The organism is Zooshikella ganghwensis (assembly GCF_018263875.1).
In the GTDB taxonomy this organism is placed as follows: domain Bacteria; phylum Pseudomonadota; class Gammaproteobacteria; order Pseudomonadales; family Zooshikellaceae; genus Zooshikella; species Zooshikella ganghwensis.
Genome location: NZ_JAEVHG010000001.1, coordinates 115,343 through 230,685, shown reverse-complemented (window position 1 = coordinate 230,685; position 115,343 = coordinate 115,343). Strand labels below are relative to the sequence as shown.

The 115,343-nt window shown below is 40.0% G+C and carries 94 protein-coding genes and 1 other RNA gene (2 of these 95 running past the window's edge); 33 read left to right on the top strand and 62 right to left on the bottom strand.

Translation table 11 applies throughout. The features are described 5' to 3' along the window. From KHS79_RS00935 to bioA, 15 genes are all read right to left on the bottom strand, one after another. On the bottom strand, nucleotides 1–12 hold the start of the coding sequence (locus KHS79_RS00935; RefSeq protein WP_212715886.1) for an AMP-binding protein. Its footprint begins 1,611 nt before the window's first position; the window shows 12 of its 1,623 coding nt (coding positions 1–12); it begins with the start codon at nucleotides 10–12; its stop codon lies off the left edge, out of view. A 456-nt stretch (nucleotides 13–468) separates the two neighbouring features. After that, a complete protein-coding gene (locus KHS79_RS00930) occupies nucleotides 469–2,694 on the bottom strand; it encodes an aminotransferase class I/II-fold pyridoxal phosphate-dependent enzyme (RefSeq protein ID WP_212715884.1) in 2,226 nt (741 codons plus the stop codon). 53 nt (nucleotides 2,695–2,747) lie between these two features. Further along, nucleotides 2,748–3,008 carry an acyl carrier protein gene (locus KHS79_RS00925; protein WP_094789464.1) on the bottom strand — a complete coding sequence of 87 codons (261 nt, stop codon included), beginning with the start codon at nucleotides 3,006–3,008 and terminating at the stop codon, nucleotides 2,748–2,750. Between the two features lie 19 nt (nucleotides 3,009–3,027). Beyond that, nucleotides 3,028–4,047 carry a methyltransferase gene (locus KHS79_RS00920; protein ID WP_212715882.1) on the bottom strand — a complete coding sequence of 340 codons (1,020 nt, stop codon included), beginning with the start codon at nucleotides 4,045–4,047 and terminating at the stop codon, nucleotides 3,028–3,030. 10 nt (nucleotides 4,048–4,057) lie between these two features. Then, nucleotides 4,058–6,577, bottom strand: a complete 2,520-nt coding sequence (locus tag KHS79_RS00915) for an aminotransferase class III-fold pyridoxal phosphate-dependent enzyme (RefSeq protein ID WP_212715880.1) — start codon at nucleotides 6,575–6,577, stop codon at nucleotides 4,058–4,060. Nucleotides 6,578–6,769: 192 nt separating this feature from the next. Continuing rightward, nucleotides 6,770–9,232 carry a biosynthesis protein PigD gene (locus KHS79_RS00910; RefSeq protein WP_212715878.1) on the bottom strand — a complete coding sequence of 821 codons (2,463 nt, stop codon included), beginning with the start codon at nucleotides 9,230–9,232 and terminating at the stop codon, nucleotides 6,770–6,772. Nucleotides 9,233–9,438: 206 nt separating this feature from the next. Next, nucleotides 9,439–12,153, bottom strand: coding sequence for a PEP/pyruvate-binding domain-containing protein (locus tag KHS79_RS00905; protein ID WP_212715876.1), 2,715 nt, complete (start codon nucleotides 12,151–12,153; stop codon nucleotides 9,439–9,441). 25 nt (nucleotides 12,154–12,178) lie between these two features. Then, nucleotides 12,179–13,828 carry an NAD(P)/FAD-dependent oxidoreductase gene (locus KHS79_RS00900; RefSeq protein WP_212715874.1) on the bottom strand — a complete coding sequence of 550 codons (1,650 nt, stop codon included), beginning with the start codon at nucleotides 13,826–13,828 and terminating at the stop codon, nucleotides 12,179–12,181. A gap of 129 nt (nucleotides 13,829–13,957) precedes the next feature. Beyond that, nucleotides 13,958–14,374, bottom strand: coding sequence for a DUF6041 domain-containing protein (locus tag KHS79_RS00895; protein ID WP_212715872.1), 417 nt, complete (start codon nucleotides 14,372–14,374; stop codon nucleotides 13,958–13,960). Between the two features lie 216 nt (nucleotides 14,375–14,590). Continuing rightward, a complete protein-coding gene (locus KHS79_RS00890) occupies nucleotides 14,591–15,742 on the bottom strand; it encodes an acyl-CoA dehydrogenase family protein (RefSeq protein ID WP_212715870.1) in 1,152 nt (383 codons plus the stop codon). A gap of 928 nt (nucleotides 15,743–16,670) precedes the next feature. Next, the gene (locus KHS79_RS00885; protein WP_212715868.1) at nucleotides 16,671–18,047 is read right to left on the bottom strand and encodes a hypothetical protein; all 1,377 of its coding nucleotides are present in this window, start codon (nucleotides 18,045–18,047) and stop codon (nucleotides 16,671–16,673) included. 605 nt (nucleotides 18,048–18,652) lie between these two features. Continuing rightward, nucleotides 18,653–18,973: a carbon storage regulator gene (locus KHS79_RS00880; protein ID WP_212715866.1), complete on the bottom strand. Its 321-nt coding sequence runs from the start codon at nucleotides 18,971–18,973 to the stop codon at nucleotides 18,653–18,655. A gap of 689 nt (nucleotides 18,974–19,662) precedes the next feature. Then, complete coding sequence (locus KHS79_RS00875; RefSeq protein WP_212715864.1) at nucleotides 19,663–20,538, bottom strand: PEP-CTERM sorting domain-containing protein; 876 nt, start codon at nucleotides 20,536–20,538, stop codon at nucleotides 19,663–19,665. 298 nt (nucleotides 20,539–20,836) lie between these two features. Next, nucleotides 20,837–22,186, bottom strand: coding sequence for a Xaa-Pro dipeptidase (gene pepQ, locus KHS79_RS00870; protein ID WP_212715862.1), 1,350 nt, complete (start codon nucleotides 22,184–22,186; stop codon nucleotides 20,837–20,839). Nucleotides 22,187–22,189: 3 nt separating this feature from the next. After that, nucleotides 22,190–23,479, bottom strand: coding sequence for an adenosylmethionine--8-amino-7-oxononanoate transaminase (gene bioA / locus KHS79_RS00865; RefSeq protein WP_407704215.1), 1,290 nt, complete (start codon nucleotides 23,477–23,479; stop codon nucleotides 22,190–22,192). A 380-nt stretch (nucleotides 23,480–23,859) separates the two neighbouring features. On the opposite strand from bioA, the gene KHS79_RS00860 reads away from it, so the two are divergent. The 3 genes from KHS79_RS00860 to KHS79_RS00850 all read left to right on the top strand — a co-directional run bounded on the left by KHS79_RS00860 (nucleotide 23,860) and on the right by KHS79_RS00850 (nucleotide 28,779). Further along, the gene (locus tag KHS79_RS00860; protein ID WP_212715860.1) at nucleotides 23,860–24,711 is read left to right on the top strand and encodes a 6-carboxytetrahydropterin synthase; all 852 of its coding nucleotides are present in this window, start codon (nucleotides 23,860–23,862) and stop codon (nucleotides 24,709–24,711) included. 497 nt (nucleotides 24,712–25,208) lie between these two features. Then, nucleotides 25,209–27,254, top strand: coding sequence for a putative bifunctional diguanylate cyclase/phosphodiesterase (locus KHS79_RS00855; protein ID WP_233468149.1), 2,046 nt, complete (start codon nucleotides 25,209–25,211; stop codon nucleotides 27,252–27,254). Nucleotides 27,255–27,624: 370 nt separating this feature from the next. Then, the gene (locus KHS79_RS00850; protein WP_212715858.1) at nucleotides 27,625–28,779 is read left to right on the top strand and encodes a type IV pilus assembly protein FimV; all 1,155 of its coding nucleotides are present in this window, start codon (nucleotides 27,625–27,627) and stop codon (nucleotides 28,777–28,779) included. Between the two features lie 64 nt (nucleotides 28,780–28,843). Here the strand turns inward: KHS79_RS00850 and KHS79_RS00845 are convergent, their stop codons facing one another. After that, nucleotides 28,844–29,449: a hypothetical protein gene (locus KHS79_RS00845; RefSeq protein ID WP_212715847.1), complete on the bottom strand. Its 606-nt coding sequence runs from the start codon at nucleotides 29,447–29,449 to the stop codon at nucleotides 28,844–28,846. Between the two features lie 258 nt (nucleotides 29,450–29,707). Here KHS79_RS00845 and KHS79_RS00840 point away from each other — a divergent pair, with 258 nt between their 5' ends. The 6 genes from KHS79_RS00840 to KHS79_RS00815 all read left to right on the top strand — a co-directional run bounded on the left by KHS79_RS00840 (nucleotide 29,708) and on the right by KHS79_RS00815 (nucleotide 37,765). Beyond that, entirely contained in the window at nucleotides 29,708–30,982 is a 1,275-nt protein-coding gene (locus KHS79_RS00840) for an imelysin family protein (protein WP_212715845.1), read from the top strand. 91 nt (nucleotides 30,983–31,073) lie between these two features. Then, a complete protein-coding gene (locus tag KHS79_RS00835) occupies nucleotides 31,074–32,465 on the top strand; it encodes a di-heme oxidoreductase family protein (RefSeq protein ID WP_094788356.1) in 1,392 nt (463 codons plus the stop codon). Nucleotides 32,466–32,554: 89 nt separating this feature from the next. Next, nucleotides 32,555–33,601 carry an imelysin family protein gene (locus KHS79_RS00830; RefSeq protein ID WP_094788357.1) on the top strand — a complete coding sequence of 349 codons (1,047 nt, stop codon included), beginning with the start codon at nucleotides 32,555–32,557 and terminating at the stop codon, nucleotides 33,599–33,601. A gap of 2 nt (nucleotides 33,602–33,603) precedes the next feature. Next, a complete protein-coding gene (locus KHS79_RS00825; protein ID WP_212715843.1) occupies nucleotides 33,604–34,737 on the top strand; it encodes a DUF1513 domain-containing protein in 1,134 nt (377 codons plus the stop codon). Between the two features lie 392 nt (nucleotides 34,738–35,129). After that, complete coding sequence (locus KHS79_RS00820; protein WP_212715841.1) at nucleotides 35,130–35,900, top strand: substrate-binding periplasmic protein; 771 nt, start codon at nucleotides 35,130–35,132, stop codon at nucleotides 35,898–35,900. A 236-nt stretch (nucleotides 35,901–36,136) separates the two neighbouring features. Beyond that, nucleotides 36,137–37,765 carry a methyl-accepting chemotaxis protein gene (locus KHS79_RS00815; protein ID WP_212715839.1) on the top strand — a complete coding sequence of 543 codons (1,629 nt, stop codon included), beginning with the start codon at nucleotides 36,137–36,139 and terminating at the stop codon, nucleotides 37,763–37,765. A 77-nt stretch (nucleotides 37,766–37,842) separates the two neighbouring features. Here KHS79_RS00815 and groL read toward each other — a convergent pair whose 3' ends face one another. The 3 genes from groL to KHS79_RS00800 all read right to left on the bottom strand — a co-directional run bounded on the left by groL (nucleotide 37,843) and on the right by KHS79_RS00800 (nucleotide 40,561). After that, entirely contained in the window at nucleotides 37,843–39,480 is a 1,638-nt protein-coding gene (groL, locus tag KHS79_RS00810; RefSeq protein ID WP_027706391.1) for a chaperonin GroEL, read from the bottom strand. A gap of 81 nt (nucleotides 39,481–39,561) precedes the next feature. Further along, entirely contained in the window at nucleotides 39,562–39,855 is a 294-nt protein-coding gene (locus KHS79_RS00805; protein WP_027706392.1) for a co-chaperone GroES, read from the bottom strand. A gap of 238 nt (nucleotides 39,856–40,093) precedes the next feature. Then, nucleotides 40,094–40,561 (bottom strand): FxsA family protein, encoded by a 468-nt coding sequence (locus tag KHS79_RS00800; protein ID WP_212715837.1) that lies wholly within the window; start codon nucleotides 40,559–40,561, stop codon nucleotides 40,094–40,096. A gap of 352 nt (nucleotides 40,562–40,913) precedes the next feature. Here KHS79_RS00800 and KHS79_RS00795 point away from each other — a divergent pair, with 352 nt between their 5' ends. After that, complete coding sequence (locus KHS79_RS00795) at nucleotides 40,914–41,675, top strand: SDR family oxidoreductase (RefSeq protein ID WP_212715836.1); 762 nt, start codon at nucleotides 40,914–40,916, stop codon at nucleotides 41,673–41,675. 114 nt (nucleotides 41,676–41,789) lie between these two features. Here the strand turns inward: KHS79_RS00795 and KHS79_RS00790 are convergent, their stop codons facing one another. Further along, nucleotides 41,790–42,806 (bottom strand): DUF481 domain-containing protein, encoded by a 1,017-nt coding sequence (locus KHS79_RS00790; RefSeq protein WP_038289356.1) that lies wholly within the window; start codon nucleotides 42,804–42,806, stop codon nucleotides 41,790–41,792. A gap of 153 nt (nucleotides 42,807–42,959) precedes the next feature. On the opposite strand from KHS79_RS00790, the gene KHS79_RS00785 reads away from it, so the two are divergent. Both KHS79_RS00785 and KHS79_RS00780 read left to right on the top strand, forming a co-directional pair. Beyond that, on the top strand, nucleotides 42,960–43,280 hold the full coding sequence (locus tag KHS79_RS00785; RefSeq protein ID WP_027706396.1) for an MGMT family protein: 321 nt from the start codon (nucleotides 42,960–42,962) through the stop codon (nucleotides 43,278–43,280). 103 nt (nucleotides 43,281–43,383) lie between these two features. Further along, a complete protein-coding gene (locus tag KHS79_RS00780; protein WP_212715834.1) occupies nucleotides 43,384–44,697 on the top strand; it encodes an AmpG family muropeptide MFS transporter in 1,314 nt (437 codons plus the stop codon). 62 nt (nucleotides 44,698–44,759) lie between these two features. On the opposite strand, the gene KHS79_RS00775 is transcribed toward KHS79_RS00780, so the two are convergent. Continuing rightward, a complete protein-coding gene (locus KHS79_RS00775; protein ID WP_212715832.1) occupies nucleotides 44,760–45,242 on the bottom strand; it encodes a YajQ family cyclic di-GMP-binding protein in 483 nt (160 codons plus the stop codon). Between the two features lie 372 nt (nucleotides 45,243–45,614). Here KHS79_RS00775 and KHS79_RS00770 point away from each other — a divergent pair, with 372 nt between their 5' ends. From KHS79_RS00770 to KHS79_RS00760, 3 genes are all read left to right on the top strand, one after another. After that, nucleotides 45,615–46,595, top strand: a complete 981-nt coding sequence (locus KHS79_RS00770) for a GGDEF domain-containing response regulator (RefSeq protein WP_051310588.1) — start codon at nucleotides 45,615–45,617, stop codon at nucleotides 46,593–46,595. Between the two features lie 10 nt (nucleotides 46,596–46,605). Beyond that, the gene (locus KHS79_RS00765; protein WP_212715830.1) at nucleotides 46,606–47,586 is read left to right on the top strand and encodes a 2-dehydropantoate 2-reductase; all 981 of its coding nucleotides are present in this window, start codon (nucleotides 46,606–46,608) and stop codon (nucleotides 47,584–47,586) included. A gap of 380 nt (nucleotides 47,587–47,966) precedes the next feature. After that, nucleotides 47,967–49,964, top strand: a complete 1,998-nt coding sequence (locus KHS79_RS00760; protein ID WP_212715828.1) for a HAMP domain-containing sensor histidine kinase — start codon at nucleotides 47,967–47,969, stop codon at nucleotides 49,962–49,964. Nucleotides 49,965–50,240: 276 nt separating this feature from the next. Here the strand turns inward: KHS79_RS00760 and ampE are convergent, their stop codons facing one another. The 3 genes from ampE to KHS79_RS00745 form a co-directional block, all read right to left on the bottom strand. Next, on the bottom strand, nucleotides 50,241–51,167 hold the full coding sequence (gene ampE / locus KHS79_RS00755) for a regulatory signaling modulator protein AmpE (protein WP_212715826.1): 927 nt from the start codon (nucleotides 51,165–51,167) through the stop codon (nucleotides 50,241–50,243). 16 nt (nucleotides 51,168–51,183) lie between these two features. Continuing rightward, nucleotides 51,184–51,744 (bottom strand): 1,6-anhydro-N-acetylmuramyl-L-alanine amidase AmpD, encoded by a 561-nt coding sequence (gene ampD, locus KHS79_RS00750; RefSeq protein ID WP_325167621.1) that lies wholly within the window; start codon nucleotides 51,742–51,744, stop codon nucleotides 51,184–51,186. Nucleotides 51,745–51,834: 90 nt separating this feature from the next. Further along, nucleotides 51,835–54,234 (bottom strand): DUF1631 domain-containing protein, encoded by a 2,400-nt coding sequence (locus KHS79_RS00745; RefSeq protein ID WP_212715822.1) that lies wholly within the window; start codon nucleotides 54,232–54,234, stop codon nucleotides 51,835–51,837. A 670-nt stretch (nucleotides 54,235–54,904) separates the two neighbouring features. Between KHS79_RS00745 and KHS79_RS00740 the strand changes: the two genes are divergently transcribed. The 7 genes from KHS79_RS00740 to KHS79_RS00710 all read left to right on the top strand — a co-directional run bounded on the left by KHS79_RS00740 (nucleotide 54,905) and on the right by KHS79_RS00710 (nucleotide 61,742). Then, complete coding sequence (locus KHS79_RS00740) at nucleotides 54,905–55,423, top strand: retropepsin-like aspartic protease family protein (RefSeq protein ID WP_212715820.1); 519 nt, start codon at nucleotides 54,905–54,907, stop codon at nucleotides 55,421–55,423. Nucleotides 55,424–55,495: 72 nt separating this feature from the next. Further along, nucleotides 55,496–56,335: a carboxylating nicotinate-nucleotide diphosphorylase gene (gene nadC, locus KHS79_RS00735; protein WP_212715818.1), complete on the top strand. Its 840-nt coding sequence runs from the start codon at nucleotides 55,496–55,498 to the stop codon at nucleotides 56,333–56,335. A gap of 174 nt (nucleotides 56,336–56,509) precedes the next feature. Then, nucleotides 56,510–57,520: a UDP-glucose 4-epimerase GalE gene (galE, locus tag KHS79_RS00730; RefSeq protein ID WP_212715816.1), complete on the top strand. Its 1,011-nt coding sequence runs from the start codon at nucleotides 56,510–56,512 to the stop codon at nucleotides 57,518–57,520. A gap of 26 nt (nucleotides 57,521–57,546) precedes the next feature. Beyond that, complete coding sequence (locus KHS79_RS00725) at nucleotides 57,547–58,713, top strand: glycosyltransferase family 4 protein (RefSeq protein WP_212715814.1); 1,167 nt, start codon at nucleotides 57,547–57,549, stop codon at nucleotides 58,711–58,713. Next, a complete protein-coding gene (asnB, locus tag KHS79_RS00720) occupies nucleotides 58,701–60,545 on the top strand; it encodes an asparagine synthase (glutamine-hydrolyzing) (protein ID WP_212715812.1) in 1,845 nt (614 codons plus the stop codon). Before KHS79_RS00725 ends, asnB begins: the two co-directional genes overlap by 13 nt. Then, a complete protein-coding gene (locus KHS79_RS00715; RefSeq protein WP_212715774.1) occupies nucleotides 60,524–61,591 on the top strand; it encodes a glycosyltransferase family 4 protein in 1,068 nt (355 codons plus the stop codon). Before asnB ends, KHS79_RS00715 begins: the two co-directional genes overlap by 22 nt. Continuing rightward, nucleotides 61,584–61,742: a hypothetical protein gene (locus KHS79_RS00710; protein ID WP_212715773.1), complete on the top strand. Its 159-nt coding sequence runs from the start codon at nucleotides 61,584–61,586 to the stop codon at nucleotides 61,740–61,742. The genes KHS79_RS00715 and KHS79_RS00710 overlap by 8 nt, the downstream gene beginning before the upstream one ends. A 630-nt stretch (nucleotides 61,743–62,372) precedes the next feature. Here KHS79_RS00710 and KHS79_RS00705 read toward each other — a convergent pair. From KHS79_RS00705 to KHS79_RS00685, 5 genes are read right to left on the bottom strand one after another with little or no spacing between them, the layout of a single operon-like run. Further along, on the bottom strand, nucleotides 62,373–63,392 hold the full coding sequence (locus KHS79_RS00705) for an SGNH/GDSL hydrolase family protein (protein ID WP_212715771.1): 1,020 nt from the start codon (nucleotides 63,390–63,392) through the stop codon (nucleotides 62,373–62,375). Between the two features lie 32 nt (nucleotides 63,393–63,424). Next, nucleotides 63,425–64,174: a TylF/MycF/NovP-related O-methyltransferase gene (locus KHS79_RS00700; RefSeq protein WP_212715769.1), complete on the bottom strand. Its 750-nt coding sequence runs from the start codon at nucleotides 64,172–64,174 to the stop codon at nucleotides 63,425–63,427. 15 nt (nucleotides 64,175–64,189) lie between these two features. Beyond that, nucleotides 64,190–65,050: a glycosyltransferase family 2 protein gene (locus tag KHS79_RS00695; RefSeq protein WP_212715767.1), complete on the bottom strand. Its 861-nt coding sequence runs from the start codon at nucleotides 65,048–65,050 to the stop codon at nucleotides 64,190–64,192. Continuing rightward, entirely contained in the window at nucleotides 65,028–66,890 is a 1,863-nt protein-coding gene (locus KHS79_RS00690; RefSeq protein ID WP_212715765.1) for a hypothetical protein, read from the bottom strand. Before KHS79_RS00690 ends, KHS79_RS00695 begins: the two co-directional genes overlap by 23 nt. A 44-nt stretch (nucleotides 66,891–66,934) precedes the next feature. After that, nucleotides 66,935–67,348, bottom strand: coding sequence for a pilin (locus KHS79_RS00685; RefSeq protein WP_212715763.1), 414 nt, complete (start codon nucleotides 67,346–67,348; stop codon nucleotides 66,935–66,937). Nucleotides 67,349–67,660: 312 nt separating this feature from the next. Between KHS79_RS00685 and pilB the strand changes: the two genes are divergently transcribed. The 5 genes from pilB (at nucleotide 67,661) to yacG (ending at nucleotide 72,739) form a co-directional block, all read left to right on the top strand. Continuing rightward, nucleotides 67,661–69,370 (top strand): type IV-A pilus assembly ATPase PilB, encoded by a 1,710-nt coding sequence (pilB, locus tag KHS79_RS00680; RefSeq protein WP_212715761.1) that lies wholly within the window; start codon nucleotides 67,661–67,663, stop codon nucleotides 69,368–69,370. Nucleotides 69,371–69,719: 349 nt separating this feature from the next. Further along, nucleotides 69,720–70,937 (top strand): type II secretion system F family protein, encoded by a 1,218-nt coding sequence (locus tag KHS79_RS00675; RefSeq protein WP_212715760.1) that lies wholly within the window; start codon nucleotides 69,720–69,722, stop codon nucleotides 70,935–70,937. Between the two features lie 97 nt (nucleotides 70,938–71,034). Then, nucleotides 71,035–71,907 carry a prepilin peptidase gene (locus KHS79_RS00670; RefSeq protein ID WP_212715758.1) on the top strand — a complete coding sequence of 291 codons (873 nt, stop codon included), beginning with the start codon at nucleotides 71,035–71,037 and terminating at the stop codon, nucleotides 71,905–71,907. Nucleotides 71,908–71,909: 2 nt separating this feature from the next. Then, nucleotides 71,910–72,506, top strand: a complete 597-nt coding sequence (gene coaE, locus KHS79_RS00665; protein WP_038289361.1) for a dephospho-CoA kinase — start codon at nucleotides 71,910–71,912, stop codon at nucleotides 72,504–72,506. Beyond that, nucleotides 72,503–72,739, top strand: coding sequence for a DNA gyrase inhibitor YacG (yacG, locus tag KHS79_RS00660; RefSeq protein WP_212715756.1), 237 nt, complete (start codon nucleotides 72,503–72,505; stop codon nucleotides 72,737–72,739). Before coaE ends, yacG begins: the two co-directional genes overlap by 4 nt. Here the strand turns inward: yacG and KHS79_RS00655 are convergent. The 21 genes from KHS79_RS00655 to rsmI form a co-directional block, all read right to left on the bottom strand. Then, nucleotides 72,727–73,680 carry a Nudix family hydrolase gene (locus tag KHS79_RS00655; protein ID WP_212715754.1) on the bottom strand — a complete coding sequence of 318 codons (954 nt, stop codon included), beginning with the start codon at nucleotides 73,678–73,680 and terminating at the stop codon, nucleotides 72,727–72,729. The genes yacG and KHS79_RS00655 overlap by 13 nt on opposite strands. A 141-nt stretch (nucleotides 73,681–73,821) precedes the next feature. Continuing rightward, nucleotides 73,822–76,521, bottom strand: coding sequence for a preprotein translocase subunit SecA (gene secA / locus KHS79_RS00650; RefSeq protein ID WP_212715752.1), 2,700 nt, complete (start codon nucleotides 76,519–76,521; stop codon nucleotides 73,822–73,824). A gap of 127 nt (nucleotides 76,522–76,648) precedes the next feature. Next, nucleotides 76,649–77,590, bottom strand: a complete 942-nt coding sequence (locus KHS79_RS00645) for a M23 family metallopeptidase (RefSeq protein WP_027706419.1) — start codon at nucleotides 77,588–77,590, stop codon at nucleotides 76,649–76,651. A 518-nt stretch (nucleotides 77,591–78,108) separates the two neighbouring features. Further along, nucleotides 78,109–79,023 carry a UDP-3-O-acyl-N-acetylglucosamine deacetylase gene (lpxC, locus tag KHS79_RS00640; protein ID WP_094789466.1) on the bottom strand — a complete coding sequence of 305 codons (915 nt, stop codon included), beginning with the start codon at nucleotides 79,021–79,023 and terminating at the stop codon, nucleotides 78,109–78,111. A 100-nt stretch (nucleotides 79,024–79,123) separates the two neighbouring features. Further along, nucleotides 79,124–80,290, bottom strand: a complete 1,167-nt coding sequence (gene ftsZ, locus KHS79_RS00635) for a cell division protein FtsZ (protein WP_027706421.1) — start codon at nucleotides 80,288–80,290, stop codon at nucleotides 79,124–79,126. A 73-nt stretch (nucleotides 80,291–80,363) separates the two neighbouring features. After that, nucleotides 80,364–81,599, bottom strand: a complete 1,236-nt coding sequence (gene ftsA / locus KHS79_RS00630; protein WP_027706422.1) for a cell division protein FtsA — start codon at nucleotides 81,597–81,599, stop codon at nucleotides 80,364–80,366. A gap of 59 nt (nucleotides 81,600–81,658) precedes the next feature. Beyond that, entirely contained in the window at nucleotides 81,659–82,462 is an 804-nt protein-coding gene (locus KHS79_RS00625; RefSeq protein WP_038289367.1) for a cell division protein FtsQ/DivIB, read from the bottom strand. A 31-nt stretch (nucleotides 82,463–82,493) separates the two neighbouring features. After that, a complete protein-coding gene (locus KHS79_RS00620; RefSeq protein ID WP_212715750.1) occupies nucleotides 82,494–83,426 on the bottom strand; it encodes a D-alanine--D-alanine ligase in 933 nt (310 codons plus the stop codon). A 7-nt stretch (nucleotides 83,427–83,433) separates the two neighbouring features. Next, nucleotides 83,434–84,861, bottom strand: coding sequence for a UDP-N-acetylmuramate--L-alanine ligase (gene murC / locus KHS79_RS00615; protein ID WP_212716799.1), 1,428 nt, complete (start codon nucleotides 84,859–84,861; stop codon nucleotides 83,434–83,436). Between the two features lie 22 nt (nucleotides 84,862–84,883). Continuing rightward, complete coding sequence (gene murG / locus KHS79_RS00610; RefSeq protein ID WP_212715748.1) at nucleotides 84,884–85,969, bottom strand: undecaprenyldiphospho-muramoylpentapeptide beta-N-acetylglucosaminyltransferase; 1,086 nt, start codon at nucleotides 85,967–85,969, stop codon at nucleotides 84,884–84,886. Further along, nucleotides 85,962–87,140 carry a putative lipid II flippase FtsW gene (gene ftsW / locus KHS79_RS00605; protein WP_212715746.1) on the bottom strand — a complete coding sequence of 393 codons (1,179 nt, stop codon included), beginning with the start codon at nucleotides 87,138–87,140 and terminating at the stop codon, nucleotides 85,962–85,964. Before ftsW ends, murG begins: the two co-directional genes overlap by 8 nt. Continuing rightward, a complete protein-coding gene (murD, locus tag KHS79_RS00600; RefSeq protein WP_094788385.1) occupies nucleotides 87,133–88,506 on the bottom strand; it encodes a UDP-N-acetylmuramoyl-L-alanine--D-glutamate ligase in 1,374 nt (457 codons plus the stop codon). Before murD ends, ftsW begins: the two co-directional genes overlap by 8 nt. A 7-nt stretch (nucleotides 88,507–88,513) precedes the next feature. Then, on the bottom strand, nucleotides 88,514–89,596 hold the full coding sequence (gene mraY, locus KHS79_RS00595; RefSeq protein WP_094788386.1) for a phospho-N-acetylmuramoyl-pentapeptide-transferase: 1,083 nt from the start codon (nucleotides 89,594–89,596) through the stop codon (nucleotides 88,514–88,516). A gap of 3 nt (nucleotides 89,597–89,599) precedes the next feature. Continuing rightward, nucleotides 89,600–90,970, bottom strand: a complete 1,371-nt coding sequence (locus KHS79_RS00590) for a UDP-N-acetylmuramoyl-tripeptide--D-alanyl-D-alanine ligase (protein WP_212715744.1) — start codon at nucleotides 90,968–90,970, stop codon at nucleotides 89,600–89,602. Then, nucleotides 90,963–92,468, bottom strand: coding sequence for a UDP-N-acetylmuramoyl-L-alanyl-D-glutamate--2,6-diaminopimelate ligase (locus KHS79_RS00585; protein ID WP_212715742.1), 1,506 nt, complete (start codon nucleotides 92,466–92,468; stop codon nucleotides 90,963–90,965). Before KHS79_RS00585 ends, KHS79_RS00590 begins: the two co-directional genes overlap by 8 nt. A gap of 6 nt (nucleotides 92,469–92,474) precedes the next feature. Continuing rightward, a complete protein-coding gene (locus tag KHS79_RS00580) occupies nucleotides 92,475–94,199 on the bottom strand; it encodes a peptidoglycan D,D-transpeptidase FtsI family protein (RefSeq protein WP_027706432.1) in 1,725 nt (574 codons plus the stop codon). After that, nucleotides 94,196–94,489: a cell division protein FtsL gene (ftsL, locus tag KHS79_RS00575; protein ID WP_027706433.1), complete on the bottom strand. Its 294-nt coding sequence runs from the start codon at nucleotides 94,487–94,489 to the stop codon at nucleotides 94,196–94,198. Before ftsL ends, KHS79_RS00580 begins: the two co-directional genes overlap by 4 nt. 23 nt (nucleotides 94,490–94,512) lie before the next feature. Continuing rightward, nucleotides 94,513–95,487: a 16S rRNA (cytosine(1402)-N(4))-methyltransferase RsmH gene (rsmH, locus tag KHS79_RS00570; protein ID WP_407704207.1), complete on the bottom strand. Its 975-nt coding sequence runs from the start codon at nucleotides 95,485–95,487 to the stop codon at nucleotides 94,513–94,515. Then, complete coding sequence (gene mraZ, locus KHS79_RS00565) at nucleotides 95,462–95,917, bottom strand: division/cell wall cluster transcriptional repressor MraZ (RefSeq protein WP_027706435.1); 456 nt, start codon at nucleotides 95,915–95,917, stop codon at nucleotides 95,462–95,464. Before mraZ ends, rsmH begins: the two co-directional genes overlap by 26 nt. Nucleotides 95,918–96,315: 398 nt before the next feature. Next, nucleotides 96,316–96,674: RNase P RNA component class A (gene rnpB / locus KHS79_RS00560), an RNA gene on the bottom strand. 10 nt (nucleotides 96,675–96,684) lie between these two features. Continuing rightward, nucleotides 96,685–97,533 carry a 16S rRNA (cytidine(1402)-2'-O)-methyltransferase gene (gene rsmI / locus KHS79_RS00555; RefSeq protein WP_212715740.1) on the bottom strand — a complete coding sequence of 283 codons (849 nt, stop codon included), beginning with the start codon at nucleotides 97,531–97,533 and terminating at the stop codon, nucleotides 96,685–96,687. A gap of 499 nt (nucleotides 97,534–98,032) precedes the next feature. Between rsmI and KHS79_RS00550 the strand changes: the two genes are divergently transcribed. From KHS79_RS00550 to KHS79_RS00535, 4 genes are all read left to right on the top strand, one after another. Then, nucleotides 98,033–99,922: a penicillin-binding protein activator gene (locus KHS79_RS00550; protein WP_212715738.1), complete on the top strand. Its 1,890-nt coding sequence runs from the start codon at nucleotides 98,033–98,035 to the stop codon at nucleotides 99,920–99,922. Nucleotides 99,923–99,930: 8 nt separating this feature from the next. Beyond that, nucleotides 99,931–100,305 carry a YraN family protein gene (locus KHS79_RS00545; RefSeq protein ID WP_212715736.1) on the top strand — a complete coding sequence of 125 codons (375 nt, stop codon included), beginning with the start codon at nucleotides 99,931–99,933 and terminating at the stop codon, nucleotides 100,303–100,305. A gap of 271 nt (nucleotides 100,306–100,576) precedes the next feature. Continuing rightward, nucleotides 100,577–101,161, top strand: a complete 585-nt coding sequence (locus KHS79_RS00540) for a phosphoheptose isomerase (RefSeq protein ID WP_027706439.1) — start codon at nucleotides 100,577–100,579, stop codon at nucleotides 101,159–101,161. 20 nt (nucleotides 101,162–101,181) lie between these two features. Further along, a complete protein-coding gene (locus KHS79_RS00535; RefSeq protein ID WP_027706440.1) occupies nucleotides 101,182–101,757 on the top strand; it encodes a BON domain-containing protein in 576 nt (191 codons plus the stop codon). A 49-nt stretch (nucleotides 101,758–101,806) separates the two neighbouring features. Here KHS79_RS00535 and KHS79_RS00530 read toward each other — a convergent pair whose 3' ends face one another. The 7 genes from KHS79_RS00530 to rplM all read right to left on the bottom strand — a co-directional run bounded on the left by KHS79_RS00530 (nucleotide 101,807) and on the right by rplM (nucleotide 106,714). Then, nucleotides 101,807–102,220: a ClpXP protease specificity-enhancing factor gene (locus tag KHS79_RS00530; protein ID WP_325167624.1), complete on the bottom strand. Its 414-nt coding sequence runs from the start codon at nucleotides 102,218–102,220 to the stop codon at nucleotides 101,807–101,809. A 99-nt stretch (nucleotides 102,221–102,319) separates the two neighbouring features. Next, complete coding sequence (locus KHS79_RS00525) at nucleotides 102,320–102,949, bottom strand: glutathione S-transferase N-terminal domain-containing protein (protein WP_212715734.1); 630 nt, start codon at nucleotides 102,947–102,949, stop codon at nucleotides 102,320–102,322. A gap of 107 nt (nucleotides 102,950–103,056) precedes the next feature. Further along, nucleotides 103,057–103,812, bottom strand: a complete 756-nt coding sequence (locus KHS79_RS00520; RefSeq protein WP_094788395.1) for a cytochrome c1 — start codon at nucleotides 103,810–103,812, stop codon at nucleotides 103,057–103,059. Beyond that, a complete protein-coding gene (locus KHS79_RS00515) occupies nucleotides 103,812–105,023 on the bottom strand; it encodes a cytochrome b (protein WP_027706444.1) in 1,212 nt (403 codons plus the stop codon). Before KHS79_RS00515 ends, KHS79_RS00520 begins: the two co-directional genes overlap by 1 nt. A 10-nt stretch (nucleotides 105,024–105,033) precedes the next feature. Then, nucleotides 105,034–105,627: a ubiquinol-cytochrome c reductase iron-sulfur subunit gene (gene petA, locus KHS79_RS00510; protein WP_212715732.1), complete on the bottom strand. Its 594-nt coding sequence runs from the start codon at nucleotides 105,625–105,627 to the stop codon at nucleotides 105,034–105,036. Between the two features lie 251 nt (nucleotides 105,628–105,878). Next, a complete protein-coding gene (gene rpsI, locus KHS79_RS00505; protein ID WP_027706446.1) occupies nucleotides 105,879–106,271 on the bottom strand; it encodes a 30S ribosomal protein S9 in 393 nt (130 codons plus the stop codon). Between the two features lie 14 nt (nucleotides 106,272–106,285). Beyond that, a complete protein-coding gene (gene rplM / locus KHS79_RS00500; protein ID WP_094788397.1) occupies nucleotides 106,286–106,714 on the bottom strand; it encodes a 50S ribosomal protein L13 in 429 nt (142 codons plus the stop codon). 408 nt (nucleotides 106,715–107,122) lie between these two features. Between rplM and KHS79_RS00495 the strand changes: the two genes are divergently transcribed. After that, nucleotides 107,123–108,166 carry an NADP(H)-dependent aldo-keto reductase gene (locus tag KHS79_RS00495; protein WP_212715730.1) on the top strand — a complete coding sequence of 348 codons (1,044 nt, stop codon included), beginning with the start codon at nucleotides 107,123–107,125 and terminating at the stop codon, nucleotides 108,164–108,166. Nucleotides 108,167–108,234: 68 nt separating this feature from the next. Here the strand turns inward: KHS79_RS00495 and zapE are convergent, their stop codons facing one another. Continuing rightward, nucleotides 108,235–109,335, bottom strand: coding sequence for a cell division protein ZapE (gene zapE / locus KHS79_RS00490; protein WP_212715728.1), 1,101 nt, complete (start codon nucleotides 109,333–109,335; stop codon nucleotides 108,235–108,237). Between the two features lie 295 nt (nucleotides 109,336–109,630). Here zapE and KHS79_RS00485 point away from each other — a divergent pair, with 295 nt between their 5' ends. Continuing rightward, nucleotides 109,631–110,110, top strand: coding sequence for a YhcB family protein (locus KHS79_RS00485; RefSeq protein WP_094788400.1), 480 nt, complete (start codon nucleotides 109,631–109,633; stop codon nucleotides 110,108–110,110). Here KHS79_RS00485 and KHS79_RS00480 read toward each other — a convergent pair. The 4 genes from KHS79_RS00480 to trxB form a co-directional block, all read right to left on the bottom strand. Next, complete coding sequence (locus tag KHS79_RS00480) at nucleotides 110,103–112,166, bottom strand: flavohemoglobin expression-modulating QEGLA motif protein (protein ID WP_212715726.1); 2,064 nt, start codon at nucleotides 112,164–112,166, stop codon at nucleotides 110,103–110,105. The two genes, KHS79_RS00485 and KHS79_RS00480, sit on opposite strands and share 8 nt — an antisense overlap. Next, nucleotides 112,150–113,187 carry a glutathione synthase gene (gene gshB, locus KHS79_RS00475; RefSeq protein WP_094788402.1) on the bottom strand — a complete coding sequence of 346 codons (1,038 nt, stop codon included), beginning with the start codon at nucleotides 113,185–113,187 and terminating at the stop codon, nucleotides 112,150–112,152. Before gshB ends, KHS79_RS00480 begins: the two co-directional genes overlap by 17 nt. 380 nt (nucleotides 113,188–113,567) lie before the next feature. Next, complete coding sequence (locus tag KHS79_RS00470; RefSeq protein WP_212715724.1) at nucleotides 113,568–114,350, bottom strand: GumC domain-containing protein; 783 nt, start codon at nucleotides 114,348–114,350, stop codon at nucleotides 113,568–113,570. Nucleotides 114,351–114,573: 223 nt separating this feature from the next. Then, nucleotides 114,574–115,343: the 3' portion of a thioredoxin-disulfide reductase gene (trxB, locus tag KHS79_RS00465; RefSeq protein ID WP_212715723.1), read on the bottom strand. 181 nt of this gene lie beyond the right edge of the window; only the last 770 of its 951 coding nucleotides appear in the window; the start codon falls outside the window, past its right edge — the gene reads right to left on this strand; the stop codon is at nucleotides 114,574–114,576.

Below are 115,343 nucleotides of genomic sequence, written 5' to 3'. Positions count from 1 at the left end.
ATGAGTCTCCATCGTAGCTCCCCAGCCTATACCCTTTTATAGCCTCTACGAATTATTAATAAGGCCAGACTAGACCCAACTTTCGCTTAGATATACCCTTCACGAATCATTTTTATGTGCGCTATCCATAGCGCTCACCCTAACGGGCCAGCGAAGCTGTTCTAATGTGTTCCCGACACATTAGTAGGGTTTGTTGTCAGCGCTCTTGACCACCAAGGATGGTGGGAATGCAGTTTATGCAGGCGCATTTAACAGCCACCCCTAAAAACCCTTCGTTTTGGGTATATGTATTTGTTTAATAAATCCCTTCAACGATGCCCACAGAGAAGTTTTTAATGTTTACTGGCTATATCTTCATACCATCAAAAAATCACTTCACTGTGGGAATCATTCATGGGTGGTGCTAGTCGCCTTTCAAGTATTTCTCATGACAGCAGTATTTAGTAATTATTATGTACTCAAAAAAATTTAATTACTATTTACGACAGGTATATTTACCTCTTTAGCTGACTCTACTAAAATTTGAGCCGCAAGATCCAGATCATCAATCGTATGCTCACTGGTTACACTGATACGTAAACGCGCATCACCTACGGCAATACCAGGATATACGACTGACTGACAGTACATCCCTCTGGCTCTTACAGCACGGCCAAATTCAAGTGTTTTTTGATCATTACCGATAACGATAGGTAATATTGCACTTGCAGAGTTTTCTAAATCAAATCCAGCTGACAGTAAGTGACTTCTTAAATAATGAATATTACTCCATAGTTTACTTAAGCGCTGAGGCTCCGTTTCCATAACCTCTATTGAAGCTATTAAACCTGCAGCAACTGCAGCAGGAATAGTTGCAGCAAAAACATAAGAATTGGAGTAGAAACGTAAGTACTCAATAACATCCTCATCACCACAGATAAAACCACCCACACCCGCAAGTGCTTTACTCATAGTCCCAAGTTCTAAGTCAACTTCACCTTTCATACCAAAATGTTCTGTGGTTCCAGAGCCTGTCTTGCCTAATACACCTGTTGAATGAGCATCATCAACTAATACACGTGCATTATACTTGTTAGCAATTTGCATCAACCTTGGTAAATCAACAATATCACCATGCATACTAAATACGCCATCAGTGACAATGAGCTTTCCTCCCTCATGATCAGCATATTTATCTAGAAGAAGCTCTAAGTTTTCGAGATTATGTTGATAAATCTTACGTCCAGCGCCCGATAATTTGCATCCATCCTGAATACTCATATGGTTGATAGCATCAGTAAAAATTAAGTCTTTTGGTCCTGCCAGTGCAGAAATTCCTCCTAAATTAGCAGAATAACCTGATGGATAAACAATACATGCTTCACGTCCTTTCAAGTTAGCTAGTTTTGCTTCTAACTCTTTATGAAGAATATTACTACCACCTATTAAACGACATCCTGTGTTTGTTGCACCATATTGACGAGCACCATCACAAATAGCTTCAATAACTTTTGGGTGGTTTGCCAAGCCTAAATAGTTATTTGATGCAAACATCAAAAACTCTCTTCGTTTGCCTGTTGTTTCATCATAAATAAGCGCTCTGTTTTGGCAACGTGATTCTAATGGCATCCCATACCAGTAAAGTTGCTGGCGTTGTTTTTTTGTATAAAATTTCCTAAACTCTCTCGTTTTATGAAAAAGATCTTTATGTTCAATTGCCACAAAGTCTTTCATCGTTCGAGGATCATCATCTTCTTCAAATATTCCATTTTCTCTAGCTTGAGATATCTGGCTGATTATTTCTTTTATTGGGGCAAGTTCAAACTCTTTACTTGCCTGAATATAATGCAAGATTTTTTCCGGTGTATCGCACTCACTAATCTTAATTTGATTAGGCATTTTAAATTCATGTATTAACTTGTTGTATAGTTTATTAATATGTTGTTGATTTAAGCCGAGCGATGAAAAACTATACTTAACATTACTATCAGGTAATAAATGATTATCTTCTGTATCAAGCAGCTGGCTTAAGAAATTTTTCCATCCACTATCATCATCTAAATTGGTTTCTGCCTTTTTTTCAGTTTTAAGTGTATTTTCTCGGTTTCCCTTTAAAGATTCTTCCTTCAATTTATTATCACTATCATTTTCACTTGCTGCATTTTTATCAAGGTAATCAATAAGCTGTGCTATTGATCTAAGGTCTTCAGGCAATTTAACTCCTTCCAGACCAGTTGCTTTAGGAATATCAGAAAATATTGACACCAAGGTAACAGAGTCAATGCCAAGATCACTTTCAAAGTCAACATTAATACCAAGCTGATCAACAGAATAACCCGTATGCCTTGCAACAACAGATTGAATTTTATCAATTAATAGCGATTTAACCTGTTTATCCCCCGCCTTCATATCACTATTAATATTTACTTCTTTTTTATCAAAATTTAATTGAGAAGAAACATAATTAAAAATATCATTAAGTGTATTAATATCTTCAGGCACTTTTGTTGTTGGTATTTTATATTCTTTGATAATATCAGATAGCAGTGTAGTTAATGTAATTGAGTCAATACCGTAGTCACTATCAAAACAATTATCTAAAATTATGTCTTTCTTTCCATAGCCAGTATGACTTGCAAACAAGTTTAGTATACCCTGTTGAATTTTTTCAAAACTTTCAGCAACTTCATGCTCTTCCATAATTACATCAGACATAACACTTCTCCACAAAACAAAAAACATAGAACTTAAAGCTAAACTTACGTATATCAAGCGCTAATAGCTTCCTGTTGTTGTATTATTTTTGAAACAAGTTTTGTAATGTGTCTTACTGAAGAAAAATTACTCGGTGTTATTTCATTAACAGGAATCTGAACACTTGTTTCTTTTGATAACATTGCAACCAAGTCGAATAAGGCACTTGAGTCAATGATATTAAACTCTAGCAGTGGCGTATCTAAATCAAAGCCTTCTGCGTCATCTTCAAGATAATTTTCAGAAATATACTTAATCAATTTATTTTCCAACATACCAGCCACCCACCCAAAGTTACTCTTTTTCACCAATAAATAATGTTCTTGGACCATTAATTGTCAGTACTCTCGTATTAACAAAGCCCACCTCATTAAAGCGTTGCAGATATTCCTCACGTGTAGACTCAACACCACCATCAGTTGAAACTAACATGTTAATAGAAAGCAGTGCAGTAAATAGCGGACCCGACTCATCATCATTCAACGGTGTCTCACTCGCAATAAACGTTGCACCACTTGGTAATGAATCATATATATTTTTCAAAATTTCACACTGGATCGATGGGCTATAATCATGCAGCATCCAACCTAAATGAACTAAATCGTATGTATTATCAGGCAATTTACCTTCAATTATATTTCCTGTTATCACTTCTATATCTTCACCACCCTTAGTGACTTTTAGACGATCTCGAAGGTAGCTCGCTGCTTGAGGTAGCTCACAGATTGAAATTTTCAGGTTCGGGCTATTTTGCGCTACAGCAACTGGCAATGAGCCTATACCACTGCCAATATCCAGGAAATGCCGATATTTAGAAAAGTCAAATGCTTCAATCATTCCGTCAATAAAAGGTTGAGCAAATATACCCAAAAACTCTTGAAAATCGACAACATCTTGTGGGTTTTGATAGAGTATATCAAACCAGCTTCTGGCATCACCAAACACAACTTTTCGCTGATCAGAATCATCCTTTACGGCATTGGCTGTTTGTGCCCAAAGTGGATATAAAAAGCTATCTATGTGTCTTGCTAACCATCCTAACCATTCTTTTGAGTCACTTACCAAATATGATTTTGCACTTGAATTCAGTAAGTAGTGGTTATCTTTATTTTCAATTAAGCCCATAGCCGTAAGAGCAATTAATAAGCGCTTCCCTGAATTAACAGGAATATTACAGTGTCTGCATACTTCATCTAACGTTAGGGGTTTATCAGAAATTGCATCAAATATATTTAACTCAAAAGCAGATGTGATGACCTTCGACTTAAAAAAACCCATCATTTCATCAACAATAGCTTCTTTAGAAAAATTCATTCTTCATCTCCTAGTTTAGAAACGTTGACATCTCTTCACAAACCATTGCAAAAGATGTAATAAAGTAATCAATTTCTTTTTTAGAAATAATAAGCGGAGGCTGGATTCGTATGACTGTTGAACTATTTGCTGTTACAAAAGTTAAAATGTGATGATCGTTATTCAATTTCGAGACAAATCGCATACAAAACATTTCAGCTAATGACTCTTCCATTTTAGTCATAGCTGCACTTAAATGATCTTTTACCTCATCTGGAAAAAATCGATAGGTTAAATGCCAGTCTCCAGGTAGACGAGTTCCAAACTCACGAGCACATGCTTCAATTGCACCATCAAAGTCATTAGCAAACTGAATGCCAAGCATCAAACCTTGACCACGAATTTCTCCAATAAATGGATAGTTCTTGGTTATTCGTATAAGCTCACTCTTAAAATACTGACCAAGAGTTTCCGCCTTATCAAACAATTTTTGTTGATATATTTCTTCCAATGCAGCTAATCCAGCAACTGCTGCAATATTACACCCACCAAAGGTTGAAGTATGTAATAAAAATCGTCCCATAGTACCATAAGCTGCATCCCAAATTTGTCTGGAGCTTAGCGTTGCTCCTATAGGTATTAAGCCTCCTGATAAAGATTTTGCTAACACAAGGATATCTGGCTTGATACCTTCCCATTCACAAGCAAACATACGTCCAGTACGTCCTAAACCTGTCTGGATTTCATCCACAATAAGTAAACAGCCTGCATCATTACATAACCGTTGTACTTTTCTTAAATAGCCCTCAGAAGGTGTATGTACTCCCCCTTCTCCCTGTATTGGCTCAACAATAAAAGCCGCTATATCACCTATCTCTAATACTTTTTGTAATGCATCAATATCACCAAAAGGAACTGACTCACAACCCGGTAATAGTGGACTAAAATGCTTGCGATGTTTCTCTCGACCGGTAACAGACAAGGCACCCAAAGTTTTACCATGATAACTATTTTTGGCATAAACAAATCGTGTCTTTCCCGTAGCTGCTTTTGCTAATTTTAATGCAGCCTCAACAGCTTCAGTGCCTGAATTACTAAAAAACACACGCTCCATATTTCCTGGTGTAATTTCACAAAGCTTCTCAGCTAATAGTGAAGTTTGTTGAGGCACTGAAACATATTGAATAAAGTTTGCTGTAGAGTTTTTCAAAAATTTTTGTAATGCGTTTACAACATTATCTGGATTATGGCCCAAATTTAAACAACCATACCCAGAGACCATATCAAGGTATTTTTCACCGTCAGTATTAACAAGTGTACACCCCTTGGCAGTATCAAATACTTCATCACAACGTTGCATGTGTAAAAAATCAGCCATCATTGGATTTATATGATTTCGATACCTTTGCAGTGCTTTCTCACGACGGGTTGGTTGATGTTGCTCAACTTCATAGTTGTTAGCTATCAAACTTCGATGATAATATCGACGTAAGTTAATGACACGGTTTTTTTCAACTCTTTCCCCAAATGAGGCAAATGGATAAGCATAAAAACCATGACGCTCTGCAATGGTACCAATTTCAATGACTTTTTCTTTTTCTAAATAACGACCAATCGAAAAGCATTCATTACGTTGCTCAAGTGCTAAAACAATTGTCTCAGCCAAACAACCATTAATTTGTTGTTTTAAAGCAATATTCAACGATTCACCACCAAATTTAACTTGGCGCGAAGCCGTAACACATCCTCCTTCAAGTAACAGAATATCATTCCTAACAGAGTCAACTTTGATAACATCATGAGGTAAAGCAATATCCACAACAATAGATCCTGCTTGCAAACGCGAAGGATCAATCACACCTCCTGAAGATGTTGCTGCTGCAAATAACTGATTACGCTGATAACACTCTTCAATGTTACTAACAAGATTAACTCGACTATAATATTTATCTGGAAGGTGCTTGAGCAATTCTTCTTTACTTTTTTCCGCTCCACTATGCACTAGATCCAGTTGACACCCTAAGTCCAGAAGTAGTTTTGATAAGGCTAAACAAATAGAACCAGGATAACCAATAATAGCTACTTGCGTGTTATTAGGTTGAATTTCTAACCAGTCAAATATTTGGCAAAATGCTTTATAAGCAGCGTATGTAGTTAATGAGTTACCACTTGTCACAGGAATACACGATTGATTAGCAGTTTCTACTCCACGTTTTCCTACTATTGAAGTAAAGCCTCCTAACCCAACCAGCTCAGCTCCCTCTTTATGCAGCGTTTCAATACCATCAAAAATACGCTTTTGTACTGTACGTGCTGATGATAGCATCTCATCAGCAGTTAATGGTAAATAGTGAATGACTCCTTCACAAGTTGCCCCCGTTATTGACTTAATTTTACAAAAATCAATAAAGGGTATTAAGTTCTCCCGCTGCCAAATTTCACGTTGATAACCTGTTTCCAAGTCATGTGATGTACGCTGCAAAATATCCAACATTTTCACATAACGCTTTAGTGAAATTGAAGTTGGATGAGCAATAAAACCAAATTTCATAGCTTTTCCTTGCTAATTGCTTCGGAAGAGAAAAACAAGCTTCATTATTTAATATACCCTTAACGAATCATTTTTAGGGTTTGTTGTCAGCGCTCTTCACCCTAGTCACTTATTAATATAAGCTCCGGGGGCTTCATCGCTTGACCGCCGCCCCTAAAAACCCTTCGTTTTGGGTATATATTCATTAGCTTTTTATACAGGTTCAAGCTGTTTTTCTAAATTTTCATGTTTTATACTTTTTACTTTATTCTCAACATCATCTCGTTGCCAACCCGTAGCAGTGGCTAAGCTAATTCCATCACCTTCATTGTTATGTGAAACAATGATAGAAAATAGATTAATACAGTTCTTTTCCTGAAGTGACATTCTAAACATTTCATAGTCAAAGATATCGATGGTTTTTGATTTAATCTTAAAACCATGTATTTGTTCTTCCCAGTCAGGACTGTAAATATTCATCAACCGCATTTGTCGTGATGTTCTATTAAAAAGTATTCTTTCCTGATATGTATTTATTACAGAATGACCACCATTCATAAAATAAAACAGTGTAATGTTTTTATCAATAGAGTCAGGATAGGTCAAAGCATTTTCAACTAAGCTTGGTAACACATCAGGCACTAGCCCTTTTGCTCCATCTCCAATAAAACCAATAATATGCGTTGGGCAGGTAGCTGCAATACTGATGACTGACTGTAACGCATCACCCATTAATCCCCGACCATACCAACCAGAAAAGCCCCTTCGTGTTCTGACAACATTTCGCACTGCAGAAATTCCGCAACGACCAACATCATATAGTCCTGTATAATCATAGCTATCTTCTACAATCATTTTTTCTATTAAGCTATTCAATCTAGAGAAAAAATAGTTTGGCGTCATAGGTACTTTAGGCAATTTACTCACAACATCAGAGGGGGTTTCATCAACACATTGAATTGCTGCCATTCGTTTATTTCTTAACTCAGTAGATACATCAAGATGTACATCAACATACCTCAAAAACGTATATAAATTCATTACTAATGGATGATCAGCGTAAGGAGAGATATGATCCATATTATTTGTTAACTGAACAATACTCAGTCTTCGTTGAAGCCTGCCCTCTGAAAAAGGAGTTGCAGCCTGATGCAGTTTACTCTTCAAAAAGAACAAGTATTGTTCAGATGAAGAATTCAATTTATTATTTGTATGTAGAAAATTATAAACTCGAGGACTATAACCATAGACCGCTAATGTGCCTAAGTAATTTTTATTACATACTCCCTTATGGTACTTTGTTACACTGCCAGGATAATTTAATGAGTCAACCAGTGCTATTCCTGCTCTTTCAGCTATCGATAATACCAGTTCAAGCTCTTCTTCAGACAACGGACCACACTGCCAAACAATTTTTTCTGGCCCATTGTTGATGATCTCCATTACTTGATCAAGCTGCTTTACAAGATCTTGCGGAAGAGGTAAATCATCTTCCACAGTATTAGTCATCGGTAGTTCCAAATCAATCGTACTACAAGCATCTAATACTGCCTGTGTCGCCATAATCACTACTGGCCCTTGATTTAAGCTATATAACCTTACTGCTTTTTTGAAGTCATCTTCAATCGTATCAGGATCATCCATAAAAACATGAGGAATGCGTTTGGCTGTTAATACATCACGTGTATCTTCATCTTTAGAAATAGTCCCTTGAAAAGCGAACCACTGATTTGGTCTGTTCTCAGCACAAACAATAAAACCCTTAGCTCTAGCTTCTCTTAAATTAGCTAAGGTACCTTTGAACTCATCAATCATGCCGCTTGTGACAACGATTAAAAAAGATTTTTTATATAACTGCCAGTTAGCCATAGCCCCACATGCAAGGCTATGTTCACTCGGCCCACGTAATAATTTAATACCTGTTTTTTTTGCTTCCATCTCAAGATAATTGATCAGGTTTGATACAAGTGAGCCTGTAAAATAATAACCATTCCAGTTTTTAGTTGATGTCGTTGTTAAAAAATTACATAATAGCTGACCTAGTGTATTGTTAGCAAAACCTTTAATTTCTGGTTTAACTCTGCGATTGACAAGTGCCATTTCTATAAAGTCCATCCATAAACATAGCAACTCAGCTTGCAGTATTGCTCTATTATGTGGAAGACTGCACTCTATAAACTCCATTGGTTGATAACGTATTTTTCTTTTATGTGGTAGCGTAAAAGCCGCTACAGAAAAAGAAGAGTAAAAAGCAGGCACGTTATTTTCACAAAGAGTACTGTAAAAACCTGAAATCTTTTTATCTATATCCTTGATTGTCAACATTTCATATTTTGGATTAGCATAATCCAAGTAAATCATGCCCACCTGAAATAACTCATTTTCATTCAAGTTATTTGCGATATTTATAATTTTTGATGTAGCTTCATTTAAATTACTTGCCTGAACAACTCGCATTGATACTCGCTCTTTACGTTTAGCCATAAAACGTATAGCTTTTTCTCGAGCCTCATCATATACAGGATGATAGCTAGGCGTAAACTGTTCTGCTTTTATATCCGAATCTATTGTTACTCTCTGAAAGAGTTCTCCCCGTATATCACTTAAAACACTTAACCCTGTCTCAAAGAAATAGCGACTTTCAGTAACTACAACAACCCCAATAGTAATATCCATATTAGCCTCTTAGTAATATCTTTGAATATTTAGCTCTGTACTACGAGTTAAGTAAAATATAATAATTTTTTCCAAGAGCACGAAAACTCTTCTCAGATGACCTAAGTGTATAAGGAATACATAAGGAACTGAGTACAATATTTTCACAGCTATCATAAAAAAGGTGTATTTATAGAGATATTTTTAAAACAGCTCCATAATCACCTTTAAACTGCTAATGCTTCCTCTATTTTTTTTCCATTACTTATTTCGTGTGTTTGTATTCTAACTTCACCGTTATTTCCATCCAAGTAAAGAATATCACCTGTTTTTATATGCATACATGCTGTTTTAGTATTAACAACAGCTGGAATACCAAATTCTCTAGACACAATAGAGCTATGAGAAAGCATTGAGCCAATATCTGCAATAACACCTGCTGCTAACACAAATAGAGGAGTCCAAGATGCATCTGTAAATTTAGCAACTAAAATTTCTCCTTGTTGTAAAGTTGCAGCATCTTTATCCAGGTCTTTTATCACCCTGGCTTTTGCCACAACAATTCCTGGACTGGCTCCTACCCCTTTAATTACACCTACAGTACCTGTCAATATATTATTTACTTTTTTAGGTTGAGGGTTATAACCACCGATGATAGCCATTGGTGGTTCTTCACTATTGCAGTTTACTAGATGCTCTTTTCTATTATTTTCTATAATCTCTTTAGAAAATGCTTCTTCAGCATTTATTTCTCCTGCAACATATTTACGAAATAGATTAAAGTCAATAAATGGTAATTCATCTTTAAATACGATACTATCTCTATCTAATCTATCGAGTACTTCTGTAACAATTTTCCTATAGAACCATGTTTCAGTAATATACGTTGGTCTTGTATTCTCTCTTCGCTCAGCCATTTTAGCATAAGCAGCTATAATAAATCGGAACTTTATTCTTATAGAAAAAGGTAGTTTTTTTAATAGTTGTTCCGTATCATTGACTCGTTCTTTATCCACTTCAGCAATTCTTTCTTCTAAATCAACCTCACTTATTAAATACATTTTTATGACTTTAAGTAAGTAACTAGGATCATCATTCCACCGAGGAATACTCAGCTCAAACTCTTGCCGCCCTCTTGCACCATAGTTTTTTAAAAAACAAGAGAACTCATTTTCAATAAACTGCTTGCCAATTCGATTTTTTTCTAGATTAGCTTTCAATTGATCAGCATCAGAGTTAATAAATATAGTACGTAATGGCTCGTTGGAATTTACTGTTTCTGTAAGTTGATAAATGCCTCTTGTCACTTCGATGGTTCTAAGACTATTCATTGATGCCTTGATTCTATTTTGCAGTCCATCACCCTTACCTCCTAGCCACTGCTCACATAATTCGGCCAAAAGGTCGTATAACGCAAATGACTGTAAAAAAAACGGCATATAAGCTTTACATGCCTTTAAGAAATACTTATCAATTCGAGAAAGTTCGTTATTCAACTCCATAAGTGACATTGACTTTAGATCTAACTTATTAAAACGATCTACCTCATCCTGCCGTATTTTTACCATATTTTTCACTATACGTTCAGCAGAAAAAAGGTTATATATCTGATAGCCACACCAATATAGTGAGCTTTTAATAAACTTCCAGCCACTAACAGGAATACCATAGGGATTTTGGTAAGTGGTAAAGTCTATATCTTCTGTAGCATATCGCTTAGTAAACTTCATTAAATCTCGGGTAGGAGGACATTGGCTAAGAAGCATGGCTGAAGCAGAAATATTTAAATAAACCTGCCCTTGTATATAACCCATATAATGCTGTGAATTCCCAATATTCAAAAGCCCCATTGTTTTTATTGCTGGGCCATGTATGTTATGTTGATAAAATTTACAAAATGAAAGGCCAAGTGGAGTCATAAGGCCTGTGACAATTTCCCCCGTATCCATCCGTGAAAATAATGCATTATCACGAATGTATTCGTCAGTTTCATCCTCATCAGCATAGTATATTGGTGTTTTAGATGTTTTAGTGGTTATTGGCCTTGCCTGTAATATATACACATTATTATTTTCAATGCCCCATTCTATGTCCATCGGTTGGCCATAGTAGAGACTGATTTTTTCTACTTGAGCCGCTAACTCTATACACTGCTCAGAAGATAAAACTGGTTGTTTTATTTTATCTTCATCTACATTAACTATATGAGTTTCTCCATTATTTTTCTTCGTACACTTTATTTTTTTTGCACGTATGTCTGTAGAAACTATAGTATGATCACACTTTCTTATGCGATAACTATCTGTAGAAACTTGACCAGAAACAACTCCTTCCCCTACTCCCCAGCACGCATCGATTAAAATATATTGATCAACGCCACTCATTGGATCTTGAGAAAAAGCAACACCTGCACTTTCAACATCAACCATTCTTTGGATAACCACAGCAATTCTACTATCATCTGCACTCACATCATGTTTTATTTGATAGAGGTTTGCTCTTGCAGCCCACAAAGACTTCCAACACTCCCTGACACATTCAAGAACCTTCACTTCACTATCAACAAACAGAAATGTTTCATACTGACCAGCATAGGATTGTGATTCTCCATCTTCATTAACTGCTGATGAACGGATAGCCACCTGGCCACGCCCCATGTTTTGATAAACTTGAAGAATCTCATCTACTAAATCTGATGGTATTTCTGCGTTTGCAATTTCCTCTTTTATTTGATCAAAATTTAGCTTATGTATTTTTATTAAATCAAGAATTCCAGAGCAGCTTAAGAAGTACTCATTTGCTTTTGTTGTAATACAATATGCTTCTGGTACTAATAAACCATGCCTAACCAAATTATTCAAAGAAACGGCTTTACCTCCAACGTCCGTTTTTGATAATTCATCTTTTCCTGACAAAGCGATCACATAGTTCTGGCTGCTCATGTTATTACAACTCCTTTTATTATTTTTATGCTGATACAACACTAATAAAGTTTTCCTGTTTATTACTTTCCAGCCAGTTTTTAACTTGTTTTGCTGCTTTTATTCCTGCACCAACAGCACTTTCCAGATTTCCTAAACCATTAGTATCTTGATTAGCAAAAAACACACCTCTTATCGGCGCAGATGCTTTAATAAAAACATCATTTTTAAGCTGTCCTACTTTTGGAACAACAAGACCTTTATTCCAACGCCAAATTTTAATGTCTTCTATTATTTCAGGGCTTAAACCTAATGCTGCAAACATTAATACTACTTCTTGATAAGTTGCTGCCTGCAACTTATCAAAACTTACTTCTTTGAGTTTCCCTTGATCTTTTTCGCCAAAAACTGGTTTTAATAATGTAAGAACACCTATATCTTTATCAAATGACTTGTCTTTCCAATTAGCAACTAGACAAACTCCACTACGGCACCAACTGTATGGTTTTTTATTAAAATGTGCTCCCTCAATCACATAACCGCCAAAATGACTTTTTAATACTGTTTTTTTGAGAAAAACATTAGCGATGCAGTAGTCTCTATGTTCTATTTCTGAAATTGCTTGACGTTGTTTATTTGGAATATTATTAAGTACATGCTGTGCAACAAACTTTGGAGCAGCCCATATAACCGTTGCAGCCTTAACTTTATACCTTACTTGATTTTTCAAATAAGTAACTTCATAACTACCTGCTATTTCTTCAACAGCTGTGACCTGCGCAGTTGATTGACTGTGATATGATGATTCTTTTTCTAATTGATTTTTAAGTTGTTCACTTAAAAATCCATTCCCTCCCGGAAACGTCACTAAAGTACCAAATAAATACCCTAATAAAAAGTGTAAGCCAACATAAGCAGAAACATCTTTTATCGACAAACACTCAACACGCAATGTAGTTTCTATAGCATCTTTAACTAACTCGCCTAACTCATCCTTTGGTTGTAAGTAGATAGGCAGCCGTCCTTTTATCGTGGGATCAAAAAATAAATCATACAAAGAAATACTATCAAAAAGTTCCATTTCCTGCCTGGACCAATCACAACCCTCACTCCAAGGTACAGCAGGATACTTACCAGAGCCTGGTTTAAACTGTTCAAGGTATTCGTACAGTTTAGCAAAAACTGGATCCCCAAGTTTTTTTGGCGCAACAATATATGGTTTTTTTGTAATAGCTCCCTTTATCAAATCCAGAGATAGCTTATACATTGCTGGATTTAATAATGCTTTAGGCTGATTAATTAATGCTAAGCAAACCTCTCCCATTCCTTTTAATAGACGTCTAGTATCGAACAATACCAGAGACTCTTGATCAGCAGCTTGCCATTGATTTCTCAAGCCCAGTTCATCCAATAAACCTGCAACTTCTCCACCTTCGACTGGGTTCTGAAAACAGCTACCAGCACTCGCATAACGTAAACCGTCTCTACTCTCCAGACGTGCATTTCCTCCAAATTTATTTCTTTCCTCAAGTAACAGTACAGAGAGCGATTTTAACTGCCAAGCCGCCGTCAATCCCGAGAGTCCACCTCCGACAATGATGACGTCATATTCCTTCTGTATATTTTCAATCTCACTATCATTTCCATGAAATTCAGGCTTTGTAACTTCAAACTTTTCTGAAGGTAGTTTTTTCATTTTGTTTAAGCTCATTACTAGTCTGCCTTGTGTACTGTACTTGGATCCTCATGTTTTGCCTTATACATTATTTATCTCTGTACAGTACATTCATGCGCTTACAATAAAATAATTATTTTTTAGATACACTTAAGACTGATATATTCTTTGAAGTTGGATATTTTTCTGTTTTTTTAACATCAGCTGTTCTTTTAAAACAAAAACAGCAAAGATAAAGAAAACCGTATCCATAACAATAACTTGCCAATAAGCTCTATGTAATAGAGTGACAAAACAAATAAGCATCAACATTTGTCCTATGGACGATGCTATCAAATACCTATTAATCAATAGCGTCAAACCTGCCAAAAATAGACTTAAGCCAGAAATAACTGTTATTACAAGTTCATGAGTGTATAAATAGTTGCTAATCCCTTCTAAAAAAGTGCCCTGATTTGCAATAGCTGCATTCTTTAAAACAACACCAACATCTTCAATTTGAGGAAAAATTTTAGCTATTCCAGCTAACAGATAGAGTGTTCCAAATAAATATTTAAAATACTTCACAACACTTAGTCCTTTTTATTTAAACTTAACTATACCCTTCACGAATCATTTTTAGGGTTTGTTGTCAGCGCTGTTATATCAATTAAAGTGGCTACCGCAATTTTCACAGCAGTAAACTTGCCCAGGGGCTTCATCGCTTGACGGCCGCACCCTTGTCCCCTTGGGGTATAAAAACCCTTCGTTTTGGGTATAACCTCAAACTTAGCGACTATTATTTTATGAGCGTAATCCCATACTTCTGGCAATAAATTCCCTTTGTATTTCTGAGGTGCCTGAAAAAATTCTTGAAGGTAGAGCATCAAGTAACAAGCGGTCAATCCCAAACTCACTACAGACTCCTAATCCCCCAAAAACTTGAATAGCATCTAATCCACATTGAACTGCAGATTCAGATATCCAAAGTTTACTTTGAGCAATGGCTTCTTCATATGGCTTATTATTGTCATATAACCAACCAGCTTTATATAGTAATAAACGAGATGTTTCTAAACGTAATTTGAAATCAACAAGCTTATTTGATATCGACTGATTCCGCCCAATCGACTGGTCAAACTGTTTTCTTTCTACACAATATTCAATACATTGTTGTAGTACTTTTTCCATTGCTCCAACATATGCTGCAAATAAACATCCTCTCTCCCAAATCATAGAGTCGTGAAAAATTGGAGAACCTGAACCTTCTTCTCCAACTCGACTATCAATTGGAATGATACACTCATTAAAGTGTACACTTCCCCATGGGCTAGTCACCAACCCAGTTTTTAATGATTCATTAGTAATTTCTATACCTGGCAAATCTTTCGGAATTAAAAATGCACTACTATTAAAATAGCCTTGGCCTTCCTTCGTTTTTGCATAGACTAACAAGAGATCAGCTATTGGGGCATTAGTAATAAAACACTTTGATCCATTTAATATATAATGATTTTTTTCCTTTCTCGCAAAGGACTTCATATTATATGCATCAGAACCTGAAGATGGCTCTGTAATAGCATTGGCAACAATAAGTTGCCCAGATGCAATCTTCGCTAAATATTTATTTCGCTGCTCATCTGAACCATGCCGCCAGATAGGAATAGCACAAGCGAACATATGCGCACAGAGGGAAAATACCAGCCCCATATCGGTACAACCTCGTCCCAGAGATTCAACAGCCAAAATCGTATCTAAAGCGCCTAACTCCGACCCACCCCACTGTTCGGGAATAGGCAAACCAGCTAGCCCTAGCTCTGAGGCGAGTTGCCAACCTTTAACGTTAAACGTTTCGGGGGAGTGGAGGTCTTGTTGTGATTTAGACAAGGCTTCTTTAGCGAAGTTTTCAATATGCTGACAGCGTGCTTGTTGTTCTAATGTTAGCGTAAAATCCATATACGAACATTCCTTAGTATTATTTTAATACTACTTAATACATCCCTATGCAGAATACTCTGCTATCCTCTTACTCGTTACTTCCCTGAGGATTCATCTATATCCTTCACGAATCATTTTTAGGTGTTGCTGTCAGCACTCTTCACCCCAGTCACTTATTAATATAACCGCCCAGCAGCGCTGTTATATCAATTAAAGTGGCTACCGCAAGTTTCACAGCAGTAAACTTGCCCAGGGGCTTCATCGCTTGACGGCCGCCGCTAAAAACCCTTCGTTTTGGGTATACATTGAAGATTTAGCTTTATGTTTAAACAACGACTGATGTATTTATATAACCGCATAAGCATCAGCTTTTCTTATCCTTTCTTGACTGCTTACTTACAGCCCTTTAAAACGCACTGTTTCAAAGCAACATTCTATACTTCTTTTTTAACTCAGTACTGCTAGTATAAAACTGTTGATTGCACCACCTAAATCATGCTACACCCTATATGAGTATATCTATAAATACGAATCTGATATGCCCTAATAACATAACACTTTCTTAAAGGAAAAATAAACTGATATCATCTGCTTTTTATAATTAATTTTTATTAAGAATAAAATATTACATTAACATTACATTTATTTGTACTTTATGGCTGCTAAAGACATCCTTTCTTGCCTTTGATGACTCCTTTACTTTAAATATTTATATGTATAGATGCTTCGACAAGGGTATAAGTTCATGTTTAGGGTATTTTTTTGGTTTTTTTTCGCTGTTGGTAGAAGTCACATTAATACAACACCACTAATATAACACTTACTGTAAGTTTACATTATTGATACTAAACAAGACTTATATGACATATTAATTTAATTTTAAATACATATAAATTACAGAAAAATTACTTTTCTCCTTCACTTTACCTACGCCAGGCTCAGCAAGTTACTTTACTTTTTTATAGATCACTGAAATTTTATTAACTTTACCTTCTTTCACAGCAATTTCATTTTGAGAGATAGTTGGGGTAAATTCTTTATTATTTACGGAGTAAACGCTTGCTTGAATTTTATACTTACCAGATATTACATTTAAAATAGTTGTTTCAGCATGACTTATTGGGTACTGATATACTCTCTTCATCTTCATACCTTTAAGGCTTAACAATGGTCGTGCGCCCAAGGGCAAGCCAGTTACTTCAATCAGTATCGGCACCAACGTTTTATTTAATTCTGATTTTGTTGCATACTGTAGTGAAAATTTATCTGCAGAATGATGATTTGCAGTAAACTCATAGGGGCGTTTATGTGTTATATTCGGCAAGTATTTAGTGCCATTATAAGTAAAACTAGTCGCCCACAAGCGGTAACGATGCCCCATAATAAGGTTATTCAAAACAAGCTCTTCTCCCCAGTTAATGACCTTCGTTAACGGAAGTCCACCTCTAGTTAAGTTTTGTAAGTATATTTTTTTCTCAACATTGGCTGATTCTTGCTTGTGCGGCATTGTTATCGTAAAGCGCGTTACCGTGTCTATATAACGTTCATATTCTAAAGATAAAGATGCAGACGGTGACGTATGTGTGAGAGCTACATGCTGGTCTCTTCCACCAGGGTAGTGCTCTAATGGGTTAGTATGAATAGCATAGTCACCATAAGGTAATTGATCGATAATATACGTTTGCCCCCAGTCAAGACTCACTTGTTGGTGATAACCATTTTCACCAAAAACCTCAATACTAGGCGCTTGACTGTTTAATAAGGCTTCTGTTGGTAGTGGGGTTTTTATGAGCAGCTGTCCAACTTTCATTGGAGGAGATGGCTCCAATAAAAGCTTAAGCGATGTACGCACATCCTCAAGTTCAATGCCTAATGGTGCTTCAAAAGTCAACTGAATGCTTGCACCCGGTTTTAAACTCGTTTTCTCATCATCAATGTGCGAAGACTCAACACTGTAAGCAAGGGTAAGCAAGTTTTGATACCCCTTAGGATGGCGTTCCGAGACAAATATTTTATTCTCTGGCCATCTAATTGCGCCAAAATCACCATCAATACTTTCTAAGCGAAAGGGCGTTATGAATTGAATTACACTATTTCGTAGATCAATAGCTGTTGATGATGTATTTGTAATAAGAAATGTATACAACAGTTGGTTAACAGACCCAAAAGCACTATCGCTAATAGCAACTAACTGGGTACTAATTTCAGCAACTTCAGGCTGAGCGACTACTGTATTACTCTCAGTAGAAGCAGTGGCTATGCCTTCATGTAATATTAAGCATAAACTTATACAGCACAGTACTCTTTTTAAACTTAGATACATTTACAATTATTCTTTTCACTTAATGATCAGTGCTATACCCACAGTGAAGGCTTTTTTGGCGCTAGTCTGATCAGTTAAGACTAACTGATAGCAACCACAACTGTGTTTTAAAAGCGTTTGTCAGGCGGTTATGTTAATGAGTGGCTAGGATGACAGTTAAAGGCTCCTCAGCAATTACTCTACTACATGAAACCCACGTCACTATATATAAACAGCATTATACATAAACTGCATTCACACCATTTTCAATGGTCAAGAACGCTGATCTTGATGCCTTTTGGAATACAACAATTCCTACTAACCTGTCTGGAACACATTAAAACAGCTTCACTGGCCCATTAAGGTAAGCGCTATGGATAGCGCATATAAATATAATTGATTGGTGAAGGATATTTAATATGTTCAACACAGACAAAACCGTAGTACAGATTTTACTAAACCAACTCGTATATGAAGTGTCTATATAACAACGTATGATTTACCTCACAATTCTCTCTCAAGAGTAAGCAGATATCATGTATTCGATAGTCTTGCAAGTGAACTATAAAGCCATAACATGGCTCTTAACGTTTATGTGATAAGCAACACAATAATTATATATTTTGTCAGTTATCAACACCAATGTTTAAATGTCGTCTTTTTTTAAAATGAATTTTAGCTTTATTAGATTCTGAACGATTATATCGATAAGGCTTTTTAGTAATACGACCTGTTCGTCTTCGCCTAATTTTTGTGAAATATTCTTTTAAATCTTTTTCAACCCGGTCTCGATCCTCGTAAATTTCTAACCGCTTGATCGATACTTCTTTGGGAGCAAACGTTTTAATTTTAACTCGCTGCCTGCTTTCGCAAACAGACTCGAACACTATCAATATATCATTGCCAATACAGATAGCTTGATCACTACTTAACGTTAAACTCAGCATAAAAAGTCCCTTTATGAAGTGTATTTCGTTGGTAATGGGTATATAAGTATTGTGATTTATACCCCCAAACAAAGTTTTTTTAGGGAACCCTCAAGTGATGAACCTCCCAGAACTTAATATTAATAAGTGACTGAGGTATAAAACACCAACAACAAACCCCAAAAATGATTTGTAAAGGGTATAGGTAAACCCACAAACAATCCTAAAAATCATCAATGAAGGATATCAAACAACCTAGGTCTTATTTTATTGAACCATATTTTACTTGCTGTGCTTAACCGCATAGTTATACAAAGAACATCAAGAATGCATCAAAGTTTACACTTTATATATAAAAGTACACGCTATACTGCCCATTCGTAGCTACCAAGCCACACTAAATCAGATAAAACAATCACATATATTTTTATTGTTGTAAAATTCACTTTGATGGAAAGTTAACTTACGATTTTCAAAGGCCTTACCCCCATTTCAAGGAAATACAACAAATTACCTTTTTAACGTGATTGAGGTATAGCGGAAAGTTGGTTTGCAATGCTTAAATTAGCGTAGCCTCTACTCATCGCAAACTATTTTTATATTCATTTGACCTGCTAAGGTTAGAAGGGAAAAAACTGGGAGGTTAAGCACACTCCATTGTGCTTATTAACGCCTACTTATTAATATAAACAAAGCAAGAGAAATCAATGTTAACGCTTATCTGTAAAAGCGTAAGTCATTCGACGACGCTGCGAGAAAAGCAAAGCCCCTAAACCCAGCAGCATTGCTCCATAAGTACCAGGTTCAGGTACAAATTGAATGGTTGGTGATAACTCTGTTTCACGCGTCCATGTTGTAGATCCCTCAAAAATAGGCTCAGGCGCCACAACAGAGGCTTCATCAATATTAGTATCTAGACGCCACATAATGCTTATTGGAGGCACGATATCGAGAGCCCAAATATCATAAAAAGCATTCTCACCGGCAATGGGATCAGAGAAATTAAAGAACTCTTTAACAAATGTTGAGCATGCTGGCTCACACCAACTGTAGTCAACGATTCCTGTCAATAGTACATTTGTGGGTTCAATCATACTTGATGTAAGGTCTAATTCTAATACTTTAGTATCAGTACCCATAAAGTCATCAAAAAAGATACTTGCCGTGCCTGAAGTAAAGACTGCCGCTAACTCATCAGGAATACCACCTGGGCCTACGACAGAATAACCACTGATTGTATAATCTATATCTAATCCCCAGTCATTGTTAAAGCCTTCTAATGCAGGCCCAACTAAAGCAGTTGCAGAGCTCGTCTCTAAAGAACCAATATTTGAGGTGCCAGTATCAACTACTTTGTCACCAGTATCCAATATTGTATCATCACCACCAAAAATATTATCATCAATGGTATAAGTCGAAGTGGCAATAACACTAAATAATAACTTTTCGAAGTCATCAGTTCTGGAATCTGCATCTACTGCATTAAAACTCGTTCCAACATCAAGAAAAATATTATCTGCATACGTCATACCGCCACTCAGTGCAGTTAATGCGCAGGCATAAATCAGTGGTTTCAGCTTTGTCATTTTTTTACCCTTTATAGAAGCTCATGCTACCACTGCCTAATAACAATTACTGTGCCAGAAAGGGTAATATCAACTAAGCCTTTGTCTTTACAAAAAAAATATATTATTTCATGATTGCTACATAACAGTTTAATTTAAATGTGTAAAAACACACGACAAATACTGCAACAAAAACCACAATATAAAGAAGTCATTTTTATGAATTAAATATTTCTATAAAGATAGAACTACACAAAAAACCAGCAAAACCACTTTATTTTGTTAGTAGTTTTACCGGCATATAAAATTACAAAAAAAATCACAACTCAGATATTAACTTAAAAGCATTTCGCGTAATATTTTCTGCTCCATGCTCATTGATAATAATGGTATCTTCAATACGAATCCCCCCAAAACTACACAATGCATCAATCAACGCCCAGTTAATATGCTTAGTACTCGTACTTTGATGCAACCTCTTTAATAGCATTGGAATAAAATAGATACCTGGTTCAATGGTAGTAGCAACATTAATATCTAATGGTCGTAATAAACGTAAAAAAGGATGTTTGGAGTGTGCCACTAACATTTCACCACTGATATCCCTCTGCTTCCCACCAATATCATGGGTTTGTACACCAATTAAGTGGCCAAGTCCGTGTGGAAAAAATACCTGGGTAATATCATCCCGCATTATTTGTTCTACAGGCAGATGAACTATTTCAAACTGATGTAACAATACAGCTACCGCTTCATGCATTTTTTCATGTAAGTCAACAAAAGAAATTCCAGGTTTAATTTCTGAAATTATTTTTTGCAGAGCAAGATCAAGCGCTTGGATAAGCTCACCAAAAACATGTGACTCATCCGCACAATAAGTCCGTGTAATATCTGCAATATAACCATTATATACCGCGCCCGCATCCAACAAAAAGCTGTTTATTTCTGCAGATGCACATGTTTGGTAATGATCATAATGCAAAATAGCACCGTGATCATTAAACGCAACAATACTATCATACGGCAACTGACTTTCTCTTAACTGGCAGGCCAATAAATAAGCACAGTGTGTTTCAAACTCTGTTTTTCCTGAGCACCAAGCTTGATAAGCCGCACGATGTCCTTTAACCGCTCGAATATTCGCCATTTTTAAGCAATGCTGCTCATACTCTGTCTTATATGCCCGCATATATTCCAAATTTGCAAGCAATGTTTTCGGGTTAATATGCTGAACAGGCCAATCAAATAAATCATCGGTAATTTCACCAATAAACGCTATTTTGTTCCAATCAATGGCTAATTGTTGCCGGACTTCAGATATAGTGTGTACAATTTTAATATCCCATTCATTGATCCAAAAACCTTCAGGTTCAGGTGGAGCTGCATGCCAAAAGTCCTGCGGCTGCAGAAAAAAAAGTATTGGTTTAATACCTGGAGTTATCCACAACATGCAGCCTGGTTGCTCTGGTAATGGCAGCCAATGTTTAAAGTGAGGATTAGCTTTAAAGGGATAATTGTTATCATCACGAAATGCTACAGGTGATGTCCCTGAGTAAATAAGCACGCCATCAAATTTATTTTCATTTAAACTTTTTTGCAGTCTCTCCATTAGCACAGCGACATGCGTCTGGTATAAAGTTTGCCAGTCATACGATCCTTGAGCTTCCATTAATCATCCCCCTAACCGAGTAATCACGTTGCAAATTCCTTGGCAAAGCAAGGCAAGCTGCTCTTTTGAAATAATATAAGGTGGCATAACATAAACTAATTTACCAAAGGGGCGCACCCATATCCCCTGCTCTACAAACATAGGCTGAACCCTATGCATATCAACAGGCTGTTGTAACTCCACAACACCTATTGCCCCTAAGACTCTAACATCCGCCACCTGAGATAAAGTGGAACAGGGGGCTAAACCCTTTATAAGTTCTTGTTCTATCGATGCAATAGTGCTTGACCAGTTTTGTGCCAAGAGTAGATCAACACTGGCATTAGCAACACTGCAAGCAAGAGGGTTCGCCATAAACGTAGGACCATGCATCAACACTCCATCCTTGGAAATTGCCTGACTGACCTCATCCGAGCACAACGTTGCTGCAAACGACATGTATCCACCTGTCAGCGCTTTCCCCAAGCACAAAATATCTGGCGCTACGCCAGCATGCTCACAGGCAAAAAGTTTACCCGTTCGACCGAATCCCGTGGCGATTTCATCCGCTATAAGCAAAACCTGATACTGGTTACAAAGCTTTCTAATTTCAGCCAAATATTCTGGTGCATAGAAGCGCATCCCTCCTGCACCCTGGACAATAGGCTCAATAATAAAGGCTGCTATCTCTGCATGATGTTGCGCGAATAATTGTTTTACTGTAGCCAATTCTTCAGGTTGCCATGCCCCTTTAAAGGGACTTTGAGGTGCTGGAGCAAAGAGCTGCTTTGGGAGCACCCCCTGAAATAACGTATGCATTCCCTGTTCAGGATCGCAAACCGACATAGCAGAAAAAGTATCACCATGATAACCCCGCTTTACTGTCAGCAAGCGCCTCTTCTGGGTATTTCCTGTTGCCTGCTGATACTGCAACGCCATTTTAATAGCCACTTCAACGGCCACTGAGCCTGAGTCAGAAAAAAAGACCTGTTGCAGAGGTTCTGGAGATATTGCAATTAATTTTCGGGCCAGCTCAATAGCAGGCTTATGGGTTAACCCACCAAACATCACGTGCGCCATCAGCCCTAACTGCTGCTGAATAGCCTCATTAAGTTTAGGGTGGTTATAGCCATGAATGACCGACCACCAAGATGCCATACCATCTATCAACTGTCGTCCATCATTCAGCGTCAGTTGAACCCCTTCAGCGGAAACAACTGGAAACATCTGATAACGGTTTTGCATTGAGGTATAGGGGTGCCAAATATGGTCGGCATCAAAACACAGGTCATCCTCAGACAGTTGTGGCTTAATCAAATGTTTACTCCTTTATCTACCTACCATAAGTATTTAATGTTGAGGCGTTAAACCAAAAGACACACCAGTAAAAAAGATGCTAACGACTGATTACTGATATCTCAACCACTTCATCAATAACCAGGGCGATCGCATATAAATTTTCCTTTAAAACCAAAACCACTTTTTAAAGCTCCATGTCCAAAGTCTGCAAAACCCCCACCGAACACACCGTAAATCCTTCCCTGGATGCCTGATTCAATAGCTAATAGGCGTAGCTTATTATCTACCGTGTATTGAACTATTTTTAATAAAGGCACAGTCAACACAAAGTGAGGGTGTTTTCGTTACCTCAGAATAAGGTAAAATCACTTGTTTAATCAGTAGACTTTAGTTTTATGGCCTCTTTATTTGTTGAACAGTTGACCGTTATAGACTTCTCCTATTTATGCCCTGAGCGTGGTCTCGTTGGCGAAAGCTGGTTAGTCGACGTGGTACTTGATGGCTCACTTAATGAACAAGGTATGGTGTTTGACTTTGGTAATGTCAAAAAAGATATCAAACAAGCGATTGACAGCACTATTGACCATACACTGGTTGTTCCTTCAAAGTCCAAAGCGATACAGCTCGTTGATCATGGAGATATTCGTGAAGTAATGCTTGAGACTTCCCAAAACGGTATCCTTCACTGTCAAGCACCTAATGCTGCCATTGTGCCAATTCCTGTTGATGTAATCACACCATCAACATTAAAGGCCGTTGTTGAAGAGCATCTAAAAAGTGTGGTACCCGATAATGTGGACTCAGTATCTGTAAACCTATATCCCCAATCCATTCAAGAAGCCTATTATCATTACAGTCACGGCTTAAAAAAACACCATGGCGACTGCCAACGTATTGCTCATGGACATCGATCGCCACTCAAAGTTAAGCTAGATGGTCAAACCAGTCCACAGCTAGCATCTCAGTGGTCTAAAAAATGGCAGGATATTTATCTTGTTACTGAAGCAGATATTTTGGATGAATTTGAAAATAAAGGCTTTAGATATATCAAATGTGGCTACCAAGCCCCACAGGGCTATTTTGAATTGACAATTAATAAAAAATGCTGTTATTTTTTCCAAACGGACACCACTGTTGAACTGATAGCCCAACACTTAGCACAAGAAATAAAAAAAGATTACCCTAGTCATCAGGTTACTGTTCATGCCTATGAGGGGTACAAAAAAGGGGCCATTGCTACTGCATAACCTATGATTGATTGTTCATTCTTTATCGCATAACGCAACGCAATAAAAACAAAAATAAAGGTTTAAAGATGCCCTCAAAAATACGGATCACCGAGGGTATCTTAGTGCTTTCACTAAAACCAAGTCCGGATACAGAGCAGCCATTATAGCAAGCTATTCACACAGCGAATAAATTAGTATTTTTGACTTTCTTATATCCAGTATTTAGCTAATCTGATTAGTAAGTTATTTATGAGGTATTCAGTAGTTGTAATACCCTTTTGCTAAAAAAACGCTATGAGAAGGACAAACTTTAATTGCAAAAACAAAATAAAATATACTTATAACGCAGGAAATACTTATTCAATTTTTACTTTGTTGAATAAGTAGTTGAGTTTAATGAATTGCTTATTATTACAAATCTGAATATTTAAGCGTTTTGACGAATGATAAAACATTTCGCATACTGGAAATGGTACAGACCCCAAGAACGTCACGTTGTAAAAGAGGGACTGTGATTGGCTTTAACAATACCTAAAAGAGATCGGTTATCTGTTAAATTACTGCGCGTAGTGTTATTTTCTGCATTCCTCGTGGGTGTAGTCTTGAGTGTCGCGCAAATCGTTTTTGATGCATATAGCTCCGACGAGACCATTGATAACCAAGCCTACGCAATGCTAGCTATGGTGCGTGATCCAGCTATTCAGGCCGTGTATAGCTTGGATAAAGAAATGGCATCACAGGTTGTTGAGGGTTTATTCGAAAACCAATCTATCCGCTATGCTGCCATCGGTCACCCAGATGAACCAATGCTGGCTGAAAAGCGCCGCCCCCTTATCAGCACACCTTACCGATGGTTTACCGATAAAATCTTTAATACTGAGCGCACATACAAAGTTAATTTATTTGGACGACTGCCCTACAGTGAATATTATGGTGATCTAATGATTACCATTGATACTGCGCTTAGTGGCTCAGAGTTTGTCAATCGCAGTATTATCATTTTTGTCTCAGGCATTTTACGTGCCATAGCCATGGCAACTGTACTCTATTTAATCTACACCATTCTATTGACGAAACCGCTTACCCGAATCATTGATAACTTATCCCATATTAATCCAGACCATCCGGGTCAAAAAAAGATTCCAATGCTAAAAGGCAACGAAAAAAATGAGATGGGAATTTGGATACGAACCGCTAATCAGCTTCTGGAGTCAATAGATCGCAATAACACCAAACGCCAAAAAGCAGAAGCACACGTGCTTCGTTTAGCCCAATACGACTTTCTCACTGGGCTGCCTAATCGTGTTATGTTGCAAAAACAGTTACAGCGAATACTACAAGAAGCAGGTGGTAAAAACTGTCTGGTGGCCATTTTATGTTGTGGTATTGATGATTTTAAAGGCGTCAATGAACAGTTCACTTATAAAGTGGGTGACCATATTTTAATGGCACTGGCAGACCGTTTACGTAACCAGCGAAGTAGCGTTCGTGCCGTTGGCCGCTTGGGTGGCGATCAGTTTGCTATCATCCAGGATAATATTGAACAGCCTTATGAGGCTGCTGAACTAGCACAAAATGTGTTAAATGATGTAGAAGAGCCTTTTGTCATAAACAATGAACCCATTGCTATTCGAGCCACAATAGGGATCACATTATTCCCTGAGGACGGTAGCAATCCAGAAAAACTACTGCAAAAAGCAGAGCAAACAATGACACTGGCAAAATCGCGCAGCCAAAACCGCTTCCAGTTTTATATTGCCAGTGTGGATACTGAAATGCGTATCCGCAAACAGCTTGAGAAAGATCTGCTTAAAGCACTGGAAAATAAAGAGTTACACTTAGTCTACCAACCTCAAATTGACTACACTACAAACCGTGTCATTGGTGCAGAAGCATTATTACGCTGGATTCACCCTGATAAAGGTTTTATTTCTCCTGATTTATTCATTCCATTAGCCGAAAAGAATTTATCCATTATTCCCATTGGCGAGTGGGTGCTACAACAAGCCGCACAACAACTGCAGTTTTGGCATAATATGGGCTTTGAAGAATTTCGCATGGCCGTCAACTTGTCAGCGGTACAATTACGCCAGGAGAATATTGAAGAACTTATTACTGAAACATTACAAAAATACTCTATCCCACCTTACTGTATGGAATTAGAAGTCACTGAAACCAGTATAATGGATGATGTATCACTTGCTGCAGCACGCCTTGAGAGTATCAAACGGTCTGGGGTAATGATCGCTATTGATGACTTTGGTACAGGCTACTCATCACTAAGCTACTTGAAAAAATTACCTTTCGATAAAATTAAAATCGACAAAGGATTTATGCAAGATGTCACGCGCGATGAAGATAATTCAGCCATTGTGAGAGCAATCATCCAGCTAGGAAAAAGCTTGGGACTTAAAGTAATTGCAGAAGGTGTAGAGACCGAGGAGCACGAAGGCTATATTATCAGCCAAGGCTGTGAGGAAGGCCAAGGATATTACTATAGCAAGCCAGTTTCACCCGAACAATTTCAACAGTACGTAAAAAAAAACAACAAAGCAGCCTGAAAAATGAAAACAATAATGGGCTAGAACCATCTACCGCCAGTTAATAATACACAGTGACACGCCGTGCAGTACTTCATTGCCCGCACAAAAAATCACTGTTTTTAGAGTCCCCCCAATGTCTTTCACGAAGTAAATACAGAATTTTATCTGTTAAAGACATATTCAAGCTTTACAGATGAACACTTCATGTTGTATACATCCTTAATGGCAAGAATCGCTACTGTAAGAATTTAACAGTTTACGACAAGCATCTTATACTTAAGTAAGTCTTTGGCACGGAAAAGCATAGTCTTCTTTTGTAGTACAACAGTGTTTTATTGTGATACCAAAAGCAGACTACCAGATATTTTACAGCTTGCTAGAAAATACCATGACAAACAAAAAAGCCGTTCTACTTTCAGGAATTTTATCCTCAATTACAGCTGTATTCACCATACCGCTACATGCTTTACAGTTGGGGGATGCAAGCCTCTTTTCCGTTATGAATGAACCTTTAAAGTCCCATATTGAAGTGCTTCTACCTAACGACCGTGCAACACCAGCTCATACTATCCATGCACGTCTAGCAAGTCAGTCGGCTTTCTACCAGGCAGGTGTTGAGCCAGTAACTATCTTACAACACTTGCGGTTTAAGACAGTTACTCACCCTAATGGCAAGGCATATATTGAAGTTTCCAGTACTCAACCGATACGCGAGCCTTTTCTCAACTTTGTGATTGAAACAGAATGGCCAACAGGACGTCTACTACGCCAGTATACTTTGCTGCTTGACCCGCCAGCACCAACGTCTACACCACCGACCCTTGACCTTGATGCTACACAGTATCAGATAGCAGGCAGTTCATCAGAGTCCCAGACTAACAGTGCAGCCTCTCAACATCATCAGCCGTCATCTACACAAACAGAAACCTACACGATTAAAGCAAACGACACCTTGTGGGAAATCGCAAGAGATGTTCGTCCAAATAAGTCAATCAGTATTCAACAAATGATGATTGCCTTGCAGGCTCTCAACCCTCATGCATTTATCAATGACAACATTAATTTACTAAAACGTGGCAAAGTATTGCGTGTGCCCAGCACAGCGCAAATCGCCGTCATTACCCCACAAGAGTCATCGGAATTATTAGCGGCTCAGACAAATGATCCGAACACATTGACGGCCCCTCCTTTAGATGCAACACATCAAGCCTCGCCAATCACTGCCAACAGTCCAAATAGCGCTGACCGGCTTACTATCGTTACCCGTGTAGATCCAACCGCCAGAGGTAACTCAGCATCACAGACTCATACATCAGAGGTAGTTTACAACTCAACGCTGACGGTTACTCAAGAACAATTAGACAAAGCCAAGCGCGAAAATGATGAACTAAAATCGCGGTTAAATGATTTACAGGCACAAATTAATACATTAAAACGCTTATTAGTCCTAAAAGATGAGCAAATGGCTAGATTACAAGCTCGATTGGAAGAATTAGAGGCACCTGAAACAGTACCTCAACAATCATTAACCCAAGTTCCTTAATCTTTATCTTTGCCCTGTAGAAAACCACGTAAAGGGCGCTAGCTAATAAAAATTGTGAAACTGGCTATAAGCTTACGGTTTGGGTAGCAGTATTTTCAGACAAATCAGAACGCATCGCAAAGCTACCCATCACCAGCTTTATACCTGGCTCAAGTCTTGTCTCTTCCCGTTGATTACGTTGCATAACAAAATATATGGAGTGCGAAGGTGTTTGCATTCCACAATAATCACGAAGAAAAGCCTCCCGGGTATAGCCTTTCACCTGGTAAAACTCACGAACACACTGCACATTACCAAGTTCACTCTCTTTAATATCGTCTATCACTTCGAAGCGTTTTGACTCTATTGATGCGCCAGGTATTTCAAGCTGCTTGAACGTATCAGAATAACCCTGTGCATAAGCCATGATGTTTATGGTGTCTTTATAAAGTGCACGTGGAATCTCCTGGTTACGTGACTCAATGTTTATATCAACACCTAATGAAAAAACACCTTCCAATGAAATCCACTGATGCTGTCCATCACTACTCTGATAATCCACATCCCATGAAGCAGGGTAACGAAACGAGATTCCATCCTGGCTAAACTGTGCTGTTTCTGTCGTATCCAACGTCATTTCACAGCCAGATATCATCAAACTACTTATGAGAAATGCTATTACTGTCTTCATATGAATAATCAATCAGTTATACAAACTACTTCACACATTACCTGATTAATCTTTACTATAGAATGAATTTTGAGACAAAACTCACCAAATGGGTGTGACGAGGCGACAAATACCACCTTTATTCAAAACAGCTTAATAAAGAAGCACCATAACAAACTGACCATCTTTTAAACGATAAGCATTATCATTATAATATGTAAATCGTTATTATTATCTTTATATCTGAACACGATGTACTTCTTAAGGAGTGTACCCCGCATGCTACGTCAGACAGTGCTTACCTGTTTACTTACGTCAGTAGTGGCCTTGCCACTATCTGTACAAGCCAAAACTGAAAAAGATCAAACACCATCGTTAAAAGCTGTTGTAAAACAATATGCTGATTTAGCGTATGCAAATTACAGTGATGCGTTACAAACAGCTCAGGCACTGCACACAACAATCAACCAGCTAGCCAAAAACCCTAATGAAGACACGCTTAAACAAGCCAAACAAGCTTGGCTTAAAGCACGTATTCCTTATCAGCAAACAGAAGTATTTCGTTTTGGTAACAAAATCGTTGATGACTGGGAAGGCCAAGTCAACGCCTGGCCCCTTGATGAGGGACTGATTGACTATGTTGATAATAAAAACTACGAACACGAGCTTGGCAACATTGGCGCGAGTGCCAACATCATTGCTAATACACAAATCAAAGTCGGCAGTAAAACCATTGATGCAAGAACCATTACTCCTGAACTATTAGCTTCACTCAATGAGCTGGGTGGCTCTGAAGCTAATGTCGCAACAGGCTATCACGCCATCGAGTTTTTACTATGGGGACAAGACCTGCACGGCACGCAATCAGGTGCTGGTGAACGCAAAGCAACGGACTTTATGCCAGGCAAACAGTGTACAAACCAACATTGTGATCGTCGTGTAGCCTATCTTAAAGCAGCATCTACACTGCTGATCAGTGATTTAACCGAAATGGTCAACCAATGGGCACCTAAAAAGAACGACAATTATCGACATGAGTTACTCAACGAGTCACCTGAACAAGGCCTACGTAAAATGTTTTATGGTATGGGCAGCTTGGCTTTAGGTGAGCTTGCAGGTGAGCGAATGAAAGTCGCACTGGAAGCAAACTCACCTGAAGATGAGCACGACTGTTTCAGTGATAACACCCATAACTCCCACTACTTTAATGCTCAAGGTATTAACAATATTTTCTTTGGCAGATACCAACGCACTGATGGTTCAAAATTAACAGGTCCTAGTGTGGCTGATCTGGTAAAAGCTAAGCAGCCAAAAGCTGCTCAAGAAATTGAAAAGCTATTTAACGCGACTCAATCTTCGCTACAAGTGCTTGTTGATAAAGCTGAAAATGGTATGGCATTTGACCAAATGATTGCCGCAAACAATAAACAAGGTCATACCATTGTGCGCAATGCCATTCAGTCACTGGTTGCTCAAACAGAAGGCATTGAAAAAGCCGCAAAAGTAATTGGCATTGATAACTTAAATCCAGATAATGCTGACCATTCGTTTTAATTAAAAAAATATTGTTAATTAAAAAAGCTACTTATATACCCTAGCCCTGTTAAAGGGCTAGTTATTATAACACTAATGCAGTAAAACCACCGTGAAGCCTCTTATTACCCTTACCCTACTGTTACCATCTTTTTTTCTTAATGCTACGCCATCGACCAGTGATGTATATTCAGGTGGCAAGACAACAGTAAAAGATACAACCCATAATGCATATTCGCTACCCGCTGCTAATTTACCCATTACCCAAAAACTAGACTTTAGTGTGGGTAATAGTTTCTTTCGAAATCCTTGGGTACAAGCGCCCTCATCAACGACTGCCCGTGATGGTTTAGGCCCCTTATTTAATACAAATGGTTGTCAAAACTGTCACATTAAAGATGGGCGTGGCCACCCTCCTGAGCCTAATGACCATAATGCTGTTTCGATGCTAGTCCGACTAAGCATTCCCGCAATTACAGAACAGCAACAAGCTCAACTAAAAAAGCAAGGCGTTATACCCGAACCAACTTATGGTGGACAACTACAAGACTTTGCCAATGCCCCGGTTCCCAACGAAGGTAAAATCAATATTACCTACACAGAACACATCGTATCTTTCGATGATGGGTATCAAGTCAGCTTACGCAAGCCTACGCTCACCATTACTGAACTTGGTTATGGCAAGCTCCACCCAGCAACCATGATGTCAGCACGAGTTGCCCCACCCATGATTGGTTTAGGCTTGCTCGAAAGTATTGATGAAAAAACCATTCTGGCCCATGCCGATCCAGAAGATAAAAATCAGGATGGAATTTCTGGCCGACCTAATTATGTATGGGATCATCAATTACAAAGAACACAAATTGGACGCTTTGGCTGGAAAGCCGGGCAACCTTCATTAATGCAACAAAATGCAGCAGCCTTTAATGGCGACCTGGGCATTACATCGCTCATGTTTCCTCATGATGATTGTACTGCACCACAAAAGGCGTGTAGCAAAGCACCATCAGGTGGAGCACCTGAAGTTAGCGAAAAAATTCTTAAGTTTGTTGAGTTTTATACCCAACATTTAGCAGTTCCTGCTCGAAGAAATTCTAACGATCCATTAGTAATAAAAGGTCAAGCGCTGTTTAATGACAGTGACTGTAATAGTTGCCATATTCCCCAGTTAAAAACTGCTCACCGCCCTGAACGACCAGCCTTATCTGAACAAGTCATCTGGCCCTACACTGATTTACTATTACACGATATGGGTGAAGGACTCGCAGACCAACGTCCAGAGTTTGAAGCTTCAGGGTCAGAGTGGCGAACACCACCACTGTGGGGTATTGGACTTACGAAAGCAGTTAATGATCATACCTACTTTTTACATGACGGGCGCGCCAGAAACTTAATGGAAGCTGTTCTCTGGCATGGTGGAGAAGCTGAACAATCAAAACAACAGGTATTAAAAATGAATAAAGAAGAACGAGCGGCATTACTGGCTTTCCTAAACTCACTATAGGGCACCCCCCAACTCACAAGCCCTCAGAACATTACAGTTATCCACTCAAATACCACTTTGGGGTGGTATTTGATTATGAGTTTGACACTATGAAATACTTACACTTCAATCATTATCGTCGCATATACTCTAAGTGTCTTTTAATAAGCTGCATCTTAATAGCATCACCACTACGAGCTAACACCGATAGCTTAACTAAGCTCATTGAAACAACCTATGCCAACCTAACAGCTCACGCAGAAACACTACATCAATCCAGCCAGCAACTTTGTAAATCACCAGCTACACAACAACCAGCCCATTTAGTCACTAGCCAGCAGGCCTGGCGAGATGTTATGGGGGCCTGGATTAAAGCTGACATAATTAACTTTGGGCTAGTCGTTGATGAGAATATTGCTTGGCGTTTTCAGTTTTGGCCAGATAAAAAGAATTTAGTTAAACGCAAAGTTGAGCAGTTTTTACAACAACATTCCGATGCCATTACTGAACAGCAAGTAGCTCAATCCAGTGTTATTCTACAAGGACTTTCTTCGGCCGAGTATTTGCTATTTGATCAAAATAGCCCCGCTGTCGCAGACAACAACCAACGCTGCCAACTCTTGGTGGCCATAACCAAAGTTCTCGTTAAAAATAGTCGCTATCTACAAAAACAGTGGAATAAACAACCGTTAAGCATCAAAAATCAACATGATTATCTAGCGTTGGTCAGTAATGCATTAGCCTCTTACCTGGAAAAAACCTATAAAAAATGGTCCTTAGCCGTATTAAAAGAAAACCCTTATTTTGCAGAATCCTGGCGTAGCCAGCACTCAAATGAAAACGTCCAACAAAGCTTAATGACTGCTAACAGTTGGTATCAACAGCTTATTCTACCTTATCTAAACGATACTAAAGCCAAGCAGGTTTTAGCGAAATCCCTTAGTACTAATTTCCAACAAACTATTACACAATTCAAAGCGTTACCAACGTCTTTATTTAAGATGCTGCAAACAATCAAACAACAAGAAAAACAATCTGCAGTAAACCAATTACAAACAGCAACACAACAACTGCGTAGTTTAAAAAAACAAGTAACTGTGGATTTGCCTCAAGCACTTGATGTTTTGATCGGCTTTAATACGAATGATGGAGATTAGTTGTGTCATTTAAACAACCCATCAATCGCCGTACTTTTTTGCAAAACAGCCTTTTTGGTTTATCCGCCTTTTGCTCACCCACATTGTCTGCTACTGAGCAGATACTCAATAAAACCACTAAAACACCACCTCTTCTTAGCGCAGCAAAAGACAATAAAGGCAACTACCATATTTGTATTTTTTCACCGTGGCAGTCACAACTTTTTTCCTTACCTCTCCCCCACCGCGCACATAGCATAACACCACACCCAAACCAACCTATTGCAGTTTGTGTTGACCGCCGTCCTGGCCGACAGCTATACATATTTGATTATCAAAAACATCAGTTGCTCCAACAACTAACCGCATTACCCAGTCACCATTTTTACGGTCACGGCGTCTTTAGTCATGATGGTGAATATTTCTTTACCACTGAACAGCACTGGCCAACCAGCCGCGGCCAAATAGGTATATATCAAACCCATAATTTTAAACGAGTAGATACGCTCAGCAGTGGTGGTATAGGTCCTCATGAAATACGTCTACATCCACAACGCAATCAGTTAATTATCGCTAATGGAGGCATACAAACCCATCCAGACTATGATCGACGTAAACTGAATATTGACACTATGGAGCCGAATTTAAGTTTAATCGACTTAGCAAAAGGCGATGTACAACAGCAATGGACATTTAATCCCAAACAGTTGAGTATTCGACATTTAGATGTAGGTGAGGATGGATTAATTATTGTGGGTTTACAGTATCAGGGTGATCAAAGTGATATTGTGCCTCTAGTACTTTATCAGCAAGGTAATAGCGAATTACAGCCTATGCATACTGACGAAATCGGCTGGCTTCAACTTAATCAATATATTGCCAGTGTCTGTGTCATGACTCGTTGCAATACTGCGGCTATTACTGCACCACGAGCCAACAAAGTTACGTTTTGGGACTTAAAAACGAAGCAACTACGAAAAACAATCTCCCTAATAGATGCTGCAGGCGCTATCGCGTTAAATGATCAGCTCTGCGCCATAACAACGGGGACAGGAGAAGTACATATTTTTGACTGTAAATCGGACATCAAAAAAGTACACACCACAAAATACAATAATATTGCCTGGGATAATCACTTAAATATAGCCAATGCTTAATGCTTCAGAAAAGCTAGGGCCTGTTAACACTATTTGAATCACCACTGCCGTAGACTATTTTTTCGCCTAGCAAGGCACAAGGAATGCCGTGTAGTCATTCTACATAAATGACTTGTAACACTGCTAGGTGGAAAAATAATCACGGCCCGAAGGGTTATGACGGTAAAAGCACTACTCGTTGTTGCTCATTGTTCATTTAGAATAACTAAACTTCACTCTTCGCGCCTAGATTAGTGCTTTTACCGTCATAACAGTGATATTCAAATAGTGTTAACAGGCCCTAGATGAGTCATTCTTTATCCCGTTGATCTGCATTAAGCAAAGTCTGCATAAAATGCTAAGTTGAAGTATTATACAGTGAACAAAAATTCATATAATCCATGGATAATATAGTGTTTGATCTTATTAAAGTTTCAAAAATAATTATTTGTACACTTATCCTACTGTTATCCTTTCAACTAAATGCTTTAGAACTTCATACTTCTGATTATGACTACATTTTTGCCGCGGATAATTGGCCTCCTTATTACAGTACAAAGTTACCAAATGGAGGATTCCTTACAGAAATCATCAAAGAAGCTTACCTCACGCAACATAAAACTGCGTTTGTCCTATTCACATCATGGAATCGAGCATTTTCATTAAGCAAGCGCGGCAAATACCATGGCTACCTTGGTCCATATCGCGTTAAAGAACGATTACCCTATTTTCTATTCAGCTCAGCGATTTGTCGAAGCGAAATTTACCTATACAGTAATAAAGCTTTTAACTATTCAATTAAACACATTAAAGATGCTGAAGACTTACGTGTTGGGATCGTTTTAGGGTACTTTTATTCTGAAGCGTTTCATAATGCCGGTAATTTAAGTACGATAAAAAGTATATCAGACCAAGTGAACATTAAGCTTCTTATAAATAAACGGTTAGACTTAATTGCCATTGATAGCCGTGTTATGAAGTACTTTGTAGATACTCTGTACCCAACGTTCAAAAAACAGTATATTCAGCACCTAAAAATTACCGAAGATTCTGTACATTTAGCAATATCTAAAGCCATACCAAATACAAAACAGGTGTATAAAGAGTTTGAAGATGGCCTAAAACAATTAAGAAAACAAGGCCGCATTAATAGCATCATGAAAAAGCATGGTATAGCATTATAATCAACTAAACACCGTTATTACAGGCGCTTTTAACTGCCACACCACACTAGTCACGCTTTAATACTGAGCAATCGCATATAAAAAAGTTTGTGATGATCAGAGATTGTGCTCATGCAATGCTTGAATTCATTTGCTCCTCCTGCAGCAGAGTTGATTTATTTCGCCCACTCGATACATCACTGCTAAACTTTTAATATCACACAATACCGATTTTATATAATAAATTGAGGTAGCTCATGGGGTGGCTCAAGAAAAGCCTATTAGCAAAGGTTTATTTTATCCCTTTTTTAGTAGGTGCTATACTTCTTGCTCTGAGTGCTTTCAGCCTTTGGCAAACCAATAATGCATTAAAAGAGTACAATACTCTGATTAATGAAGACTTCTATCATAGCCAACAAATCGATTATTTGAACTTGCTATTTAAAAGGCAAGTTCAAGAATGGAAAAATGTTCTACTTCGCGGACATGATAGTGGAGACAGGCAAAAATATTGGGTAAAGTTTGAAAGTCAACAACAAGAAATTCAACGTATTGCCAAAGAACTCATACCTCTTATTAACGAAAAATCAACAGCTAATGATCTAAATTCCTTTGCTCAAACCCATCAGCAGCTCTTTAGCAAATATCAACAAGCTTATAATACTTTTAATCAAGGTGATAATGATTATAAAGCCGCTGATAAACAAGTAAGAGGTATAGACAGAGAGCCTTCAGCATTACTAGAAGGGCTTCAAAATAAATTAAGTGATAACTCAAAATCAAAAAGTGCTTTACTTGCCTCAAGTAGCCTAACATTATCTAACAGCTTATTTATTACAACGCTTGTGGTGCTAATTATTAGCCTCAGTGTTGCTTTCCTTTGGTTAAAAGCCTTATTAATTAAACCACTTCGAGCCTTATCAAATCATCTTTTTGCGTTAGAATCCGGCAACCTTGAGTTTAACAGTGAACTTAAACCTCGCGAAGATGAACTTGGCCTAGTCTCAAAGTCAGTTATAAAACTGCAAGCCTCACTCAAAAATACAACTGACAGTTTAAAGGCTGTTTTACAAAGCTTAAAGCAGTCTTCCCGTTCATTAAGTCATATTTCTCAGGATATTTCTCGCGGTATTAATGAACAACATTTGCGCACCGATCAGGTCGCTACTGCAATGAATGAGATGAGCGCAACCGCCCATGAAGTTGCTCAACATGCGGCAAATGCTGCTGAAGCAGCCACTAATGCAGACAACTCTGCACAAAGTACAATGGGCATCATGAATAACACAATTGAAACCATCAATGATATGTCAAAAGAGGTCAGTAATACTTCGGATGTTATTCAACGCTTGGAAGAAGAGTCAAAAAGCATTGGAACAGTGTTAGACGTGATTCGTGGTATTGCAGAACAAACCAACCTGCTTGCACTTAATGCTGCTATTGAAGCAGCACGTGCAGGCGACCAAGGTCGGGGGTTTGCGGTCGTAGCCGATGAAGTTCGCACACTTGCCCAACGCACCCAGCAATCCACAGCTGAAATACAAGATATTATTGCTAATGTTCAAAATGGTGCCCATGATGCCGTTGCAGCAATAGAACGCGGTCGAAATCAAACAGCAGAAGGTGTTGAAAAAGTGACTAAAGCAGGTGAGTCATTACAAACCATCACCCACGCAGTAGAAGAAATTCGCGATATGAACCAACAAATTGCGACTGCAGCAGAAGAACAAACCTCTGTCGCTGAAGATATTAGCCAAAACCTACATGAAATTACGGATATAGCATCAACTAACAGCAAAAACGCTGATAAAACTGCAGAAAATAGCCATAATTTAGAAGACCTTGCCAAACAATTAGAAGAGCTTGTTGTGCAATTAGCAAAATAGAAAATACATCAACCATACCTTAATACCAAAAACCCCCGCAGAGCGGGGGTTTTTATAGGTGCTTATAAAGCAGGCAATTACATCATGCCGCCCATGCCACCCATTCCGCCCATACCGCCCATATCTGGAGCAGCTGGCTTGTCTTCTGGGATTTCAGCAATCATTGCTTCTGTAGTGATCATCAGACCAGCAACAGATGCAGCAGCTTGCAGCGCAGAACGCGTTACTTTAGCTGGGTCAAGGATACCCATTTCGATCATGTCGCCGTATTCACCAGTTGCAGCGTTGTAACCGTAGTTACCTTCACCTTTCTTGATGTTTTCAACAACAACTGATGCTTCATCACCTGCGTTAGCAGCGATCTGACGCAGAGGCGCTTCAAGTGCACGCAGAGCCAAAGATACACCTGCATTTTGGTCTTCGTTGTCACCTTGAACAGTTACTTTTTGCAGAGCACGGATCAGAGCAACACCACCACCAGGTACCACGCCTTCTTCTACTGCAGCGCGAGTTGCATGCAGAGCGTCTTCAACACGTGCTTTTTTCTCTTTCATTTCAACTTCAGAGCCAGCACCTACTTTGATGACAGCAACACCGCCAGCCAGTTTAGCAACACGCTCTTGCAGTTTTTCTTTGTCGTAGTCTGAAGTAGACTGCTCGATTTCTGCACGGATTTGCTCAACACGTGCTTTGATGTCAGCCGCAGAACCAGCACCATCTACTACAGTTGTATCTTCTTTAGTGATTTGGATGCGCTTAGCTTGGCCCAGCTCGTCCAGTGTAGCTTTTTCCAAAGAAAGGCCTACTTCTTCAGAAATTACAGTACCGCCAGTCAGGATAGCAATGTCTTGTAACATCGCTTTACGACGATCACCGAAGCCAGGAGCTTTAACGGCACACACTTTAACGATACCGCGCATGTTGTTAACAACTAGCGTAGCAAGTGCTTCACCTTCAACGTCTTCAGCAATAATCAGCAAAGGTTTGCTTGATTTAGCAACAGCTTCAAGTACTGGCAACAGCTCACGGATGTTAGCGATTTTCTTGTCAACCAATAAAATGTATGGGTTTTCAAGCTCAGCACTCATGTTTTCTTGGTTGTTGATGAAGTATGGTGACAAGTAGCCACGGTCAAACTGCATACCTTCAACAACTTCCAACTCGTTCTCGAAACCGCTACCTTCTTCTACAGTGATAACGCCTTCTTTACCTACTTTTTCCATTGCTTTAGCAATGATTTCACCAACGTGAGTATCAGCGTTTGCAGAAATAGTACCTACCTGAGCAATAGACTTGGAATCTTCACAAGGAATTGCCATGTCTTGTAGGTGATCAACCACTTCCAAAACAGCTTTATCAATACCGCGCTTCAGGTCCATTGGGTTCATGCCCGCCGCAACAGACTTCAAGCCTTCGATAACAATTGACTGAGCCAATACAGTTGCAGTAGTTGTACCGTCACCTGCTTTGTCATTTGCTTGAGACGCAACTTCTTTAACCATTTGTGCGCCCATGTTTTCGAACTTGTCTTTCAGTTCGATTTCTTTTGCTACAGAAACACCATCTTTAGTGATGGTTGGCGCGCCAAATGACTTCTCTAAAACAACGTTACGACCTTTAGGACCCAGTGTTGCTTTAACTGCATCAGCCAAAACGTTTACGCCCTTGATCATTTGTGAGCGGGCGCTATCGCTAAACAAAACTTCTTTTGCCATATCTAGTATTCCTTAGAACGTTAAGTGCAATTAACCGTAATATAAGCGTGTAATAAAACTGCGAATGGTGTAGTACTGTGCTTAGCCTTCCAATACACCATAGATGTCGCTTTCACTCATGATGATGAGTTCTTCGCCATCTACTTTAATGGTGTTGCTATCAGCGTATTTTCCAAAAACTACTTTATCGCCTACTTTTACGCTCAAAGGACGTACTTCGCCGTTATCCAGTACTCGGCCGGAACCAACAGCGACAATCTCACCTTGGTTTGGCTTTTCAGCTGCACTACCAGGCAGCACGATACCGCCAGCAGTTGTCTTTTCTTCTTCTTGACGACGAACAACAACTCTTTCGTGTAACGGACGGATTTTCATTAATATCTCTCCAGTTTTTACCTATTCGCTGAGTTACGCTCAACAAGGTTGTCCAAGCGTGAACAGCTATTGGAGTAGCTATTCACCATCCCTTTGCCAGGGCGCCTGTTACTCACTCAAAGCAAGCTTAAAGCCTTTTGGAAAGTGCTTAATTCATAAGCTTTACTTGAGTTCTAAAATTCGTGTGTCCATTAATGGGGATCACAAAAAATAATTTCAATGGGTCCCACCAAAAAATTTATTTTTTTTCCTCATTTGAACCTTCTCGACGGAATTCACCATCAATCACATCCCCATTTAAAGGACGCTCCCCTGTTTGCTGGTAATAGCTCTGGGAGGTAGAGGTATAAGCCATAAATTTACCCGACCTGAGCACTGCAGCAATCATTGCCCGTCGGGTAACTGGCAACAGACAGCAAAAACCAAATGCATCAGTCACAAAGCCAGGCGTTAATAACAAGGCGCCTCCGACAGCCAGCACAATGCCTTCAAGCATTTCCTGAGCAGGTAACTCACCCGTTTGTAGCTTAGAGCGAGCACGCATCAGTGTGCTAAAACCTTGTTGACGTAAAAGATTAAGGCCAATAACCGCGGTTAATAACACTAATCCAACAGTTGGAAATGCCCCTATCCAGGAGCCCACTTTAATGAGTACCAGCATTTCAACAACCGGTACCACAATGAATAAAAGCAATAAAACGCGCATGACCCCTCTCACTTACTAACTGTTAACGTGTACAGCAATTAACCATGGCATTGGCATAATGCATAGGGTGCTGTTTTGTTAAATGACGACGCTTTGCCCAAATTCAAGGGGTAAAGCTTAAATTATCGCAATGTTGGCCCACTATTGTTGTGATTGCTTGCTGAGCAGCTTTGGGCTAGGGCAACGATGCAAGGAAGATTAAGAGGTTTCACGGTACTCTTCTCTCTTCACTTGTCAACAAAGGTAGATGGCATCATAAAACATGCGTAGTATGACAGCCTGTTTACGGAGTAAATTTATCTATAACGAAGGATAACCCCATAAGAATAAACAAATTAAGGGAGTAAATACGATGGAACTAAAAAACCGCTCCATTATGATCACTGGTGGCGCCCAAGGCTTAGGAAAAGCTATGGCATTACACTTAGCGTCACAAGGTGCAAACTTAGCTTTAGTTGATTTAAATGCAGATTTGCTGTCTCAAGCTGCAGATGAATGTGAAAGCAGGGGCGTTAAGGTGACAATGCACACGGCTAATGTCGCCAGCGAGACAGAAGTTATAGAAACTGTAAATACCATTGCACACCAACATGGCACGATTGACGGCCTTATCAATAATGCAGGGATTCTGCGTGATGGCATGTTGGTAAAGGTTAAAAACGGTGAAATTGTCAAAAAGCTCAGCTTAGAGCAGTGGCAGTCGGTGATTGATGTCAATCTAACAGGTGTATTTTTATGTGGGCGAGAAGTTGCTGCTCACATGATTGAGCATCAAACAGCCGGCGTCATCATCAACATTTCCAGTATTGCCCGCTCAGGTAATATCGGCCAAACCAACTATGCTGCCACCAAAGCAGGCGTTATCGCACTAACCACCACCTGGGCCAAAGAGCTTGCTCGATACAACATCCGTTGTGGCGCAATAGCTCCAGGCTTTATCGCCACGGATATGACTGCGAGCATGAAACCAGAAGCTTTGGAGCGTATGACCAAAGCAATCCCCTTACAACAAATGGGTACTCCTGATCAAATAGCGCAAGCAGCTGAATTTATTTTCACCAACGATTATTTCTCTGGACGCGTTATTGAAGTGGACGGAGCCATGCGGCTATAACCTTCATGGCGCTTATGCTATTGATTAGTTAGCCATCAAATAAGACATTAGGAAAGAAAACTACTCCTGCCGACATGCTGTACCTCTAATAAAGTCAGGTGTCGGTAGGAGGTATTACCAGGAATAACCTAAGCCAACAGAAACAGCTGAATCCCGCTTGTGTTTTCCTTCATCAGGTTCGTTATCGTAGTCTAATTCATATTGCACGACAGCAGATATATTATAGGGCAACTTGTACTCTAAGCCTGTTTCACTCTCAAACAGTAGCTTATTCCCTTCTGTGCGAGGAATAAGTAACTCATGCTTGTGGAAAAAAGACAGCTTATCAAGGAATACCGTGGCTTTTTCATAGTCTGTTGCCCAGCGAAATACATCTACATGGCTATCACCAGCATCACGATAGCGAGACCAGACACGTGCCAAGCCACCTTCAACTGAAAAACGATGCAGTGGCGTATTGAAAAACTGGTAACCTAAACCAAAGCCTAATGTTGTACGTTCATTAAGGTTTTTCAAACCATCTTCTTCATACGACAAATAGGTATTAGCGAACCAGTGCTCATCCAGAAAACGGTCGTAATTGTAGTTCGCTTCTAACTTGTCTTCTGTTAAACGCTCATTTTTCTCTGCACGCTCTGATTCAAGCTCTAGACGGTGCCGGTTCATACCGTGAACCAGGTTTAAATTAAGATCCAGCTTCAGCTCTTTTGATTCCGTATTCCCCTCCTTTAACTCAGCAAATGCCAACGCCTTTCCTGAAAATTTAAAGGGTTTGGATTTTTTTTCTTGGGGGTACATTTGATCAATCCCCCGCAGCTCAGCAAACTCAATAACCTGCCCATTTCCTTGCTGTAATTTGTGGTTTTTTCCATCTGCCAGCAATTTGCCATGAATAGTTTCACCACTGTGCGTAAGGAGTGTTACAGGCTTTTTAGTTTCAATTTTTTTTACTTTGGACCAATTCAACTGAATAGTTGCATAAGGGGTTTTAATCACTAAAACTTCTTGATCAAGATACTTTATTGTACCTGAAATTTGGTCGCCATTACTGAGTTCAAGACTGTCTGCAAAGACAAAGCAAGACATACTCAGCAAACACGACACCAGAGTGCTTTTAATTAAAAACTGCATTCGTTTACTAACACTATTACACTGATATTAAGGATTACTACTGATTACTACAGCGACACTTTTGGGTGTCACCCTTGTCGGTCATAGAGTCTGAGTTAAGAATCATCTATGATGTTCAAGGTGAATGTGTATAAATGTCGATTAGAGCAATGTATGGAAGTATCTAAACACGAGCGCATATGGCAGGTGGTCAGTATGATTCCTACGGGCAAAGTGGCTACCTACGGCCAAGTCGCCCGAATGGCTGGGCTAAAAAATCATTCCCGCATGGTGGGTAGTGTACTTAGTCAACTTCCCCCTCATTCCGGACTGCCTTGGCACCGGGTTATTAATAGCAAAGGGAGAATTTCATTTCCCCAAAACAGTCCACAATATAACAAACAGAAACAATTATTATTAGCGGAAGGCATTAACTTTATTTCAGATAAGGTTTCACTTGCTAGCTATCAATGGCAAACTGAGGGGTGCGCTTAGCAAATGCTGTATATTTTTTAAATTGTGTTAATAAGAATTTTCAAGAGTATTAATAGTATTAAAATTATTATTAATACAATGCATAAGTTGTTTTGGTTAATCAATGAAAATGACGCCTTTTTTCCAAGCGATTCTTAACCGTCGCATGCTGATATGCCTGTTTACGGGTTTAGTGTCTGGCCTGCCCCTATATATATTAATTTCCATGCTGCCTGCATGGCTTCGCACTGAAGGTATTGGCCTTAAAGAAATCGGCTTGTTAACACTGGTACAAATTCCTTATGCCTGGAAATTTGTCTGGTCTCCGATCATGGATGCCATCAAGCTACCCTGGCTGGGTTTACGTCGAGGCTGGATGTTAGTTTCCCAACTGGCGTTATTGTTGTGTGTTTGTGGTTACGCATTTATTGATCCAACAGACTTAATGTGGGTCGCGATTATTTCCACGGCGATTGCCTTCTTTAGTGCCAGTCAGGATATCGTGATTGATGCCTATAGACGGGAAATACTACCTGACGAAGAGCTTGGCCTGGGTAACTCATTACATATCAATACCTACCGCCTCTCAGGTTTAATTCCTGGCTCTTTGGCATTGATCCTTGCGGATACTATGCCCTGGTCAACCGTCTTTTTAATCATTGCATTATTTCTGCTTATTGGTATTGGCCTCACCCTGAGCATTGCTGAACCCAAGCACCAACTACCACCTCGCCCTACATTTCAATCTGCCGTTATTGAGCCATTCCATGAGTTTTTTACCCGCCATGGACTTCGCTATGCATTAGCTGTTTTAAGTTTTATGGTGCTTTATAAACTTGGCGATAACTTAGCGACAGCATTATCCACCGCTTTTTATTTAGATAAGGGCTACAGCCTAACGGAAATCGGGCTGATCGCTAAGCATGCTGGCCTTTGGCCAATGATTATTGGTGGTTTGCTGGGCGGATTAATTATGATCCGTATTGGCATCAATCGATCACTTTGGCTTTTTGGTCTTGTACAAATTGTCTCTATTTTGGGCTTTGCCTGGCTAGCCGAAGCAGAAAAAAGCTTATGGCTACTTGCCCTCATTATCAGCTTTGAATATCTGGGAGTTGGGCTGGGTACTGCTGCATCTGTTGCCTTTATTGCCAAAACAACCAGCAAAGCACATGCTGCAACTCAATTTGCTCTATTTACGGCATTAGCCGCTTTGCCGCGTACCACCCTCAACACATTTAGTGGTTTTTTTGCGGAGTGGCTGGGTTGGACTCACTTTTTTATGTTCTGTACCCTGTTGGCTATTCCAGGCATGCTACTTCTCTTTTATATTGCACCGTGGAATGGAGCCACGCGCTCAATCCCAAAGTACCCAATACCACCAAAAGATGAAGACTCATTAACCGCAAAGTCAGCTAATATTTCACAGTCAACCTAGGGCCTGTTAACACGAAGGGACAACTAAGGTGTGTCCCTTATACTAAGCCACAAACTGAGCGCTTAGTCCCTAAAGTTATTGTACTGTAGTGGTAGATCCAATTCAGCTTCTTTCAAAAGGCTAATAGCTTCTTGCAGGTCATCCCGTTTTTTCCCTGTCACTCTTACTTTATCACCTTGAATAGATGCTTGAACTTTCAGCTTTGCATCTTTAACTAACTTAACAATTTTCTTACTAATATCTTTATCAAGGCCTTGCTTTACCGAGATATCCTGCTTCACCTGCTTGCCTGAACCATAATGGTCTTTCACCTCAAGACATTTTATATCGATGCCACGTTTAACCATTCTGGTTTGCAGTAAATCAATCATCTGCTGTAATTGAAAGTCCGCATCTGCAGTCAGAGATACTGTTTCATCCTGCAATTTAAAGGATGCTTCTACGCCTCTGAAGTCATACCGTTTATCCAGCTCTCGATTAGCCTGATCTACTGCATTATTAAGTTCATGCAAATCTACCTCAGATACAATATCAAACGAAGGCATTAACTATTTCTCCATTCACTAAAAAATAAGAAAGGTTTACACACTTGGCCATTCAGCAACTATCGTTCTAATAACATGTGCTATTCCATAAGTGGATGCAAGCCCATAAATAACGCATATATAACAGTAACTTGACTTTTACACAGCACTTACAAAATAAAAGCAAAAATAGCTCCACCAACTAATGGTAAATTAGCTAAACTTAGAGCCAATACAATAATTTGACAGATATCACGGCCTGTTATTATATCTTAATAATCAGCTTTTCTGTCGAATTTCAGCAGTTTATGCTGCTTCTTAAGCTATTGTAAAACGAATACTCAAGCATTTTCTAAAGTAAACAACAATAAAGCGGTACATAAGAAGTATATTATGGCGAACCTGAATACCCCTATCCTTGTGGTTGATGATGCAAAGTTCAGTAGCATTATGATAGGACGCGCTTTAACAGCTGCTGGTTTTAAAGATATTCGTTTTGCCAGTAGTGCTAACGAAGCCCTCAATCAACTTGAAAAGCGTGCTGCTAATATTTTGATTGCTGACTGGTTGATGCCTGAAATGGACGGACTTGAGCTTACAGATCAAGTGCGCATACTTGACAGTAACTCACATCACTTTACGTATGTCATGCTGCTTACTGCAAAAGAAGGTGTCAACGCATTAAAAGAGGCATTTGATCGCGGCGTTGATGACTTTATCAACAAGTCTGTAATGAATGACCAACTACTCCCAAGAATTTACGCCGCTGATCGTATTTCTTCTATGCAAAACCGTTTATTAGAAGAAAACAGACTACTTACTGATAATATGAATGTGCTTGAAAAGCGCAACCTGGTTGACCCGCTAACAGGTCTTGGTAATTTACGTTATTGCCTGCAACGATTAAGCGATGCGTTACGCCATGTAGAGTCTCGTGAAGCAGCCTGTTGCTTACTCGTGGTTGCGTTACAAAATGGCAAAGAGATTCAAAGTAAATATGGCCTTGCCATTTATCAAGAAATTATTCGTGGTATGGCACGACGATTACATCAGCTTATCCGGCCAATGGACATTTTATCGCGTACTGGAGAAGAGCAGTTTGCGGTCATCACCACACATGATGATCTTGAAGCATTCAATGTGAAAGGCTTTAGACGACTTCATGCTGGGTTAAACCTAAAAGCATTCAAAACGTCTGTAGGCTACTTATCGATTAAAGTAGGCATCAGTATTTGTATAGCCGATAATAAACAAAAATTACCCACTCATGAGCAAATTTTGGTTATTGCCCGCAGTCAATTAGCAAAGTCATTTGAAACTGGTATGATCACGGTTACCCACTGGAAACCTGAGCTAATTGCCAACAAGTCCTAACGGATACGCAATGATCAAAATGAATACTGCCCACTGTGCTGAGCACTTCCAGGCAGCGCCTTGGTTTATTTTAGGTGGTGGTGCAATGGGGTGTTTGTGGGCTTATGATTTATCCCCAAACAGTATTATCCTGGTTAAACCTGAACGCTATCGTCACTACACAAGCGGCTCCACTAAATCCTTAATTACAACTCAGCTCGCTTATCAGCAAACGCCTTTTGCTTCCCCCAACACACGTAAATGTAAACTTGCCAATATACAAAATTACACTTCGCCTATTCTCAAACTTATCGTCACCACAAAAGCACAGGATACAGTAGCAGCCTTAGAAACTATTCAGCACACACTCCATTCCCATGCCCATATACTACTGTTACAAAATGGTATGGGCAGCCAACAAGCCGTTAAAAAACAATTCCCAGAGTATACACTCTGGTGTGGATCTACAACACAAGGCGCCTATACGACGGACTTCCTGCATGTGGTTCATGCTGGATTAGGTCAAACCTGTATTGGACCTTGGCATATAAGCACTGAGACTAACCCTCGATATTCAGCTATTTTTCAACAACAACTAATAACGCAGGGTCAGCAAGTAATATTTATTGATGATATTCTTCCTCTTCTATGGCGAAAGCTGGCAGTCAATGCATGTGTCAACGGTCTAACTGTTTTATTTGAATGTAAGAATGGTGAGTTACTTACTCATCCTAAACACTTAAAGTGGGTTAAAACGCTTTGCCAAGAGACGGCACAGTTTTTAGATTACAAGCGAATTGCCTACACAAAGCCCCTGTTTCAACATGTTTGTCATGTTCTAGAGCAAACTGCTGAGAATTACTCTTCAACCTATATGGATGTTAGCCACCAGCGCTCAACAGAGCTGATGTACATCAATGGTTTTATCCTATCAGAAGCAAAGCGGCTTGGGTTATCATTACCTACACACACCACATTAATGGCGCAGTTGGCTGAAAAAGGTATATTTTAAAGCTTGAACTCAACTAGTTAATAACTATAGTCAGCTCTAAAAGAGTCCTTCGCAAAAGGTATTGCATCACTGAACTGCTATTCTATATCCCAAACGAAGGGTTTTTAGGGGCGGCCGTCAAGCGATGAAGCCCCTGGGCAAGTTTACTGTGAAACTTGCGGTAGCCACTTTAATTGATATAACAGCGCTGCTGGGCGGTTATATTAATAAGTGACTAGGGTGGCAGTTAAATGCTCCTGCATAAACTGCATTCCCACCATCCTTGGTGGTCAAGAGCGCTGACAACAAACCCTAAAAATGATTCGTGAAGGGTATATACAGTTAACTGTGCCTTTTCTGTGAGAATAATCAGTCTATTTTTCTAGGTATTTTCTATAACCATGGCCAGTTTTCGCCGGTACTTAGCAAATGACTCTATCAGCGGCAAGCTGCTCACGCTGTTAATTTCAGTGACAGTGTCATTGGTACTTATTGCCTGTGGTGCATTAACCATCACAACCTATTTAATTTCTAAAGAGTACAATATCACCCAGCCCTTACACCAAATTGAAGCATTATTTGGTAACCCTGTATTAATTACCTATCTATTAGAATCCCCTGAGACAAGTAAGCCCTTTCTTGCCAACCTTAGTTCTCTTACCTCACTGCAGTCACTTAACATTCTTGATGCAAATAAAACATCGCTACTTTCTTATCAGAATACAGAGAGCCAGCCAGAACTCAGTACTGAACAAAGTCAGTTAGCGGTTTACCTTCCTCAAAAAAAACAAACCGTCACATTAGTGCTTGCCGCCAAACCTTCTTTATCCAACGTATTAGTCCTTGCTATCCATATTGCAATTTTAGCTATTATTGCTACGGCTGGCTTGATCTGTATCTTAGCTATACGTCGAGTGAAGCATATCATTATCCATCCCATCCTCCACCTGATTGAGCAAGCACACACCATTTCAGACTATGACAACTACAACGTGCGTGCGACCAAGTTTAACAATGATGAAATTGGTATCTTGGCAACATCATTTAATAAAATGCTTAATAAAGTACAAGCTCGAGATCAACAATTGATCAATGCCAAAGATCAAGCAGAAAAAGCCAGCCAACAAGCACAAACTCTTGCCCTGGAAACTCAAAGAACGAATAAAAAGCTGGCTTTAGAAGTTCAAGTACGCACTCATATAGAACAAAAGCTAACGGATTTAAAAAAATACTTAAGCGATATCATTGACTCTATGCCCTCCGCACTCATCGCCATTGAGCAATCCCAGCATATTCAGCAATGGAACAAACAAGCCAGCACACTCTTTGGTATAACTGAAAGTGACGCCTGTGGTAAGTCTGTCTACGAAGTGATTACCTGCTTAAAAAAACATCAGGATACCATTAGTAAGGCTTTAGCACTTAATCAAGCCCAAACAATAGAAAAAGTTGCTATCAAACATCCCAGCCAGGAAGTGCATTATTTCGATATTGTTGTTTATCCCCTGACCTACTCAGCCTCAGCCAATAACTCATCTAAAAAAGGCGCTGTTATTCGGTTAGACGACATTACCCAACGTCTTTTTATTGAAGAAGCCATAGTACAAAATGAAAAAATGATATCCGTTGGTGGCTTGGCTGCTGGAATGGCTCACGAAATTAACAATCCATTAGGAGGGATAGTTCATAATGCGCAAAATATTCAACGACGCTTATCACCCAGTTTAATCAAGAACCAAGAGCTGGCCGCAAGACTGCATATTGATATTCAGTCATTGAACCAGTATTTAGAAGAAAGGGGTATATCTCGCTTTTTAAACAATATACAAGATGCTGGACAAAGAGCATCTAAAATAGTCAATAACATGTTGCAGTTCAGCCGAAGAAGCAACCGTGTCCTACAACCCACTCAACTAAATACACTTATTACACGCACACTTGAAATTGCCCATAGTGACTTAGCCATCAAACAAAGCATTGAGCTTAATACTATAAAAATCAGAACCTATTTTGACCCTCAGCTGGATAAAGTACCTTGTATTAGCAATGAAATTGAACAGGTTTTATTAAATCTCATCAAAAATGCTGCCTATGCTATACACCAGCGTTCAAGCCCTCTAACAGAAGGGTTAATAAATATAAAAACCGAGCGCAAAGAGCAGCAAGCACTTATTATTGTCGAGGATAATGGTGTTGGTATGACAGCTGATGTCAGAACCCGAATTTTTGAACCTTTTTTTACAACAAAAGAAGTAGGATCAGGAACAGGTTTGGGATTATCGGTTTCTTATTTTATCATTACCAATAATCACAAAGGCAAGATGCAAGTCAGATCAACCCCTACAGAAGGCACACGGTTCACCATTAGTTTGCCCTTAGCAGCATCTATTGCAGCATAATTCACAAGGAGTATAAATCTCTCATGATGCTAGGGCCTGTTAACACTATTTGAATATCACTGTTATGACGGTAGAAGCACTAATCTAGGCGCGAAGTGTGAAGTTTAGTTGTTCTAAATAAATAATGAGCAACAACGAGTAGTGCTTTTACCGTCATCACCCTTCGGGCCGTGATTATTTTTCCACCTAGCAGTGTTACAAGTCATTTATGTAGAATGACTACACGGCATTCCTTGTGCCTTGCTAAGCGAAAAAATAGTCTACGGCAGTGGTGATTCAAATAGTGTTAACAGGCCCTAGGCTAAAATGCCAACCTATCACCAAAACTGCCAAGCCTGCAGCCCATACTACAAGTGTCCTCATCAGCAGATCTCGGATAGCCATAAGCTCTTCAACTGCAAGCTGCTGTTGCTCTCGCCAATGATTTAGCTTTACAAACTCTTCCAAGTTCAGTGGCAGTGATAGTGCTTGGAGTCCACAGCGGGCAACAAACTCTCCTGGCTTCTCTGTCCAGTTTGCCCAAATATGTCTTAACTCATGGTAAGCACCTGCAAAGTTACCTGAAAGGGTAAATGAAGCTGCTAACAACCTGGCTGGCAACCACTCGAGTAAATAAAGACAGTCCCAGGCTATTGAAGCACGAACCAATGCAGGACTATGCTTTTCCATATAGTCAATATAAAGCGCATTCAGTCTATATAGCAATGCAGCCCATGGCCCTAATAATACAAACCAAAATACGACTGTAATTAATTGCTGTAGGGCATCATAAAACAATTGACGCCTTAAAAGAATGTATTGATTTTCTATACCTGTGACTTGCTGTTGAGCAAACTCTGGGAATATTTGTTCCGTTCGAATAAAAAGTGTTTCAGGGTTTGCTGTGCGCATAATCGCTAACACGCGATCAAGACGTTTTACAAACCCATGCCGACCAAAACTATAAAGTAAAACTAGAACATTTAATAAAACTAAAGGCGCATTCCATAAAAAACCTTCAAGCAACCAGGTTAAAGCCGCTAATCCTAGTAATGGAATGCTCCAGGCAAGACACCAAAGTCGTACATCAGGTACCAGCTTTACCTTAAACAAGCGCATCAAAAAACTTAACCACTGGAAATACCAGCTGTCATGATGAATTGATTCTCGCCATCGCTTTAATTGACAGCACCCAAAGGCAATAAATATTTCCAAAAAAAGCATTGTCGCCTCGCTGGTTTTATTGTCCGTTTTTTGTCAGCAGCCGCTTAAAATATTTCCAGTCAAACGCAGGTCCTGGGTCCGTTTTTCGTGCTGGAGCAATATCACTGTGCCCCACAATTCGCTCCATTGTAATACCAGGGTAATACTTTATTAATGTTTGTGTTATTTTAGCTAATCGCTGATATTGAACACTTTCATAAGGCTGGTGATCAGTACCCTCAAGTTCAATACCTATCGAAAAATCATTACAGTTTTGTTGTTCTAAGAATGCAGACTCCCCTGCGTGCCATGCTCTTTGATCAAAACGAACAAACTGAACTACATCACCTTTCCGACCAATCAATAAGTGAGCCGATACTTTCAGGTTCGAGATTTCTAAAAAATAAGGATGATCATTGGGATTAAGCTGATTAGTGAAGAATTGACGTATAAAGCCATTACAGTATTGGCCTGGTGGTAACGAAATATTATGTATAACAAGTAAGTCAATAGTGACTGAGGCAGGACGACTGTTACAGTTCGGGCTTGGACAAAACGTTGCCCCCTCAATGAGCCCATTTTCAATTGTTTCAAACACAACAAAGCCACCACACATGATTAGACATCATGTGTTAGGCTATCATAAGCAAAAATAAGATTCTCTCAAATATACCCTACATAAATGATGTTAGGCTTTCATTTTACGCAGGTTACCAATAACTGACTGAAGCGCTCGATCAAATAGGAGGTCGTCATCTAGCAGCGTAATATTGCCATTTTCAATATCTAGTGCTAAATCTAAATGGGTTTTTTCAGCTACCTTAACACCCGTACGGTTAACAAAAATATACTTACCATTAGGCTTAATATAGGCCGCTAGCTTAGCTCGATAACGATTTTCAGTTGATTGACCAAACTCTACCCAACTACCCACTTTCAATCTTTCTAGCTTCGCTAAACTGGCATCACTGACTAAGGGCTTTTGTTTGTCTTGTAACTTATTACCTTCTGCCTTAACCCCCATAGCGGCCATATTGGCTGTTTGCATTTGCTCAAGCGGCTGCCCACTTTCTGCTGACGTCATTGCTTGCCCCTTTTCATTATTATCTTGAGCTTGTTCAGCTTTTTGCCTTGTGGACTCAGGCGCAACAGGTAACTGTGGAGGAACTTCTGACACCACTTGTTGTTTAATTTGTGGTTGGTCAGTGGCTACTGGGCTTACTTCAGTTTCTTGCGTTGGTCGAGGAGTCCTCAGGCTTTTGATTTGCAAATTTCTGATTTGCACAAAAAGCTCTTTCATATTGAAAGGATCATACGCAATACTGGTCAAACCTTCCTTGATCTTTTTCATTAAAGGAGGGACAAGTCTCAATAATTCTTTACGTTCTTCTACACGCTGATGCGGTGTAATACTCCATAATAACTGGTCCATCGTTTTTACTGCATCCTGCCAGGCCTTTGACTCCTCTCCCTCTTTAAGGTAAGCCAGAAACATGACATTACTCCATGCATCTGTCAGCAAGTTTGTGACAACTTCAGGCACTTGTCCTTTAACTAACCGCTCCTGTATTGTTTTATCAACAGTATCTCTAGCCACCTCAGATCTTGCTTTACCTTCTTCAGCATCTTTTGTGCGCTGCTCAAGAATACCTGCGCGATGCCGCTCTTTTTCAAGAAACTGGGTAAAGTCATCTAATAGTTCTTTGAAAAGCTCAACATTATCAGTGAAATCATTAAGTATCCGTTGAACAATTTCATCCGTTTTTTTGTAAAGTGCTTGCTGAGCTTGATCATCACGCTCATCACAACCGAGTGCCGCAGCAGCCATCTCATTCAACAGTTTGCGGGCAGGGTGAGCGGCTTTGCAAAATACCGCCTTGTCAATGATAGCAACTTTCAGTATTGGAATTTGTAAGCGGCCAATGAGCGCCTTAAAGTTTTCAGGCAAGTTTCGATCATCAAGAATATACTCAAAAACCAGTGATACCAGGTTGATTACATCCTCATCAACCTCACCAAGGGATTTATGCACTTGTTGCTGAACGACACCTCGCACCTGTACAGCTAAATCCGTGTTCTGCATATCAGCCAGACGTCCCACTTGAAAAATTGGCTGATGCTGTAGCTGAGAAAGTGCCGACATGAGTTGCCCATGATCGATCACAGGTTGATCAGATGCTATTGCTGGTTGAACCTGTGGGCGAAAATGCCCCAATAACCCACGCAATTCATTAAAAAACTCTTGAGCCAGATGATACTCTGTAGCCCCGTCCCCGCCAGCAGCTGAAAAGCCTGTGTCACCTCCAGCCTGGTCACTTGCAGAGGTTTGCGTCTTTCTGGATGACGACAATGTTGGTCGCTGACTGGGTCTACGCGCTGCCTGAGCTGATGTCAGGTGAGGCATTACACCTGCTGTTTTCAATAGGTTATTAGCATCACTGTAATACTTATCCAGCTCACCAAGCACATATTTTTCAAACAGCTTGAATATGACAAGCTTAATTTTGATTTCAGCATCAATGGATTTACAGGCGTGAACAAAAGCAGTACAGAGAGAGTGCGGACCAAGTGGATTATTTTTGTCATTTATAGTTTGCTGAGGAACTAGACTGTCAATACGGAGAGATAAGTGCATCAAATTCATGCTGACATCATGATTTAGCACTTTAGAAACCATTGTTTCAACCGCAACAGCTTCTTCTAAATCATCATTTTGTACCAAAGAAAGTGCATCAGCACTAAAGCTATCATAAGCGAGGGTTGCAGACTGGTCCTTAGCTTTAACAAGTTGAGTGAAGTTACGCTTATACTCTTCATGAAAGGTTGAAATAATAGAAGTACGCTTTAAACGAACCTCACGCATAGCTTCAAAAAATGCGTTTTGCTCTGCGTTACTGCCAGCACGATCAGCCCGCTCAAACAATACATCATCAACATTTTCAAACAAGTTGCCTAGTGCACTACGTAAGTGATTGTTAAAGCTTTCAGAAAGCTGATTTAGAAGCGGTGAAAGTCTTGCATTCAATGCAGTTGAACCACCCTGATTAGAAATCTTACTTATCGGTACAACTTTAGACTCATGGTTCATATTCTGCATCTCCGTACTAAACCAAGCACTACTTTGAAGTGATGCGTTACTTACTGATTTGTTTCACTACATAAGCAAGTATAAGTTATTAGCGCCACATTCCCTGAAGTATCACGTTCCTAACAAAGCAGGCTCTAACCCTCCTGATAGAATCATTTCCCGGACTAATAGGAGAAAAAAGTAAACTGCCTAGTCAATTATAGCGTTAATATTGTCGCAAAAAGATCACAAAAAGAAAATATTGGTGAATCAGTCACATTTTTGTAGGTTTTGTGCCATTTTTATGTCTTTACTTATTTCATCTAAACCATCAAAATGACACGTTTATTTTGATTTGCTATAACACTGGTAGATAAAAGGCCAAAGCAGCACGATAAGAGTTCATTCTGGTCACTGTAAGCAAAAAGTTTGTGTCCCCTAAATAAGCCCTCCAAAAGCAGGCAAACACTTCACTATCTCTTATTTACAGCAATAAGCTATAAAAAAGACTTACGCTATTTCAAGTTTATATACCTTACAAGCTATCCTACCTACTCATCTATCTGCGCAAAACAAAGGATAAAAATGCAACGAGGGAGCTATTGTGGTGTAAGCATCCAACATATTTCATACTTTAAGCTATTTGTAATACTATAGAATTTGCGTTTTCGACAGCCTACGAGAGCTTTTGATGCAAACCAACCCTCACAGTAAACTCGGCAAAGGCATGATGATTGCCGGTTGGACAATTGCTTTACTAATATTGACGTCGATCTTTGCAAAGTTTGAGTCATCACAAAACAATCCTAACCAACAGCTTGAAGTCACCCAAACAGTGAATGGCGAAGTACAAGTTCATTTAAAACGAAATCGTTATGGTCATTACGTGCTGACAGGGCAAATAAACCAACAAGATGTCACCTTTCTGGTCGACACTGGTGCTACTTACGTTTCAGTCCCTGAAGCTGTAGCAGAACAGCTTGGCATGATTAAGCAAGGACAAGGTTATGTTCAAACGGCGAATGGAACAGTAACTGTTTACTATTCAACCATCCGACAGCTCACTATTGGTGATATCGAGCTTTATGATGTCCCCGCTAATATCAATCCCCACATGGATGATGATGAAGTTCTTCTTGGTATGAGTGCACTTAAGCACGTAGAGTTTACTCAGCGTGGTAATACATTAATACTAAAAACGTCTTCATAAAGACATCCTGTTTTTCGCTCGCTATACTCTTGCCCATACTTTCTATTCATCACTAAATACCCTTAATTGGCTATGTATTCCAATCAACAATTGCAAGACAGTATTGACCAAATCACCACTTTTGCCCTTGCCGAAGATATCGGCAATGGTGATATTACCGCAAACCTTATTCCTGCTGACGAAAATGCAACAGCCACTATAATTTCTCGTGAAGATGCTGTTATTTGCGGACGGCCTTGGGTCGATGCCACATTCCATAAAGTAGACTCGACAATAAACACCCACTGGCAAGTCAACGAAGGTGAACACGTTACACCGAATCAGCTGTTGCTCACGGTATCTGGTCCTGCTCGCAGCTTATTAACTGCAGAACGTACAGCCCTTAACTTTTTACAGACGCTGTCAGGCACTTCCACACGTTGTAGCCACTACGCCAAACTAGTAGCTCACACAGAAGTGAAACTACTTGATACCCGTAAAACACTTCCTGGCTTACGGCTAGCACAAAAATACGCCGTTGCCCAAGGTGGTTGTTTTAACCACCGCATTGGTTTGTACGATGCATTTCTTATAAAAGAAAATCACATTGCAGCTTGTGGTAGTATCTCCGCAGCTATTAAAAATGCTCAGGCTTTAAACTTAGGGAAAAACATTGAAGTTGAAGTGGAAAATTTAGATGAACTGCATGAAGCCCTGTCCGCTAAAGCAGACATCATCATGCTGGATAACTTTTCAATTAGTGACTTACAGCAGGCTGTTTCCATCAATAAAAAACAAGCGAAGCTTGAGGCCTCAGGAAATGTAAGCAAAGAAACCATTATAAGTATTGCAGAAACAGGTGTTGACTATATATCCATTGGCGATTTAACCAAAAGCTGCCAAGCCATTGATTTATCAATGCGTTTTCAATAACAAACTGTCTGCATACCACCAATCAGTCACTTTTTTAGCTACTATGACATCATAATTTGACTGGTGTATTAAAAAAACCCTTCACTAAGGGTATATACTTTACACATCTCTTTTTAATCAGCGCTACCCATAATATGGGTAGTACTAACCAACGGTTTAAAAACAAAATATTCTATGAAAAAAATCCTTGTTACTGGTGGCGCTGGCTATATCGGCAGCCATACGTGTGTAGAGCTACTTAATGCAAACTATGATGTCGTTGTTGTTGATAATTTATGCAACAGTAGTAGTGAAGCCCTTAACCGTGTTCAAAAAATTTGTAACAAAGAGCTTACTTTCATCAAAGCGGATATACGTGATAAAGAAAGCATGGAAAGAATCTTCAAAGAGCATTCTTTCTATGCCGTAATCCACTTCGCTGGTCTAAAAGCCGTTGGCGAATCAACTCAAATACCACTGACCTACTATGAAAACAATATTACTGGCACGCTGAACCTCATCCAGGTAATGCAGCAACATAAAGTATATAACTTCGTTTTTAGCTCTTCTGCTACGGTCTATGGCGATCCTGCAAGCCTTCCTATCACTGAAGACTTTCCTCTTTCAGCGACAAACCCCTATGGTCGCTCAAAACTTATGATTGAAGAAATTCTAAGAGACCTTTATCAAGCAGAGCGTCATTGGAATTTAATAATACTACGCTACTTTAACCCTGTTGGCGCCCATAAGTCAGGACTCATTGGGGAAGATCCACAAGGTATACCCAACAACCTGATGCCTTTTATTTCGCAAGTAGCTATTGGTAAGCGTGAAAAACTTCATGTATTTGGCAATGACTATGATACAAAAGATGGCACAGGGGTAAGAGACTATATACATGTGGTCGATTTAGCCAGAGGCCATGTTAAAGCGCTCGAAAAAATTCAGGAAAATCCTGGATGTAAAGCCTATAATTTAGGCGTAGGTACAGGCTACAGTGTACTTGAAATGGTCAATGCATTTGCAAAAGCCAGCGGTAAGCCTGTCCCATATGATATCGTTGCAAGAAGACCTGGAGATATCGCTGCCTGCTACGCCAATCCAGATTTATCAGCCAAAGAATTACATTGGAAGGCTGAGTTAGGATTAAAAGATATGGTAGAGGATACCTGGCGCTGGCAGGAAGGGAATCCAGGGGGTTATTAAAACTTATAAACCTTAGGTATTTTCTATTGTTACATGTTGGTTTTGTAACTACATCCTACCCATTATCAGAAAAGAGCAACAGTGGTATTTTCACTAAGAAATTAGCTGATGCTCTTATTAAACAAGGCTGCAATGTTACAATTGTTACTCCAGCAGACTCCTCTACAAACTCAAAAAAACTAACAAAAAATATACTACTGATTAAATACGCACCTTCGTTCTTAAGAAAATTGTGCCATAATCCAGGTGGAATTCCTGCAGCCTTGAAGCAAAATAAACTGAACTATTTTTTAATCCCCTTTCTGTTAGCAGGAATTTTTTTATTATCAATTAAAGTTGCAAAGCAAGTGGACATCATACATGCTAACTGGGCGATTAATGGACTTTTATGTGGCATTTCCGCATTTATTTTAAGGAAACCTTGTATTACAACAGTAAGAGGTGAAGACATCAATCAAATAACTGAGTCAAAAATTCACTATTTAGTCGTACTATTATGCTTACAACTTAGTAGCAAAGTCGTATGTGTTAGCAAAAACATATTAAATAAACTTGTAAATAATTACCCAAAATACAGTAACAAACTAGTTTGTATTCATAATGGTATTGATAACAGTTTTTTTCAACCATTAAAGCTCATAAATACTAGCAATAAAATTCAGTTACTTACTGTTTCCAGCTTAACAAATTTAAAACAGATTAATATTATACTTGAAGCAATTAGTCTGACAAAAAAGAATATATTTTTAACTATAGTTGGTAGTGGACCTGAAGAAAAAAATCTCAAACTACTTTGCAAAAAATTAAATATTGAGAGCAAGGTAAAATTTGAAGGCGCAGTTAAAAATGACCAATTACCCAGCTATTACAAAAGAGCTGATATATTTATCCTAGCGAGTAAACGTGAAGGCAGACCAAATGTAATTCTTGAAGCGTTTGCATCAGGAAAAGTCGTAGTTGCTAATAAAACAGCGGGGATAGAAGATATAATAACAAATAATAAAAATGGGATACTTTTTAAGTATAATAGTGCCGAAGATTTAAATAATAAAATTGATTTTATTATTTCAAACAAAAAAATTGCTCATACTTTACAAAAGAATGCCGTAAGCTATCTTAAGAAAAAAAGGCTAAATTGGGCAAATACCGCAGATCAATACATAAGTTTATATAGACAATTATGTGCGGTATAATTTTTGCTTATAACCCTGACGAAAGTAATTACGATCTTAAGTATCGCGTAGAGTCCTCACTACACCAACTACATCACCGCGGCCCTGATGAGCAGAATATTATTCATGCTGATGCCTTCCTGGGACATACAAGACTTTCAATTATCGACTTAAATGATAGCCATCAACCTATGGTTGATCCTCATAACAGGTTTTACCTAACTTATAACGGAGAAATATACAACTACAAATCTCTAAGAAAGTACCTTGAAAGTGACTGGAAGTTTAGAACACAAGGAGATACAGAAGTTTTACTTGCCGGCCTTGTAAGTCATGGAGAAATGTTCATTAGCCAGCTCGAGGGTATGTGGGCTTTCATATTATGGGATAAATTGAAAAAAAAAGTCCTTTTATCTAGAGATAGAGTCGGAAAAAAGCCACTCTACTACTTTACCAACCAAAATAAAATATTCGCCTCATCAGAGCTACCAGCACTTTTAAAATTAATAGACTTCACTCCTAAAGAAGATATAGAGTGTACAATTGACTACTTTAAATATGGGTATTACCTCCCTGGATACACTGCTTATAAAAATATCAATGAAATACTACCAGGTCATTATGCTATATGGTATCCCTATAAGGAAATTGTAAGGAAACAGTATTGGAGTATTAACTACTCAACTTTAGAAAAGACACAAGCCTATGATAATACTAGTGAACTTAAATCCCTTTTAACTGAGTCTGTAAGAAAAAGAATGATCTCTGATGTGCCTATTGGAGCTTTTTTATCTGGTGGAGTAGACTCATCTATTATTTGCTCAATCATTACAAGCCAACTCAAAAATGACTTAAAGACCTTTTCAATCGGCTTTAAAGAAAAGTCATTCGACGAAAGAAAATATTCAACTCTAGTAAGTAATTACTTAAACACGGAACACCACTTAAAAGTAATCGAGTCTTTAAATTATGAAAGTATTAAGTTACTCATTAACAAACATATAGGTCAACCCTTCTTTGACGCATCAATAATACCGACAGCAGAAGTATCCAAACTTGCTGCCTCTCAGGTAAAGGTAATTCTTAGTGGAGATGGCGCTGATGAACTTTTTTCAGGTTACCAACGATATCAGGCTAGAGTTATATTACAGTGGTATAGTCGTTTACCCCCTTACCTTAAAAGAAACACTGAGAAATTAATAGCGTTATTACCATCACCATTAGCACACCATAGTCGGAGTATTATAAAAAAAGCCAAGCTATTTATTGAAACTTTAAATCGTCAAGATGATGAAACACCGTATATTGGATCAAGACTTTTCACAAACCAAGAGATCAAACTTTTGTTAGGCGTAAAAAATTTAGATAGTAAAGATAAAAATTTTTTCAAGTATTCATGTGGTTATGATGATATACATACTATGATGTTTATGGATTCTTTAGTATACTTACCACAAGATATTCTGCTTAAGGTCGACCGAGCAACAATGGCTAATTCAATTGAGGCAAGATGTCCTTTTTTAGATCACTCAATTATTGATTTTGCTTTTAAATCACATATAAAATCACATAGATCCTTATTTTCAGGAAAAAAAATCCTCAAATCAAATTTTAGACATGATTTACCACAAACTATCTTCACTCGAAGAAAGCAAGGTTTTGGCTCTCCAGTTAGCTATTGGTTTAAATCAGACCTTGGGTCAGAATTAAGTAAAATGTTACAAAAAAATAGTGTTCATAATAGTCAGGTTGTTGACCAAATGATAAGTAAGCATACATTAGGTCAAGTAGACTACGGTATAAGGCTCTGGTCAATCTATACTTACTTACTATGGAAAAATTTTCATTTTTAACTAGCTACTATAAGCCAAAGCCAGGAGGACTTTGCAAAAGGTATTTTAGAGCAATCAGTGCCCTTCTTGATAGAGGGCATACTGTGCATTATATTTCGACTGAACCCTTTCCAATATCACACAGCAACTTATTTTTCCATAAGATACCATATAAGTTGAACACTAGTGGCTTTTTATTTTGGATCTATTTTACTATTATTACTGTCGTATATTCAATAATTATAACTAACAAGCACTCAATTGATAAATTTTTCTCATTCCATTATTACTATACCTTACTATTTAAACTAGCCACCAATCTATTCAAAAAAGAAAGTCATTTATTTATAAGAGCCGATTCAATAACAAATAATAGGATACTTAACAAATCAAAACTATTAATTTATTTTGAAAAGTTATTAGAGGGCCTATCCATTCACAATTCATTCATATATCCTGTATCTATAACACTTGAAAAAAATATAATCAACAGACACAAAATTTTAAAGCCTTTATACTCACAAGTACTTTATAATGAAATTAAAACACCTTACTCTCACAGCAAAGTACCCAGTGACACTTTAAGGTTTTGTTTTGTTGGCATATTAGAACCTAGAAAACAACCATTAATGCTTGTCGATATATTTAATACTTTACAAAAAAAAAATTGCATTCTTAATATTTATGGAAAAGGCCCTTTAGAGGATCTTATAAAATCATCGATAAAAAATAATAAAATAATTTATAAAGGATGGGTAAGATCTGATAGAATTTGGATAAACAATGACATTCTTCTTCATCCTTCACTCCATGAAGGGTGTCCTAATTCCGTACTTGAAGCAATATCAAATAATACATTAGTCATCGCTTCAGATATTGAAGAGCATAGAGAAATTATTCCTAGAGAACAACTCATTTTAAATCAAAAAGATTCTTGGACGAAAATAATTTTACAATTAACAAAAAATAGACTAGATAATTCACAGCAAGAAAAAAAATCTTCCTTCCTTTGTTTCAACTGGGAGCACGCCATCTGCTCAATCCTCACAGAGAACCAAAATGTTTGACCTTGGAGAAAACTGGCATAATTTTTCAAAAAACACTAATTCAGCCAGAATTAAAAACGCAGAAAACTCACTAAAACAAAAATTCAATCTAGACAATATGAATGGCCTGACAATTTTAGATATTGGCTGTGGTAGTGGCATTTTTATTTGAGCAGCCTATAATCTAAGAGCAACAGTCACTTCAATAGACATCAATAAAAAGTGTATAGAGTGCACAAAAATTTTAAAGGAAAAATACTCTAATAAAAGCCAAAATTGGGTTATAAAGCAAGCAGACTTTACTAATAGTGAAGTCGTCAAACTTATTACTCCACACGATATCATATACTGTTGGGGTGTATTACATCATACGGGTAAAATGTGGGAATGTTTTGAGAAGTTTTTTTATTAGCTAAAAATGATAGCTTGTTATATAGCTATCTATAACGACCAAGGATTTATCTCCAAAATATGAAAAGAAAACAAAAATCGATTATAATAGCAACACCTTTTCAAAATACACAATAATTTTTTACATTACTTCCTATTCAAACCACTATACTAATAGCAAAAGGGTCTTTGAAACACTTTAGTCCTTTTTACTATTTTAAGGATTCAAACAATCCAAGAGAAATGAATTTTCACTATGATTTTATTGATTGGGTTGGTGGTTTTTCCATTGAAGTAGCGACTCCAAAAGAAGTATTACTTTTTAGTAAAAAATATATGCTTGAGGTAACTAACCAGTATCTAACCAATGGGTCTGGATGTAATGAGTATATATTAAAAAATCAGCTAAAATCTAGTAATTTAATATTATTTTTGCTAGTTTTTCACCGTAAACTTTATTCAATTCAGAAGATGGGTGACCATCAAGAACATTAACAGCTAAATTTTTATTATTTAAATTATCTATGATTTCTTTTTCATGATTATAGACTGTAAAACCTATATTCTTTGCTATTTCTTCCGCTTGATGGTACCATTTTAAGAATAATTGTAGATCACTGTTTGGAGATGCATAGTTTGTTGGTTTGTCTGTGTATGTACCTTGATTTAGGATAGCAAATACTGGTGGAGGCAAATCTAATGAGTCTGAAATATCTTTTATATCAATCAGTGCCTTTTCAAAAAGGTCCCATTCTTGAGATGACCTGTTATATGTTCTATCAAGTGCATCCTGCCAATTTGGGATAATACCAAATAATTCAGCCAAAGTATAAAATAACTCCTTTAAAACCTTACCAGTATAACTTAAGCCAAAGCTATTTAATATGTTGGCCAATGAATGGACTAAATACCCCCAGTCTTTATACAAGTGATATCTTTCATGACTAAAATTTTGACTTTTAGACTGAGTATCATTTAAGCAAAAACCCACTACTATTAAATCTGGATTAACTATTTTATGATACTTATATAAAATATTTCTTTCATGAACAGTTGAAGCACTGGGTAATCCAAAGTTTAAAATCTCATACTTAATATTCTCTCTACTATCATTTGCATTTTTTTCTGCAACTTCAGTATATCGTTCCTTGATAGAAAGACCAGCACCCCATGTGAGTGAATCGCCGAGCACCATCACTCGAAAAACATTATCTTGTTTTGAAAATGTAAAATTTTTTTCCCTAAAACCGAGTTTATTAACCTTGACAAGATTACCCCATGTATAATAACCATCTTCGTAAAAACCATTTTTTGGGAGACTTCTATAAGGACTAAAAAAAAATTCAAAACCATATAGAACTATCAAAACAAGAACAACGTTAATAACCACAATAACAATAGTTTTTTTTAACCAAACAATTAGCTGCGTCATTTTTAATGACTCACAATAATTATAGTAATAATTTAAAAAGAGTCACTAGTATATACTCCCTTTATAAAAAAGCCACCACCACAGTTTAATGCTAACATTTTTTCTGGTTTATCCACCAAAAAATCATCTATTGCTTTTGTTGCGCCAGGACATGTATATACCCCATAATCATCACATACAAAAACCCCTCCTTTATTAAGACGATTATAAAAAAATTCGATGCTATCATGCGTGGGTTGATAAAGATCAACATCAATGTGGACAAATGAAAATCGCTCTTCCTCCAATAAATAAAATTTATCTGGTATCCATGACTTAAATACCTTGTAATTATCAAACTCTTTAAGCGAGTTCTTTAGCTCTTTTTCACTTGAGTATAGATCTCCTTCTTGCCAATGTTTTCCATCTTCACTACCTGGTCTTGATAACCCCTCAAATGAATCAAATATATAATGACACTTCTTACTACATTTACTTTTATTGAATTTACACACCAAATATGAAGAAGCTCCTTTGTATGTTCCACATTCTACCGTATTGCCAGAAATTCCTACAGTTAGCCGTAATAGTTCATTTAACATCCAACGTCTATCTGTGTTATTTTTACTACGTTCTCCAAACTTATCAAGATACTCATTAAACTCTTCATTTTCCCACCAATATAGTTGAGGCCACATAAACCTATATTTTGGAAAAATTATTTTTGCTATCATCTTTAAAAGCTCAAACTTAACTTCTTCTAAAGTATACCTTGTTAACAATACTTTTATCTTTCCTATCACTATTACTCCTATCTTTTATCGTTTCCGATACATCATTGATGTAATTTGCTCAGAAACCAATCCAACCAAAAAGATTAGAACCCCATTACCAATTAATAAAACCCCCATATTCGTAAATGCATTTTGCGTCCAGTAAGTATATAAATAGTATAAAACACCCAACATTATATGCATAACACTCAATGGAAAAAATATTTTTAGTGGCGAGTATAAAGTACACACTTTAAAAATAATCAATAAAAATTTAATACCGTCTTGATATATTTTTATATGACTTTTACCATACCTTTTTTTGACATTAATATTTTCATACCCCACTGAGTAGCCAGCTCTAAAAAATGCAATAGTAGAAGTTGTTGGGTAAGAAAAACCGTTTGGATATAACTCAATAAACTCTTTTAATTTTTCTGTATTTGCTACTCTAAAACCTGATGTCAAGTCTTCAACTTTATGACCTACAACCCATGAGCTAAGCTTATTATATACATAGTTAGCTAATCTTCTGAAAGCTGTTGCATGGTCTTTTGATCGTCTTGCACCCACAATCATATCAAACCCCATTTCAAACTTATTAATTAAGTTATAGATCTCCTCTGGGTTATGCTGTCCATCTGCATCTAGTAATATCACATTTTCTGACTCAACTCTTCGAAGCCCTGACTTAACAGCAGCACCATTACCTAAAGATACTTTATGAGTTATAAAACAAATATCATTATCTTTACAGACATTTACTGTATCATCTACACTTCCATCATTAACAACAATTATAGTTTCAACATAATCATTTTCTTTAAGTTTAGGTATTAAACATTTTAGTGTTCTAGATTCATTCTTTGCAGGAATTACAACACTATATTTCTTTATTTTCTTCATCTTTTACTCTCTCACTTATAACTCCTCTATACTGATTAATAAGTGGCATAAAAATCATGAGTCTCCTTTTGCTTTTTCGTTCCAAATCATTCAGTACAAGTAATGCTATATCAAACTTATCATTTTCATACAAAGCTTTTACATACCTCAAGCCATAACCAATCTTATCCCTTTCATTTATATACGCCACTTTAGCATAGTATTCATACTTAAACATATCACCTAATGAAAAAAATAGTTCTGAAAGAGCACCAGAAAATCCAGGAACACCTTTAACCACATTATCAAAATTCAGTTTATATACAACTTCATCCAAACCAAGATTTTTACACCTTTTTTTATTGTATACTTTAGCTAAATTCTTTATCGCACTCATATAATACATAGCTTCTTGCTTTTCATCTGTACTAAAGTATTTTTTTTCAATTTTATTAATATCAACTTCTATAACATTATTACATGCTAATGCTAGCATGTGAAACCCATAACCAAATTTAAGCTCTTCTCTCTTAGATATTTTATTTAAAACATGCAGTCCCTTTTTAATATCTCCATATCTCATATAGTAGTTACTCATTTCAACAGATGCTCTTGAAGAACCTGGATTCCTCTCATACTCCTTAACTGCCAAACTATCCATACTTCTCCATACGTTTGCTCTAGTATAAAGAACCAGACAAAATAGCAACAAGTATAAACAATATAATGAATAGATACTTCTTTTATACTTAGCAACATTTAAAAACTTAAATAAAAAGTACGCAATTAAAAAATAAATCCCTACAGACGGAAAGTAATTCCTGTGCTCAAAATACATTTCAAGTGAGAATATGCTTGACTCAAGACTCAACCCCATTAAATACCATCCCCACCCCCAGAGAGCAACTTTCTCAAAACGAAATAAAAAAAAACTAATCACAATAAAAGTAATTAGTTTTAGAACAGTCCACCCATCACAGAACAAACATTTATACACTTTATAGTTATCAAAAAATATGCCCATATTTCTCTCTAGTGGAAATACTAAATTAAACATGTAATCGCATACCACATTAACTTGAGTAATGAGCCTTTCTAAATAGTTAAAATCTCTATTTCTATAACCCTCTATAGTAAAATAGTCCCATTTCAGGAAAAGGTAGCACACACCAATCAATATAGGAGTAAACAAGGCTATTAATAGTTTCATTGATAGCTTTTTATCATCACTTTTCCCTGAAAGCATAAATATAATTTCAGTTAGTGCTATAATAAGTAACACTGTTACTCCATTTTCTTTTGCTAGCAATGAAATCAAACAAATTACATATATAAAAATAATTTTGTAAAATTTATAACGCCCACAAGATAAAAACAAAAAATAATACAACACAGCAACAAGCATAAAAAAAGCTGCTAACAAATTCATTCTTTGTATAACGTAAACAACACTGCTCAAATGCATAGGTGACAGCACCCATAAAAGAGTCGTAAACATTGAAATTAAATATATATTATTTAATTCAAAGCATTGCAAATAGTGACGTATAATAAAGAAAACTAATACAGAGTTTATTATATGAATCACTATATTTGTTATCTTATATGCAGCAAAGTTATACCCATACAAATAGTAATCAAATGCAAAGGTTATCATGGCTATTGGGCGACTAAAAAACCCTGAGGTGTTGCTAAAAGCAATATCCCACCAGCTTACTACAGGATTATCTAGGTTTTTTAAAACAATAAGGTTTGTTTCATCATCTAAAACAAAAAAATTTGTAATGGCAGAAGAGTATAAAAAGAAAATAAGTAAGGACGTGAAAGTAAAAAAAAGAAATATTATATATTTTTTAGCCATAGAAGTATTTTGAGGCAGCTAGAAGCTGCCTCATTTTTTCATTATTAACGACAAGTAGCAGGTAAGTATTTCGGATCTAATGTGCCTGCACTACAATCCCAGGATACAGCGCCACTATTAAACGTCCCTTCAAGAGTAAAGGTTCCTGATGCCCCAGCAGCTGTACCATTCATCCTTATTGTAATTGTTTCATCTGCAACAGTAACTGATGAAACAAATGGGCTTGTGACTGTTGTAGCTAAACCTGCTGTTGCATTATTTGATGGCCAACGGTTTTCAGAAAGCCTGAACTCTGATACTGCAGACTTAGCAGAAGAGGCCATACTAATTCCCTCGGTAACTTTCGCTCTAATTGTATAATCCTGATACGCCGGTATGGCTACCGCCGCTAAAATTCCAATGATCGCAACCACGATCATTAATTCAATTAACGTAAAACCTTGTTGCATTTTTTTCATGTGGAGCTCCTCCGATCAAATCCTATTCACTTGAATAGTCATAGTACGGATGTGAGAGCAATGCCAATGCCAATTTCATTAGTTAGTACGCACTCACCTCATTAGCATTAACATACTGTACATTACTTAAAACTTAACACGTTAACTAAGACAGATTGATGTCAGGACCTTTTTTAATCAGTTACCTTCATCACCACTTAGTGACAAAATTTGTCACATACTTTATGTTAATTATATCTCTTATATAGATTGTTACTTTTCGATCTATACTTTGCATATCCTTCATCAACTAGACACAGTAGTAACTATTCCATGTCCAGAATCATGCTTACCGGTCTTGCGAAAAGACTTGTTGATGACAACCTACTTGACGAAGAAACGGCACGAAATGCTTATCAAGAAGCTTCAAAGCAGAAAATTCCTTTTGTAACACACTTAGTGCAGTCCGACTTGGTCAAACCACTGGAAGTTGCTCGACTGGCTTCTGAAGAGTTTGGCTCACCTTTGATGGACTTAGATAGCTTTGACTTTGAAATTGCACCTAAAGATGTTGTTGATGAAAAGCTTATTCGCAAACACCATACAATTCCTCTATATAAGCGCGGTACTCGGCTTTTTATCGCTGTATCTGACCCGACTAACTTAGCAGCACTAGATGAAATTCGTTTTAATACAGGACTCAATATTGATTCTGTTTTGGTTGAGGAAGATAAACTCAATACAGCGATCGAAAAGTTTCTTGATACCACAGATGATGGCTTATCGGATCTTGATGATGAAGGTTTAGAAGATCTTGATATTAGTGCAGTCGATGAAGATCAAGACGATGGTGGCCCAGTGGCCAGCGAAGCTGATGATGCACCTGTTGTAAAATTTGTCAACAAAATGCTGCTTTCTGCCATTAAGGGAGGGTCATCAGATTTACACTTTGAGCCTTATGAAAAAACATACCGCGTTCGCTTTCGTACTGATGGTGTATTACACGAATCAGCAAAACCCCCCATCAGCTTAGCCCCACGGATTTCATCACGCTTAAAAATCATGTCATCTATGGACATTTCTGAACGTCGTAAACCGCAAGACGGCCGGATTAAAATGCGACTATCGAAGACCAAGTCTATCGACTTTCGCGTGAATACCTGTCCAACCTTGTGGGGTGAAAAAATCGTACTACGTATTCTTGACCCCACCAGTGCCCAAATGGGCATCGATAGCCTAGGATATGAAGAAGCTCAAAAAGAGCTTTATATGAATGCTCTTATGCAACCACAGGGTATGATTTTGGTTACCGGGCCTACAGGGAGTGGTAAAACCGTATCGCTTTATACCGGCCTCAACATTCTCAATACCGTAGAACGTAACATTTCAACTGCAGAGGACCCAGTTGAAATCAACCTTGAGGGGATTAACCAAGTTAACGTCAACCCCAAGCAAGGAATGGACTTTGCCCAGGCATTACGTGCCTTCTTGCGTCAAGACCCTGATATTATCATGGTGGGTGAGATTCGAGATCTAGAGACTGCCTCGATTGCTATCAAAGCTGCCCAAACAGGGCACATGGTAATGTCAACATTACATACCAACAGCGCCGCTGAGACATTAACCCGCTTGCTCAATATGGGAGTACCCGCTTTTAACCTTGCGACAACTGTTAACCTGATTATTGCTCAACGGCTTGCTAGGAGATTATGCAGCAACTGTAAGCAAACCATTGATGTTCCAGAGAAAACTTTACTGGAAGAAGGCTTCACTCCTGAACAAGCAAAATCTGCTGTACTTTATGGTCCCAGCGCTAAAGGCTGTGAAAAGTGCAATAAAGGTTATAAAGGCCGTGTTGGTATTTATGAGGTAGTGAAAATAACCCCCGCTTTATCAAGAATTATTATGGAAGAGGGTAACTCTATACAAATTGCAGAAGTTGCTGACCAAGAGGGCTTTAGTAATTTACGCAAGTCTGGCCTGTTAAAGGCCCTCCAAGGGGTTACCAGCCTGGAAGAAGTTAACCGCGTTACTAAGGATTAAGCAAATAGGCGCTAAAAACATGAAATGGTTGGCATTAATAGGTTTTCGGCCTCCTTATTAGTATTCGCAATAACGATTAATAGGCTACACTAATAATGCGAACCATTTCATATAAATTATTTTAAATAGTTATTTCGAAGCAAAGATAAGCAGTCCGTATGAAAGCTCTATGGCTCATAGAATGTAGCAACAAAATTATGACTATTGTGCTTGGATTTACATAGTACTGTTACATTCATGTTATGAGTTAAAAATAAACTTTTGCACTTCCGCCGTTATCGCCCAATACTTTCTATAATTCTTACTCTTCGGGTCATTGGCGTAGACTCAGCCCAAGGAACAGATCATCATGGCAACCAAAGCAGTAAAAGTAGCTTCCTTTACTTGGGAAGGAAAAGATAAAAAAGGTCGTAAGACTAAAGGCGAAATACAGGGTGCCAATTTAGCCACCGTTAAAGCCGAGTTACGAAAACAAGGCATCGTCCCTACTAAAGTACGAAAAAAAGGGATGACGATTGGCGGCAAAGGCAAAAGCATCAAGCCTTTAGATATCGCTGTTTTTACTCGACAACTCGCCACAATGTTGCGTGCAGGTGTTCCCTTGATTCAGTCCTTTGAAATTACGGCAGAAGGTGCAGAAAACCCCAACTTAAGAGACTTACTCAATAATATAAAAAATGAAGTGGCAGGCGGGAATACGCTGGCAGACTCACTCAGGAAACATCCTAAGTATTTTGATGATTTATACTGTAACTTAGTCGCATCAGGGGAGCAATCGGGTAGCCTTGAGTCACTGTTAGCAAGGATAGCAACCTATAAGGAAAAAACCGAGTCTCTCAAGATGAAGGTTAAGAAAGCCATTCGCTACCCTATTGCTGTTGTTGTCATTGCAATCATAGTCACCGCTATATTACTTGTTAAAGTAGTTCCTCAGTTCCAGGAGGTATTTCAGGGCTTTGGTGCAGACTTACCCGCCTTTACCCTCATGGTGATAGGCATGTCAGAGTTTATGCAAGCCTACTGGTACTATATTCTTATTGGTATAATTGCCTTTGTCTTAATTACGAGTAAGGCATTAGAAAAAAATAAAGGACTTAGGGACGCAAGAGATAGAATGGTCCTAAAGCTTCCCATTATGGGTGATATTTTGCACAAGTCAGCCATGGCCCGCTTTGCACGAACACTTTCTACCACTTTTGCCGCCGGTGTACCTTTAGTTGATGCTTTAGACTCTGTTGCTGGGGCTGCAGGTAATGTGGTGTTTTATGATGCAACAAAGCAAATTAAAGAGGATGTTTCATCTGGTATGCAGCTTCAATTTGCCATGAAAAATACGGCTATTTTCAGCAATATGGCAGTGCAAATGGTCTCCATTGGTGAAGAATCAGGAGCATTAGATGAAATGCTGGATAAAGTCGCCAGCTATTATGAAGAAGAAGTGGATAATGCAGTGGACGGCTTAACCAGCCTGATGGAGCCATTAATTATGTCTGTGCTAGGGGTGCTTATTGGTGGGCTTATTGTCGCCATGTACCTGCCCATATTCCAGCTAGGCTCTGTCGTCTAATCCCCATTTTTTATAAACTAACTGTTTTAATTACCAAGGGCAGCTAAGCTGCCCTTTTTCCTGTTGATAAGCCTCACTTGCTCCTGTAGGAAAATAAATGAGCATTCTTGAATATTTAGCTTTTAGCCCAACAGCGCTCTTAATTACTTTGTTAATTGTTGGATTAATCGTAGGTAGTTTTCTAAACGTTGTAATTTTACGCTATCCCATTATGCTGCAACGTTTATATGAGTGTGAGTGTCGTGACCTACTCAAGCTATCCCATGAAAGCAATCAAGAAACGTTTAACTTAATTGTACCTCACTCTCACTGCCCATCATGCAAAACCCCCATAAAACCCTGGCAAAATATTCCTGTATTAAGCTACTTATTGCTTAAAGGAAAGTGCGCTAAATGTAGTACATCAATAAGTATCCGTTATCCACTAATCGAGCTTTTAGCAGGTTTACTTGCCTTGTTAAGTGGCTGGTACTTTGGTTTTTCATTAAACACCCTTGCTGCTTGCTTGCTACTATGGGCACTTTTGACTTTAACAATGATAGACTTTGACCATCAAATTCTCCCAGATGCTATTACTTTACCTTTGCTCTGGGTAGGTCTACTGGCCAACTTTCATTGGCAACTATTTACCACCATTGATCAAGCACTATGGGGAGTTATTGCTGGCTATTTAACCTTATGGAGCGTTTATTGGCTTTTCAAACTTCTCACCCAAAAAGAGGGCATGGGCTATGGAGATTTCAAGCTACTTGCGATGCTTGGTGCCTGGCTTGGTTGGAAAATGTTACCCTTAATTATCCTAATGTCATCACTGATCGGTGCTATTGTGGGCGGACTACTTATTCTTTTTAAAGGTCACGACCATCAAGTTCCTATTCCTTTTGGCCCTTATCTAGCCGGTGCAGGGGCTGTAGCACTTTTTTGGGGCGAAACAATTGTACAACAGTATTTTCAGCTAGCAGGCTTTTAATAATGTTTATTGTGGGTCTTACTGGTGGAATTGGCAGTGGTAAAAGTGCTGCCACCGATTTTTTCAAGCGACAAGGCATTCACATTGAGGATGCAGATCAGGTTAGTCGAGCGTTAGTTGAAAAGGACTCTCCCGTTCTTTGTCAAATTGTTGAGCATTTTGGTAGCTCTATCCTAAACATCGATAGCAGTTTAAACCGTCGAAAACTAAGAGAAATTATTTTCCAAGATAAACAAGAGCGACAATGGCTAGAGCAGCTTCTTCACCCACTTATTAATCAGAAAATGCTAGACAACTTACACAGTGCGTCTTCCCCCTACGCCATAATGGTTTCTCCTTTACTGTTAGAGACAGGACAACAGAAGCTAGTAGATCGAGTGCTTGTTATTGATGCTGACGAAAGTGCTCAAATTGAGCGCGTTTGCGAACGAGATCACCATGACCCTAATCAGGTTAAAGCCATTATCGCTACTCAACTTCCTCGGAATAAACGGCTAGCGATGGCGGACGATATTATTGATAATAGTGGCAATCTAGAACAGCTTTATACAAAGTTAGCGAGTCTTCATCAAACCTACTTATCAAAGGTGAAACCATGACGCTCAAGGTCAACTGTCCAACATGCCACAAATCCATGGAATGGAAGACGAGTAATCCTAACCGCCCATTTTGCAGCGACCGTTGTAAACTGATTGATCTGGGATGTTGGGCCGCCGAGGAGCATAAAATTCCTGGTAGCCCTGTCTATGCAGATACCTTATCTGAGCAAATGGAGGATACTACAGGTGACCTGAGTAACGTTCACCCACTATTCTCTAATCATTGCCAATAAGCGCGAATACTGGCTATACCCTGAGCACCTCGTGACCAAGCCAAAGAAAGCTGCTCCTGGGTCATACCACCTAGCCAGAACACAGGCATAGTGGCTTGTAGCGTTAACATTTCGCACTCATCCTTTGACAAAGGGATAACATCAGGGTGGCTTGGTGTATGAGTCACAGGGGATAACGTAACTAGATCAACACCAAGGATCTCTGCTCGCTTAAGCTCTTCTTCATTATGGCATGATGCGGCAAGTAAATAACCTGACTGTTTGAATGGCTCAATATCAGCCATAGAAACCTGTTTTAACTGTTGTGCAGTTAAATGTAATCCGTTACCTCCCAGTTGATAAATAGACTGGGGAGAGCCTTTTAGTATTAACTGGCATCCCGCGGCTTCACAAAAAACCAGTAACTCTGAGGCAATCGCTAAATAATTCTGTTCGCTAAGCTGGGGGGCTCGAAACTGAATGAGACAATATCCCTCACCTATTAGTCTTTTTACTTCACTAAACAATTCATTTTGGTCAGTAAAGTCTCCTGTAATGACATATTCCGAAGGTAGTTGAATAGCACGTATAATTGGCTTATTAGCGGCAGGAAATGTATAGGACCAAAGTGCTTCTTTCGCTACCCACTGAATTGGTTGCCCTTCTAACCCAACAGGTTCTCCCGATAGGTGGTTTACATACCACACATCGAGCATAACAGACTTATCACCATAATCATGTTTAATTACTATCAACCTTCTAGAAGGTTTAACAATAATATTTAATTCTTCCTGACACTCTCTTATCAATGCTTTAGTAACATCTTCACCAGCTTCAACTTTACCACCAGGAAACTCCCATTTATCTCCTTGATGTTGATGAGAAGCACGCTTGGCAATGAGCACTTCACCTGATGCATTAACAATGACAGCAACAGCTACATGAACAGACTTGCTAACCATTAAGTTTTGCACTCCCCATTAACCCAAACTTATTCTTAATAAGCCAGTTATCCTCATTCTCTCCCAAACCTCAGTTTATTGAACAAAAGTAAAACATAAAAAAAGGCGACATAATGTCGCCTTTTTTTATGTTTTGGTCAACTAACCCAATCTACCATGACACTGTTTGTACTTTTTACCCGACCCGCATGGGCAAGGTGAATTACGACCTACTTTCTTTCCTTCACGGGTATAAGGCTTATTAGACTCAATATCCTCAACGCCGGCTTCAGCTAATGCTCCACCTTGTTCGTGTTCATAACGCATACGTTGGGCCATTGCTTCTCGACGCTGACGCTCAACCTCTTCTGTATTATCATCCTGACGTACTTGCACATGTGTCAGGATTTTAATGGTTTCATGAGCAATATCTTGCAACATTTGCTTAAACAGCTCAAAAGCTTCTCTTTTATATTCTTGCTCAGGGTTCTTCTGTGCATAACCCCTTAAGTGAATTCCTTGACGCAAGAAATCCATTGTTGACAAATGCTCTTTCCACTTATCATCTAAGACCCGAAGTAGCATCTGCTTCTCAAACATACGCAACACTTCTGATCCTGTTAATTCTTCCTTAGCTTTATACTCATCAATCAAGGTTTGCGCAATTTTTTGACGCAGAGGCTCTTCATGAAGTTTTTTATCTTCATCTAACCATTGCTGTATAGGGAGCTTGACATTGAACTCAGATGTCAAGTGCTCTTCTAGACCTTTAACATCCCACTGTTCAATTAAGCTTTGGGGAGGGATAAACTGATCTACTACCGAAGTTAAAACCTCATGGCGATACTCATCAATGATTTCTGTTACATCATCAACCTCAAGAACTCTATCTCTTAAACCGTAAATATAGCGACGCTGCTCATTGGCTACATCATCATATTTCAACAGAGCTTTACGAATATCAAAGTTTCGACCTTCTACCTTGCGCTGCGCCTTTTCGATAGCATTTGTTACCATTCGATGTTCTATGGCTTCACCTTTTTCCATTCCCAGAGCTTTCATAAAGCCTTTAACACGATCTGATGCAAAGATCCGCATTAAATTGTCTTCAAGAGAAAGGTAAAAGCGAGAAGAACCTGGATCACCTTGACGACCTGAGCGACCTCTAAGCTGGTTATCTATCCGGCGAGATTCATGACGCTCGGTAGCTATAATATGCAAACCACCAGCTTCCAATACCTGTTTATGGCGCTCCTGCCACTCTGCTTTAACTTTTTCTATCTCCTGCTCAGAAGGGTCCTCTAACTGGGCAACTTCTGCCTCCCAGTTTCCTCCAAGCATAATATCCGTACCACGCCCAGCCATATTGGTTGCAATGGTTACCGCACCTGGCTTACCAGCCTGGGCAATAATTTCAGCCTCCCGAGCATGAAACTTAGCATTAAGCACTTCATGAGGGATCTTTGCTTTGGTTAATGCTTGAGAGACTTTTTCAGACGACTCAATTGATGCTGTGCCCACCAAAACAGGTCTTTTATTGGCAACACACTCTGTGATATCAGCAATAATCGCACTGTATTTTTCTTCAATCGTCAAATACACCAGATCGTTATGATCTTTACGAATCATTGGTTTATGTGTAGGAATAACAATAACATCTAAACCGTAGATCTGCCGAAACTCGAAAGCTTCTGTATCTGCAGTCCCTGTCATACCTGATAGTGTTTGATATAAGCGGAAATAATTCTGAAAAGTTGTAGAAGCTAATGTTTGACTTTCACTTTGAACATGTAAGTTTTCTTTTGCTTCTAGAGCCTGGTGCAAGCCTTCTGAAAGGCGTCGACCAGGCATTGTACGACCAGTGTGTTCATCAACAAGCAACACCTGACCATCTTGCACAATATAGTCGACATTTTTATGAAAGATTGTATGAGACTTTAATGCAGCATACACATGGTGTAGTAAGTTGAGGTTTTGAGCAGCATAGAGGTTATCACCTTCTTCTAGCAACTTAGCTTGAACTAATAACTCCTCCACATACTGGTGTCCCTGCTCTGTCAACTCAACTTGACGTGTTTTTTCATCAAGCGTGAAATGACCTTCGATAGCCTCTTCCTGTCGTGTCAACTTTGGTGCTAATTTATTAATCGCAATATACAGCTCAGAACTTTCCTCTGCTGCCCCAGAAATAATCAGAGGTGTTCTTGCCTCATCAATTAGAATGGAGTCAACTTCATCAACAATGGCAAAATTAAGTCCCCGCTGAAACTTATCTTCAATACTGAATGCCATATTGTCACGAAGATAGTCAAAACCAAACTCATTGTTGGTGCCATATGTTATATCCGATTGATATGCTGCACGCTTTTCCTCAGGTGTTTGACCTGGAACCACTGCCCCCACAGAAAGTCCCAAGAACTCATAAAGCGGTTGCATCCAGCTAGCATCACGACGAGCAAGATATTCATTTACAGTGACAACATGAACGCCTTTACCTGAAAGCGCATTTAAGTAAGCGGGTAATGTAGCAACTAGTGTCTTACCCTCACCTGTACGCATTTCAGCAATATTACCCTCATGCAGTGTAATTCCACCAATCATCTGCACATCGAAGTGACGCATTCCCATAACGCGCTTACTTGCTTCACGCACTACCGAAAATGCTTCAGGTAATAACTTATCGAGTGATTCGCCTTGCTCTATACGCTGCTTAAACTCTACAGTTTTTTGCTGCAGCTGCTCATCAGACAGCTTCTGTAAGCCCTCCTCCTGGGCATTAATCGCTTTGACAATTTTTCTCATACGCCGCAATTGGCGATCATTTTTACTACCAAAAACTTTTCGGACTAAGGGGGCTAACATAATGCTCAGCTATATAAAAAGGTTGGACACATTCCCAAGGTGGGGATTCCATAGAGATAATAAAAGGGTAATGTTACCGCTAAATCTACACTATTCGAAACTCAGCACTAACAGTGAGCTAAATAGCTCACTTTCTGGTCAGCATATTTCTATCTATGTAGCCAGAGGGGTTAACCCTGCGCCCACCTTTAAACACTTCAAAATGAACGTGAGGGCCTGTAGATCGACCAGTACTTCCAACAAGCGCTATGGACTGACCTTTCTCAATGATGTCTCCAACATCAACCAATAGCGCACTGTTATGAGCATAAAGTGTAACTAAGCCTGCTCCATGGTTAACTTCCACCACATTTCCATACCCATTCTTGCGGCCAGAAAAGGTGACTACGCCAGAAGCTACAGCAAGTACATTTTCACCATGCTTTGCAGCAAAGTCGATTCCGCCATGAAATGACCGGCGCCCCGTAATAGGATCCGTACGATAGCCAAAACGAGAGGAGATAAAGCCTTTAAGAACGGGTACACCTTTTACCAAAAATTCTTCTGAAAGCTTTCTGTTTGCCAGTAGGTCTTCGAGAATTTCTAGTTGAGTTTCACGGCTTTCAATTTTACCAATTAATTGATCCATTAACTCAATAAAGTCAGGAGCAGTATAGGCTTGATCTATATCCTGAGAGGAGGGACCACCCACAGCGGGAGGCTCTGAAAAGTCAAACTCACCATCATTAAGCTGGGCCATAGTCGTTAGACGCTCACCTAAAGCATCCAGCCTAACTATACGGCTTTGCAGTTCTGACACTCGCAAGGCTAATGAGTCAAGCTGAACATTAGCCTGCTTTTTTAAGTGTTCTATTTCTTGTTTCTGCAGCGCAATTTGATGCTGCCACTGTTTTGCTGTTTTAGCTGTTACGACAACTTGTGAGCCCATTTGCATGACACAATAAGTTATCCATGCACTAAGCACCACTAACGATGCTAAAAACAGAATACTGGCAACAAGAATCGTTGAAAACCGCACATTGACCGTTTTCGACTGTCCATGGCTGCGCCTAACGACGATAATATTCATTATGTTTTGCGTTCTACCTGGATCTTAGCGGTCTAAAGTATCAATCCTATTAACGACTAAGTAAAAACCTGCCGTATTTTCTAGCTCCCTTAATTTGACCACTTTCCAATAATTGAAAACTAAGTATAGTTGTTTTCATACGTAATGTAGCTAAAAACTATACATAAAGTAACAGTTTAGCTGACGAATTTAACATCTGACTGCAATTCATTCAACTATTGACCTGAAAGAAATACAGAATTTACTGTTAATTTACTTTTGAGGACTCGCTTATGAAAACACTTTAACCCAACATAAACACTCAACATACAAGAGCGCTTTAACTACTTTAAAACCTAGTTACCAAAATACTTGAATCCTGTTTTTGGTGCAAAAATTCTAAGGCGAGTCTGTGAATAATTCGAAAATTTCGAGTATAACCTTGCAACCACTGTTTTAAGTTGTCCCTACACCCAGTATTAACCGCATCAAAATACGTAAATTCACCTAACAAACAATAATAAATGTTATTTAAGGGATTACACAGCAGCTACTGGACGCATATAAGATATGGGAGCTGTCGATGGGTCATCAAAAGTCACCATTTCCCAAGCATCTTGCTGAGAAATGAGCTTTCTCAATACTTGATTGTTTAATGCGTGACCTGATTTATACGCACGAAATTCTCCAATAAGGCTATAGCCAAGAAGATATAAATCACCAATTGCATCAAGCATTTTGTGTTTAACAAATTCATCTTCGTAGCGCAGACCATCTTCGTTAAGAATACGATAATCATCAACCACAATTGCATTATCAACACTGCCACCAAGAATAAGATTCTTAGATCGAAGATACTCAATATCACGCATAAACCCAAAAGTACGGGCTCTTGCTACTTCTTTCACAAAAGAAGTACTCGAAAAATCTATACTGGCTTTCTGAGTTCTACTCCGAAATACCGGATGATCAAAGTCAATCTCATAAGTTACTTTAAAGCCATCGAACGGCAAAAAAGTTGCTACTTTGTCATTATCTTTAATGGTAACTTCACGTTTGATTCTAATGAATTTTTTGGGTGCATTCTGTTCCATGATTCCTGCAGATTGTAACAGAAATACAAATGGTCCAGCGCTGCCATCCATTATAGGAACTTCATGAGCACTCACTTCAACATAGGCATTATCGATGCCTAATCCAGCCATAGCAGAAAGAAGATGCTCAACAGTGTCTACACGAATTCCATCACTGTTTATCAAAGAAGTGCACAGTGTAGTATCACCAACATTCTTTGCTTTTGCTGAAATTTCCACCACAGGATCTAAGTCAGTGCGACAAAAAACAATTCCTGTGTCAACCGGTGCAGGTTTTAATGTTAAATAGACTTTCTCTCCAGAATGAAGGCCGACACCTGTTGCTCGGATTATATTTTTTAACGTTCTTTGTCTGATCATAATTAACGCCGCTTTGTCAAAATCCTGCATAGAGTTACACAGAGCCGGCGATTGTACCAAAGTTGTTCTTTATCACCAACTTTTCGCGAACAACGCCAGGCTAATCTGCTTGTCTTCTTAAAAAAGCAGGAATATCTAAGTAATCCATATTATCCGAGTTACGAGCTGCGTCAGGCTTGACAGCCTTTGTTGATGAACTTTCTGCAGCAGCTTGCTTACGCATGACCGTAGGCTTATCCAGTTTATTGTAGTCTAACGTACCGTCACTTTTCGTATTATCTACAACTTTAACTGGCTTTTCTGAACTTACATTCTCACCTAAGCCTGTAGCCACTACAGTGACTCGTAACTCATCAGACATATCGGGGTCTATCACAGTACCGACTACTACGGTAGCATTTTCGGATGCAAACTGCTCTACAGTATTACCCACTTCTGAGAACTCACCCAAAGAAAGATCGAGACCTGCTGTAATATTTACCAAAATTCCTCGAGCCCCATGTAAATTGACATCTTCCAGCAATGGGCTACGAATTGCTGCTTCTGCAGCTTCAACGGCTCGATTAGACCCTGTTGCAGAACCCGTTCCCATCATAGCCATTCCCATTTCAGACATGACGGTACGTACATCTGCAAAGTCAACATTAATCATACCTGGGCGTATAATTAAGTCTGCAATACCTTGCACAGCTCCCAGTAATACATCATTTGCTGCACTAAATGCTGAAAGTAAACTGGCATCTTTACCAAGCACTGGCAGTAGTTTTTCATTAGGAATCGTAATCAGTGAGTCAACATTATCTGCCAACTCAATCATCCCTTCATTGGCAATAGCCATACGCTTCTTGCCTTCGAAAGGGAATGGCTTAGTAACAACGGCTACTGTCAGAATTCCAAGCTCTCTAGCAACTTGTGCAACTATAGGTGCAGCACCTGTTCCTGTTCCACCACCCATGCCAGCTGTAATAAAGACCATATCAGCACCAGAAAGCACTTCAGCAATGCGGTCTCTGTCTTCAATAGCTGCATCACGGCCAACATCAGGATTAGCTCCAGCCCCCAGCCCTTTGGTAATAGCAGTACCTAACTGTAATAATGTCTTTGCATGTAAATGCTTTAATGCTTGGGCATCTGTGTTTGCACAGATAAAATCCACCCCATCCACATGCTTACTTAACATGTGGTTAACAGCGTTGCCACCTCCGCCACCGACGCCGATGACTTTAATGACCGCGTTTTGCGGTACATTATCGACTAACTCAAACATAACCCTCTCCTTTCTATCGCTTCACATCTGTTTTGCGTAAGGTTGTAGTCCACACCCCAGGTTCTCGTCATTATCAAAAGTTACCCTGAAACCACTGTTTAACCCGCATGAGGATCCCTTCTTGTGATTCCCGAATAGGCACACTTAACTGGCCTTCCTTTTGATGTTTAATGCCATACATTAATAATCCGACACCTGTTGAATAGATCGGGTTCTGTACAACATCAGCCAAACCTTTCACATTTTGTGGAACACCCAGTCGAACTGGCATATGAAATATTTCTTCTGCCAACTCAACGGCCCCTTCCATTTTTGCGGTTCCTCCTGTTAAAACAATGCCCGCAGCAACAAGGTCTTCAAAACCACTACGGCGCAACTCTGCTTGGACTAGCGTAAACAGCTCATCATAGCGAGGCTCTACTACCTCTGCCAACGCTTGACGAGATAAGTCCCTTGGTGGCCTATCACCCACACTTGGCACTTTTATCATTTCTTCAGCGCCAGCCAACTGTGTTAATGCACAGGCATACTTAATTTTGATTTCTTCAGCATGCTGAGTTGGGGTTCTTAGGGCCATAGCAATATCATTTGTAACCTGATCACCCGCAATAGGAATAACCGCAGTGTGTCGAATAGAACCCTCAGTAAAAATGGCAATATCTGTCGTGCCCCCACCGATATCAACCAAACACACACCAAGCTCTTTTTCATCATCAGTCAAAACGGCATAGCTAGATGCCAATTGTTCAAGGATTATGTCTTCTACATCCAAACCACAGCGTCGAACACACTTCTCGATGTTTTGTGCTGAATTTACTGCACATGTCACCAGATGCACCTTAGCTTCCAGACGCACCCCAGACATTCCTAACGGTTCTTTCACACCTTCTTGAGTATCAACAACATACTCCTGAGGTAATATATGCAGTATTTTTTGGTCTGCAGGAATGGCTACCGCCTGTGCAGCATCAATAACCCGCGCAATATCTGCAGTCGTCACTTCTCTATCACGAATAGCTACAATACCGTGAGAGTTAAGGCTACGAATGTGACTACCCGCGATACCTGCATACACAGAGTGGATCTGGCAGCCAGCCATTAATTCTGCCTCTTCAATAGCACGCTGGATGGACTGAACGGTAGACTCAATATTAACCACCACTCCCTTTTTAAGACCACGAGAAGGATGTGCGCCAATACCAATTATCTCCAGTGAGCCTTCATCATTAAGCTCACCAACAATGGCCACTACTTTGGAAGTGCCAATGTCTAGTCCCACAATCATTTTTCCGCCAGTTGCAGCAGCCATTCAATCAGACCTTCTTACGCCAACTATTTTCATACTTTCATATTCATTAAATACGACGTTTAACCACGTTGTTCTCGCCAAGCAACTGCAACACCATTTGAGTAACGAACATCAACAGATTTAATTCGTTGCTTTTGCGTTTGCAACTCCGCTTTATAAATCAGCGCAAAACGTTGCATTTTTTCTAAAAGATCATCTCTCCCCAGCAAAATCTTTAACCCATTTACTTTTAACGTCCAACTACCCCGTTCACTTTGTTGTAGTGATACAATGTTTAGTTTTATAGGCCTCAACTGTTGACTGATAGAATGGTATTGCTTCATCATTTCTAATTGAGTACCTTTAGGTCCTACCAAATGTGGTAACCCTTCAAACCCACTAACATCATCTGGGGTAAAACTTTCTCCATTAGCGTTTAATAAAGAACGTTGATTCCATCGTGCTACAGGTATTTGCTCAATTATATGGACAGCAAGCTGGTCAGGCCAGAGTCGCCGTATAACGACAGTTTCAACCCATGGCAGCTGCTCTAATGCTATCTGTAGCTTTTTTATCTTTAAACTAAAAAAACGTTGCTCAAGAAAAGGTTCTATTGTCTGCTGAACATGCTGCTCTTTTAATGCAGCAAATTTACCTTGCACCTTTACTCTAGCTATAGGTTGATTTACTTTTTTTTCAATGTAAGGCCAAGTATACCCCCCTATAAAAATAATACCGCATAATGCCAATAGTTTCCCGACGATTTTTAGATAAAAAACGAACGCACGGCTTCCTTTTTTATTCGAAGTATTGCGGCTTGCTCCACGCGTTTTTTTTCGTCTACCTCTCACATTGACATCACTGTAACCATACACGTCAAGCATTATCGCTTTACCCAAACTGTTTGGCAAATAATCAACTTTTGGAAGTCGCTAAAATAGACATCACCAGTTGGTTAAAATCGATTCCCGCCACTTTAGCTGTTTTAGGAACCAAACTGTGTGTTGTCATGCCTGGTATTGTATTGACCTCCAATAACCAAAAATTGTTCGCTTCATCTTGCATAATGTCGACACGCCCCCAACCTTCACAACCCAGAGCAGAAAATGCTTCAAGTGCAAGCTTTGTCAGCTGCTTACGCTGCTCATTTTCAAGCTCACATGGGCAAATATACTGAGTATCGTTTGTAGTATATTTTGCCTCATAGTCATAAAACTCTCGTGGTGTTTTTAACTCAATGGCAGGCAATGCCTCACCATGCAAAATCGTAACGGTAAACTCTCGTCCTGTTACCCAGGTTTCCGCTAATACCTGCTCATCAAACTGATAGGCTTTTTTAAGTGCACTCTGCAACTCTTCACAACTTTTTACTTTTGTCATGCCAACACTAGAGCCTTCATGCACAGGCTTTAAAATACACGGCAAATCAATTGTTAAAGATTGTGACTCACCTTTTCGAAATAATTGATAAGGTGGTGTTGGCAAGCCCAATCCCTGCCAGACTAATTTTGATCGAAACTTATCCATAGCAAGAGCACTGGCTAATACCCCTGAACCTGTATAGGGGATATTAAACATTTCCAGCAACCCCTGGATGGTACCATCTTCTCCAAAGCGACCATGCAAGGCGATAAATGCCCTGTCAAATGTCTGCTGAGATAATTGCTGACGTAGATTTTTTTCGTCTACATCCAATAAAAAAGCATCGAACCCTTGTTGAACCAATGCATTATAAATTGCTTGCCCAGTGAGTAATGAAATCTCCCGCTCAGCTGTATGCCCGCCATAAAGCACAACAATACGGCCAGCTTCTTCAGGTGTGATCACTGCTTTTGCAACATCTATCATCGCCACATTACTCTCTGTTTTTTATTTGCCCAACGAATAAATTGTGCTGTGCTAATTCACTCGCAAGACCACCAATATCACCCGCGCCTTGTGTTATAACAATATCACCAGATAACAAAACATCATCTAAAATAGAGGCAATATCGTCTCGCTGTTTAACATAAATTGGCTCTACTTTTCCCCGTTGACGAATACTTCGACATAAGCTTCTACTATCAGCCCCAGGAATTGCTTTTTCTCCTGCGGCATAAACCTCCATTAAGAGCAAAACATCAACTTCAGATAAAACGTCAACAAAGTCCTCATATAAGTCACGTGTTCGAGAAAAGCGATGAGGTTGATAAATCATCACTAAACGCTTTTCTGGCCAACCATTTCGTATTGCTTTAATCGTTGCTAATACTTCTCGCGGATGATGGCCATAATCATCAACCAGCATAACTTCACCATCAGCCACAGGGTAATTGCCATATATCTGAAAGCGTCTACCCACGCCTTGAAATTGCATCAGCGCATGACAAATATCTTCATCAGCAATGCCTTCATCCTGTGCAATTGCAATGGTTGCAAGGGCATTTAATACATTATGTCTACCAGGCATGTTGAGACAAATATCCAGTGACTTACCTGATGGGCACACTGCAGTAAAACTTGTTTTTTGCCCAACCTGGCTTATGTTGACAGCCTGGTAATCTGCCTCCTCAGTACAACCATAGGTAATAGTTGGTCGTTTAACCAATGGTAGTATTTCCTGCACAACAGGGTCATCCGTACATAATACTGCTAATCCATAAAAAGGCAGGTTATGCAAAAAGTCGACAAATGTTTTCTTTAGTTTTTCAAAGTCACCTTCATAGGTAGACATGTGGTCTGCATCAATATTGGTGACGACCGCAATCATTGGTTGCAAATGCAAAAACGAAGCATCTGACTCATCAGCTTCTGCAACCAGGTATCGGCTTGCACCTAACTGAGCATTAGTGCCTGCAGAATTCAATTTACCCCCAATGACAAAAGTAGGATCAAGCCCGCCCTCTGCAAGTACTGATGAAATTAAACTCGTTGTGGTGGTTTTTCCATGTGTTCCAGCCACTGCAATTCCATGCCGATAACGCATTAATTCTGCTAGCATTTCAGCCCGAGGTACGATTGGAATACGAGCTTCTTTTGCTGCAATCACCTCAGGATTACTTGCAGCTACAGCACTGGAAACAACAACAACATCGGCATTGATAATATTTTTTTGGTGATGGCCAATCGCTATATCAACACCTAACTGTTGTAAATGCTCAACCGTTGCTGACGACTTAATATCTGAGCCAGCAATTTCATAGCCCTGATTAAGTAAAACTTCAGCAATGCCACACATACCAACACCGCCAATTCCAACAAAATGAATACGCTTTATTCGACGCATTTCTGGAATAGCGAACATGGGTACTGGTTTATTTAACGTACTAGCCACCTTTTACAACCTCCAAGCAATGCCCTACCACTTCATTTGTCGCATCCGGCCTGGCTAACGAACGGGCAGCAGTGGCCATTTGAGTCAAACGCTCTTTATTAGTCATTAATTGCGTTAATAATAATTGCACATGATCTTGAGTAAATGCTTGCTGCATAACCAACTCTGCGGCACCATGACTTACTAAATAATGTGCATTTTTAGTCTGATGATCATCAACAGCATAGGGAAAAGGTACTAGAATTGAAGGCACACCAGCATTTGCCACCTCAGCAATAGTTAACGCCCCTGCGCGACAAATAACAAGATCCGCCCACTGATAAGCAGCCCCCATATCTTCAATAAATGCCTCAATTTTACCTTTCACACCATACTGGTTATACAGTGCCTGAGTTTGCGTTAAGTTTCTTTTGCCTGTCTGGTGCCAGATTTCAATAGACTGCTTTTGTTGTAGTTCTGCAATAGTAGATGGCACTACTTCATTTATAGCAACAGCCCCCAAACTCCCACCTAACACCAGCAGTCTAAAAGGACGCTCATTAGACTCTGTTTCATGTATTTTTTCCTGAGGAACAATATTTTTTCTTACGGGATTACCTGTACAATAAACTTTACGCAAACTTGCAAACGTACCAGGAAATGCCTCAAGTACACGTGTAGCAATTCGTGAGAGTAAACGATTAGTAAATCCAGCAATGGCATTTTGCTCATGGATAACCAGTGGTATACCAAGTAACTTAGCTGCCACCCCACCTGGCCCGGCAACATACCCCCCCATACCCACAACACAATGTGGCTTCAAGCGTTTTAAATGGTGTTTCGCCATACAAACTGCTTTGGTTATCATGAGTGGTGCTTTAACCCAACGCTGGACACCTTTGCCGCGAAGTCCCCCAACATTAATTAATGTCATGGGGATTTCTTCTTTTGTAATCAAATCAGCTTCCATACTGTTGGGCGTACCAAACCAGTGAACACTATGTCCCTCGGCTAATAATTGTCGTGCTGTTGCTAACGCAGGAAATATATGCCCACCTGTACCCCCAGCCATAATCACAAATGTTTTTTGTTCACTCACGGCGTTTACTCCTGCTTTTAGTTTTAACAGAAGCTCTAAGCCTTCGTGTTTCAAAATCAATACGCAACAACAATGTAACAGCCATACAACTCACCAATAAACTACTACCGCCATAGCTCAATAATGGCAGTGTTAACCCTTTAGTAGGCAGTAGTCCTGTATTTACGCCAATATTTATTAATGCCTGCATACCAAGAAGCAAGCCTAATCCATAAGCGATATAAGCAGAAAACAAACTATTTTCACGCTCAGCTTCTACTCCAATACACAAAGCTCGCCAGGCAACAAAAACCAGCATAAATACGACAAATAGTGCCCCAATTAAACCAAACTCTTCTGCTAACACAGCAAATACAAAGTCAGTATGGGCTTCCGGTAAATAAAACAGTTTCTGAATACTATTACCTAGCCCAACGCCAAACCATTCTCCTCGCCCAAACGCAATTAATGCCTGAGTTAACTGGTAACCACTATCAAACTGATGTGCCCAAGGGTCGATATAGGTTGTTAGTCGCTGTAAGCGGTAGGCTTGCGAAAATGCCATTAAAGCAACAGCACCACCACAGGCCATTATCAGCAGAATAAAGTAAAACAGTTTCACCCCTGCTAAAAATAACATGCCCACAACTGCACTAATCAGCACCACAGCCGCGCCAAAATCTGGCTCTAATAGCAGTAAAAAAACAACTAAGGCCAATAAACACATCGGCTTTAAAAAACCTGACCAACGTTGTCGAACCTCTTCCTGACGCCGCACTAAATAACCTGCCAAATAAATAATGATGAATACTTTTGCTAATTCAGAAGGTTGAAAATTTGCAATGCCCAGGCTCACCCAGCGCTTACTTCCATTAATCTCACGCCCCACCAATAACACCGCAGACAACATCAATAGTGAGCATAAAAACAATAACCAGCCTTTGCTTTCCCACCAGCTCATTGGCACCATTAAAACCGTTAGTACCACCACTAAACTGACACTTAAATAAAGCAGTTGCCGGATACAAAAATAAAAAACATCATCATACTGGCTAAAGGCTATTTCCGTTGAGGCGGACGTCACCATCACCAACCCCGTGGCAATCAACATAATTGACACTACAACTAATGGTAAATCATACGTCATAGTGACATTATTTTTTGATATCCAAGGCCACCAGGATTTAGTCATTCACTAACTCCTTGACCCACTGACAAAATTCATTACCACGTGCTTCATAATTTGCAAACATATCTAAGCTGGCACAGGCAGGCGATAATAAAACAACATCTCCAGGCTGAGCCATTTCAGCCGCCTTACTGACTGCACTTTGTAATGTGTCATGCTCTTCGCCAGGAACTCCTGCTGAACGCCCCACGGCTAACAATGGTTTAGCATCTCGCCCTATAGCCACTAGATAACGACAATATTGATTGAATAAATCACCTAAAATATCAAAATCTGCATTTTTACCATCACCACCAGCAATGAGAATTATTTTCCCTGCTATTTCAGAGCCAATACCGTCCAATGCCGCAGATGCCGCCCCCACGTTAGTCGCTTTTGAATCATTAATAAAAGTAACCTGATTTTTCTCGGCAACCCACTCACAACGATGCGGAAGTCCTTTATACGTTCTTAAAGCAGAACACATAGCCTCTACCGGTAAACCCGCTTGATAACCTAACGCCAACGCTGCAAGTGCATTCGCATAGTTATGAAGCCCAACCACTTTTAACTCACGTGTACTCAGTAACCGATCTTGTCCCTTAACTAAAAATGTTCCTCCATCCGTATCATCTTCAATAACACCAAACTCTTTTAAATCTGGCTCACGCAAAGTAAACATTACATGAGGTATTTGCTGTGGCAGTAGTGGTTGAGTTAAAGCATCATCTTTATTACTCACGGCAGCTTTACAATTACGATAAATTTTTTGCTTTGCTTGATGATAAGCCATCAGTGACGGATAACGATCCATATGATCTGGACTGATATTTAAAATAGTGCTTACAGTGGGCGCAAATGTATCAACCGTTTCTAACTGAAAACTAGATAATTCCAATACAAAAATATCGAAACCTCGGTCCAAAAGTGATAACGCAGGTATACCTAAATTACCACCCACACCTGTTTTCAAACCTGCTGCCTTACACATGTCGCCAACCATTGTGGTGACTGTACTTTTTCCATTAGAACCTGTTATCGCAATAACAGGTCTATCGCAGTAATAACCAAATAACTCAATATCACCAATAACTCGAACACCTTTTGCTTTAGCATTCGCAATCGCTGGTTCAGTGAGAGGTACACCCGGACTCACAATGAGTTCTGCAGCCCGAGATAGCACTTCTTCTGGAATTCCACCAAGATATACTTGCACTAAAGGAAACTCGGCTCTAAAAACAGCTAACTCTGGTGGCGACTCTCTGCTATCAACAACAATAAAATTAATACGTTGCTGCTGTAAAAAACGAGCACACGCCAACCCGGTTTTACCTAAACCAATAATGACACGAAGTTGATCAGAAGCAATTAAGCCCTGTTGTTTTTCCATGCTCTTATTACCGCAGTTTCAAGGTAGCTAAACCAATTAATACTAAAATCAATGTGATAATCCAAAAACGAACAATAACACGAGGCTCTGGCCAACCTTTTAATTCAAAATGGTGATGCAAGGGTGCCATTCTAAAAATACGTCGTCCCGTCAACTTATAGGAACCTACCTGTAAAATGACGGAAACTGTTTCCATAACAAACACACCACCCATAATAAATAACACAATTTCCTGCCGGACAATTACCGCAATAACGCCAAGTGCAGCCCCTAGCGAAAGTGCACCAACATCCCCCATAAACACCTGTGCTGGGTAAGTGTTAAACCATAAAAAACCTAATCCAGCACCCACTAAGGCAGCACAAAATACAACAAGCTCTCCTGCACCTGCGATATAAGGAATATGCAAATAATCGGCAAAACCAATATGGCCACTTAAATAAGCAAAGATACCTAAAGCACTTCCAACCATAACTGTGGGCATAATTGCCAGCCCATCCAAACCATCGGTCAGGTTCACGGCATTGCTACTACCCACAATAACAAAATACGTCAGTACGATATAAAAAATGCCTATATCCAAAACCACTTCTTTAAAAAATGGCACGATCAACTCAATTTCTGCAGGTGAAGGCGCTGTTTTAAATAAAAAAACTGCTGCACCAAGCCCTCCAACTGACTGCCAAAAATATTTCCAACGGGCTGGCAGTCCTCGCGAATTTTTTTCAATCACTTTTCGGTAATCATCAACCCAACCAACAGCGCCAAAAATCAGCGTAACGCCTAATACTACCCATACATAACGATTACTCAGATCAGCCCATAACAATGTACTAATAGCAATTGCCACAAGGATTAATGCGCCACCCATTGTTGGCGTTCCAGCCTTGCTCAAATGCGACTGAGGTCCATCATCCCTGACAGCCTGGCCAATTTGATAATGTGTCAGTTGTTTAATCAATTTTGGTCCCAACCAAAGCGCTAACCCCAACGATGTTAACACCCCTAAAATGGCCCTAAATGTTAAATACTGAAAAACGGTAAAACTGCTTTCATACTGCGCTAGAAATTCCGCCAACCACAACAGCATTTATTAATTACTCCCATAATTCCTATCCAAACAGGCCATAACAACATCTTCCATTTTTGCACTGCGAGAACCTTTAACCAAAACAGTGGTTTGATTAGTTAAAAGTGCTTGCAGCTCATCTATAAGATTTTGTTTATTCGTATAGCCATGCCCACATTCGCCAAAACGAGCGACCGTATGTTGGCTTAAAGGCCCAACCGTTAACAAATGGTTTATGCCCATTTTTCGAGCATAATCACCTAATTCTGCATGAATTGCTTCAGCGTCTTGGCCCAGCTCAGCTAAATCACCTAGCACCAATACACGCTCCCCAGGCTGCAGTGAAAGTAAATCAATTGCCGCCTTTACAGAACCTGGGTTTGCATTATAAGAGTCATCAATGAGTACTGCGCCCATTTTTCCTGGCAGCTTGTTGCCCCGACCTTGAACTGGCTCAACCTCAGCCAAAGCATTTATAGCCACGGGAATAGCTCCCCCTAAAGCGATGGCTCCTGCAATAGCGGCTAATGCATTGGCAACTTGATGCTTACCTCCCAGTTTGAGCTCAACAGGAAATACTTGTGCTTGATAGCGCAAGTTAAAGCACATACCGCCATTAGGCAAAGGCTCAATGGCTGTTGCCTCAAGGTCTGCAGCACAATCATCAAGTGCAAATGACAAAATATGGCATGATGAAGCTTGATCTTGCCAATAATCAAAAAACACATCATTTTTATTGAGAACAGCAACACCATTAGCTGGCAAGGCGTGTAAAATTTCTGCTTTTGCTTGAGCTATTTTTTCAACAGACCCAAATCCACCTAAATGCGCACGCGTCACATTAGTAATAATGCTAACGTCAGGCTGGGCTAAACTTGCTGTGTAAGCAATTTCTCCAACCTCACTTGCGCCAAGCTCAATCACAGCAAACTGATGCTCTGCAGTAAGCTGCAAAAGTGTTAATGGAGCACCAATTGCATTATTTAAATTACCCTTGGTAGCCAGCACACTCCCTTGCTTATGCATAATGGCAGTGAGCATTTCTTTAACGGTGGTTTTTCCGCTATTACCAGTAACCGCTACCAGCTTTCCAGAGTAATACTGACGGTTTAATGCCGCTAATTTACCCAGCGCCTGAAGAGTATCTTTTACACATAACTGGGGGATAGGCACATTTTCTTGCACTTCACTGACGATCGCAGCACTAGCCCCTTTTTCATAAGCAGCAGCGACAAAGTGATTGCCATTAAAATTGGGTCCTTGCAACGCAATAAACAAGTCACCAGGTTGCAACTGCCGGGTATCAGTAACGATATTGCCTATTTCAATATCTTGACCATGCAAATCGGCATTTAATGCGGAGGTAACATCTGATAAGTGCAAGCGCTTAATCATAAGCATACTCCTTCAATACTTTTGCTACTTGCACAAGATCACTGTAGGGGTAGCGCTGACCATTAACCTCTTGATAATCTTCATGACCTTTACCTGCTACAACAACAATATCATCTGGCCTCGCCGCTAAGATGGCCTCTTGTATAGCTTTAGCTCGGTCAACTTCGACGTGAACCTGAAGCTGAGCATGTTTAAAACCAGGCATGATATCGTTGATGATCGCACTAGGGTCTTCTGTTCGAGGGTTATCACTGGTCACCACACATTCATCAGCGCACTGAGCAACCGCTTCAGCCATTAAAGGACGTTTTCCTGAGTCGCGGTCACCACCACAGCCAAAAACACACACCACTTTACCCCGAGAGTGCAAGCGAACAGCTTTCAATAAATGTGTAAGTGCATCAGGCGTATGCGCATAATCAACAACAACTGTTGGCTGGTTTTCTTCACCAAAATACTCCATTCGACCAGGAACTGTTTTGAGCGCTGATAATGCATCCACAATTCGCTCAACTGGCTGCCCATGACAGGCTAGTGCAGCAACTGCGGCTAACACATTTTGCAAACTAAAGTGACCTAACAGTGGAATATTGGCTAAAACGCTACCCCATGGCGTATGCAACAAACACTGGATACCATGAGGTAAATACTGAATCTGACTTGCATAAACATCAGCAGAAGCATTACTTAGACTGTAGGTAATTTGCTCTGTGGTTTCAGCTACAGAGTGTTTAATAAAAGCTGCGTAATCATCATCCAAATTAATAATGGCATGTTTAAGCTCTGGCCAGGCAAATAGCTTAGCCTTGCTTTGCGCATAAGCTTCCATCGTGCCATGAAAATCCAAGTGATCCCGACTGAGATTCGTAAAAATCATGGTTTCAAACTTACAACCCATAAGCCGACCTTGTTCTACTCCATGGGAAGAAGCCTCCATCGCTAAATACGCAACTCTTTTTTGCACTAGTTCTGTAAGGTGAGACTGAATAACTAAACTACTAGGCGTGGTATTTAAACTAGCATTTAACGCATCAAGCATGCCGTAGCCTAACGTTCCCATGACACCTGCAGATATATTTAAAGCACTAAACAACTGGGCAATAAAATGAGAAGTTGATGTTTTACCATTCGTGCCAGTAACGCCAATTACTTGAATATGTTCGCTAGGGTTATGAAAATAACGACTAATAATACTTCCTACTTGAGTACTTAAATTCTGCATCAAAAACACAGGAATAGCATAGTCATGCTGTGTTTCTGCCAGTACGCTATTTGCCTCAGCTAATACGGCAACAGCACCTCGTTCAACAGCTTGAGTGATAAACTGATGACCATTCACCCGAGAACCCGGCAACGCAATAAACAAGTCCCCAGGCTCAACTTGCCGGCTATCTAATGCAATACCCGTGATGGTTAAATGCACATCAACAACCACATCAAAACCTGAGAGCAGTGCCTGTAACAACCATGTTTTTTGATCTACTTGCTGCGTATTCATATACTTTTACGACTTATTTTTAATCCCAGGTTTTGCTTCTTGTTTGGCGACAGTAGGCATATTGTCTGGTGGAACACCTAACATTCTTAAAGCTCCTGCTGTCACATTCGAAAAAATTGGGGCCGCAACTGCACCACCGTAGTATTTTCCAGCCTTAGGATTATCAATCATCACGACTGTAACCACGCGCGGATTTGTGGCTGGGGCCATACCCGCAAAAATCGACATATATTTTTTTTCTTCATAACCATGAGCACCGACTTTATGTACTGTGCCCGTTTTGCCCGCCACTGAATAGCTATCCACTTTGGCACGTGTGCCTGTACCCCCCTGTTCAATAACGGTGGTTAGCATTCGGACCACTTGCTTGGCTACTTTCTTAGGTAAAATTTGTTGTGCATCGACACTGGCGGGGTCATCTACCTTTAATAAAGATACAGGACGCTTAATACCGCCAGAAGCAAGTACCATATAGGCTTGGGCTACTTGCAGTGGCGTGGTGGAAAGACCATACCCATAAGACAAGGTGGCAATTTCCACTGGGCGCCACTTAGTGTGGACAGGCAAACTACCACTTCGCTCACCAGGAAAACCAACCCCTGTTGGCTCACCAAGCCCAACTCGACTAAGCAGTGACCATAACTGTTCAACACCAATATCTTGAGCAATTTTGGTTGTTCCCACATTGCTTGATTTGGTCAACACAGTAGTTAAATCGATGACGCCATAATTTCGGTGATCTTTAACTGCTTTACGACCAACCATGATATAGCCAGGGCGCACATCGATTTTGGTATCAGGCGTGTATTTGCCTGTTTCTAACGCAGCAGCAACAGTAAAGGCTTTCATGGTAGAGCCAGGCTCAAACACATCAGTTACCGCACGATTTCGTAATGCAGAAACTTTCACCCCCTTTCGGTTATTGGGGTTAAAAGACGGGTTATTGACCATTGCCAATACTTCACCTGTTGTAACATCCAATACGACAACTGAACCACTATCTGCTTCGTTTTCTTTAACCGCATCTTGAAGAGCTCGATAGGCATAGTATTGAATGCGCATATCAATGCTCAGCATTAACTCCTTACCTGGTTCCGCACTTTTAATCGATTGCGCCTGCTCAATAAGGCGACCACGACGATCCTTCAGCAAGCGCACCTTACCTGGCTTACCATCAAGCCACTCACTGTAAGCCAGCTCGATGCCTTCTTGCCCTTGGCCATCAATGTTGGTGAAACCTATGAGATGTGCAGCCACTTCACTGGCAGGATAATAGCGACGAAACTCATCCATGACGTAAACACCTGGAATATCCAGTGCGGTTACCTTGTCACCCTGTTTGGGCGTTAAGTGACGACGTAGATAAATAAATTCTTTATCGGCACTGCGTAAAATTCGCTTGGCTAAGGTTTTACGCTTAATACCTAATGTATCTGCCAGCTCTGGCCAGCGTGCTTTGTGTTCTACAAGTTCTTTTGGATTTCCCCAAAAAGACTTAACAGGTGTGCTAACAGCAAGGGGCTCACCGTTTCGATCAAAAATAATGCCCCGCGTTGCCGCTATCTCGGTATAGCGAACTGTTCGTTTATCACCTTGATCCTGCAAAAACTGGCGATTTATGACATGCAAATCAATAATACGCCAGGTAATGACGCCCATAACCAGCATCAAGCACGTTACAACAACTCGAAAGCGCCAAATATAAGGCCCTGTCTGCTTGACCTTACTCATGGCACTACCATTTTTATCTGATCAGGATTTGGTGTTTCCATCTCCAGCTTCTCTGTTGCAATCCTTTCAACACGCTTGGGTGTAGTAAGAGTGCTATGCTGTAAAAGCAATTGCCCCCACTCAACTTGTGCAGCATTTTTCACAACAAGCTGGCGCTGCAGATCATTAAATGCACGACGATTCATGTGCGCTACATAAGTAATGGCTACTGAGGAGATAACCATCATCACCATCAGTATCAAAAACACCACAACTTGCTTATGCTTCAGCTGCGCTACTACATGAGTCATAGGGACCCTCTTACTAATTGACGCTAACGCAATTTAGTGGCCACCCGCATAATTGAACTTCTAGCGCGGGGGTTTTGCTTAACTTCTACTTCACTTGGACGAACAGGTTTCCTTTCACCTCGGAGGCGCTGAGAACTACTGACCATATCAACGGTCACGGGTACACCCGGTGGATACTCAGTCCCTTTTTCATGCTTTCTGATAAAGCGTTTTACGATGCGATCTTCAAGTGAGTGGAAGCTAATAACAACCAGTCGACCATTGACGTGTAAACACTGGAGCGCATCATCTAATCCTTGCTGCAAATCATCCAGCTCTCTGTTCACAAAAATGCGAATTGCCTGAAAGGATCGCGTCGCAGGATGCTTATGCTTTTCCCACGAAGGGTTAGCCTGCGCTACGATCGCTGCTAACTGTTTTGTCGTAGTGATAGCTGCCTCCTCTCGGGCACGCACAATGGCATTTGCAATTCGCCGAGCAAAACGCTCTTCACCATACTCTTTCAAAACTATCGCAATATCTCGCTCATCTGCTCTTGCTATCCAGTCTGCTGCACTCACTCCATGGTCAGGATTCATTCGCATATCCAGCGGGCCATCTTGAAGGAAACTAAACCCGCGTTGAGCATCATCAAGCTGGGGGGAGGACACCCCCAAGTCCAGTAAAATACCATCTACCCGCCCCAGCCAGTGATGCTGTTTCACCCACTCCATTAACTGTGCAAATGAACCATGGACAACACTTACTCTTGAATCCTCCTGTGCTAACTGATTAGCAATGGCGATTGCTGTAGGATCTTTATCAATAACCAGTAGCTTCCCCTCAGCCCCCAACTGAGACAGAATCTTCCGGCTATGTCCACCACGCCCAAATGTGCCATCAATGTAAATACCATCAGCGACAATATTTAGCTGCTGTACAGCTTCATCCAACAACACAGTGGTGTGTTTTAGTTCTTCAGTCATAAGCTCACTACAACGACAAGGACTGCAGCTCATCTGGCATTTCACTTCCTTGACTGGCTTCCGCCAGGTAGGCATCGCGACGCTCGCTCCAGCGCAGTTCACTCCAAAGTTCAAATTTTTTGCCCTGACCCAAGAGGATCACTTTCTTCTCGAGGCCAGCATAATCTCTTAGCAATGGCGGGATTAACACCCTACCACTCCCATCAATTTCTAAATCAGTGGCATGCCCTATCAGCAACCGCTGTATCCGTCTAGCTACAGGGTTGAAGCTTGGTAACGCCTCAATTTTTGCCTGGATTTCCTCCCACTCATCAATGGGGTAGATCAACAGGCAAGGTTCTTCTGTATCAATCGTGGCGACTAAAGAACCATTGCAATGGGAACTTAGTACTTCTCGGTAACGACTTGGGATAGCAAGCCGCCCCTTGGCATCCAGACTGATTGCATTGACTCCGCGGAACACAACTATACACTCTCGCCACTTTTACCCCAAAAAAATCCACTTTCACCCACTTTGTACCACTTTCAGACACTATAGGAATGGCCCTGAGTTCCGTCAAGGCAACCCAAAGTGCCAACCCCCAACAAAATGTGACGGAGTTGACAAAAATGCGCAGATACGGGTTATTACATAACCAGGTACCAAATATATTTATCAAGAGGATTCAGCGAGTTAACGCAATTATTGAATTGACGTGACGTATGGATTAATTATTTCTGTAAAACACCTAATTGAGGGAAAAGCATGGAAGTGCAACATATTGTTGAACATTGTGCAGAGTACTTCGTTTTCAGATGTTATATCCCATCAATCTAAGCTCACTTCAGCTAATGAAAACAAGCGATAATGTGGGAAATAAAAAAGTGAGTTGGCCGATAAGCCGGGTTCTGTCATGGACAGTCATTCATCTGGGATGTATATCACTATACACCTCAAGCAACCTACCCGAATTCAGTGCGGGCCACACCAATGAATTCCTATTTGGTCTTGCTCCAAGCGGGGTTTACCATGCCGTGAAGTGTTACCACTCACGCGGTGCGCTCTTACCGCACCCTTTCACCCTTACCGGCAAAGTAAAGTACTTTGCTTAGGCGGTCTACTCTCTGCTGCACTTTCCGTAGGTTCACACCCCCCAGGCGTTACCTGGCGCTTTGCCCTATGGAGCCCGGACTTTCCTCCATAATGCTAAAAGCATTACAGCGACTGTCTGGCCAACTCAGCCGCGAAGCTTAGCTACCTTTATTTGAAAGTGCAACTTTGTATAACAGGTTTTTCTTCAGTCCAGAAATTTTTGCTGTTAAGCTTGCGGCCTGCTTAACAGGAAGCTCAGTTTGAAGTGTTTGTAAGATATGTAACACATCTGCAGGAATTTCATTTTCAGTATGAGCAGACTCCACCTTACCTTCAACAAGTACCACAAACTCACCTTTCTGCTGAATCGGCTCATCTTGTAAACGTTCAAGCAACTCACTCGCAGAACCTGACAACACTGTTTCAAACCTTTTGGTCAGTTCACGTGCTACGACTACCTGGGTCTCATTTTGCAATACCTGTTGCATATCCTCCAAACAGTCAATAATGCGATGGGTTGACTCATACACGACCCATGTCGCCTGCAACTGCGCCAGTTCGTTAATACGCTGCTTTCGTTGTGATGCTTTAGCGGGTAAAAAACCTTCAAACCAAAAGCGGTCAGTAGGTAAACCTGCCACAGATAGTGCAGACATAATCGCACTGGGACCTGGAATTGGGCTTACCTGAAAACCCGCCTTTCTTGCGTTTCTCACTACCACAAACCCAGGATCAGAAATAAGTGGGGTACCTGCATCAGAAATCAATGCAATTGACTGACCCTGCTGCAACTTTGCTAATAGCTGCTCCGTTCGTTGTGATTCATTATGTTCATGGTATGAAACCATGGGTGTGGTAATCCCAAAGTGAGATAGCAACCGCGAAGAATGTCGAGTGTCTTCCGCTGCAATTAAATCAACTTGCTGCAAAATTCTTTGTGCACGAGGACTAAAATCATCCAAGTGCCCTATAGGCGTTGCAACAATATATAAAACACCTGATGCCATTATAAATAGAGCCTTTCCCACCTAGTTAGCAATATGACTGATTTACTTTTTAGTGAAGCCAGTCATTATGAAGCTTATAAAAAAAGTGTAGTTTTCAGATAAAATAGAATAATGGACACCTCGAAAATAGTATTTTTTTATAGGGCTGACACAATTAGTGATGCCCTGCAAAAGCAGTATTACCCATAGCAGGGTATAGGTGTTAATCCACACTCAATGTTGTACTTCACTTTACACTTTGCCAATAAACTGTAAAGCCAAGTGAGCAAAAGTACATCAAGCTGGACCAAATATTTCGGTGTATACCATTAGCAGTATTGACCTATCCTAATGTTAAAGGGTCCTGCTTTCTAGCAGTAGCAGTCCTTACATTTTGTGTTCTAGGCATAGCGCTTTTGCGACATGATTGATAATCCCTAAAGACAGGGCACCGTGATAAAATTACTAAAGGTTCTTTTTTTACCCGCTCAAACCAACGCAATAGGAATCGCATTCAAGCATGACAAGCACGAAAAAGATCAAAGCCCCTTTCAAGCAAGCCATCAAGCTGCTTGTTTCAGCTTGCCTTATCAGTGGTTTACTCACGGGCTGCGGCAACTCATTTATAAACCGTTCAGGTAGCTCACAAAGTGATCCCCTAGCCACTCAATCAATGGCAGAAGTACAGCAGCTTCTCTCGAGTGCCGAACAGAGTACAGGGGCAGAACAAGATGCCCTGCGACTGGATGCTGTAAGTATATTGTTAGAGCAGCAAAAGACAGCAGAAGCTAAAAATATTCTGCAGCAACTTTCGCCCAGCGTTGAGACAGGTTCAAACCAAGCTCGTTATGCCGTTGTCCAAGCGCAGCTGGCATTGGCAGAAATGAACGCTATGAAAGCGTTTGAGTGGCTTGACTCCCCTGCTGTTATTAATAATTCTGATAGTCAGGTCGGCAAGCGCGCCTATGCCGTTAGGGCTGAAGCCTATGCACTGAATAAAGAGTATCGTGCAGCCATTGATGAAGTCATGATGGCTATTCCCCTTCAAACAGAGAGAGAAAAGCAGCTTTCTTACCAGCGCTTGTGGCGTTACTTACTCAATGTTGATAGTCCAACCCTGGACGCTATGGCTGCGAACACAGCAGACACTTTACTGACTGGTTATATTCAACTGGCCAACATTGTTAAAAAATCAGATAACATCGAAAGCCAGCTACAGGCTTTCGCCAACTGGCAGCAACAGTGGCCTAACCATCCAGGGCATCAACAACTCCCTCAAACTCAACAACTGTTGAGCAAAGCCTCACAAGAGCGCCCGCAAAAAGTTGCTCTGCTGTTACCCAAAAATGGTGCTCTAAAGGTTGCAGGCAATGCCATTGAATTAGGCTTTTATACTGCCTACTACCACTCTCAGCGAAGCGGTGGTCAGGTACCAGAAATTATCCCTTATGACACAACTTCAGCAGACCCTCTTGCTTTGCTTAACCAAGCTGCCGCTTCAGGTGCACAGCTGGCTATTGGCCCACTACGCAAAGATGCTGTTCAACAGTTACAAAATAATGCTGCCCTGCCAATCCCAGTGATGGCATTAAACTATGCTAATCGTGGTCAACAGGCTGGCAATCGGCCTTTCTACCAGTTTGGACTGTCAGCTGACGATGAAGGCCGTCAAGCGGCTCGTCAAGCAATACATGATGGTCATCGCTTTGCAGTAGTGATCACTCCTGACAGTGACTGGGCTGTCCGCGCCAGTGAAGCTTTTCAACAAGAACTACAATCTCTGGGTGGTGAAGTTGTTGGGGTTGGGCGATTCAATGAAGCAAATAATAACTATAAAGCCGTTATTGGTCGCTTAATGAATGTTAATGCCAGCAGTGCTAGAGCCCTTGAGATCCAGCGCCTTGCAGGTAAAGAAGTTGAGTTCAGTGGGCGCCGTCGTCAGGATGTCGACTTTGTTTTTCTTGCAGCCAGTGCCAGCCAATCACGACTGGTTAAGCCTTTTCTAGCTTATCACTTTGCTGGAGACCTGCCTGTTTATGCTACAGCAAATGTATTTTCAGGCACAGTTAACCCTCAAATTGACCATGACCTAAACAATATTCGCTTTACCGGTATGCCCTGGCTCAATGATGATTTCAGTGATCCACTAAAAGCCGAAATTATTAAAGCGCGTCAGAACAACGGTACATCTTACGCTCAGCTTTTTGCCTTGGGTATAGACGCCTTCCGCTTATATGATCGCTTAGGTCAACTTGCGTCCTTAAGTGGTACTCAAATAAACGGTGCATCAGGCTCACTGACAATGAACACATATCAAGAAATTGAGCGAACTCAACCTTGGTATATTTTTAAAGCGGGTAAACCACAGCGGTTACCAACGATGACATTCAACCAACCTAGTACTCAGTAAGTTTGAGTATGTTTTGGCGCCTTTCCCATCGCCACCGGGGGAGCCAGCATGAAGATTTCGCGCTGGCTTACCTGAAGCAACATGGATTAACGCTTGTGCAGCGAAATTATGCTTGGAAAGGCGGCGAAATTGACCTCATTATGCTAGATAAAACGACACTCGTATTTATTGAGGTTCGTTATCGAAAAAATACTACCTATGGCACAGCTGCTGAAACATTAACCAGCAGTAAGCAACGCAAACTCATTAACACAGCTAAACACTTTCTACTGACACAGGCTAAGCACAACCCTCCTTGCCGCTTTGATCTACTCGCAATAACAGGGCAAATGCCCGACCAGCAAACTGAATGGGTCAAAAATATAATCCAGTTGACTTACTAGCATCTAATAACAAGCTCAAGCTTCATTTAATTAATACACTTAAACTGTTAACGACTGTATTTTTGTTTTTTATCTGTCATCATCCCTGTCCTGACATTATTGATTCAGGTTACAATAGCACCCTCAGTCACCAGCTAAACGTTACATCAGTGCCTGACTGTCAGAAGAGATAGCCACCAGCACGCTGTATTAATCGTTTACGACAACCACTTTATTTCTTCAACTGCTGTCTTTATCCTCAGCAATTCAACAATGTAAGGCTGTTTAACCAATGCATGAACGCATAACACGTCATTTTGCCGAAAGCATCGATGCAGTGGCCCATGCAGCAGAAATTCTCAGCCCCCATATTGGTCAAGCCAGCGAATTAATGGTCAACGCGTTACTCAATGAGGGGAAGATTTTAGCATGTGGAAATGGCAACTCAGCCAGCAGTGCTGCTTATTTTACTGCAAAACTACTTAATCGCTTTGAACGAGAACGTCCCGCACTGCCTGCTGTAGCATTGTCTGCAGATGCAGCTACACTCACAGCCATTGCCTGCGACTATAGTTTTCATGAAATATACTCAAAGCAAGTACGAGCTCTAGGTCAACCTAGTGACATTTTATTTGTTATTTCAGCCAGTGGCCGCTCGACAAATATTGTTCAGGCCATTCAGGCTGCTCATGATAGAGAAATGCTGGTAGTGGCATTAACTGGTGGTGATGGTGGAGATATTTCTGCATTATTGGATGCAGAAGATGTAGAAATTCGAGTACCTGAAATTAATACTCAGCGTATTCAAGAGGTTCAACTGCTCACCATACACTGCTTATGTGATTTAATTGACGAGTTTTTGTTTGGCGGCATTTAATTTTGGTGGAGCTTAACGAAATGAAAAATCCTATTTTATGGTTCCTTTTAGTCAACTTAATAACTTTCTCCACAGCATGCACCCCTATATTAAAAGCAACGAATGATGGTCCAATTCAGCAAGACAAAAGCACACGGACTGTGGGCGACTGGGTTGATGACAACACCATTGAAACAGTTGCTCAGGTAAATATTACCAAAGCAGACCCAGCTCTCGAGCAGTCGCATATCGTAGTGACAAGTTATGATGGTATTGTCTTATTAACAGGACAAGTAGCGAATGAACGTTTGCGTAACCTTGCAGGTGATGTTGCCCGTAATGTTAAAAAAGTACGGCGTGTTTATAATGAGCTAGAAATTGGTCCTGCTACCACGTTCTTAATTCGCAGTAATGACAGTTGGTTAACCTCAAAAATTAAAACCAAAATGCTTGCTGAAAAGAACTTCCCAGCAGGCAAAATCAAAATCGTGACAGAGAATGGTATTGTATATCTGATGGGAAAAGTTAATCAGTCTGTCGCCCGTCAAGCTGTAGACATTAGCCGTACAGCTTATGGCGTACAAAAAATTGTTAAGATTTTTGATTACACCGATTAAAAATAGCAAGCCATTGCTTGCTATTAAGTCATTCTACTGTGGCCCGTTTTTACTTAACAACTTTCAAACTTGGCTTACCACTTGGCCGTGAGCCAGGTTGTCCATCAGTACTTGGACTGGTTGGAGTAGGCTCTGGATCAGTAGGCGTTTGCTCTACTTCAAAGACCATGCCTTGTCCATTTTCCTTGGCATAAATCGCCATCACTGCACCTGTAGGTACATAAACATGCATGGGTGATCCACCAAACCGTCCATTAAATTCAATCTGCTCATTACTCATTAACAAGTCCCGCACAGCAACAGGAGAGATATTGAGTACGATCTGATCATCCTTAATGAACTCTTGCGGTACAACCACACCAGCTTGCGCTGTATTGACTAATACATAAGGGGTACAGTTGTTGTCGACTATCCACTCATATAATGCTCTCATGATATATGGGCGGCTACTGCTCATTGACATCAATTGTCTCCTTTGTTTGGCGGGTATCTAGTTTTTTGGTGAGCATTAAGAGGGCCAAAGCCCTCTGACTTCATAGCGAAAACACAGAGTCTGCTTTGCCTAGATACGCATTTCCTTTTCAGCCTCTGACAAGCTTTCTTTGAACGACTCCCTAGCAAATAACCGCTCAGAATACTCAATCAAAGGTCGAGCTTGTTTTGGCAGCTCAATACCCATTACTGGTAATCGCCATAAAACTGGAGCAACACAACAGTCAACCAGCGTAAACTCTTCACTCATGAAAAAGGGCTTTTCCATAAAGATGGGGGTAGTAGATACCAAGCTTTCTCTCAGCTCTTTACGCACCCTGTTTGCAGTTGTCTCTTTGGTTTTAGTATCCAGCAATGTATCTACCTTGGTGGCCCAGTCCTTGGCAATTCGGTGCATCCACAACCGACTTTGTGCCCGAGCTACAGGGTAGACTGGCAGCAATGGTGGATGGGGGAAGCGCTCATCGAGATACTCCATCATCACATTGGCTTCATACAAGATTAAATCTCGATCCAAAAGTGTTGGCAGACTATTGTATGGATTAAGATCAGCGAGTTCGGCAGGTTTATTTTCAGGATCAACATCCTGAATATCAACAGCCACACCTTTCTCAGCAAGAACTATTCTAACGCGATGACAATAATGATCCTTAGGATCGGAGTAAAAAGTCATTGAGGAACGTTTGGCGACTACGCCCATGTTTAACCCCACATTTTGACTGAACCAAAAAACAAACAATGCGCGTACTCCTAAGAGCACACGCTGTTAACCTTAGCTAAAAAGCTATTGTACCAAGCAATGACTGCTTAGTGTACGTCTTTCCAAAACTCTCGCTTCAGCAAGTATGCAAAAACAAAGAATACTGCCAAAAACAATAGCACATAGACACCAACTCGTTTCCGCTCTAGCTGAGCAGGTTCTCCTGCATAAGCTAAAAAAGTCACCAAGTTTTTGGTCGCTTCTTTATACTCTTGCTCTGACATTGATCCTTCTTTACCTGTAATAGGTTTAAACCCACACATGCGCTCACCTGTTAAAGTATCACGCGTTGAGGGATCAGTATCACCACAAGTATCTTCCTGAAGCCCCTGAAGCTCTGCAAGCACGTGCGGCATAGCTACATCAGGAAATACTTTATTATTGACGCCCCAAGGACGCTTGGGGTCAACATAAAAAGTATTCAGGTAAGTGTATAACCAATCTGTACCTCGCACCCTAGCCACAAGGGTCAAGTCAGGAGGTGCAGCACCAAACCAAAGTTTAGCCTCATCATCACGCATGGCATTTTCCATTAGGTCGCCAATTTTTGCGTCATCAAAGACCAAATTATCCATAAAAAGCTCATGAGGAATGCCTAAATCATCAGCCACTCGCTCATAGCGCTGAAACTCTGTACTGTGGCAGCCCATACAGTAGTTTATATAAAGCTTGGCACCTTCTTGCAAAGCCGCCTTATCTTCCAAGTTGATATCAACATGGGTCAATGGATAACCACTGCCACCTGCGGCCATTACAGCAACAGGCATCCATGCTAATAACAACGCAATCAGTTGCTTTTTCATTAGCCTGTCACCCTCTCTGGAACTGGTTTAGTCTTCTCTACCCGTGTGTACCATGGCATCAACAGAAAAAATAAGAAGTAAATGACCGTACATACTTGGGACCAAAACGTTCGAGTGTCAGTGGCAGGCACAGCACCTAAATAGCCCAACCATAAGAAGCTAACAGCAAACAACACAATGGCTACTTTACTCATCCATCCCTTATAGCGGATAGATTTGACTGGGCTACGATCTAACCAGGGCAGAACAAATAAAATAGCAATCGCTGCCCCCATAGCAATAACGCCCATTAGTTTATCAGGAATTGCCCGCAAAATGGCATAAAAAGGCGTAAAATACCAAACAGGTGCAATATGATCCGGGGTTTTCAAGCTATTTGCCTGTTCAAAATTAGGTTTTTCAAGGAAAAACCCTCCCATTTCAGGGAAAAAGAACACAACAATACAAAACACAAATAAGAAAACAACAACACCCACAATATCCTTAACGGTGTAGTAAGGATGAAAAGGAATACCATCTAAAGGTATACCATTAGTGTCTTTTTTCTTTTTAATCTCAATACCATCGGGGTTGTTAGAACCAACCTCATGCAGTGCTAAGATGTGCAAGACAACCAGACCAACCAGCACTAGAGGTAAGGCAATTACATGTAATGCAAAAAAGCGGTTGAGGGTAATATCAGAGATTAAGTAATCCCCTCTAATCCACTGTTGTAAATCAGCACCTATCACAGGAATAGCACCAAACAGTGAAATAATAACCTGAGCCCCCCAATAGGACATTTGCCCCCACGGTAACAGGTACCCCATAAATGCTTCAGCCATTAATAATAAATAAATGGCCATACCAAATATCCATACTAGCTCTCGAGGTGTACGGTATGATCCGTATAAAATACCGCGAAACATGTGCAAATAAACCACAACGAAAAATGCAGAAGCTCCTGTCGAGTGCAAGTAGCGAATCAGCCAACCCCATTCAACATCACGCATAATATATTCGACGGAAGCAAATGCCTCTTCAGCCGATGGTTTATAGCTCATAGTCAGCCAGATACCCGTCAATAGCTGGTTAACGAGTACCAATAAAGCCAGAGAGCCAAAAAAGTACCAAAAATTAAAGTTCTTCGGCGCGTAATATTTACTTAAGTGTTCTTCCCACATCTTTGTGGCGGGAAAACGCGCATCGACCCAGGCCATGAATCTTTGCATTCTGCTCATATTAAGCGTTCTCCTCATCAATCCCGATGATTAGGGTGTTTTCATCCTCAAATGAGTAAGGGGGCACCTCTAGATTCAGCGGTGCAGGCACTCCTTTATAAACCCTGCCAGCTAAATCAAACTTGGAGCCATGACAGGGACAGTGAAAGCCTCCCAGCCATTGTTCATCGAAATCCATGGCCTTAACTTCAGGATGATATTTTGGAGAGCAGCCCAGGTGTGTACATAAGCCAACCAACACTAAAAGTTCTGGTTTACGTGAACGATACTCATTTTTTGCATATTCAGGCTGTTGCTCCTCATTTGAACCAGGATCAGCAACACGCTCATCCATTTTTTTGATGTTGGCTAAACTTTCTTCCGTTCGCCGGACAACAAATACAGGCTTACCTCGCCACTCAGCAACAACTTGCTGACCTGGCTCCACCTTGGCGATGTTCACTTTAACTGGGGCTCCCGCGGCCTTAGCCTTGGCACTTGGGTTCCAGGATTTTACAAATGGGATGGCGACTCCCACTGTACCAACAGCCCCTACTACTGACGTAGCGCCCACAAGAAAGCGACGCCGGGTTTTATTCACGCCGTCATTCGTCATTAAATTATTCTCCCCATCAGAGACATGACCCGTCGAATTTGCAGCTGAAGAATCAGAACAGATATAAAGCGTCAGACTTATAAAAATGATTAAAATTTTGCGAATGTTAAAGAAAATCCCTTCACCTAGCAACCTTAAGGGTATTTTGTAAGACTTAAGAAGTGAAAATGCTCAACGCTTAAGCAAAAAAATACCCGGTCAATGCCGGGTATTTTACAGCCACAATGAAGTGGGCAATGTAAATGCGTAAATTAACGCTTGGAGAACTGAGGACGCTTACGCGCTTTACGCAATCCAACTTTCTTACGCTCAACCTCACGCGCATCACGAGTAACATAACCCGCTTTACGCAATGAAGGACGGAGATTGTTATCGTAATCCATCAGGGCACGAGTAATACCATGACGAATTGCACCTGCTTGACCAGCAGCACCACCACCAGTCACAGTAATTTTTATATCAAACTTGTCAGTCAATTCGACCAGCTCTAAAGGCTGACGAACGACCATGCGAGCAGTTTCACGACCAAAGTACTGATCCAGCTCACGACCATTAACAATAATTGCACCAGAACCTGATTTCAGGAAGACACGAGCAGTCGAAGACTTACGACGACCTGTTCCATAGTATTGAGTAGCAGACATAGCCAGACCTTATCTTAAATTTCCAGAACCTGTGGTTGTTGCGCAGTATGGGGATGCTCAGTACCAGCATAGACTTTTAGCTTGCGATACATCGCACGACCCAGTGCATTCTTAGGCAGCATGCCTTTTACTGCGGACTCAATTACACGTTCAGGTGCTTTATTGATCAGGCCCTCAAAGTTGATGCTACGCAATCCACCAGGGTAGCCAGTGTGGCTGTGATACATCTTATCTTTGCTCTTATTCCCGGTTACCCGGACTTTTTCAGCATTGATAACAACAATGTAATCACCAGTATCAACGTGAGGTGTATACTCTGGCTTATGCTTGCCGCGTAAACGACGAGCAAGTTCAGTAGCAAGACGACCCAGGGTCTTATCTGCTGCATCTACAATGTACCAGTCACGCTTTACTGTTTCTGGCTTAGCACTAAACGTTTTCATTAAACAATTGCCTCATTGACCGAATAAATTACCGGCAAAACCAAACACCCCTATCACCTTGGCTTGAGATGTAAAGTGATGTTTGCGTTTAAGGGGCATTAGACGTTGGGAAACGAATGCGCAATTATACGCATCAGGCTAAATTTTAAAAGTCCTAAGCGACCTGAAAGACACTTTGGCAACCGAAAACTGACAAAACTCTACAATATAACTCAGTCAGAATACTTCCAAAGCCATGCAAGAGCGCTATATACCTCACAAAACAAATGTCAGCGAGCTTTTAAACATACCAGGCTGATACGCTTACTAGCTTTTGTACAGATATCAAGTACGAGACTAAAAACATCATTCTACGCGCGAACAGGCTACAACAGACTTTGCTATCCATTCTCAGCTAGGACTTATCTCATGGACTATAGACCATTAGCAAACACTTCGCTAAATGTGAGCCAGCTCTGTTTAGGTACAATGACCTGGGGGGAACAAAACAGTAAAGCTGATGCTTTTCAACAGCTTGACTATGCTACCAGCCACGGGGTTAATTTTATTGATACTGCAGAGCTCTACCCAGTCCCACCCAAAGCCAACACCTATGCCACTACAGAAAAAATTCTTGGCAAATGGCTAAACCTGCACGGGCATAGGAGCAACCTTATCATCGCAACTAAAGCTGCTGGACCCGGAGACTGGGTCAGTTATATCAATGAAACAGGACCAACTTTAAAACATACAGACATTATGCGTGCTGTAGAAGGCTCTTTAAAACGCTTAAACACTGATTATATCGACCTTTATCAAATACACTGGCCAGGGCGCAGCACAAATTTTTTTGGTCAACTAGGTTATCAGTTTGCTGAAGATAGCCCTGACATTGCATCCATTGAAGAAACGCTTTTTGCTCTAAACTCGCTAGTAAAGAGTGGTAAAGTACGATACATAGGTGTTTCCAATGAGACACCCTGGGGGGTTAGTCAATACCTACAACTTGCGGATAAGCATAACTGGCCCAGGATTGTCAGTATCCAAAACCCTTACAACTTACTCAACAGAACATACGAGGTTGGTCTGGCTGAGTTTGCCCAAAGAGAGTCTGTGGGTTTACTCGCCTATTCTCCCCTGGCATTTGGTGTGCTTTCAGGGAAATACCTTTATGGTGCTAAACCGGTGGGGGCACGTCTAACGCTATTTAGTCGCTTTAGTCGTTATAATAACCACTATGCCCAACAAGCAACTGAGGCTTATGTTCAACTGGCACAGCAGTATGGGCTTAATCCAGCTCAAATGGCATTAGCCTTTGTCAATAGCCAGCCATTCACAACTAGCACAATCATAGGTGCAACAACCATTGATCAATTAAAAACCAATATTGCCAGCAGGAAAATAACCTTACCTAATGAGATTCTGGATGGGATAGCACAAATCCACCAACAGTATTCAAACCCTGCCCCATAGGCTCAAAAATAAAAGGCTCAACTCACTTTACTCCCAAAAGACCAAGAGTGCTTGAGCCTTCTCAGCACCTAAGCCTGGTGTGGTCGCGCCAAATACTCATGTGACTGCATTTCTTGTAAGCGACTGACAGTGCGCTTAAATGGAAAGCTCAGATTCTGCCCTTGATAAAGCTCCGTAACAGCTACAGCTGCAGACATAATCACATTCACATTGCGATCATAAAACTCATCAATCAAATTGATAAAACGACGCGCTAGGTCATCATCTTTTGCGGTAAGCTGAGGAATTTCATCCAGTAATACTGTATGAAACTGCCGGCTGATCTCAATATAGTCATTTTGACTACGCGGTCCATCGCAGAGTTGAGCAAATGAAAACCAGACAATACCATCACACACCTTTTTAAAGGGGATATCTCGTCCCAAAATCTCAAGGGTGGCATCTTCAACAATATTACCCTCACCTAATACAGAAAGATTTTTAAAGTTTTCAGTTAACTGCTGTTTGGCTTGCTTATCCAGGGGGTAATGATAAATCTCTGCCTGCTCTAAAACTCTCAATCGGTAATCAATACCACTGTCGACATTAACCACTTCAGTATGTGTCTTTAATAATTCAATTGCCGGCAAAAAGCGCTGTCGCTGTAAACCATCTTTATATAAGTCATCAGGCACAATATTTGACGTCGCTACCAACGTTACACCTCTGGCAAAAAGCTCTTGCAGAAGCCCCGCCAAAATCATGGCATCCGTTATATCAGTGACAAAAAACTCGTCAAGACAAATAATACGAAAGTCTGCGGATAATTTTTGTGCCACTTGCTCTAGTGGATTTTTTTCGCCTGGAATGGCTTTTAATTCCTGATGGACGCGCATCATAAAGCGGTGAAAATGAGTACGCCATTTCTGTTGGGTTGTCAGGCTTTCAAAAAACGTATCGACGAGGTAAGTCTTGCCTCTGCCAACCCCTCCCCAGAAATAGAGACCTTTAATAGGTGCTTCTACTTTTTTTATGCGAAAAAATAGCCAGGAACGTTTAGCTGGCCGGATTGATGCCGATTGCAGTGCCTCATATAGACGCTGAAGGTGTTTTACCGCCTGCTCTTGTGCTGCATCGTATAAGAAATCCTCTCGTTGTAAATCCCGCTGGTAACGCTCAATAGGGCTCATGGTAAATACTCTTAGCTTTTTTATACTTCAAAGTAAAAGGCACAGTCAGCTGTGCTCAAATACTGTCAGCGAATATTACGGAGGCTTGCGATCCCCCCCTCTTTATGTGTTTAATGTCCCTGCACGCTAGGAAACTTTAATGGCCACGCCTATAAATGGCAACTCAATGAAAATATGATGAAATCTAGGCTGGCCACAAAAACGTCACAAGCATTGAAACACAATCAACACTAAACCTGCACAAATCTTGCTTGAGTAATTTTTATTTCAGTACAAGTGAGAGGGGGGTAACAACATGGAACTGACAGAGAATCTTTGGCTTGCCTGCAGTATTAGCTTTGTCATCGGCTCAATCATCGGCGCATGGCTTTATCGAGCCTCAACGAGCGGTGTAGAGAGAAGCCAGTTAGAGGCAAAGCTGTCCGCCATGGAAAAGCAAATGCAAAAACACCAACAAAACCTTGATGAACACTTTAATCAAACAGCCCAGCTTTTTAACCGTGTCACCGATGCTTACAAAGACTTGCAGGTACATATGGCAAATGGTGCGGCGTCACTGAGTCAAGATCCATCGGCATCTCACCAACTCTCTGATGCTTTATTAGCAAGCCAGACTCTGTCACCAGAGCAACCACCTGAGAGTCGTGAAAAAAGTGATGACACCCTATTATCACCTCCCAAGGACTACGCCCCCAAATCAACTCCGGATGAAAAAGGGACTCTTTCTGAAGAGTTTGGCTTGCAACAGCCAATACAACCACAACCTGCTAAATAGCTTGTTTAATCTCACTGGTTGTATTTGGCGTGATCACTATTGTTTGCTGTTTACTGACATCAAAAGGCTGAATGGACTGCAATAAGTAGTCCATTACAGGACCCGCTTCCACAGGGCTAGAAAGAAACGCTGGTAACCACTCAGGTTTTTTAGCCATACCCCGCTCAATCATTTCATTAATAATCGGTAAAAAACGAAAACCAGTTTTACCAATAAATAAGTTGCGAATAGGCTGTGTTTTATAGAGTTGTACTGCCTGGCATAGCCCTTGTAGATACAAATAATCCTTGGTAAAGCCACCACCACGGTGTACTCGGGTTGTTAAGCGAAATGCCTCATCTGGCTTCATATGGTGTTCTTCGGTTAAATACAGCCAAGTATGTCGAAAATCACGATAAAGTAGCATCTGTTCTACAGCAAGGACTCGTAATCCAAGCATTTTTAAGCGCTTTAAAGTCAAATTACCTGAAAAGTGTTCACTTAAAATAGCCAAACCTTCCTGAGTTAGCGTGTTATCTGGCAACCCCAAAGAAAACACCTTTAATGGCTGTAAACCTGCGTTCAAGGTTGTCACCATATGAACACCCAACTCATGATGAGCTAACGCCTGCAGTTCCGTGGCTGTCACCTTGGCATCTTTGCGAACCAATAACGCTCTCCGCCCACTACTCACCATGGCCGCCGCAACCAAACGAGAACTGGTTTCGACTTTACAGTTCAGCCCCCATTCGACAGCTTTTTGCTGCAAAATCTCACGCATTTGCTCAGCATTGTAAGCCGGGCTTTCCTCCTGCTCTGCAATAGCAGGTGCATAGAGTAAAAAGCGCGCATTATCAATATCCTGTTTACCTGGCTCACCATAGTAACGTAAAGAGTTATAAATAAACCGCTCAGTACCAATACTCACCAACAAATCAACCTTCATAGAGATAGTATCAATAACCTCACGATACAATTGCTGAATCCCTGCATCTCGGATTTCATCAACGGGTAGACGATATAATTTTTCTCTTAGTAAATAAGGGTCCATTGCCAACTGGCGATAGGTAAACTCAGGCTGATACTTTGTTCTGTGCGAAAAAAACCGCTTCATTTCATGAGCGATATTTATAGGGTTAACATACTGTAGCGTGCTTACACCTTTTGCCAACTGATATAATGCTCGATCAACCCGCTTAATAGCGGGGTCAACTAAGCTGGCCAGCATATGCTTGCGTTTGGCCTGTTTTTTCTTTGTAAAGCGCCTCGCAAAAAATGCTGCTGTATCCACTACAGTATGCTTCATTCCTTCACTTAAACTCTGCAATACTAATGGATAAAGCTCACCACTCTTTTCATCCATGAACACTTTTTTAATTTCTGTTGGGATAACCAAGGTATTTTCAAAGCGGCTGTTTACATGAGCAATCATATAGCCTCGCCCATAAAATACTCGGTTAATTTCCACACTGGTCTTCAAGTTAGGTAGCTGCAAGGACTCCAGACAGTTTTGATAACGCTCTATGATTGGCGTCCAACGATCCATATCTACCTGCTCTAACCCTAAGTTAAATACAGGAGCATCATCAGATTGTCGGCCTTTGTTATAGGAATGAATATCAAATACCAAACTAGCACCAAAACGCTGCTCTAGTGCAGCTATCAATGCATCAAGAATACGGTAAAACTGGCGATGCTTTTCAGCACTTCGATGCCACTGCTTATCCGTTAAAGGTGAGCGCCAAACTTTTAACCCCCAAGCTCTCTTATAAACACATTGAGCTAATGGACGGTTTAAGTCGTATTCATATCTGGAGTCACAGGCTACCAATGTTATTGGTAATGAACGGATCAATTCTCCGGTATATGGATCTTCCTCAAAATAGCGCTGGTCGGTATCTAATAGACAGCGATTAACTAACTCCGAGCGTAACTGGCTTCCATTATGAATAGCAGTACAAATAAAAGGCACATAATCTTCAACTTTAATCTGAAAAGAGCCATCTTCAATACTGCACTCAAAGAGTTCACCTGCTTTAATGGCTTTGACAATGTCAGCTTCAGTACGACTCTGCATCTTCAATCACCTTGCGAAACTCAGTTTTTCGCTGCGCTATCATTTCTTTAGCAGAAACTACATTTTCCACAAAATCGATCACTTTCTTCTGCAGTTTGGTCCTATTAAGGCGGTTAATACGTGTAATTCCACCAGGGCTTAATACATTTACCTCGATCAGCTTGCCATGAATGACATCAAGCCCCACAAAAAACAATCCATCTCGCACCAGTTTAGGGCCTATTGCCTGGCATAAAGCTTTTTCTTCTTTAGTCAATACATGTTTAACTTCCGTGCCACCGGCGTGAATATTTGAGCGCACATCATTTTCCGCAGGGCGGCGACGCATAGCACCTATAGGCTCACCATTCAACATAAGGATGCGCACATCTCCGTGCTCAGCCCCTGGAACATATTCTTGTAAAATGACATAGTTGCTTTTATCACCACTGCCAATATAAAAATCCAAAAGTGAGCGAAAGCTTTGTCGCGCTCGTTTTTCAATAACGATAACACCCTGTCCACCAAAACCATTTAGAGGTTTCAGGATCATTCGATCTGCCTCATTCTCCATTAACACTCGCTCTAAATACTCACGGCTTTTAGAAACATGTGTAACAGGAATATACTTTTGCGCTTCACCACTAAAAGAAGCGGTGTACAGTTTATTATTGGCAATACGCAAACCATCAATATCATTCATTATGAATGTATCGTCTCGAACTGAGTCCAAAAAGTTTAGCGCTACAGTATCCAGAGGTGGATTTGCCCGCATAATAATGACATCAAAGCCTGCCAGCGGCAGCTTGGAACGCTTAAAGTCAGCCGTTTTATAAAAGCTAGGGATATTACTGGTCAGTTTTGTCGTTTTCTTAAATACATTACAAAACGCATGCGCTGTATTATCACGAATTGTTAGACTGTTAGGCGTTGTCAAGGCCACAGTATGTCCACGACTTACTGTTTCATGTATCAAGCGCAGAGTCGTATCTGTCTCAGGAGAAATCCGCTCCCAAGGATACATAAGAAAACAAATTTTCACTTATTACGCTCCAAAGGCTGGATTGGAACAGGTTAATTGATAGCTGCACCACACTGCGGAAAAGATACAGGGAGTATCATCAGTAGGAAGAGTAAGTCAGTGCAACCTAAGTATCCTTTTATACTGAATCGACCAGAAAAACAATCTTTTTATCTTGCTTATCAACAAAGAAATATAGATCAATCCTAACTACTTGAAGGTCACTTTCAAAAACACCTTTGTCCAGGTTCTACTTGGCACCTACCTCAAAATACCTCAAATGTTACTTTAAAAGTGGTTAGGGGAAAGCAAAATACAGGTATTGCATTAACACATCCTTCTATTCACTTAATACTGTTTTTTTATAGGTAATTTCCCTACAGATGAACAACTAAAAACGGCTAAGTAGCCAGCGATAAATTTAAACGCACCCTATTAACCAGTTCTACAATAAAGGCACCAAACATTCCAAACATAATGGCCAGCAAGCAACCAATGGTAATCAAAAGCATTTTACTTATACCCTTTGGTTGCAAGCTTTGTGTTGCGGTCTCGATAATCACCCCTCCTTGCAATTCACTTAGCTGGTTTTCCAAAGTGGTAACCTTCATGAGTAACTCCATTGTTTTAGCCGGTGGTGCATGCCCATCCACTTGCTCCAACGTTTTCTTAGTAGACAACAGCTGTTGCTTAATACTTCTTGAAGCCTGTTCAACAATTTCAGTTTGTGCAGCATGAATTTTTTCAACAATAATTTTATGAAACTCGCTCACTTTATCTTTACCAGCTAAACGGGCATCACTGGAAATCATAATTAAACCGGTATCTTTAAGCGCTTGGAAAGATACTTTAAAAGGTAAATCTTGAAGTTGATATCGCTGGGTAAACTCACGAGATACTTGCGGATAGTAAACTCTATTTGCTTTCTGAACGACAGCTTGAGGAGGCTCAATATAGTCACTCCAGCTACGTTTAGCTAATTGGTAAATACTGACAAAAGTATATGCATCAGGCTTAATTAAAGCCACCGCTACTGTTACAACAATAATTGTCGCAGTAATGCCACACAACCAACGCCAATGGTTCACCAACACCTTAATAATATCAACTAAAGAAATTTCATCATCTACTGACGCTAACGGCTGTAATGCATGACTGTTTTTGATAGGTACTTGATTATCCATAGCTCTCGCAGTCCTTGCGATGTTTAGTACAAAATGACGTATAGTACTCTTATTTAATTATCATTATTTTTAAAAGTAGCACATAAAGTCAGCCGCTTTAAAAATACAATAACTTTGTCAACAAATTACCATCAACATGATTTTTTGATGATCAAAAAAACACCAAAAACAAAAAAAGCCGGCGATGCCGGCTAAGTCGTTCACATGTAAACTATTTTATTTTTTACTGTTCATCTAAATAACGTTCTGCATCAAGTGCGGCCATACATCCAGTACCGGCAGAAGTGATTGCTTGGCGATAAACATAGTCCATCACATCTCCAGCGGCGTACACACCAGGTATACTTGCTGCTGTCGCATTGCCATTAAGCCCACTATTAACCTTAATATAGCCATCTTTCATTTCTAACTGGTCTACAAACAAACTTGTGTTAGGTGTATGACCAATGGCAATAAAAACGCCGGTTACATTAATGTCAGTCACCTCGCCTGATTTAACATTTTTAACACGAATACCTGTTACGCCCTGATCATCGCCCAATACCTCTTCCAAGGTATTATCCAACACCAGCTTTATATTGCCGTTGTTAACCTTATCAAACAGCTTTTGCTGCAGTATTTTTTCAGCGCGAAACTCATCACGTCGATGAACCAGTGTTACTGATTTAGCAATATTTGATAGATAAAGTGCTTCCTCAACCGCTGTATTACCACCACCAATGACCGCAACATCTTGTTGTTTATAAAAAAAGCCATCACAAGTAGCACAAGCAGATACACCTTTTCCTTTGTAAGCCTCTTCACTGGGCAGACCTAAGTAACGGGCACTTGCCCCCGTTGCTACAATCAACGCATCACAAGTATAAACACCGCTATCACCTTCTAATCGAAAAGGACGCTGAGATAAATCTGCCTTATTGATATGGTCAAAGATAATCTCTGTATTAAAGCGCTCTGCATGTTCACGCATCCGCTCCATCAAAGCAGGACCTT

Bases quoted from the DNA above. Each gene is read 5' to 3' on its own strand.
- KHS79_RS00930 (WP_212715884.1), bottom strand. From the start codon at position 2,694: ATGTCTGATGTAATTATGGAAGAGCATGAAGTTGCTGAAAGTTTTGAA.
- KHS79_RS00925 (WP_094789464.1), bottom strand. From the start codon at position 3,008: ATGTTGGAAAATAAATTGATTAAGTATATTTCTGAAAATTATCTTGAA.
- KHS79_RS00920 (WP_212715882.1), bottom strand. From the start codon at position 4,047: ATGAATTTTTCTAAAGAAGCTATTGTTGATGAAATGATGGGTTTTTTT.
- KHS79_RS00915 (WP_212715880.1), bottom strand. From the start codon at position 6,577: ATGAAATTTGGTTTTATTGCTCATCCAACTTCAATTTCACTAAAGCGT.
- KHS79_RS00910 (WP_212715878.1), bottom strand. From the start codon at position 9,232: ATGGATATTACTATTGGGGTTGTTGTAGTTACTGAAAGTCGCTATTTC.
- KHS79_RS00905 (WP_212715876.1), bottom strand. From the start codon at position 12,153: ATGAGCAGCCAGAACTATGTGATCGCTTTGTCAGGAAAAGATGAATTA.
- KHS79_RS00900 (WP_212715874.1), bottom strand. From the start codon at position 13,828: ATGAAAAAACTACCTTCAGAAAAGTTTGAAGTTACAAAGCCTGAATTT.
- KHS79_RS00890 (WP_212715870.1), bottom strand. From the start codon at position 15,742: ATGGATTTTACGCTAACATTAGAACAACAAGCACGCTGTCAGCATATT.
- KHS79_RS00885 (WP_212715868.1), bottom strand. From the start codon at position 18,047: ATGTATCTAAGTTTAAAAAGAGTACTGTGCTGTATAAGTTTATGCTTA.
- KHS79_RS00880 (WP_212715866.1), bottom strand. From the start codon at position 18,973: ATGCTGAGTTTAACGTTAAGTAGTGATCAAGCTATCTGTATTGGCAAT.
- KHS79_RS00875 (WP_212715864.1), bottom strand. From the start codon at position 20,538: ATGACAAAGCTGAAACCACTGATTTATGCCTGCGCATTAACTGCACTG.
- pepQ (WP_212715862.1), bottom strand. From the start codon at position 22,186: ATGGAAGCTCAAGGATCGTATGACTGGCAAACTTTATACCAGACGCAT.
- KHS79_RS00860 (WP_212715860.1), top strand. From the start codon at position 23,860: ATGGCCTCTTTATTTGTTGAACAGTTGACCGTTATAGACTTCTCCTAT.
- KHS79_RS00850 (WP_212715858.1), top strand. From the start codon at position 27,625: ATGACAAACAAAAAAGCCGTTCTACTTTCAGGAATTTTATCCTCAATT.
- KHS79_RS00845 (WP_212715847.1), bottom strand. From the start codon at position 29,449: ATGAAGACAGTAATAGCATTTCTCATAAGTAGTTTGATGATATCTGGC.
- KHS79_RS00840 (WP_212715845.1), top strand. From the start codon at position 29,708: ATGCTACGTCAGACAGTGCTTACCTGTTTACTTACGTCAGTAGTGGCC.
- KHS79_RS00830 (WP_094788357.1), top strand. From the start codon at position 32,555: ATGAAATACTTACACTTCAATCATTATCGTCGCATATACTCTAAGTGT.
- KHS79_RS00815 (WP_212715839.1), top strand. From the start codon at position 36,137: ATGGGGTGGCTCAAGAAAAGCCTATTAGCAAAGGTTTATTTTATCCCT.
- groL (WP_027706391.1), bottom strand. From the start codon at position 39,480: ATGGCAAAAGAAGTTTTGTTTAGCGATAGCGCCCGCTCACAAATGATC.
- KHS79_RS00805 (WP_027706392.1), bottom strand. From the start codon at position 39,855: ATGAAAATCCGTCCGTTACACGAAAGAGTTGTTGTTCGTCGTCAAGAA.
- KHS79_RS00800 (WP_212715837.1), bottom strand. From the start codon at position 40,561: ATGCGCGTTTTATTGCTTTTATTCATTGTGGTACCGGTTGTTGAAATG.
- KHS79_RS00795 (WP_212715836.1), top strand. From the start codon at position 40,914: ATGGAACTAAAAAACCGCTCCATTATGATCACTGGTGGCGCCCAAGGC.
- KHS79_RS00790 (WP_038289356.1), bottom strand. From the start codon at position 42,806: ATGCAGTTTTTAATTAAAAGCACTCTGGTGTCGTGTTTGCTGAGTATG.
- KHS79_RS00785 (WP_027706396.1), top strand. From the start codon at position 42,960: ATGGAAGTATCTAAACACGAGCGCATATGGCAGGTGGTCAGTATGATT.
- KHS79_RS00780 (WP_212715834.1), top strand. From the start codon at position 43,384: ATGAAAATGACGCCTTTTTTCCAAGCGATTCTTAACCGTCGCATGCTG.
- KHS79_RS00775 (WP_212715832.1), bottom strand. From the start codon at position 45,242: ATGCCTTCGTTTGATATTGTATCTGAGGTAGATTTGCATGAACTTAAT.
- KHS79_RS00770 (WP_051310588.1), top strand. From the start codon at position 45,615: ATGGCGAACCTGAATACCCCTATCCTTGTGGTTGATGATGCAAAGTTC.
- KHS79_RS00765 (WP_212715830.1), top strand. From the start codon at position 46,606: ATGATCAAAATGAATACTGCCCACTGTGCTGAGCACTTCCAGGCAGCG.
- KHS79_RS00760 (WP_212715828.1), top strand. From the start codon at position 47,967: ATGGCCAGTTTTCGCCGGTACTTAGCAAATGACTCTATCAGCGGCAAG.
- ampE (WP_212715826.1), bottom strand. From the start codon at position 51,167: ATGCTTTTTTTGGAAATATTTATTGCCTTTGGGTGCTGTCAATTAAAG.
- KHS79_RS00745 (WP_212715822.1), bottom strand. From the start codon at position 54,234: ATGAACCATGAGTCTAAAGTTGTACCGATAAGTAAGATTTCTAATCAG.
- KHS79_RS00740 (WP_212715820.1), top strand. From the start codon at position 54,905: ATGCAAACCAACCCTCACAGTAAACTCGGCAAAGGCATGATGATTGCC.
- nadC (WP_212715818.1), top strand. From the start codon at position 55,496: ATGTATTCCAATCAACAATTGCAAGACAGTATTGACCAAATCACCACT.
- galE (WP_212715816.1), top strand. From the start codon at position 56,510: ATGAAAAAAATCCTTGTTACTGGTGGCGCTGGCTATATCGGCAGCCAT.
- asnB (WP_212715812.1), top strand. From the start codon at position 58,701: ATGTGCGGTATAATTTTTGCTTATAACCCTGACGAAAGTAATTACGAT.
- KHS79_RS00715 (WP_212715774.1), top strand. From the start codon at position 60,524: ATGGAAAAATTTTCATTTTTAACTAGCTACTATAAGCCAAAGCCAGGA.
- KHS79_RS00710 (WP_212715773.1), top strand. From the start codon at position 61,584: ATGTTTGACCTTGGAGAAAACTGGCATAATTTTTCAAAAAACACTAAT.
- KHS79_RS00705 (WP_212715771.1), bottom strand. From the start codon at position 63,392: ATGACGCAGCTAATTGTTTGGTTAAAAAAAACTATTGTTATTGTGGTT.
- KHS79_RS00695 (WP_212715767.1), bottom strand. From the start codon at position 65,050: ATGAAGAAAATAAAGAAATATAGTGTTGTAATTCCTGCAAAGAATGAA.
- KHS79_RS00690 (WP_212715765.1), bottom strand. From the start codon at position 66,890: ATGGCTAAAAAATATATAATATTTCTTTTTTTTACTTTCACGTCCTTA.
- KHS79_RS00685 (WP_212715763.1), bottom strand. From the start codon at position 67,348: ATGAAAAAAATGCAACAAGGTTTTACGTTAATTGAATTAATGATCGTG.
- pilB (WP_212715761.1), top strand. From the start codon at position 67,661: ATGTCCAGAATCATGCTTACCGGTCTTGCGAAAAGACTTGTTGATGAC.
- KHS79_RS00675 (WP_212715760.1), top strand. From the start codon at position 69,720: ATGGCAACCAAAGCAGTAAAAGTAGCTTCCTTTACTTGGGAAGGAAAA.
- KHS79_RS00670 (WP_212715758.1), top strand. From the start codon at position 71,035: ATGAGCATTCTTGAATATTTAGCTTTTAGCCCAACAGCGCTCTTAATT.
- coaE (WP_038289361.1), top strand. From the start codon at position 71,910: ATGTTTATTGTGGGTCTTACTGGTGGAATTGGCAGTGGTAAAAGTGCT.
- yacG (WP_212715756.1), top strand. From the start codon at position 72,503: ATGACGCTCAAGGTCAACTGTCCAACATGCCACAAATCCATGGAATGG.
- KHS79_RS00655 (WP_212715754.1), bottom strand. From the start codon at position 73,680: ATGGTTAGCAAGTCTGTTCATGTAGCTGTTGCTGTCATTGTTAATGCA.
- secA (WP_212715752.1), bottom strand. From the start codon at position 76,521: ATGTTAGCCCCCTTAGTCCGAAAAGTTTTTGGTAGTAAAAATGATCGC.
- KHS79_RS00645 (WP_027706419.1), bottom strand. From the start codon at position 77,590: ATGAATATTATCGTCGTTAGGCGCAGCCATGGACAGTCGAAAACGGTC.
- lpxC (WP_094789466.1), bottom strand. From the start codon at position 79,023: ATGATCAGACAAAGAACGTTAAAAAATATAATCCGAGCAACAGGTGTC.
- ftsZ (WP_027706421.1), bottom strand. From the start codon at position 80,290: ATGTTTGAGTTAGTCGATAATGTACCGCAAAACGCGGTCATTAAAGTC.
- ftsA (WP_027706422.1), bottom strand. From the start codon at position 81,599: ATGGCTGCTGCAACTGGCGGAAAAATGATTGTGGGACTAGACATTGGC.
- KHS79_RS00625 (WP_038289367.1), bottom strand. From the start codon at position 82,462: ATGCTTGACGTGTATGGTTACAGTGATGTCAATGTGAGAGGTAGACGA.
- KHS79_RS00620 (WP_212715750.1), bottom strand. From the start codon at position 83,426: ATGATAGATGTTGCAAAAGCAGTGATCACACCTGAAGAAGCTGGCCGT.
- murC (WP_212716799.1), bottom strand. From the start codon at position 84,861: ATGTTCGCTATTCCAGAAATGCGTCGAATAAAGCGTATTCATTTTGTT.
- ftsW (WP_212715746.1), bottom strand. From the start codon at position 87,140: ATGACTAAATCCTGGTGGCCTTGGATATCAAAAAATAATGTCACTATG.
- murD (WP_094788385.1), bottom strand. From the start codon at position 88,506: ATGGAAAAACAACAGGGCTTAATTGCTTCTGATCAACTTCGTGTCATT.
- mraY (WP_094788386.1), bottom strand. From the start codon at position 89,596: ATGCTGTTGTGGTTGGCGGAATTTCTAGCGCAGTATGAAAGCAGTTTT.
- KHS79_RS00590 (WP_212715744.1), bottom strand. From the start codon at position 90,970: ATGATTAAGCGCTTGCACTTATCAGATGTTACCTCCGCATTAAATGCC.
- KHS79_RS00585 (WP_212715742.1), bottom strand. From the start codon at position 92,468: ATGAATACGCAGCAAGTAGATCAAAAAACATGGTTGTTACAGGCACTG.
- KHS79_RS00580 (WP_027706432.1), bottom strand. From the start codon at position 94,199: ATGAGTAAGGTCAAGCAGACAGGGCCTTATATTTGGCGCTTTCGAGTT.
- ftsL (WP_027706433.1), bottom strand. From the start codon at position 94,489: ATGACTCATGTAGTAGCGCAGCTGAAGCATAAGCAAGTTGTGGTGTTT.
- rsmH (WP_407704207.1), bottom strand. From the start codon at position 95,487: ATGAGCTGCAGTCCTTGTCGTTGTAGTGAGCTTATGACTGAAGAACTA.
- rsmI (WP_212715740.1), bottom strand. From the start codon at position 97,533: ATGGCATCAGGTGTTTTATATATTGTTGCAACGCCTATAGGGCACTTG.
- KHS79_RS00550 (WP_212715738.1), top strand. From the start codon at position 98,033: ATGACAAGCACGAAAAAGATCAAAGCCCCTTTCAAGCAAGCCATCAAG.
- KHS79_RS00545 (WP_212715736.1), top strand. From the start codon at position 99,931: ATGTTTTGGCGCCTTTCCCATCGCCACCGGGGGAGCCAGCATGAAGAT.
- KHS79_RS00540 (WP_027706439.1), top strand. From the start codon at position 100,577: ATGCATGAACGCATAACACGTCATTTTGCCGAAAGCATCGATGCAGTG.
- KHS79_RS00535 (WP_027706440.1), top strand. From the start codon at position 101,182: ATGAAAAATCCTATTTTATGGTTCCTTTTAGTCAACTTAATAACTTTC.
- KHS79_RS00530 (WP_325167624.1), bottom strand. From the start codon at position 102,220: ATGTCAATGAGCAGTAGCCGCCCATATATCATGAGAGCATTATATGAG.
- KHS79_RS00525 (WP_212715734.1), bottom strand. From the start codon at position 102,949: ATGGGCGTAGTCGCCAAACGTTCCTCAATGACTTTTTACTCCGATCCT.
- KHS79_RS00520 (WP_094788395.1), bottom strand. From the start codon at position 103,812: ATGAAAAAGCAACTGATTGCGTTGTTATTAGCATGGATGCCTGTTGCT.
- KHS79_RS00515 (WP_027706444.1), bottom strand. From the start codon at position 105,023: ATGCAAAGATTCATGGCCTGGGTCGATGCGCGTTTTCCCGCCACAAAG.
- petA (WP_212715732.1), bottom strand. From the start codon at position 105,627: ATGACGAATGACGGCGTGAATAAAACCCGGCGTCGCTTTCTTGTGGGC.
- rpsI (WP_027706446.1), bottom strand. From the start codon at position 106,271: ATGTCTGCTACTCAATACTATGGAACAGGTCGTCGTAAGTCTTCGACT.
- rplM (WP_094788397.1), bottom strand. From the start codon at position 106,714: ATGAAAACGTTTAGTGCTAAGCCAGAAACAGTAAAGCGTGACTGGTAC.
- KHS79_RS00495 (WP_212715730.1), top strand. From the start codon at position 107,123: ATGGACTATAGACCATTAGCAAACACTTCGCTAAATGTGAGCCAGCTC.
- zapE (WP_212715728.1), bottom strand. From the start codon at position 109,335: ATGAGCCCTATTGAGCGTTACCAGCGGGATTTACAACGAGAGGATTTC.
- KHS79_RS00485 (WP_094788400.1), top strand. From the start codon at position 109,631: ATGGAACTGACAGAGAATCTTTGGCTTGCCTGCAGTATTAGCTTTGTC.
- KHS79_RS00480 (WP_212715726.1), bottom strand. From the start codon at position 112,166: ATGCAGAGTCGTACTGAAGCTGACATTGTCAAAGCCATTAAAGCAGGT.
- KHS79_RS00470 (WP_212715724.1), bottom strand. From the start codon at position 114,350: ATGGATAATCAAGTACCTATCAAAAACAGTCATGCATTACAGCCGTTA.